Genomic DNA, 100,506 nt, shown 5'->3' with positions numbered 1-100,506 from the left:
ACGAAGCGTAGAGAACTCCGATGATCAATGGACCCGTGCCTGCTTGCTACCTCGGGGTCGTCCGCCCAGACGCCCTACCTATTGCCGGTCGCTCTTAGACGGATCACGGTACCGACGTTGTCCTGAGCAACAGCGGCCCGCATCGCAGGGGATGTCCAGAGCGGGTTCGTGACGTCCATGGCGGTGTGCCTGCCTCCGTACAGGGTTGCCGAGAACCGTAACTGGTCGAAACCTTCTCGGTACAGACAGCGATTGCCAGGCTCTGCAAATTGATTGCCGCCGTCCGCACAACTCCTTCCGAGTGGTCCGGTCGCCCCCTGAGACTCGGAGCAAGAACGCGGCGGCGGTAAACGCCCCGCACCTGGTCACGAAGGGGCTGGAGGTGATGATCATGCAGAAGTGGGTCGTGGGCGGAGCGTGACCTGACCGGTGGCCTGCCTACGCCAAGGGGTTGCTGGCAGGCCACCGCTCTCACCCCATTCAACACTCCGTTCCTGCCGACAGTTGATCTCCGCGCATGCCATCCACGAGCCGAGGTGCCCGATGCTGCCGTTTGAGTCCTTCTCCTATCCGTTCTTCGACCTGAACTTCTCGGCAGACCACGCCGCCGTCGTGTCGGCGTTCCTGTCGACGCCCGACACCGCGACGACGGGGTTGACGGCGCTCTACGTCCACATTCCGTTCTGCGACACCATCTGCTCGTTCTGCCCGTTCGTGAAGTCCGTCGGTACCGCAGAGCGGATTGGCGTCTACCTCGACGCCCTGCACGTTGAGCTGCGCACCGTCGGAGCGATGCGGCGGATCCAGGGCTGGGAACTCGACGCCGTCTACATCGGCGGCGGTACCCCATCGGTGCTGTCGGAGGATCAGATCGGCGCGCTGATCGGCGCGATCCGAAGCAACTTCGCGCTCAAGGTGGACGCGGAGATCTCGTTCGAGTTCGAGGCCAAGAGCATGGACGACTCGAAGTTCGCAACCTTGGCCGGGCTCGGGGTGACCCGCGTCAGTTTCGGGGTGCAGTCATTCGACCCGTCCACCCGCGACATGGTCCGGGTGACCGCGTCCCTGGACCAGGTCCACGCGTCGATCGCCGGGGCGACGAAGCACTTCAAGAACACGAACCTGGACATGATGGTCGGCTTCCCCGGCCAGGACGTCGAAGCGGCTCTGCTCGACGCCAGGCTCGCCGGGACGTCCGGGATCGGCAGCGTCTCGATCTACCCGGTCGACTACGTGATGACCCTGCCCGCGTGGCAGGACCGGATCCGTACCGGTGACCTGCCCCGGCCGGCCGTGCTCGATGAGCGGTCCCGGATGTTCCACAGCGCCCGCCAGGAACTGATGCGGCACATGTCCGAGCAGAACATGTACTGCTTCGGCGCCGCGTCCGCCCCACCGACCAGGTACATGTTCGCCACCCTGTACGGCGGTTACCGCGACGAGTGCGTTGGTGTCGGTGCCGGCGCGTACTCGTTCATCCGGGGGCTGGCCTTCTACAACGAGGCCGACGAGCGGGCCTATGTGGCGCGCGCCGCCACCGGGGTCCAGCCGATCGCACGGTCGTCGCCGGGGCACGCCTACGAGAAGGGCCTGGTGTTCTTCCCGAAGCGGTTGACGTTCGACATGCGCGACTTGGAGGAGCTGTCGCTGGCGGGGGTTTACGCCGACCGTATCGCCAAGGTGGTCGACAACGGTCTCGCGGAGATCACCGGCGAGACGCTGCGCCTGACCGAGCCCGGCAAGCTCGTCTACAGCGAGTTGATGGCCCACTTCTTCTCGGACAGCCAGCGGCGCCTGTATGACCGGATGGTCGCCCGGCTCAGCCAGCAGGTGGGCGTGATCGATGCGCAGGAGTGGGTCGCTGGCGAGGATCGGGTTCGGGGGATGGGAGCGTTCAACGCCCTACCCGGCGCTTCCACCCGTCGGCTGGCTCTCGCGCCGACGTCGAACTGATGGGCGACCCGTTCTTTCGGCGAACGCTGGAGCTGCTGGCCGGCCCTGGCTCGTCGTACGCCCGGTCGGTCGATGCGCCACTGATGCTGGATCTCAGCGTCGGCGAGGTCCGGTACCCACTTCCGGCGGCGATGCGCGCCGAGATCGGCGCGGCCGTCGCGGAGTCTGGGCCGTTCTGGTACGGCGACCCGGCCGGCGAAGAGGTGCTACGGGTCGCGTACCTGCACCACCTCGCCAGGGTCGGCGACGTCGACCGGGCCGTTCTGGATCCCTGGCGGGTGTTGGTGACTGCTGGCGGGAAGGAAGCGGCGTGGCTGGCCGTCCGCTACCTCCTGCACCGCCGACCCGGCGGCGTGCTCGTCCCACAACCGGGGTGGGAGCCGTACCGGCTGTGGGCGACCGCCGCCGGCCACCCGCTGGCCCCGTACAACCCGGCTACCGTTGCGGCGGACCCTGCCCTGCTCCGCCAGATCGTGGCCGAGGCGGCACCCCGGCCCACGGTGCTGATCGTCAACTACCCGCACAACCCGACCGGCGTGGCCGTCGACCAGGCGGTGATGGACCAACTCGTCGCGGTCGCCGCCGCCTGCGACCTGGCGGTCATGTCCGACGAGGTGTATCGGACGTTCGCCCCGGACGCAGTGTCCGCTCTGTTCGCGCCCGCCTTCGACCTGGCCCGGGACATCGTCGTGGACTCATGCTCGAAGTGGCTGTCCGTCGCCGGGCTCCGGGTGGGGTTCCTCGTCGCCGACCCGGCAACCATTCGGGATCTCACCCGGTTCCGGTCCTTGTACGCGTCCTGTACCAGCGTGCTGAGCCAGCGGGTGGCAGCGACGCTGTTAGGTAGTGACGTCGCGGCGCGGTGGCTCAGCAACACCCGCGCGGATATCCACCGGACCAGGGCCGACACGGTCACCGCGCTGGCCGGGCTGGGCGTGCCGGTGATTTCCCACGGCGGGCTCTACGCCTGGTGCCGCGTCCCGGACCGGGAAGGGCTGCCGGACCTGGGCCGTGACGGCGCCGCCCGGATCACCCCAGGCGACGGATTCGGCGCTCCCGGGCACCTGCGGCTCTGCACCGCCAGGGCCGATCTCGATCCGAGCACGGCGGCGGCGGCCGTCGTGACGACGCTGCGAGGTTGCTGATGTTCGATCACTTCAACCCACCACCGGCCACCGACCCCGGCCCGCTGGCAACACTGGTCGACGTCACGCTTCGAGACGGCGGTTTCGAGGTCGACTTCCGGTGGCCGGACACCCAGTTCGCCGACGTGACCGCCGCGCTAGCACCTGTCGGCGTCGAGATCGTCGAACTCGGCTACCTCGGCGGCGTCCCGCTGGAGCACGCCGTGGTGGCACCCGGCATCGGCGCCCACCTCACCCCCGAGCATGTGGCCACCGCCCAGCGCGACGGAGTCCGCCTGGCCGCCATGGTCCACCCAACCGCCCTAGCCAACGAGATCGACCTCACGGCGTACACGGCAGCCGGCTTGCACATGCTCCGCCTGGTATACCACCCCCACTGGCTGGACGACCTCGCTCACCTCGCGCACCGTGCCCGAGACCACGGGCTCCGGGTGAGCGTCAACATCGCCCTGGCCTCGCGCTACGACCCCGACGACCTGCTCGCCCACGCCGCCCGGATCGACAGAGCCACCACCCCGGACGTGCTCTACCTCGCGGACACCTGCGGCGCTCTCCTGCCCGACCAGGTCACCGACCTCATCACCCGGCTACGCGCCACCGTCTCCGCGGACCTCGGCTTCCACGCCCACGACTTCCTCAGCCTGGCCTACGCTAACGCGCTCGCCGCCGCAGCGGCGGGAGCCACCTACCTGGACTGCTCGATCCTCGGACTCGGCCGCAGCGGCGGCAACCTTCAAGCCGAACTGGTCCTGGTCCGCCACCGTCTGCGCGACCGGCCGGCGCCGAGCACCGCGCTCGGAGAGCTGCTGGCCTGCCGCCGCAGCCTGGCCGCCCTCGCACACCGCCCGGTCCCGTCGCTGGTCCCGCTCGTCTGCGGAGCACTCAACCTCACCCCGGTCGAAGAACACGCCCTCGCCGAACTCGCCACCGCGCAGCGCATCAACCCCGACGCAGCGGCACTTTGGCTCGCCAGCGCCACCAGCCGAGTTGCCTCCCTACGGACCGACGACCTAGTCCCGGCATGGCTTACGACGACCGGAAGGGCCTGACCGATGCCGCCCACCAGCCGCCGCGCCGCCACCACCACCGCCCACAGCTACGACGACTTCCCTGTCCAGACCGGCGACCTCGACCTGCGCGGCGACAACTCGCCTCCGCTGTCCGCCGTCGCCCCAGCCCTGCGGCGACTCGCGGTCACCGCCGCCGACATCAGCTCCTACGGAGCCGTCCAAGGCGAGCCCGAGCTGCTTCTCGCGCTCGCGGGTCTGTTCGGGGTGTCACCGGCGAATGTGGTAGTCACGGCGGGCGGTAGCGAGGCCCTGCACCTGGCGCTGACCTGCGTGGCGGATCCCGGCGACAGGATCCTGCTGCCTCGCCCGGCCTTCCCTGGCTTCGACGAACTCGCGCTTCTCGGCGGCCTCCGACTATCGCATTACGCCGTCCCGGGGCCGGTCCCGCCCGCGCGTGGGGCAGTGGCCACGGTCGTCTGCACGCCCCACAACCCGACCGGGGTCCTCGTTCGCCACACCGAAGTCCCGACTGCCGGCAGAGGGTGGCTGATCTGGGATGTCTCCCACACGCCGTTGACCGGCGAAGAGATCACCGACCTACAGGCGTCCCTCGGTGACGCCGATATCGTGGTGTTCAGCCTGTCCAAGCTGCTGCGGCTGCCCGGCGCCCGAGTCGGCTGCCTCGTCGCCCTCAACACGGACCTGATCGCCGCGATCACCCGGGCGAAGACCCACCTGTCGATGTCCGTCAGCCGGCCCAGCCAGCACCTCGCCGTCCAGGTCCTCACCGCAGCCGGCACCACCGCCGAGCTTGCCGACCGGCACCACGTCCTGACAAGCCAGCGGCAACAGCTCCTCGCGGCGGTCGACGCGTCAACCGCCTTCACCGCAGACCCCGCCGCGAGCGGCACCCACCTCCTGGTGCACACCAACGACGGCACCGACGCCTACCAGGCGCTACGCTGCGTCGGCGTGGTCGGCCTGCCCGGCCCGGTGTTCGGGGCACCCGACACAGCCGTGCGACTCTGCGTCGCGCAACCACCCCACGTCATTCAGGACGCGGCCCGCAGGGTAAGTGAGCTGTGACCCGCCGGGAACACCGTCGCCTGATCGTCACGTACACGATCGGCGTCGTCGCGCCGGCCACGGCGGCGGTGCTGCTGCTGCTGCTGCTAGCGAAGACCAGCGGCGCAGACCACGCCGGACCTACCACTATTCCGACGGCACCCCCAGCAGGACCAGCCGCGTTCGACATCGGCCGAGTGCTGCTCACCATCGTGATCATCGTCATCGCCGCGCACACCGGAGGCATGATCGCCACCCGGCTACGGCAGCCACGTGTCGTCGGCCAAGCCACCGTCGGACTGCTCCTCGGACCATCCGTGCTCGGCCACATCGCCCCCGACCTCAGCCGCTGGCTACGGCACGACAACAGCACCCACGCCATCGACCTGCTGGCCCAACTCGGCGTAATCCTCTTCGTGTTCCTCATCGGCCGCGAACTCGCCAGCGCACATCACCGCCGCCAAGGCGCCACCGCGATGGCCGTGGGACAGACAATGATCGCGGTGCCGCTGCTGTGCGGAGTGCTCACCGCAGCCCTGCTGCTGGACGGGTACCGACCCACCCAGGTCGGAGCCGTCCCGTACACGCTGTTCGTCGGGCTCGCGATGAGCGCCACCGCCCTGCCGGTACTGGCCCACATCCTCGCCGAGCGGCACCTGCTGACCAGCAAGGTCGGATCGTTGGGCACCACCGCAGCCGTCATCGGCGACGCCACCATCTGGTGCCTGCTCGCCATCACGATGTGCCTCGTCCAGCGCGGCTCGGTGGCCGCCACGATCGGGCGGCTCGGCGCCGCGCTGCTCTTCGCGGCGATCACGTGGTGGCTGATCCGACCGCTGCTGCACCGCACCCTGACCGCCCGGCACGACAGCGGCTACGCGGTGCCAGCCCTGCTGATCGCCGGCCTGCTCCTCAGCGCGCTCACCACCGAACACCTGGGCCTGCACTCGATCTTCGGCGCGTTCCTGGTCGGGCTCATCGTCCCGCCCACCTCCGTTGTCGTGCAACGCGTCGGGGTGATGGCCGACGGGCTGACCGAGTGGCTTCTCCTACCGCTGTTCTTCGCCGCCGTCGGCGCCCGAACGCAGCTTGACCTCATCACCGATCCGCGCGCCATGGTGCTGTGCCTGACGGTCCTGGTGATCGCCGCCGTGAGCAAGGTGCTGTCCGCAGGCGGCGCGGGCCGGGCGGTCGGGCTGGGCTGGCGCGACAGCGCGGCGCTCGGGGTCATGATGAACTGCCGCGGGTTGACCGAACTGCTGATCCTCAACATCGGCCTCACCGCCGGGATCATCGACGCCCGCGTGTTCGCCCTGTTCGTGGTGATGGCGCTCGTGACGACCGCCGCCACCGGTCCGCTGCTCGACACGCTCGGAATGCGCCGGCCGCCGACCGCTCCAGCAGAACCAGAACGGACGCCGGTCGGGAGAGTGCACCGGACATGAGCATGGCCTACGCGACAGGTACCCGCTCCAGCAGCCGCGTCAACAGTCGCGGCGCGCCCGGCGGCCAGACCGCCAGGAACTGCGGCGCAGCCGACGGACGGACCTTCAGGACCGCACCGAGCAGCCACGCGCTCGCCTTGCGGACCGGCTTTGCGTCGTCCTGCATCACCGACACCAGCAACGGCAATCCGCCCGGGTCCAAGCCGTCACGGACCGGCTTGATCAGCCCCACCACGTACAGTCGGCGCTGCCACGGCGACTCCGACCGAGCCAAAGAACTGAGGTCGACCAGCATCCCCGGGTCATCGGTGATCGCCTCACCGAGACAGCCCCCCAGCTCGTCAACGCTGAGCCAATTGTCCAGCGACGGCGCCCACTGCGCGACAGTCGACGCGGTGATCCGTGTACCGGCCAGCCGCAGCAGCATGCACGCGGCGAGTTCCTCCTCATGGGCCACCCCGTGCCACAGCCGGTCCGCCACCACCCGAACCGTCGCCTCATCACCGGCGGCGCATTTCAATGCCGTACGCACCGCGCCCCGCAACAGGGGGATACGCACCCCGAGGACGGGTTTGCCAGGGCTGCGGGCGGCGACGGTACCCGCCACGTACGTCGGGTCAGCGTGCTGACGCAACCCGGCGCGAACATCGGCGGCGAACCTCTCGGCGGAGTCGGTCACAACCTGCACCGCATCAACCTACAACCAGCAACCGCACTATCCGTGGAGGAGACACCGTGGCCGGCACCGCACTCGACATGACCTCACCCCGCCCAGGAGGTTCAAGCCCGGTCTACGGCGTCTACGGCACGATCGACGGCCGGGCACCGACGCTTGCGGCCCTCCTCAAAGCCGGTGCCGTCCTACGTCAACTCTCGTTCGACGTGCTGGTCGCATTGGAGACCCGCAGTCCGGCGCTACGTCGGGATGCCCTCACGTTGGTCGCCGAGCACGACGGGATGCCCCTGCTCGGCGCGGTCGGCTTCGACGATTGGTGGACCACCGTGCTGGAAGCGCTCAACCCGCAGTTCCCTCTCGCTACCGCCCGACGCCTCGTGATCGACAAGGCGAAGCTCTACGCGGAGCTGCGCAAAGAGGGCGCGACGGTCCCGGAATTCGCCGCCGCAGACCTCTCGCCAACGTTCCTGCGCGAAGCGCTCGACCGCGTCGGACCACGGCCGGTGCTGAAGCCCGCCACCGGCGCCGGATCGCGCGGCGTCTACCGCTACCGAGCCGACCTCTCGATCGACGAAAACTCGACCTCTACCGGCAACTGCTAGCGCTCGGCCACATCGACACCAGCATCCGGATACTGGCCGTGGAGTATCTCGGAGGTACGCAGGCGCTGGAGATCAGCGCCGACGTCATCGTCACCGGGGGCATCGCCGTGCAGTCGGTGGTCCACGAAAAGCGCACCGCCACCGAGGTGCATCCCTTCACTGATCGAGTCATGGTCTCTCCGCCAATCGATCCGCGCATCACCGCGGCCCTACCAGAACTGCCATCGACCATCGACCAGATCATCGCCGTACTCGACCTCCACGACGGCGCGCTGCACATCGAGCTACGGCTACACGACGGCAGATGGGTTGTGCTCGACATCGGCGTACGACCCGGCTCGGGTCTCGTCGCCCACTCCGTGCAAGCCCTCACCGGCACCGACCCACGTCTCGTGCACCTGCGCGCCTGCATCGGGCAGCCGGCTGCCACCGAACACACCCAACCCGCTACGGCTACCCACGCGGCCACCTGCATCGCCTGCTGCTACGTCACGGCAGCCGCGCGGCCGAACGTCTCGCTGACGCGGCAAGGCGACCTTGTCGACGAACTCCGCAACGCGCCTGACGTCATCGGTTGGCACCTCAACGCCGCCCAGGTCGATGATCAAATCTACCGGCCAGACGCCGGGCTATCGGATCGGTGTGGGCGCGGCGAATCCAGAAGCCGCACTCACACGACTACGGTCGATCGTCGGTCCCTACCACTACACCACTGGCTGACCACACATCCGACAGACGGCAGGTTCCCCGAATCTGCCGATCTCGCCATGGGAGAAGGCAAACGATGACCACGAGCCTGCACCACCTCGCCATCACCGCCACCGACCTCGCCAAATCAGCGCAGGGCTACGACGCGATCCTCGGCGTCCTCGGCTACCGCCGCCACATCACCGCAGACACGATCTGCACCTGGAGCGGCCCACAGCCGGAGATCCTGCTCTACCCCGCCGAAGGCGACGACCGCACACCCCACCAACACGGCCGCCCCGGCTGGCAACACGCCGCCTTCTCCGTCGCCGACCGAGACACCGTTCACGCCGCACACCAAGCCGCTGTCGACGGCGGCTGGACCATCGTCCACCCGCCCCAAGAGTACGACTACACGCCCGGCTACTTCGCCACCTTCATTGAGGATCCCGACGGGATCCGGCTCGAGGTAGCTCATATCCCCGACCTACCAGACCACGGTTGAAAGCCAGGCTCGGCGACTCGCACAACCAGGCGTTCAACGAGATCGGCCTCGACGTCGGGACGCGGCGTCGCGGGCGATGAGGTCGGCGGCGGCGTCGGCGCTGCCGCGTTCGAGGTCGAGGATGACGCTGGTGTAGGTGTCGGAGGTGAGGCCGATGGTGGAGTGGCCCAGGGTTTCCTGGACTTCCTTCATGTCGGCGCCGCCGTGGCGTAGGTAGCTGGCGGCGCAGTGGCGGAGGTCGTGGAGGCGTACGGGGGTAGCCCGGACTTGGTGATGAGGTAGTCGAAGCGGTCGCTGATGGTTTGGGGGTGCCATGGTTGGCCGTCGGCCTGGACGACCTCGACGTGTTCTGCGCGGTGCTGGACTGCACCCCGGCGGAGCTGCTGTTGCATGAGCCTTCGCAGGCGAGGGCACGCCGCGACGAGCTCAAACAGGTCGCCAACGCCGACGCCGCGCCGGTGGGCAGCCCGGTCGTCCCGCGGCTGGGACGTAACCGGTCGCTGCCGCCGGCATGACGGCGCCGCCCAGCTTCCACGCCGCGCGCCTGACCCGCTGCACCGTCTGCCGGCAGCAGCCGGTGGCCATGCGCGGAGTGAAATTCTGCTTCACCTGCTGGCCCGGCTGCCCGTCACGCCGCCCCCGTGTGTGCGGTGCGACGCCAAGACGGGCTACTTCACCGCCGGTCTGTGTCGGCGCTGTCACCGCTACGCGCCACCCGACGTCGACGCCTGCCTGGACTGCTACGCGTGGGGTGCCGTACGCAACCAGAGCTGGTTGTGCCTCGGCTGTGCGCAGTGGCGCCGGTCCAGCCCAGGTATCGGTGCCTGCGTCTGCTGCGGCCGGGTAATACATCTCGCGCCTGCGGGCACAGAGGTGTGTCGGCTCTGCTACCGGCAAGCGGTGCTGCACCGCAAGCCCGACGGAGACCTGGACATCGCGGGTGCCAACCAGTACGGACAGCAGTTGTTCCTGGCCGACATGTTTCATCGCAACACGCCCGGCACGCCGAGCGACGCGCCGCAGCACCGGCCCGGGCCGTCCGACGACGGCAGCCGTGTCTGGCCAGATGGCAGCAGCTCATCCTGTTGCCCGCCACGCACAGAACCCTGACGGGCCGAGACCGTGCCGAACTGCGGCGCCGCGCAGACCCGCAGCAGGCTGCCGAACTCGATGAGCACGCCGCAGCGATCGCCGTGCGACTCGGTTGGACGGACCGGCTGCTGCGGGAGGCGTGCATCGGCCTGCGCATCATGATCGGACTGCGGGACCACCGCGACAACCCGGTCCGGGCCAGCGACGTGACACTGCTCAGCGCCATCAAACTCCCCGCCGACGCGGTGATCAGAGTCCTCGCAGACGCCGGCATGCTTGCCGACGACCGCGTGCCCGCCCTCGACGCGTGGGCCACCGAGCAGATCGGCCGTCTCCCGGCTGCGATGGCGGCAGAGCTGACCCTGTGGTTCGAGGTGATGAAGAACGGGAGCTCCACCCCGCCGCGGCGACGACCACGCAGCGAGAACACCATCCAACTGCACCTACGCTGGGCGCTACCCACTGTGCTGCGGTGGGCGGCTACCGGGCATGACACCCTTCGTGAAATCACCCGCGACGACGTCGTCCGCGCTCTGCCGCCAGCGGGAAACCCGCGCTCGCAGATCAGGCAGGGCCTCAAATCGATCTTCCGGCTACTCAAGGCCCAGAAGATGGTGTTCACCGACCCGACCACCCGGATCTCCACCGGCCGGCACGAGACCCGACAGCCGCTCCCGGTCGACCTCACCGTGCTACGGCAGGCACTGGACTCCAGCAACCCCGCGCACGCCGCTATAGCGGCGCTTGTCGCCTTTCACGGGCTGCGCACCGGTCAGGTGCAGATGCTGCGGCTCACCGCCGTGCGCGACCGAGTGCTACACGTCGACGACCGGGTCATACCCCTGGCCGAACCCGTCCACCAAGCGCTCGCCGCCTGGCTCGACTATCGCCGCAGCCGGTGGCCACGAACCAACAACGCCTACCTGTTCGTGACCACCCGGACTGCGAGCAGCGACGCGCCAGCCAGCCGCCGCTGGATCTGGCAGGCCACCGGGCCCCCAGCTGTCCGCCACCAGCATCCGCCAGGACCGCATCGTCGACGAGGCACAAGCCACCAACGGAGACGTCCGACGGTTGGCCGACCTCTTCGGTCTGAGCATTGCTGCCGGCAACCGCTACGCCGCCACCGTTGAACACCCCGACCTCACCTCACTCACCTAACCCGTCCCGGATGGCCGTGCCGTCAGGGCTCCGGTGGCTCCCTATGGGCCACAGCGGCGATGAGCGGGCTCAGCTCCTGGATCAGTTCCTCCATGCTCTGCCCGGTCTGCGCCCGCACCAAAGCCAGCGCCAGCTCAGCCAGCAGGCAGAACCCGCGCGCCTGTGCCGCCGGGTCGCCGATCGCGGCCAGCAGCTCCTCGGCACCGGCGAGGTCACCGCGGTGCTTGGCCGCGATGACCCCGGCCGCCTGCTGCACCGCGACGAACACCGGCCCGGGGCCGGTGCCGGTCACGGGGCGAGCAGGATTGGGTTGCCGGCGGCGCGGGCCGCGTCGAACCGCTTGGTCACGTCGGCCCAGTTAACCAGGTTCCACAGCCGGTCGACGTAGTCCGGCCGAACGTTCTTGTACTGCAGATAGTAGGCGTGCTCCCAGGCGTCGAAGACCAGGATCGGCGTGGAGCCCTGGCCGACGTTGCCGTGGTGGTCGTAGACCTGCTCGACGATGAGCCGCTGCGACAGCGGCTCCCACGCCAGTACACCCCAGCCGGAGCCCTGCACGCCCTTGGTCGCGATGGAGAGCTGGGCGGAGAATGCCTCGAAGGAGCCGAAGTGCTCAGCGATCGCGGCGTCCAGGTCGCCGTCGGGACGGTCGGCGCTGCTGCCCGGGCGAAGGTTATTCCAGAAGATCGAGTGCAGGACGTGCCCGGAGAGGTTGAACGCCAGGGTTTTCTCCAGGCCGACCAGCGTGGAGTAGTCGCCCTTGTCACGGGCCTCGGCGAGCTGGTCGAGGGTGTCGTTGCTGCCCTTGACGTACGCCGCGTGGTGCTTGCTGTGGTGCAGCTCGAGGATCTGGCCGGACATGGCCGGTTCGAGGGCGCCGTAGTCGTAGGGCATGTCGGGCAGCGTGTAAACGGCCATCGGGTGCCTCCCAGTGATCAATCGGTCTGGTCCCGCCAGTATGGCTTATTGCAAAGTATTGGCAACTACGGAACCCTGCGGGGCGCCGTCGATGCGACGGCGTGCGGCGTGCGCGCAGTGCGGGTCCCCGCCGGTCCAGCGGCCGGTGCCGTAGTCCCGCAGGCCCCAGAACGGGGGCGAGGTGACGACGCAGTCGACGGACGCGTCCGGCATGGCGGCTAGGACTCGCCGCGCGTCGCCGAGGTACAGGGTGAGCGGCCCCGTCCGGTGATGCTCGTAGTCGGACAGGCTTCCGGCATCGTGGAGGTTGTCGTCGGTTATGACGGCACCTGCCACCTATGCGGGCACAGCAGTAGCCGCAGCGCGGTGGCCGCCTGCTGCGGGACGACGCCGTTGCCCAAGACCCGCAGCGCGAGGGTGCGTGGCAACCCCAGCGCGGGGTCGGTGACGTGGCCGGCGTTGAGGCCCATAAGCCATTCCACGAACGATGGGGCGAGCACGGGCTTGCCGTGCTGACCGGTCTGGGTCGGCTCCGGTGCGGGTCGGCCGAGCAGCAGCTCCCACCGGGCGACGGCGGCGGCGTATCCGCCCCACCGCTCCTCGTCGAGGTCACCGAGACCGGCAACCGTGGTGCGCAGGTCCGCACCACCGTCGCCGTGGCGGCCGGGTCCGCGTCCGTCGGACGCGCGGGGGGTGGGCAGGACACGGGCGGGTACCTGCACCGCCGCCGACGGGAGAGTGAGGTCGCCGTGGGAGCCGCGCTGGCCGGGGCAGCCTTTCGCCCCGTCGCTGGCCTTCGGGGTGGGCAGCAGCACCTGCGACAGTGGGGGCCGGAACCCGGTCCCCGCTTTGCGTCCGGGGGTGCCGGTGTCGCTGGCCCGCGGGGTGGGCAGCAGCCGGGTGGCGTCGGTCAGCGTCCGGCCATGGTGATCGACCGGGGTGACGCGGGCGGCGGTGACATTGGCCGAGGAACGGCTGTCGGCCACCGTCGGTGTGGGCAGGAACTGCCCGGCGACACCGGCCAGGCTCGGCCGGCGGGCCGCTCCCGCCGACGGGGACTTGTTCGACCCGTACGCCACCGCTGTCGGGGTGGGCAGCAGTCCGTGGGTGGAGCCGGACGGCTCGATCAGGTCGGGCAGTCCATACTGATGGCCGGGGCCCTTGCCGTCACGCGCGCACGGTGTCGGCAACGTCCGCACCCCCTCGGCGAGGTTCTGTGGGTGTGGCCAGCAGGAACAGCCGGTCGCGGCGGTGGGCGGCGCCGATGTCGGATGCGCGTAGGCACGTCCAGCTCGTGTCGTACCCGAGCGTGGCCAGGTCGGCTTCGACGACGTCGAAGCCGCGGCGCAGGAGCGCGGCGACGTTCTCCACGACCACGAGCGGCGGTCGAAGCGCGCGAATGGCGTCGGCGACAGTGCTCCACAGGCTGGAGTGCTTGCCGCTGATCCCGGCGCGTTTGCCGGCGTTGGAGATGTCCTGGCATGGGAATCCTGCGGTGAGGATGTCGACGGGCGCGACCTGGGTCCAGTCGACGGTGCGGATGTCGCCGAGGTTCGGGATGCGGGGCCAGTGGTGGGCGCAGACGGTGGCGGCGTGTCGGTCGGTTTCGGCGTACCAGGCGAGCTGGCCGCCGAGCACCAGCTCGACGGCCATGTCGAGGCCGCCGTAGCCGGTGCACAGCGATCCGATCCGGGGTGGAAGGTGCTGCTCAATGGCGCACCTCCCGTCCCGGCGTCGCCGCCGCGTCGCCGGCCTCACCGGCGGGTGGGTCGGTGTGCGGGCAGGTCCACGGCCCGCAGCCGGGCGCGTCCAATCCCGCCTCGGCTCTCGGGCGGAGCGTGACCTGCTCGAGTGGGACGCGTTGGCGGTGCAGGAAGAACTGACCCCGTAGCTGTTGGCCAGCGGCGTTGGCCCGCGCCGAGCCGTGCCGGATCGCCGCGTCGAACGCGACGGCGTCTTCCCATCCGGCCGGGTCGTCGCGGCGCAGCCGCGACCATTCGGCGTCGGTGCGGTACGGGCATCCGACTCCCCTGTCAAGTTCCAGCGTGTTGTGACGCTGCGCCTGCCCGGCGGAAGATCTGGTGATTGGGCGTGCCGCCTCGACGCGAAGGCCGAGGAACGTCAGCCGTGTATAGGCGTGTGGAGTGCCTGGCGCACCGGTGCTGCGGCACCTGCTTGCGGTCTGAGCGTCGTCACCCGGACTGTTACGGTCCACGTCGTGGAAAGGGCAGACTTCTGGCGCCTCGTCGAAGGTGCTCGCGTTGAGGCGGGTAGCGACACGGAACGCGTCGCGCAAGTGCTCCTTCGTCGCCTGCGAGACCTGAGCCCGGCCGAGATTGAGCAGTTCCAGGAGCTGTGGGAGCAGGCGCAGGACAAGCTCTATTGCTGGCCGATCCATGACGCCGCAACGTTGCTGCTGGGACCGCTGGATGACGACGCCCTGTTCGCGGTGCAGGACTGGATCGTGTCCCACGGGAGGCGCACCATGCAGCGGGTTCAGGAGGATCCCGATAGCCTTGTCGACTTGGTGCGGGATCGACACAATGCTCGCATTGACTGGTTCTGCGGTCTCGCCATGGAGGCGCACATTGCCGCGACGGGGCGACCCTTCGACGTCGATCGGCCTGACGGACCCGACGAACCTGCGGGAACTCCCGTTGAGATGACCGACGAGGCGAGTGTGAGGCAGCAGTTCCCCAGGTTGACCGCCTACCTCGACGACAACCCATGGATTGAACGGCCGTGGGGCCAGGCAGCTGACTGACTCACGCGCCACCCGGCGGCCGAGCGCATCTGACGATCCAGGACAGTTCGAGGCGCGGGCGTCGTCCAGTCTGTCAGCAACTGGTGTCGAGTTGGTGGGCGGAGGGTAGGGCGACCAGGCGGCCGGATCTTCCGGTGCCGGTGCGCAGTTCGTGGTTTTCGAGTTCAAGCACGTTGACGATTCGGGCGAGTACGTCGTTCTCTCCTTGAAGTTTGGTGTTTTCCGTGACGAGTTCCTTGATCCGGTCGAGTGCCTTGGTGAGGTCGTCGCGGAGCTTGCGTTCGTTGTCGGGGACGTGGCCGCGTGCGCGGACGCGGGCGTAGAAGTCGTCCTTGAGGTCGGTGTGACGGTGCGTGAGCAGGTGCCGTTTGACGTTGGCCTCGTCGGCGAGCGCGACGATGGTGAGTGATCCGTTGGAACGAAGCGGTGTCCCGGCGAGGAGCCGGTCGATCGCTGCTCGGATGGCGTCGCGGTCGGCGGTGGCGGATTGAGCGTTCATGAGTCCTCCTGATCGGTGGTGATGCGGGAAGTGCGGTGGTCAGAGGCGAGGTGAGCCAGGTGATCGGCCTTCTGCCGCAGCCGATCGGCGAGCGGCTCGGGTAGCAGTGGTGAACTGGCTTGGGTGCGCAGTTCTGCTGCTGCGTTCTCGATCTGGTTGGCGTGCTCGTCGGTGCGCGCGATGTTGGCGCAGCTGCTGCGGCAGCGGTCGAGGCTTGGTGTGGCTTGGCCGCCGCGGCTGGGATGGCAGAGCGCCTTCGCGCGGTCGTAGTTGCAGAACAGGAACGCTTCGCTGTTGTGGAAGACGTTGAGCGTGGGGTCGGCCAGCAGGCTGCGGGCCTGGCGCGTGGTGGTGACGAGTCCGCCGAACCGGCGGTGCTGCGTGCCGGCGGCGTTGATCAGGCGACGTGCGGCTGGTCCGGAGACGCCGCCGCCGTTGTCGAGGGACTCGTGGACGTCGGTGAGGTCCTGGGCGACCGGTGGGGATCTCGCCGCGGGAGGCGAGCAGCAGAACGGTGGAGCTCTGCACTCCGGCACCGAGGCTCAAGTAGCGGTGGGCGGATGGGTTCACGCGACCACCCCGCCCTCGGGCGGGCTCGGGAACGCCGAACCCAGGTGGTCGCCGAGTCCGACATCACTTGAGTTGGAGCGCGCTGCCCTGAGCCCGCAGGTGGTTGACCTTGTTGATCTCGCGATGTGAGTCAATGGTTGTGCTCTGCGCCACCAACGCCCGGATCCTCCTGCAAGCCCCGCTTGAGGTGCTGTTCTGAGTAGCTCGCCTCTACAGCCGTTGCGACCGACGGCTCAGCTTGGGCTACGGTGCCGCAGTGACACGATTCCGCCGTGCCTACCGGGACGTCGACGGCCAACGAGTCGAAGGCACCTGGCGGCACATCTTTGTCCGCAACGCGGACAACTACTACCTCACCGACCTGGTCATCTACGCCGACGGCGCGATCGACACCGGCACGGGCGGACTCACCGATCTCAACGGGCTGGCGGAACTTGTGCGCTGCGGCCGGGTGGCCACGACCTTGAATGACGGTGCCTGGGCATCGGCCCACCACCTCGCCGGGTGGCGATTCGCCGAGGCCAGCTGTGCGATCGACGCCGACATGCTCCTCGGCGAGGTCGCTGACGAGATCGACCGGCTCAACGACCGGCCTGACTCCACCGATAGCTGCCTGCAGGCCGTGCAGACCTATCTGATCGACGCCACCGAAGAGAACCGCTTGCGCGTACGTCAGCGATATTTGGCCATCCCCGAGCACCTGCGTATCTACGCTCTTGGCGACATGGACAACCGCGATTGGCCGCTGAAAATCCTGGCTACCGCCATCGGCGACACTGTCGAGAGCGACTACGAAGACGAAGTGGCGACCCCGGAACTGCACGCTGAGGCCATCGAGTACTTCCGTTCCCGAGAGCTCCATCGCGCCCGAGCCAGCACGCGGATCCCGGCCGACGGGCCGGAGCAACCCGGTACCGCGACGTTGACCCTCTACCAAGGGCGGCAGGAACATCCAGGCACCGAAGTCCTCCAAAACGGCTACCCGGCGGAACTCACCATCGAGGGCAGGGCCTATCCGACTGTCGCCCACGCCTACTGGGCACTGTCCACCGACGATCCCGGATGGCGTGGTCGCATCGCAGCAGCGCCGCACGTCCACGAAGCCGTCAAACTCGCCGAACAGGCGCCCCGCCGCCCCGGTTGGCCCTCGGCCCGCCTTGCGATCATGACGCAGCTGCTGCGGGCGAAATTCGCTGAGCATCCATCTATGGCACGCACGCTGCTTGCCACTGGCGACGCGCGCATCATCTACACCGCGCTCGACTCCGCCTACTGGACCGCCTCGGGGCAGCAGGGCAGCAACTGGATCGGCCGGCTGCTGGAGGTCATCCGCGCCGAACTCGCCGCCGTCGACGCCGGGATCTCCCTTCCTGTGATTCACGGCGCCGTCCCCTCGGCTTCATCGGAAACCCGAGGACCGACATAGGCTGAGGAGCCTCCACGGCACTCGGAATGCGCCTGAGAACACTTGGGTTCGCGGGAACTCGCGGAGATTGGCGGGCGGCGGAAGATCAGCACGTCCTCGTGCGTGATCAGGTGCAGCGGGGTGCCGCCCGCGCGGGCTTTACGCACAGCCTGGAGCTGGAAGAATGACGGGCGGGCGACGAGCTGCCCGTCACGCACCGCGGCGAGCAGCGCGACGCACCGCTCGGTGGGCGTCAGGCCGGCGCGAACGCCGGCCGCGATGACCGCCGAGGGCAGGTCGACCAACTGCCCGTGCTTGCGCCACGGCCGGGCCGTGACCACGACGACGCCGCCAGGGCGCAGCAGGAGGGCGCAGCCGCGCAGGATCTGCGCGAAGCCGTCGGCGAGGCCGGTCAGATCGCGGTAGGCGAGGTTGCCCTTGTCCTCGCCGTCGTTGTACCGGTCGTCGTACTTGACGACCCCGTCCGCGCCGGGCCGGACCAGGCCGTGCACGGTCGGTCCGTACGGCGGTGAGGTGACCACCAACGCGACCTGCCCGGCAAGGGCGGCGGGTAGGAGCGCGGACAGGCGGGTGGCGTCGCCACGGACCACCGACGCCCGGCCGGCGGCGCCCTGGTGGTGGGCGTGGGTGATGTTGGCGTCGGCGATGTTGGACCAGCGCGGCTCGTACTCCACACCGATCGCGTCGCGTCCGGCGTGAATGGCCTCGACGAGGGTGGTGCCGATTCCGCACATCGCGTCCAGAACGAGATCCCCGGGCCGGGTGTAGGCGTGTACCGCGTGCGCGGCGATCGCCGGGAGCATCCGGGCCGGGTGCTTGACCGACTCCGGCACGTACCGGCCTCGCCGCTGCACCGGACCGGTGCGCTGCGCGGTCGCCCACACCGACAAGCCCTCCGGCGGCGCGGTGTGACGCTGACCGTCGTGCTCCGGTACGGCGTCGTCGTTCGGCTGGTGCGGGTCGCGGGCGATGGGGTACTCAGCCACGGCGCTCACCGCCGTCGCGGCGCCGCTCGCCCTGTGCGGATGAGAACACGAGCAGGTCCGCATGCACCCGCAGGTGCGCCACCCACCGCGGGTGGGTGAGGGTGAGCAGCTCCTCGTCGGTGGCGTAGTAGGCGAACCGGTCCTCGTCGGTGTCGGCGGTGACGGCGACGATGTGCTGCAGGTAGCCCAGCCCGGCCTGCGCGGCAGCGGTGGCGACGGGGCTGAAGTCCTCCGGGCTACCGGCTGCTTTGGGGAGGGTGACGACGAGGACGAGGCAGCCGCCGGGGCGCAGCAGCCGCGCGCAGACGGTCAGCAGCCACGCCAGCCGGATCCGGTTGACGGCGTCGTCGGGATCCAGCGGCCAGCTGGCCACGACCAGACTCGTCGCCTCCCCGAGGGAGGTCCGGCCCGGCTCGGTGGGATCGGCGGGCGGGGCGTCGGTGAGGTCGTCGCCGAACCACGCGCCGATGTCGGGCACCAGGTCGCCGTCCTCGGCGAGGGCGGCGGGGTCGGGGCGCGTGAGCGGGGTGACCGGTCCAACGATCAGGCTGGACGCCTCGGTGGACCAGCCCGGGTGGTGGCGGCGCCCTCCGGCCGCGCAGACGTCGGTGAGAGCGTGGTCGGTGGTGAGGTCGACGACGGCCTCGCCGGGGCGGGTGTAGGCGGCCACGAGCCGGTAGGCCAGGCGGGCGCCGATGCTGCGGCCGGCATCGCGCGGATCGTGGGCGGTGCGCCACACGGTGACCGGCACCGGCGGGTCACCGGCGATCAGGTCGATCAGGGTCGGGTCGGCCACCGGCGGGCCGATCGGGTGGACAGGGACGTTGTGGTGCTGCGGCGTGTGCTCGCTCATTAGGTGTCGGCTCCGCGCCGCGCATGCAGTGCGCTGACACTCTTAAACCCGCGTTTGTGTGCTCTGGCGAACGCCTGCCTAACTCACAGAAACTCACAGCCGCTCACAGCGCCGCCCGGCCGGGCGGCGCTGTCGCCGTTGACCTGCTCTTTTATCCTCACAGGTGATCCGGCTGGCGGGTTTACTCGGCTGCGGCGCTGCGCCGCGTCCGGCGGTGTCTCGCCCCGGGGCGGCGCATCCGCCGCCGAGCGGTCACCGAGCCGTCGGATCGAGGTGCCTCGCGTACCGAGCCGCAGCGACACCAGCGACCCGTTGAGGGCGCACCGCCGCGTGCCAGGACAAGGACTGCAGAACCTCGGCCCGGGACGCCCGACGCGCGGCAATTCAGCGCAGGTACGCCGGGCCCTGCCACCCCTTCTCTAGCAGACTGGTCCGCGCGGCTCCATGACCACCGGCCGCGGCAGCGCGACCGCCATGGACACCGCACGCGGCCACCGGCATGTCATCGTGTCATCCACAGATGTCGATGACATTGGTTGCGTCACCGTTGCCCATGTCGCATACGCGCCGATGTCATGACGCAGTCCGTGGCCATCACCGGCCGGCCGCGGCGCGACGACCGTGGCGGCGTGGCTGCGACGGCGTCGCCGTGACCGCCACCCGCAGCCCGTGACCGCGCTCGACGCTGTCACCGCCGCATGGACGCCAGCGGCACGGCATGGCAGTCGCCGATGTCAAAACGCTGCTCAATGGGCTGCCCGGGCAGAATGTCAACGAGGGCGGTCGATGTCAGGGGTGTCACGGCACGGCTGGTGCCGTGTCATGAGCGGCGCCCCCGCCCGCGTGCTGCGATGACACGGTCATCGTGACCGTCGGGAACGCCGGGACGCCCGGAGTATCGACGTGCGCCGTTGACATGGCGATCGCGACACGGTACCGCCGGCTACGGTGACACACCCCGCCGACGGCACGGCTGTCGTGACCGCCAGCCATGCCACCCTGTCCGCGAGCATCGACGTGAATCGTTGACATGGTCATCGTGTCACCGCGCTGCCGGCCACTGTGAACACACCCCTTCGATGCCGCCTCGATGCCACCTCAGGGTGGCTGCCTGCCGTCACCAGTGTCTCCGTTGCGGGCCGACGAACGATGCTGCTCCGGTCGCCGGGCCGCCGGTCGGGCGCCTGCCGACCCGCCGACGGGGGCTGCGAGTTTCCGTCAGTTGTGGTGAGCGGCGCGACGACGTGCCGGAACAGACCGCCGGGCTGCCGTCCGCAGGCCATCCGCGACGGGTCGATTTTTGGCCGGCTCGCCGCTCACAGCCCTGCTCGGCGGCCCATTCGGCGTCGCCGGCGGACGGTTCGGCACGGCCGGTCGGGCGCGGCGACGCCAGACGCCCTATCAGGGCCGTGGCGGCGGCATTTCCGGCCTGACCTGTGCTGTGAGCGGTTGTGAGCGGGCCGTGGCGTAATCGGTGCCCCGCTGTCGCCAGACGCGACGGCGACTACCGAATCCTGAGGAGTGGCATCATGAACGCGCCCCCCACCCAGTGGCCGGACTCGCCGTTGGACGCCGCGGAGGTGGCCTTCACGGCGCTGACCGGCGACCCCGACCCCCTGTCGATCGACTGCGACGTGCTCGGCCCCGACCTCGACCTTCCGGCGGGTGTGCTGCCGCTGACGGCGGTGCGGGACTGGCTGCTGGAACACCCGCGCGCCTTCGGGGCACGCGACGCGCTGTGGGCGGAGCTGGTCCGCCGGGCCCGCCTGGACGGCCCGCAGTGGGTCATTGCCGCGGTTGGCATGGCCCTGCCGGCTCTGCGCCGCTACACCCGCCAGTTGGACACCGGATACGGCGGTGATCCCGACGACCTCGAGGCGGAGATCCTGATGGGTTTCCTGGTCGCGTTGCGCGACCACGTGGACCTTGCCCGACCCGCCCCGTACGCGGCGTTGTGCCGCGCCGGGTGGCGCGCCGGGTTCAAGCTGCGCCAGCAGGCGTCGGAGTTCACCACGGTCGACGACGTCGAGCACGTCACCGGACCCCGCACCCCGCGGATGCCTTACGGACATCCGGACGTGCTGGTCAACCGCGCCGTGCGGCTCGGGATCCTCGACGCCGAGGACGAACACCCCTTCATCGAGGTGCGGCTCGGCCGCAAATCAATCGAAGGGGTCGCCGCTGACATGGGCATCACGGCCGCCGCGCTGCGGATGCGGCTGGGCCGCATCGACACCCGCATCGCCGAAGCCCTCGCCACCGGTCTGCTCACCGGGGTGGCGTCCCCGCAGGCCGCGCAGGCCCTCGCCGCGCAGGCCGGCCGGCGTGGCAGCCTCCGCGCCGCCAGCCTCCGCCGCACCCAACCGAGCGAGATGCGGGCAGTGGCAGCCGCCTGACAGCACCCGTGGCACCACCTTCGCGGCGCCCGCCCCGGCCCTGCCGGTGCGGGCGCCGCAGCCTGTCGCCCACCCCGCCGACCCCGGCTCGGACCAGGCCAGCCCGAGGCGAAACCTCACCCGCGGCAACACCGCAGGCCGGGCCAGGAGACCGGGAGGGTCGCCGCGTTCTCCGCCCTGGCAGCCGGATCACGTCGATCGAGAAAACACCCGCAGGGATCAGTTAGGGCGAGAAAAGGCAGTTCAGAGGCCAGAAGGCTCGAGCGCTGTCAGTGGCTGTGAGTTTCTGTGAGTCGCTGTGAGTCGGGCAGGCGTTCGCTAGAGCACACAAATGCGGGTTTAAGAGTGCGAGACCTTTACGCCCGCCGCCGGTGGGGGTGAGCGGTTCCGCCCGCCGCCGGAGGGCCGGGCCCTGATCGGGCCGCCTGACGCATCGGACGCGTCTCCGGGTGCCGCGCAGTTTGGTGCGCTGACACCTCATCGAACACACCGCTACCCGACAAGGGAGGACGTGCTCCTCCCGGGGACGGCGGTGCGTCGTGGCGCCGTGCGTGCCCGCCTCTGGCGGCGGTCCACCCATCCGGACCGCCGACAACCGCCCCGCCGCCCGGGGCCGGAGGTGAACGTCTCATGTTCCGTATCCCGGCACGTGCTCGTGCCCTCACCCGCTCTCGGACCATCCGCCGAGTCGGCCGCGTCGCCGTGGTGACCGGCGAGGTGCTGCTGTTCCTGTCCGTGCCCGCCGCCGCGTACGCCGACGCCGGCACACCCGCGCTGGCGGTGAACTCCCTGCCGCTCGTCATCGCCAACCTGCGGCTCTGGCTGATCGGCATCCTCGCCGCGCTCGCCACCCTGTTCCTCGTTCTAGCCGGCGTGTACTGGGCCACCGCCGGCGGCGACCCGGCGCAGGTCGACAGGGCCAAGGGCGCGCTGCGCAACGCGCTGATCGGGTACGGCCTGGCCGTGCTCGCGCCGGTGTTGCTGGAAATCGTCCAGGGCATTGTCGGAGGCTGATCATGAGCTACGTCCTCGGCCAGATCCTCGACTGGCTCACCACCGCGATCCTGGCGACCCTGGACGCGCTGATCGGGGTGATCAGCAGCGCGCTGCTGATCACCCCGAACGTCACCGGCCTGCCGCAGGTGCAGGCCTTGACCGGCCGTTCGGTGTGGGTCGTGGACACCGTGTTCGTCCTGGCGTTCGTCGCCGCCGGCGTGCTCACCATGACCGCCGGCAGCGACGAACGCTCCCGGTACACGATCAAAGACCTGCTCCCACGCCTGATCGTGGCCTTCGTCGCCGCGCACTTCTCCCAACTGTGGTGCGGCATGCTCATCGACCTCGCCAACGCCCTCACCGCAGCGCTCACCACCGGCGCCGGCGACCACGACGGCGCGCTGCGCGCGATCAAGACCCACATCCTCGCAGGGCAGGACAAGACCGCCGCGCTGCTGTTCGTGATCTGCGTGGCGATCATCGCCGTGCTCCTGGCCGGCACGGCGTTCAGCATGATCGTCCGGTTCGCCGTCGTGCTCGTCCTGACCGCCGCCGCGCCCCTGGCGTTGGCCTGTCACGCGCTGCCGCAAACAGACCCGGTCGCGCGCCTGTGGTGGCGCTCCTACGCCGGTGTCCTGGCGGTGCCGGTGGTGCAGGGCTTCACCCTGTATGCCGGGCAGTGGATGCTCACCGACCCGGCGCACCTGCTGCCCGTGCTCGGCCTGCCGGTCGAGCCCGGCGGAGTGCTGAACCTGTTCGTCGTCATGGTCATGCTCTGGACCACCCTGCGGGTGCCGCACCTGATGCACCGCTACGTCAGCGCCGGCAACAGCGGCGGCGGGGCCAGCATGATCGGCGCTGCGGTGCGGGTGATCGTCGTACAGCAGGCCACCCGGGCGGTGCCCGGCCTCGGACGCGGTGTGCGGGCGGTGAGCCGATGACCACCCCGCATCAGAGCGAGTCGGGGCGGGCGCGGATGCCCGCCGACGTCGACGCCCCCGACAAGGTCGCCTACGGGCTGACCTTCCGCCAGCTCGCGATCCTCGCCGCCGCCGCCCTCGGCTTCTACGGCGCCTGGCGAGGCCTGCACACCGTCATGCCGGTGGCGGTACTGATGGGCGCTGCCGTGATCGTCGGCGGCCTTACCTTCGGCGTCGCCGTCGGGCGCCGCGACGGTCTGCCGCTGGACGTGTGGCTGCTCGCTGCCATCCGACACGCACGCGCGCCGAAGGCGTTGTCGACCACCGACACGGCCTCGACGACGCCGGACTGGGTACAGGCGCCGACGACTCGGGTGATGGTGCCGGCACCGCTCAGGCTGCCCGCGGACGCGATCGACGACGGCGGGGAGATCCGCCTGGGCGGCACGCGGGCGGCGATGGTCGCCGCGACCAGCGTCAACCTGGCGCTGCGCACCGCCGACGAGCAGGCAGCCCTGGTCGACACCTTCGGCCGCTGGCTGAACAGCCTGTCCACGCCGACGCAGATCGTCGTGTCGGCGCAGCCGGTCGACCTGCACTCCGCCGCCCGCTCCCTGTCGCATGCCGTGGACAGGATCGCGCACCCGGCTCTCGCTGACGCGGCGGCCGACCACGCCCGGTTCCTCGACGACCTCGCCACCCGCCGGGATCCGCTGCGCCGGCAGGTCCTCATCGTCACCCGCACCAACAACGGTGAGCGTGGGGACCACGCGGCACGGCGCCGCGCCGACGACACCGTGCGGACCCTGTCCGGTCTCGGGGTCACCACCCGCGCCCTGGACGGGGCGGCGGTCACCGCGGCGATCGCCGCCGCCGCCGACCCCTACCGGCCCTCGCGTCCCGGCGGCCTCGCCGCCCCCGACGCCGTCATCACCGGCCCAGACACCCCACCCCGACAGAAGAAGGGACCCCGATGAGAACCCGCACCCGAACCCGCGCCGACAGTGGCGCCCGCCAGCGGTCGTCGCTGGCGGGCGCTGTCGCTCCTGCCTCGGTGGAGGTGACCCCGCGGATGTTGCGCGTCGGCGACGGCTACGCCGCGACCCTCGTGGTCACCGGCTACCCGGCCGAGGTCGGTCACGCCTGGCTGGAGCCCCTGCTGTCCTGGCCGGGCCGCCTCGACCTGGCCCTGCACATCGACCCGCTGCCCGCCCCGGTCGCCGCGTCGCGGCTGCGCAACCAGCGTGCCCGTTTCGAGTCCAGCCGCCGCGCCGACGCGGCAGCCGGCAAGCTCGCCGACCCGTACGTCGAAGCGGCGGCGGAAGACGCCGCCGACCTCGCCCAGCGCCTCGCCCGTGGGCAGGCCAAACTGTTCCGCGTCGGCCTGTACCTGACCGTGCACGCCCGAACCGAGGACGAACTGCTGCAGGCGTGCGCGCAGGTGAAGGCCGCCGCCGCGTCCACCCTGATCGAGGTGCAACCCGCCACCTGGCGCCATCTCGCCGGCTGGACCACCACCCTGCCCTTGTGCGCCGACAGCCTGCAGATGCGCCGCACCATGGACACCCAGGCTCTCGCCGCCGCGTTTCCCCTCGCCTCGGCCGACCTGCCCGCCCCGCTGCCCGGCGACCCGCCCGCCGAAGGCGGCGTGCTCTACGGCGTCAACCCGGACTCCCAGGGCATCGTGTGGTGGGACCGCTGGGCGCAGGAGAACCACAACAGCGTGGTGCTGGCCCGCTCCGGCGCCGGCAAGTCCTACTTCGTCAAGCTGGAGATCCTGCGCAACCTCTACCAGCAGGTGCAGATCGCCGTCATCGACCCCGAAGACGAATACCTGCGCCTCGCCGACGCCGTCGGCGGCACCGTCGTGCGCCTCGGCGCCCCCGGCGTGAAGATCAACCCCCTGGACCTGCCCGCCGGAGACCGCCGTCCCGATGTGCTGACCCGCCGGGGGCTGTTCCTGCACACCCTCATCGCCGTGCTCCTCGGCCAGCAGCCCCCACCGGCCGAACGCGCCGCCCTGGACCGGGCGATCCTGACCGTCTATCGCCAGGCCGGAATCACCGCCGACCCGGCCACCCACCACCGGCCCGCGCCGCTGCTACGCGACCTCGCCGCCTGCCTGGACAACGACAGCGACCCCGCAGCGGGGCAACTCGCCGCCCGCCTCGCCCCGTGGGTGCACGGCTCGTTCTCCCAGCTGTTCGACGGCCCGTCCACCACCCGCCTCGACGGGCACCTGGTCGTATGGTCGCTGCGGCAGCTACCCGACGAGCTACGCACCGTCGGCACCCTCCTGGCCCTCGACGCGATCTGGCGCCACGTCGACGCCCCCGGCGCGACGGCGACCCGGCGGCTGGTCGTGGTCGACGAGGCATGGCTGCTCATGCGCGACGGCGAAGGCGCCCGATTCCTGTTCCGCATGTCCAAGGCCGCCCGCAAACGCCACGCCGGCCTGGCCGTGATCACCCAGGACGTCGCCGACGTCCTCGGCACCGACCTCGGGCAGGCCGTGGTCGCCAACGCCGCCACCCAGGTGCTGCTCAAACAGGCACCCCAGGCCATCGACGCCGTCGGCGACGCGTTCGGCCTCACCGCCGGCGAACGGCGTCTCCTGCTCGCCGCCCGCGTCGGCACCGGCCTGCTCATCGCCGGTGCGAACCGGACGAGCTTCGAGGCGATCGCCTCCGACGCGGAACACCAGCTCGCGACAACCCGCCCGCAGGACCTGGCCGCACCCGACGACGAGGAGGACCTGTGAACCCGTCCACCATCAACCTGCCCACCACGGTCACGCACACCGGCGCTCCGACACCGGCGCCGAGCGTCCCCGGCATACCGCCGCCCGGCGGCGTGACACGGTGGGTACTCGACGCCGCCGGATGGGCGGCGGCGCGGCCATGGCTGCTCGCCGTCGCCGCGACCGCGCTGATCACCTACGTCGCCGGCCGTAACCTCCTCGCCGGATGGCGGCACCGCCGCCACGCCGACGGCGCCCGCCTGATCACCGTCGCACCGCCCCCGGAGGTCGACGCGCGCAGCAGCGCCGCGCTGTGGGCCAACCTCGCCGGCACGCTCACCCCCTCCCGGCGCCGTCGGCTGCTCTACGGCAGCCCCCACGTCGCCTGGCAGTACACCTGGAGCGGGCGGCGACTGCTCATCAGCGTGTGGGTGCCCGGCACCGTCCCACCCGGCGCAGTCGAAGCCGCCGTGCAGGCCGCGTGGCCCGGCGCCGCCTGCACCACCGACGACAACCCCGACCCGCCCGTCCCCGCCGACACGACCGCGGTGGGAGGCCACCTGCTGCCGGTGGCCGCCGAGTGGCTGCCGCTGCGCACCGACCACGACACCGACCCGCTGCGCGCCCTCATGTCCGCCGGGTCGGGCCTGCGCGCCGACGAGCACGCCTGCGTGCAGATCCTCGCCCGCCCCGCCAGCCCTCATCGCGCCCACCGCGCCCGCCGCGCCGCCCGCCGACTCCGCGACGGCAAGACCGCCCTGCCGGTCATCAACCCGGCCGCGCCGCTGCTGTGGCTCGTCGAGGCGTTCCTCCCCGGCCGCACCACCAGCGCCGCGCCGACAAGCCGGCGAGACCCCGGCGTCGAGCGGGACGTGCGGGCCATCCTCGACAAGACCTCCCACCCGCTGTGGGAGACCGCCGTGCGCTACGCCGTGGCCAAGGACACCCGCCGCGCCGGCACGGACCAGCGTCCCCGGCTACGCGGCGTCGCCGACACCATCGCCTCGACGTTCGCCGTCTACTCCGCCCGCAACCGGCTCACCCACCGCATCCGCATGCCCCACCCGGTCGCGGTGCTGGCGCAGCGGCGCCTCGGCGCCGGGTTCCTCACCGCCATCCCCGAACTGGCCGCGCTCGCCGCGCTGCCCCAGGACCTGGCGGTGCCCGGCCTGGACCGCGCCCGCGCCAAGTCCATGCCCGCTCCCGTGGCCGTCACCGGCGGCGGACGCGGCGAGAAGGTCCTCGGCGACGCGCAGCTCGGCGGGCATCGGGTCGCCCTGTCCGTGCCCGACGCTCGCTATCACATGCATGTGATCGGATCCACCGGCTCCGGAAAGACGACCATGCTGGTCAACATGGCCGTCGACGACATCGTCGCCGGCCGGGGCACCGTCGTTATCGACCCGCACGGCGACCTGGTCCTGGACATCCTCGACCGGCTCCCCGCCGATGCCGCCGACCGGGTAGTGCTGTTCGACCCCGACCAGCCCAACCCACCCACGATCAATCCCCTCGAGGGCGACGACCACGACCTCGTCGTCGACAACCTCGTGTCGATCTTCGGCAACATCTTCGCCAAGGCGTGGGGGCCGCGCATGGACGACGTCATGCGCGTGGCCTGCCTGACCCTGCTCCGGCACGCCAACGTCACCCTGCAACACATCCCACCGCTGCTCAACTCCGCCCAGTTCCGCTCAGCGATGACCGTCGGCCTCGACGACCCGGCCGGACTACACGGCTTCTGGCAGTGGTACGACGAACTCAACCCCGCGCTGCGCTCCCAGGTCATCGGACCGGTCCTGGCGCGCCTGCGCTCATTCCTGCTCCGCGACTTCGTCAAACGCACCATGCAATACCCGCGCTCGAGCTTCGACATGGGCAAGGTCCTCGACGGCGGGGCGCTGCTCGTCCGCATCCCGAAGGGGCAACTCGGGGAGGACACCAGCAAACTACTCGGGTCGCTGATCCTGGCGCAGGTGTGGCAGGCAGCCACCGCCCGCGCCCGCCTCGCCCCCGACCAGCGCCGCGACGCCACCCTCATCATCGACGAGGCGCAGAACTTCCTCACCCTCGCCAACAGCCTCGACACGATGCTGGCCGAAGCCCGCAAATACCGGCTGTCCCTCGTCCTGTCCCATCAGGACCTCGCCCAGTTCCCCAAGGACCTCCTCGCCGCGGCGTCGGCGAACGCCCGCAACAAGGTGTACTTCTCCTGCGCCCCCGAAGACGCCCGCGTGCTGGCCCGCCACACCCTGCCCGAACTCGACGAACACGACCTCACCCACCTCGACGCCTACACCACCGCGACCCGCCTGGTCGCCGAGGGACGACAGACCCCCGCGTTCACCATGCGCACCCGTCCCCCCAAACCCGTCGTCGGGGAAGCCACCGCCATCCGCGAGACCGCCAAGGACAAGATCAAGCCGCAGAACAAGAGCGCCATCGACGCCCTCGTCGAGAAGTTCTCCCAACCACCGGCCAGCGAGAGCACAGCCAGCGCCGAGGCGGGCGACGACAGCACCGGCCGCCGCGCGCAGCGCCCCCGCCGCTCCCGCACCTGACGCGTCACCGTCTCGACGCACGGCACGGTTTACGGGCCTGCCTCCGTCCCTGTTCTCTCACCCAGCGGTCCTCGGGCACTCCGTCCGGCGCCGCTCGGCGGTGGCCGGGGGGAAGGGCTTCGTTAGCCCCTTCGCCCAGGTCTTCGCCGCGCCTTCACCACCCCATCGCGTCGTCTGCGGCCACCACGCCGCTTCGACGGGCCGTTCCCGCAGCACACCGCCGGTGACCGACTCCGGCCATCGGCGGTGACAGTTCCAGACTCCCTCCCCTCGGGGAGGGAGTCCTCCCTTCTACTCCCCTGAGGAGATTCTCGTGTCCAGCGACTCCCACCCTGCCGAATCTCGTCCCTCCGACCCCCGACCCCGCCGACTCACCAAGGAGGAGCGCCTGGCCCGCGTTCGGCTGCTGACCCTGCGCGACCACGAGCTGCTCACCTGGCTCGCCGAGCACTACCTGCTCTCCGCCGACCAGGTAGCCGCCGCGCTGTTCCCCTCCAAGCGCTCCGCGCTGCTGCGCCTGGCGACACTGCACCGCTACGAGGCAGTGCACCGCTTCGGCGACACGCGAACCGGCACCGACCAGTACCTCTACACCCTCGGCCCCCTCGGCCTCGACCTGCACCCCCGCGCCTACAGCGACCCCCTACGCCCCGACGCCCCCACACCGCGCAGCAGCGTCGAACGCGCCCAACGCATCATCGGAAGCAGACGCCTGAACCACCTGCTCGGCACCAACCAGCTCTTCATCGACCTGCACGCCTACACCCACGCCGACCCCAGCGCCCAGCTCGTGCGGTGGTGGTCCGAGCAACACGCCACCGCCGCCTACGCCCTCGCCGGGATCCGACCCGACGGGCACGGCATCTGGCGCGCCGCAGGCCGCGCCACCGGCTTCTTCCTCGAACACGACAACGGCACCGAAGCCCTGCGCGTCGTGCTCGGCAAGCTGCGCGCCTACGAACGCCTCACCGAGTTCGGGCCCCGCTACCCCGTCCTCATCCGCGTACCCAACCGCCGCCGCGAGAACAACATCCTCGACGCCCTCACCGGCGTGCCCACCGCCATGCCCGTGGCCACCGGCCTACACCACGAGCACCCCGCCGGCCCCGCCTGGACCCTCACCTCCGACCCCGACTCCCGCCGCTGGCTGCACGAGCTGCCCAGCGACCACGGTCCCGACACCGCCACCAACCCGAACTACTACCGCGACCCCGACGACGACTGACAGCCCCGCCGGCTCGCTCACAGACGCTCACACCGCAGGTCAACCGCCATCCCGCAGCCGCCCACCGGCCGGGAGTAGCCCGGCCGTCGACAGAGCGGCTGTGGGCGGGCCCGCCACTCACAGCAACTCACAGCCGCTCACAGCGGAACCGCCCGCAGCGGCCGATGATCTCTCACACCGCAGGTCAACCCGCCTGCACTGCGGCTGCGGCGGCCCGCTGGCGCTGTGAGTGCCCAGGGCTACCGTTTCGGCACTACCACAACCCACATATCGCTCCACCCCGGTTCGGTCCCACCTCAGGGATCCCCGCCGCACCAACTCCGTGCGCCCCGCCCACCCGCTCACGCCGGTCGGCAGCACACCGCGCGGCGACCCCTGTCAGGTCGCACCAACCACCCCGTGACACGGCGCGCGCCACGCGCCCGGCATCACCGACCTGCCCCACGTACCCGGTGGTCACGGTCAACCCCGCGCCCTACCCCCAGCCCACCCGGTGCCGGTCAGCGGCGCGGCCGTACCTGCCCCTGTCGATCACCCGACCCACGCACCCGGTGGGCCGGGCCGCCGTCCTGCCCGCGCAGACGGCCACACCCCTCCAGGAGGATCCATGTCCACCAACAACGGCACCCCGCTGACCCGTCACGGCAGCCGCGTGCGCCACCGCACTGCCCAGACCCCGCCACCGAAGGCCGACCCGCGTCCCGTGGTCGTACCACAGGCGGTCATCCGCCAAATGATCGTCTGCGTCTCCGACGAACTGGCCGCAGTCCTTCACCACACCCGCAGCCTGGACCGCCACCTCGGCGTCTCCGGCACCGGCTGCCGCCGGATCTGGGTCTCCCCGACCCTGCGGCCGTGGCAGCGCCGCCAGCTCATCGACTGGCAGAGGGCCAAGACCGGCCCGCAGTGCTGCGCCGGCGGACCCGTCCGCCTGCTCGACCTCACCGGCATGGGACAAGCCGCCCACATCGGTGCCGTCCTGCGCCACCAACAGTGGTCCCACGTCGTCGCCGGCACCCAGCCGGCCACCCCATGGGCGCTGTTTCTGCAGCGGCACCTCACCGACCCCTCGGACTACCCGATAGACACCGCGACCGCCGCGTTCCATCGGCAGCCGCGCGTGCAGGCCATGCGCATGCACAACGCCGCCGCGCACGGCTCGGGCCACCTCGACCCGACGGACCTGGAGATCTTCCAGGCCGGCGCCAGCGCCTACGCCAACTACCACGCCCTGTGGGCGTCATGCACCGACGCCCTGCTCACCGAGGGCGGCCACCGACTGCACCCGGCCAGCGCGTTCTTCGCCGACCGGATCACCTACCTGCAGCAGGCGCACCACCACCTGCAGTCCCTCGACCGGCACCAGCTGGTGTTCGCCATCGACCTGCAAACGCCGTAACCGCGCTCGACGCAGCGGCCACAAGCCTCCGCGACCAAGGGGCCAGTCGGCCACCTGCCCGACCGCACGCATGACGCACGACAGGACCGGACGGAGCAGCACACCCCTGCCTCGCAACCCGAGGAACGTGTGCTGCCCGTCCGGGACCACCCACGCCCTCACCAGGCTCACCGGAAGGAGCATCATGTCCCGCTTCCTGTACTTCGACCTCGGTGCCGTCGCCGCCCACGCGCGACACGCCGTCCTCGCCGACCGGAACCTGCCCACCCTGCAGGGTGCCAGCGGTCGCCGGTCTGACGAACCGGCGCTGCAGCTTTTCCGCCATGGCGGATTCGTCTGGCTGGCCGGCAACGGAACCGACCGCTCGCACAACCCGGCACCCGCGCTGGTGCGAGCGCAACACAACCTGACCTTCCCCGCCGTTCGACTGCCCTGTCTGAGGGACCCGCAGGGTCTGCCGCTGCTCGACAGTGCGGGACCCCAGCTGATGGACCTCATCACGCAAGGACTCCTCGGCGGCGCGCACCTGGTCATGGTCGACCCGAACACGCTCACCGTCGGCGTCGGCCGCCTGCGCCAGCGCCGCGTCTGCCGCTAGACCACACCGACCGGACGACGCGCCTGATCCCTGACACCGAAGGACACCAGGCGCGCCGCCCGGCGATACCCCCGCGCCCTCGAAGCGCGTGCCCCACTCATCCCCTACCTGACCTGCTCTGGAGGACGCCCATGAAGCCCGAACGTCGCGCCACCCTTGTCAGTGCCGCGCTGAACGCCGTCGAAGCCGCCGCCGAAGCGCGAGGATGGGATGCCTATCCCGCCCTGCTCGGCCTGTTCGACAGCACCACCAACACCGAGGTGGGCAGCATCGACGTCGAGGAACTGCCCATCGACAGGGATGTGTGGCGGCTACACACGATCCCCGGCATCCGTGTGACGCTGCCGTACCACATCGGCCTGCGGGCCATCACCCACACCCTGACCACCGTCAAGGCCCCGCAACTGCGGACCTGGATCCGCGCCCAAATCGGCCCTTTGGTCGCCGTGGCGTTCCTCGGTGAGGGACTCGACACCAGCGACGCCGGCCGCCACGCCGCAGCCCACGGCCTGCCCGCCGACCCCGACGGTGTTCCGGTCCGCGCACTGACCGCCTACGACATCGACGGCCGCTTCTACCAGATGCTGCGCGTGCGCGGCGCGGACACCACCACGACCACCATCCAGGACGACCCGAGCGCCCAGATGCAGGCCACTGCCATCGCGGCGAGCCTGCGACGCCTCCTCGCCGCAGCCCGCACCTGACGGCAGCCCAACCAGGCGCCACCGCGTGCGCGCGGACCGGCCAGCCGCCAGAGCGATCTTCCCGAGCCCGAACGGGCCTCGATCCGGCCCGAATCAGCCCTGCCCGCCGGCAGGACCAGGCAGCCAACCACACACCGGCCGCGACGACCTGCTGGTCTGCCACTCCACCGTCCGCGACCTGGACGGATCGATCATCGGCGTCCGAAAGCTCGTACGTCCACACCGCCTCTGAGCAGCGACCGCACCACCTGGACCGGTCGGGCCAGCTACGCCCCCCTGAGACCCCCCAAGGGACCCGTGCTGCTGCCGACCGGCCCCATCCCGCCAACCCACGACAGCCGGGAGATGCGCGTCGCCGCCCTTGCGGTTCTGCCACGCGTGCTTCTCGACATCAGGCCCGGATATCGGGCTCACCGCCATCGCGTCGACGCGGGACGCACACCGCCTCCCGCCCGACCGCACCACGCCTGGCGGCTCGCGTGAACTGCCTGACGCGAGATCTCGCCACGGCTGGGCGCCCCGGGCTTGGGGCGCCCGCCGCTACCTGGCCTGAGACAGGCCGCCCTGTTCCTCTTCCACCCCATCCCCTTCACCCGAGGAGGTTCCCTCACAATGTCCAGCCGCTTGTGGTTCCGCGTCGAGGACGTCCTGCCCCTGGCCGAACACGCCCTCGCCTGTCCCACCCACCGCCTCACCCGCGCGCAACTCATGGCCGGTGAGCACAACACCCCCGCCCTGACCCTGCGTCACCTCGGGGCGGACGGTCATCTGCGGTCCAACGGCCTGCCGATCTGGTGCAGCCGCGACGGCGACGAACATGTCGCCCACGGCCGGTCGTGGCGATGCGTCGACGCGACCGCCGCGCCGGAGATGGACCTGTACCTGCCGCTGCGGCACGCTGGCCCGGACGGGCGGCGGCTCATCGACGTCCTCCGCGCCGCCCGGACCGTGGATCGCCACTGGTTGGCGATCACCACTGACATCTGGCCCGGCTGCACGATCGACACCAGCCACATCGAGGTGTCCGACCACCGCGCGGAGATCGCCCCGCCCGACACGCGCTGGCGCCCGGGCATGGTCACCGCCCCGCGCCTCGGCGGCCGGTACTACCCCGCGCTGGTCGCCGACGGCCACGCCATCGGTGAGGACGGCCAGCTGATCTGCCGGCTGCACCCGCGCACGATGCGACAACTGGCCGCAGACCTCGGCGGGCCCTGGCGGGCGGGAACCCTGCCGGGTGAGCACCCGTTGGTGCGCTTCGACGGCGTCACCGCGGTGCTGCTCGAGGAAACCGACACCGGCGACGCAGTCCGCCTCGACGTCGACGACCGCTGCTACCCCGACCGCGACGGCTACTACAGCATCGGCGCTGACCGGTGGCTCTGGCACACCTCAACCACCGTCGCCGTGCCCCTACCTGACCGGCTCCGGCTACACCTGGCCGCCCTACCCAGCCGTCTACGCGCTCACCGCCGTCAATCGCGCTCCTCACCACCCGGCCCCCGGTGATCCCCATCCCACCAGCCAAGGCATCCGGCGACGCACACCAGTCGGAGTCCCGCGACGGGCCGCGCCACCGCCGAGCAGTGCCTTGATCCCACATTCCAGCGATCGCACTTGATCGACGCCGCGATCGAAGCGTGGATCAGTGCTGACCTCACACCACGGAAGGGAAACCGCCCATGACCGACGCTCCGGAGCCCATAGCGGCTCACGCGATGTTCAAGGTCCTCGCCGCGCTCGCGGAACTCGGTGAGGACACCGCCGCCGCCGTGGCGGACAAGGCCGGGCTCGGCTACTCCACGGCCACCGCGAAGCTGCGCGCCTGGGAGAAGACCGGGCAGGCCGAACGCGTCCACACCGACAGCAAACGCGCCGTCTGGCGGCTGACCGACGCCGGCCGCGCCACCGTCGGCACCACCCGCGAGCCCACGCCCGCCGGCGTTCCCGGCACGCCGCCGTTGCAGCCAGCAGGGGCCGCCGATCATGACGGCGACCTCACCGAGGTTGCCGACACCATCTGCGTAGCGGAGGTGGAGCCCGCACCTCAAAGTGACACGCCCGTGGACAACGGTGCCCGTGCCGACGTCGCCGCCACCCTGCCCGCACCGCAGGCGCAGGCGGCACCGCAGGCCGACACGTCCGACGCCGACGTACCCGCGTCCCCGGTCGTTGAGGCGACGGCCGTACCTGAATCACCCGCGTCCACCGGCGGCCCCACGCCGGACACCGGCAACCAGACGCCTCCGGTCCACTACAAGGACAGCCAGCCAGGCGCGGCCACGCCGAGCACCGACGCCGGCCCGCCCGCCGCGCGTCCTCGACGGGCGAAGGGGTCCCTGCGCGGGGCGCTGCTCGACGTCCTCGAAGCCCATCCCGACCATGCCTTCAAAACCAGTGAGCTGTGCAAGCTCGTCGACGCGGCGAACGCCGGCACCGACGCGAGGAAGGCCAGCGCCGGCGCGGTCGCCAACGCCGCCGACAAGCTCGTCATCGCCGGCAAGGCCATCCGGACCGACGACAAGTACGCCACCTTCCAACTCGCCTCCGCCACCCCGCAACCACGCAACAGCCCGAGGTAGCCCGAGGGCGGGCGTGAAAGTTGACCGCTGACCGCCCGCCCCCGGTGCTCCTTCCTACGAAAGGAGCGTCTTCCATGATGCAACACCTCGCCACCGCCCTCGGTGGTGTGCTCGCCGGTCTCGCCCTCGCCGTCCCCCTGCTGTGGCAACGGCAGCGAGCCCTCACGAAGGCCCTCTGGGCGGCGACCCACGACGACATCACCGGCCTGCCCAACCGGCGGCTGTTCCTCACCCACCTGCGCGCCGCGCTCGCCGACAACACTCCGGCCGGGGTCGTGCTGCTGGACCTCAACAACTTCAAGACCGTGAACGACACCCTCGGCCACGAGGCCGGTAACGATCTGCTGGATCAGGTCGGCCGCCGCCTGGCCAGCCTGCCCGGCCCGGTACTCGCGGCCCGACTCTCCGGTGACGAGTTCGCACTGCTCGTCACTGATGATCGCGAGGCCACCGCCGTCGCGGCCAACGCCGCGTGGCAGGTGATCGCCGCCCACTCGATCCGCGTCGTCAACGCTGACCTGCACGTGACGGCCTCGGTCGGCTACACCCACACCCACACCCATCAACCCAACATCGGCACCCGCCAGATGCTCAGCCAGGCCGACAGCGCCATGTACGAGGCCAAGGTCACCACCGGTCGCGTACGCGAGTACCTGCCCCACCGCACCGCGACCGTGCGCAGCCGCGACCGCCAGCGCCACTGACCGCCTCCCGTCCCGAGCCCCAATCCACGAAGGGACCCCGCCGCCACGGCCGTGGGGTCCCTTCGCGTGTCCACCCCCAGATGGGAGACCGCCGTGTTGTCCTTCAAAGCTGTCCACACCCTCACCGCCTGCCTCGTCGACGCCGACGCCGACGCCGAGCACCTCGGCTGGGGCCAACCCCCGACCATGCTGCTCGTCCACGACTGGCCCCTCAACCCAGCGATCCCACGGCGGCGCAAGATGCGCAGCCTGGAATTCCCCCTGCACCCCGAGGACCTACTCCGCGACCCCGCCGGCCTGCCCGCGCTGCTGCACCGCCTCGCCGACAGCCTGCGCCACCCGGCCACACCCACGCCCTACCAGAAGATCCTCCAGACGATGCTCGCCCGGGCGCACGCCACGGCCCCGGACGTACGGCTGCTGGCCTGGGCCGTCTGCTACCACGACATCCACGTCCGCGACGGTCAACCCCAACGAGTTCGCCGGGTCGACGCCGTCGACATCGACGCACGCGTCTACCAGCTCACCCACGCACTCGGCGAGGACCACCCCCTCGCCGTCATCGACGAAACCCCCGATCCGGCTGACACCCCCGCCACACATTCCGGGCTGGTGGCGCTGCTGACCGCCACCGTCGGCCCCGCCTGGACCGGCGCGGGCGGCGCGTCGTGACCCGCGCCGACCCGCGCAAGCCGTGGTTCAGCAGATGCGGCCCATACGGCGCGTCCATCCGCTGTCTCATCCGCGGCGCGGTCGGCGAGGTCACCCTCTCCGAGTTGCCCCCCGTGGCCGGCAACGACGTTTACGCCTCCGCCCGCTGCGACCGCTACGGATCCGCCGAACCACCGACCAGGTCTTCGGCTGGCACGCCGGGCCAGCCGCCTGGCCGCGTCCGGTCGAGCGCCACCAGCCCTGACAGTGGCCCGCAGCCGCACCGCCGCGCCGTCTCATCGTTGAAGGAGTCCTGTCTCGTGAGCACCCACTGCTACCTCGGCGCCATCACCCCCGAGAACCCGCAACGCGTTCAAGCCCGGGTTGTGCTCAACGACGGCCACCCGGAGGTCGTCCTGCCGGCCCTCGCCGCGATCTGGGCCGGGCACGCCCACCGCGACACCCGAGCGCTGATCACCGCCATCCTCGCCCACGACTGGGAACACCTCGACCCTGACGTCACCACCGCCACCGTCTCCCCGCTGGCCGGGCAGCAGCCGGTGCCGGGCGTGGGCATCACCCTGAACAGCCCCACCGAGGCGAGCGTCGACCCGCCGGAGCCGGTGACCGTGTTCCCGCTGTGTCACGCCCGGCACCTCGACGCCCCGTGGATCTACCTCCTGCACCCCGACGTCGACACCGTCACCGTGCACACCACCGACGGCACCCGCGTCGCCACCTACCCCCTGCGCTGGTGTCTGCCCGCCACCGGCACGGCAGACAACCAGTCGCGCCGGCCCGCGGCCTCGCGGAGAACCCGATGAGCGCCCGGGCGCTCGGCGGCGTCGCCGCCGCCGTGACCGCACTGCTGGTGCTATGCGCCGGCGGCCTCGGCGCGCTGCTCACCGCAGGCGGCGGCGCATCGGCCGCCGGCTGCTACACCGCGCTCGGCCCCGACGGGCAGCCGCTGCTGCCCATCCCCACCATCTCCCCACCCGCAGCCGACGGTGCCAGTGGCTGGACCCGCGAGCAGACCGCGAACGCCGCCGTGATCGTCGCCGTCGGCGCCGACCGCAATGCGCCGCCCCGCGGGTGGGTCATCGCCCTGGCCACCGCCATGCAGGAATCCACCCTGCGCAACCTGCCCGGCGGCGACCGCGACTCCGTCGGCCTGTTCCAACAGCGCCCCTCCCAAGGCTGGGGCACACCCGCCCAACTGCAGGACCCCCGTTACGCGGCCGGGAGGTTCTACACCGCGCTGCTGGCCGTGGACGGGTGGCAGGCGATGGCGCTGACCAATGCCGCGCAGGCGGTGCAACGCTCCGCCTTCCCCGGCGCCTACGCCAAGTGGGAAGACGACGCTATCGCCCTAGTCCGCGTCCTGACCGGCGGCACCCCCACCGGTCCCGTCGCCGCCGACCTGGAACAGGCCATGAGCAACCCGCTGTGCCTGTTCGACGGCGGCGACGGCCGACCCGGCGCCGACCAGGTGCCCCTTCCCGCCGGATACACCCTGCCCCCGGGCACCCCACCGCAGGTCGCTACCGCCATTGGGTGGGCCCTGCAGCAACTCGGCACCCCCTACACCTTCGGCGGGGACTGCACCGCACCCCACTCCGGCATCCCTGGGCGCCAATGCGACTGCTCATCGTTGATGCAACAGGCCTACCGGGCCGCCGGCATCAGCATCCCCCGCACCACCAGCGACCAGGTTCACGCCGGCACCGCAGTCACCAACCCGCAGGATTTGCGCCCCGGGGACCTGCTGTTCATCCCGGGCAGCCGCGGCAGTGCAAGCCGTCCCGGCCACGTCGGCATGTACCTCGGCCAAGGACTACTCGTCCAAGCCCCGCACACCGGCGACGTCGTCAAGATCAGCCGACTTGCCGCGTGGCTACGCGATCTCGCCGCCGTCCGCCGCATCATTCCCACCCCGATCTGACAGGACGCGGCCTCGTGGCCGCGCCGAGGGCGGCCTGACCTGAACACCCATCGATGCTCTCCACACCGCGATCAGCAGAAAGGGAAACTCGTGATCACACGGACGCAGGAGGAGATCCTGCATCGTATCGACCAGTACGCCGGCGCCGACGAGGACCTGTTCGGCTTCCGCCGCGACCTGCTCACCGCAGCCCTCGACGTCGACCACGCCCGCCCGTTCCTCCAGCCTGACATCACTAGGGAGCAGTGGAACCGCCACCGGTGGGACGGGCACGCCGGCCCCGAAGCGTACGGCCGCCAGTACCTGCTGCTCGCCGTGAACAGGGTCCTCCACCATCGCAGCGGATCCGCAGGACGCGCGGTCGACAAGCTCGCCGAACTGGCCTGGTTGCTCGGCCGTGACGAGGTGGTGACCGCCATGAACAGCGCCTCCTACCCGATGTACGGGGCGCCGAAGATCGCCGTCTTCGCCGAAGGGCTCGGCTGGCCTCTGCACAGCCGCGCTGAGGACCCGGACTGGCGCGACGCCTTCACCCGCATGGCCGCAGGCCAACCCTGCAGCGCCGACGGCTGCGGGTGGGGATGCGAGGACTAACCCCGGCACGACCACCCACGACCTGGCTCACCACCGGCCGCGACCCCGATCCCGGGTCGCGGCCGGCTCACGTTCCTCTCTATCGCGGAAGGACCACCTCGCATGACGTGTCAGCCCCCGTTGAATGAGCCCGAGCCCGCCGGCTACATCCTGCGGCTGCCGCCGCGCCCGCCGGCTCCGCCCGTAAACCTGGACGCCTACGTCCACAACTCGGGCGGCCCGGTCCTCGACCGGACTGCGGCCCGCACTTTCCTGGCCGGTCAGGGTTCTCTCGGCAGCGCCATCGCCGTCGGCGACCTCGTCCAACCAGCCGGCGGCACGACCCGACAGCGGGTCACCGCCGTCGACCACCACACCGGCCAGATCACCATCACCGGCGACGGCGACGCGTCCCGCACGCTGGCCGGGGTCGACGTCGAGGTCATCGACCGTGCCGAGCATCCGCCGGTGCCCGACGACCTCCTCGAAGGCATCACCCTAGAGCAGGCGCGGGCGCGCATCACCGAGATCGCCTCCGACTACGGCAGGTATCCCCAGTACACAAAGTCCTACTTCGCCGAGTGGGTGTTCGGCCGCGTTGTGGCCGACATCCACTGGCGCGACGACCCCGCGGCGCCGGTGGACTTCCCCGCCGGGCAGCGGGTGCTCGTGCGCCCCGACAACCGTCCCGTCTACGGCGCGCTCTCCCCGCACACCCTGACCGCCTACTGCACCCGCGGCTCCCGACCCGGCATTCCCACCGCGGTCCTGCCGCACCAGATCCGCCTCGAAGGCTGACCGGCGGCACGACGCCGACCGCCCGCCGCAACGACGTCTCAGGCGGGCAGGCGAGGACGTCCACACCGCTGACGACGCCGTCTGTCGCACCCCGACGGCACCAAAGTCATCGACACCCGCCTCTACATCATCGGCGGAACACCGCGAAGGAGAATCACGATGACGAACTTCACCAGCAACAACCAACCCGCGGATAAGCCCGCGGCAGATGACTACCGGCGCGGGGACCGGGTCGTGCTGGAGCACAGCAGTGACCCGTACACCCGACTCCGCCCCGGCGACGAGGGCACAGTACGCCGCTACGACCCCGACCAGCGGGTCCTCGACGTCGACTGGGACGGCGGCTCCCGACTGTCGATGGTCCTCGACGCCGGCGACCGCGTCCGCCGGATCCCGGACCCCGCCTGGCAGCGGGTCCTGACCGCCCTGCACGACGCGGGCGGCGCGGCCGGCCGCGCCGCCGCCCAGTGGTGGGCGCAGAACACCATCGGCGGCCGGGCCTGCGGCGACGTTTCGCAGACCGCCCGCGCTGTCCTGGCGGCCATCGAGGCCGCCGACGGGCGGGACATCGACGGGCTGCCGTTCGCCGACCGCGACGACGCCGCCGGTCGAGCCCGCTACGCCGAACATGCCCCACCCGACGCGCCCGCCTACACCGACCTGACCGGCCGACAAGCCGACCAGGCGCGGCGGGCGTGGTGCGACGGCTTCGACCAGGCCGTCGAGGTCGAGGCCGCCCGGCAGTGCCGGATGGTTCTGCACCCCGACGGCGACAACCGCGACCTGAGCCACGTCTACCCGGACGCGGTGCGCCTGGGCGGCCCGGGTGTCTTCGCCGGGGACTGGGCGTACACGCCCAACGCCGCCGGACAGATGCGGATCCCGGTCGGCTTCGTCGGCACCCTGATCGACCAGTGGAACGGGTGGGCGGTGTTCCGCTGCACCCGGCAGGTCGCCGAGGCGATCGTCGCCGACCAGCAGACTCACCGCGACCAGCTCCGCCAGCGCCTTCTCAACGACGGCGCCTTCGCCACCGCCGTGGACCGGCAGGTCGACGAGTCCCTGGGCCGGATGTGCTTCGACGGCGACGTCATCGTCGCCGACGACAGCCGCGTCCAAGACGACCCCGACGCGATCGACCGCATCAGCCCCGACGCCGACGGCCAGTACGTGGTGATGGGCTGGAACTGGACCTGGCTGTCCGTGCACCCCTACGACTGCGACCGCATCGCCGGCACCATCCCCGACCCGCCTCCGACCACCGGCTCCACCGCCACCCCGCAGGAAGGCTCCCCCGATGCCTGACGGCCACGACGAGCGAGGGCTGGAGCCGGGAGAGATCGTCACCGTCGCGCCCGCGCTCGCCGACGAGATGGGCGAGCACCTGTACGTCGTCATCGACGGCTTCAACGACCCCCGCTACACCCTCGCCCTCCTCGGCGGCGACGGATACCAATGGCCCAACGTCGCCCGCGAGCACATCATCCCGATCACGCCGGAGCGCATCGTTCGCGTGCCCACCTCCGACAGCGCATCGGCCTACACACCCGCCTAAGCTGCCACACGGCGAAATCAACCGCCCGGCCCCTGTGGGCAAGACGACCTTGCGCCCGCGGCTGGGCGAACCCGTGCTCCGCGCGCCGCCAGCTCACCGTCGTTCAGGTGGTCGCCGCTTCGCTGCCTCCGCCATCCCGCGCGGCATCAGCGTGGTCGCGTACACGCACCGGTGGCGGAATGACACCCGGGCCGGTGCCCATGACGGGTGCTCGGCCCTTCTTCACACCCTTGCCCAATGTCACCCCCGTCGTGCTCGTCGCGGCGGGGGTGACACCGCACTGCCCTACAGAAGGAATCCGCTCTATGGCAACCAGACCGGTCGTCGTGCTCACCGACGACATCGACCACAGCAGCGACAACGTCACGACCCACCATCTCGCCCTCGACGGGGTGACCTACGAGATCGACCTGGGCCCGGACAACCTGCGGCGCCTGCAGGAGGCTCTCGCCCCGTATGTCACCGCCGGCCGCCAAACCGCGAAGCGGACCTTGGGGCGTGTGGGGGCGCCCCGCACGCGCCGCGCCGCCACCCCGACTCCTGGGCAGGGGACGCGCTGATGGCGCATCAGCTGATCGCGGTCCTGGTCCGCGCCACCGCCACCGTGCACACCATCGACGTGCACCTGACCCGGCCGATGCGGCTGCTGGCCCGCCAGCACCACATCGACGGCTACCGGCTCGGCGGACAGGTCACCGGCGCGTGGGACCCCACGTACCAACCGGAAGCCGACCCGGACAACTGGCGTGCCTGCGGCACGTGCGGCGGCACCACCCACGTCGGCGACGCCACGTGCCCCGACTGCGCCGACGCTCCCGAAGCCGGCCGGCGGCCCGGCACCGTGGTGCCCTTCTACACCGACTGGGCGCCGTACCCGGGGGACATCGTGGCGCTGCCGCGGCTGCTGCACCCCGGCTGGCGGTTCCCACCAGGCCGCACCCCGATCGCCTGGGTGGATTTGGCCGGTGTGGTCTGGCTCGACACCGCGCAAGCCGTCCTTACCAGCGCCGACACCGGCGCTGTGCCGCCGCGGCTGCTGCAGGTCTTCCGGGACCTGCTGCACGAGCGCCGCGACCCGGACCCCACCACCACGCCGACCCGACGCGCACCGAGCCCGGTCGACTGGGCGGCTCACCGGCGGCGCCATCCGGGGCGAGCGCGGAACCGGTTCAACCCGAACGACTGGACGGTGGCGGTGGTCGATGCCCACTCCTGAGTACCGGCCACCACGGGGTAGCACGGCCGTGTTCTCCGGACCGTGGCTGCGCTACCAGCCCGCCGCAGGCGTTGACCGTTACCTCGGGGGCTACGTCGGGGTTGTGCTGGGCTGGTGGAACGGCGCCGTCGAATTCAGCGTCGACACCGAGGCCCTGCGCGCCCTCACCGCCTCGTTCGACGGGATGGCCGAGTACGTGGGCGGGGACTGGCGCAGCGTCGACTTCGAGCATGGCGTGCTGACCGTCGCCCGTCCGCTGTCCCTTGGCGGCGGCGTCCACCGGGCCGAGGCCGTCGACGGCCGCTACCGGATCGGATGGGGCCTGCCCTGGCTGGCCGTCGACTCGCGCCGCTGCGACAGCGTCGCCGGCGGCACGTGAACCCGACCTCCGAGCCGCGCGGGGCTCACATCGCCCGCGCCTAGCCCGTCATCACCGGATTCGCCGGGCCTTGCTCGAGCGGCGACCGGCTCAGCGAGGTAAGCCGCCAGCACCCGCAGCGTGACCTCGTCGCGTTCCTGTACGCACCTGGAAGGAGAAGCATGCTCAACCCCCATACCCGAGGCGCGCTAATCCACGCGCTCGTGGACGTCGAGGCGCGGCACGAGCGTCACGGGTGGGACCTCCCGCCGACGCTGATCGGCGTGTTCGACCGGCCGCTGTCATCCCAGCCGCATGACGTCCACGTCGACGCCGGTCTGTTCGATCCGGACGTCTGGTATGCCCCGGCCCTCGCCCGTGGTGACCAGAGCCTGCCCCCGGGCGTGATCCTGCACAGCCTGGCCGATCTCGCCGGCACTGCGCCCGGGCGGAAGACGCTGCGCTCGTGGCTGCACCACGACGGTCGACGCTGTATCGGCTTTGCCCTGGTCTTCGAAGCGTGGGCTGCTCCGATCCGGCCGGGATACCGCCACGGCGACCTCGCGAAGGCGCCGTCCTCGGCGCGGATCGAGACGCGCGTGGTCGCCGCCGTCGACCTCGACGGTCAGCTCCATCAGATCAAACGGATCCGCGGCGCGCGGCATGCCGCCGTCGACCAGCCGTCCCAGCCACCACCGCGCAGGGCCCGCAGCCACATCGCGGCCGGCCTCGATCGGCTGATGGATCTCGCCCGCACCCTCTAACCCCACCACCTGCTGACCCCGCACGGGGGAGCAAGGCGGCCAACTTTCCCACCGGATCGGCGCGGCTCACGGCCGGCCGGCCCCACGTTGCACCTGAATCCCGTCTCCGCAGCGCGCGGACAGTCATCGCCCGCGCACCCGGCAGACGGGTGCGCGGGCTCCACCCCTCTTCGAACGGAGGAACCCGCATGGATCCCACTACCGGAGCTGCCACTTCGGCCTCGACGGCCGGTAACCGGCGGCCGGGCTACCTGTACCACAAGGTCGCCGCGCATCTGGCCGCTCACCCCGACCAGGTCTTCGGCGTCGGCGAGCTCACCAAAGCCCTGGATGCTCCGTCAACCGGGGCGGTGTTCGAGGCGCTGAAAAAGATGGCCGTCGCCGGGTACGCCACCCACCTGACCGGACCGCACCGCTTCCAGATCACCCAGGCCGGTACCGACGCCGCCGGGACGATGCCGCCGCCCGCCCCGCGCACACCCCGCCAAGGATCGCGTGGGACGGGTCGACGGCAGCCAATCAGCCGACCCAACGGCGAGTTGTACTTCCCGCGCAAGCTGGCGGGAGCCAGCGACGTGGACGTGCTGCAACGGCTGCGGAACAAGCGGATCCCTGTGCTGCTCTACGGCCCGCCCGGAACCGGAAAGACGGCCCTGATCGAGGCTGCCTACCCCGATCTGCTCACCGTCGCGGGCACCGGCGACACCGTGGTGGAGGACTTCCTCGGCAACTTCATTCCGCTGCCCGACGGCGGGTTCGAGTTCGTCTACGGCCCCCTCGTCGTCGCGATGCGGCAGGGACGGGCGCTGCTGGTCGACGACGCCACCCTGATCCCGCCGAAGGTCCTCGCCGTGCTCTACCCGGCCATGGACGGCCGGCGCGTGATTACCATCCCCGGCTACCGCAACGAACGCGTCGAAGCCGCCGACGGGTTCTACGTCATCGCCGGACACAACCCCGGCGTGCACGGCGCGATCCTCACCGAAGCCCTCGCCTCCCGCTTCGACGTGCACATCGAGGTCACAACCGACTGGGACCTCGCCCGCCACCTCGGCGTGCCCCCACCCGCCGTCGAAACCGCCATCGCCCTTAACAGTGATCTCGCCGCCGGTCGGATCAGCTGGGCGCCGCAGCTACGCGAACTGCTCGGCTTCACCCGCGTCAGTAAGACCCTCGGGCGTGCCGCCGCGGTGGCGAACCTCGCCGGCCGCGCTCCCGCTGAGGACCGCGAGCACGTCCTCGCCGCCCTGCGGCAGCGGTTCGGCGCGGACATCACCCCGCTGACCCTCGGCAAGCAGCGCTGACCCATCACTCTGCAGAAAGGCCTACCCTCATGCCCCATCCCTCAACCCACCGCGGCACCGCGGCGGGCACCGCACCGATCAGCAACCCGGACTGGTTGACGTGGAGCGACGCCTGGACCCGGCATCTGCCCATCCTGACCGGCCGCCACGATTTGACCGTTCACGTCGCCCCCGGCGCGGGCGGTGGAGCCCCGGCATGCTTCCTCCCGATGGCCCGCCGGGTCGAGGTCGACGCCACCCACATCGGCGCGCCCGACATCGCCGACCCGTACAAGGCCGGCCACAAGAAACTCGTGCCCACCGCCTACGGGCTGCTCGTCCACGAAGCCGCCCACGCCACCCACAGCCTGTGGGACACCCCGCCGGGCACCCCGCCGGTCGTCGCCGACGTCGCCGCCGTGCTCGAGGAGTCCCGCGCCGAGAACCGTCAACGCGGCAGACGCCGCGGTGACCGCCGGTGGCTGCGCAACACCGTCACCACTCTGATCCACCCCGGCGACGCCCCCGTCGACGACGCCTGGCACGCCGCCTACCTCGCCGGCCTCCTGCTGGCCCGGGTCGACGCCCGCATCATCACTGCCAAGGACATCAAAGGCGTCCGCGCCGCCATCACCGCCGTCCTCGGCCGCACAACGCTGCGCCAGCTCCGCGACATCTGGCGGCAAGCGCACACCGTCGACGACACCAACGCCGCCGCGATGATCGACCTCGCGTGGCAGTGGTGCCGCATCCTCGGAATCGACCCCCACCGCCAGCCGCAACCCCCGCAGCCCGACCCCGGCCAGTTCGCCGGCCTGCTCGCCCAGGCCCTCGCCGACTATCTTGCCCACGACCTCGGACTCACCCCCTCCCAGTACGCGGACCAGCAGATCCAGTCCCAACACGGCGCGCCGCCGTCCTGGACCCGCCGCGACCCCACCCACGCCGAGCGCGCCGCCGCTCACCTTCTCGCCGCCCGCCTGCGGCGGGCCCGCACCCACGTACCCGAACCCGACACCCGCCCCAGCCCTACGCCACCCGGACGGCTTCGCACCCGCCACGCCATCACCGCCAAGGCGCAGATCGCCGCCGGCAGCCTGCCCACCGCCACTCCCTGGCAGCGCCGCACCCAGACCCCGCCGCCGAAGCCCACCCTGCACCTGGGCGTGCTCGTCGACACCTCCGGCTCCATGCGCTCCTACGCGGCTCCGATGTCCTCCGCCGGGTGGATCCTCGCCCACGCCGCCCGCACCAACCAGGCCACCACTACCATGATCGGTTTCGGTGCGCGCGTCACCGTGCTCGTGCCTCCCCGTCACCAGCCGACCCAGGTCCTGGAAATGTCCGCGCTCGGTGGCACCACCGCGTTCATCGACGCGGTGAAGGTCGCCGATCACCTGCTGCACCTGCGTCAACCCGGCAGGGTGCGGATGCTCGCTGTGGTCTCCGACGGCGCCCTGCCCGACGTCGAGCCGGCGCAGCGGCTGATCACCACCCTGCACCGGTCCGGTTGCGCGGTGCTGTGGCTGCGTCCCGCCAGCCTGGCCGGACAGACCTTCACCCACACCACCACTCTGCTGGTCGATGACCCGATCCAGGCGGTCGACGCCATCGCCGACGCCGCCGTCACCGCACTCGAACAGGCGTAACCCACGCACCTCACGCCTGCGGCGGCCACCAAGGAAATCCACACCGCGTTGCCCGACCTGACGTGCGGCTCCACCCGCTGCCACCGCATCACGCGTCTCGGTCGCAGCCTGTGCACCTCGACAGCACCGCAGGCCGCGCCCGAAGACCTTTCTGCTACGGACGCTGCCGATGACAACGCCACCAGACGGTACTGCGGTACTGCGCGGGCCTCGACAGGCCGCCCGGTGTCGCGGACCGCCCCGGGGCCGCGCTCACCCTCAGAGCCTGGGGAATTCCAGGCTCCACATCTACGTGACCATGATCGGAGAAACATGCTCACCCCCATGCAACAAGCCGTCGTGCATTGCCTGCGCGGCATGGACCAGCACGCCCACCGCGCCTACCCGTGGCCCGGCCCGGCGCTGCTGGCTGTGCTGCGGGAGGCCCCTGTCCCGGGGCACCCCGACCCGAGCGCCCGCTACGTCAGCGTGGTCCCCGCGCCCACGCCGGCGCCGGACGGAGCGCACCCCGACGACGCTGTCGCGGTGCTGCGCCACGCCAGCACCGGCCTGCACGACCCAGTCGTGCAGGCCAACCTCGTTACGGCCACCGGCCCAGTCCGCATCCTGGCCTGGGTGTTCATGCACGCCGCCGTCACCGACGCCGTGGGCCCGCCCCAAATGGTCCGCTACATCGACGCCGTGGACGCCGACGGCACCACCTACGTCCTGACCCGATTCCACGACCAGCCCGAAGGCGTCGTCGCCGTCGACCCGGCGCCGGAGCCCGGCACGAGCGACGTGCTCGATCTACTGCGGTCACTGGCGCGGATGCTGCGTCCAGGCACCTGACCTGCCTGGCAGCCGCCACGCCAGCCGCGAACCGCGCAGGCGTCCTCACCACCCTCGGTGAGCCTGTCCTCCACATCTGTCCCCGTCACGCCTGCCACCTCACGCGCTGACCAGCGCCTACCGCAGGCGTGACCTGATCTCAAACGCACCACCACGGCCGATGCCCGGCCACACGCGCAACTCAGCGCACCCGCCCGGGCACGGCCGTACGGCCGTGCCCGGGCTTCCGTCGATCGGAAGGAAACCCTGATGACACAGCCGCACCACCCCCCGGCCAGCACGCTGCTGCGAGCCGTTCCCGCCTCCTCTGCCGGGACGCTGCCACGACCACGCATCGCGGTGGTCGGCGGCTCCCTCACCGGCGCCGTCACCGCGCTGCTCCTGCTACGCGCCGGCTTCGACCAAGTCACCGTCTACGAAGCCGCACCCGCCGCCGCGCCGCGCGGCGGTGGCTTGATCGGCCTAGAACACCCCGCCCTCGACATCCTCGACCGCCTCGACATCGGCCAGGACGAGTTCGTGGCGTACCCCTCCGAGACCGTCCTGGAGGTCACCGTCCGCGACCGCCAGCCCATCCACACCGCCCGGCGGCGGTATCCGGGCCGCAACACCACCTGGTCCCTGCTGCACCACACTCTCACCCGCCGACTGCCCGACGGCGTCCTGCAGGCCGGGCGGCGCGTCACCGGCCTCGGCGAGCGCGGCGGGCGCCCACAGCTGGTATTCGCCGACGACTCCCGCACGCCAGCGGACCTGGTGGTGTTCGCCGACGGCCGGGCCTCCACCGGCCGCCGCCTGCTCGACCCCGGACGGCGGCTGCGCTACGCCGGCTACGTCGCCCACCGCGGACACACCCCCACCAGCCACAACCCGCTGCGGGACTTCCTGCGCCTGGAACCCGGCCCCGGATGCCAGTACAACGCCGCGCCGGTCCCCGACGGGCTGGACTGGACCCTGTACCTCACCTGCAGCCCCACCGACTACACCCACCGCTTCGGCGCCCCACCGCAGCGACGCACGTTCGCCCTGCCACACCACGTCAGCCCGGCCGCACGCGCGCACGTCGACACCCAGGCCGCCCTTCTCCTACCAGCCCCGCACGCCGCGACCGTGCACGCCACCACCACACGGATGGCGGCACCGGTGATGGACATCGACCCACCCACACGCATGGCCTGGCCCGTCGGCGCCGGCTGGGCGGTGCTGCTCGGCGACGCCCTGGCCCCCGTCCGGCCCCACACCGCCAGAGGCGCCAACAACGGCATCGAACAGGCCGCCGCCCTCACCACCACCCTCACCCAACACCACCGGTGGGGCGCCGACCTCCCCACCGCCCTGCACGGCTGGCAACGCCGCCAGCTACCCGACGCCGTCGCCGCCGTACGGCAAGGACCGCGCCTCGGCGCCCACCTCGGCAATTCCCGGCCCTGACCACCCGAACCGACATCGACAGGAGCCCTCCGATGCGCCTGCACTTCGACCTCGCCAAGACGCTGCGGCTGGCCGAACACGCCGTCGCCGCCGACGAACACGTCGCGAGCTTCACCGAACACGAGAACCACACCCGCTGCCCGGGAGCGCTCACCGACGTCCACGGCTCACCGATCAGCTTCTCCGCTCACGACTTCCGAAGGGTCTTCGCCACGGAGACCGTCAACAGTGGCCTACCCATCCACATCGCCGCCAAGCTACTCGGACACCTCGACCTAAATACCACGCAAGGATATGTGGCCGTCTATCCCGAGGAGGTCATCCGCCACTACCGCACGTTCATCGACCAAGGACGCGCCCGCCGTCCCCGCGACGAGTACCGCGAACCCTCCGATGCCGAGTGGGCCGAATTCCGCGACCACTTCCAACTCCGTAAGGTTGCCCTTGGCACCTGCGAGCGACCCTATGGAACGCCTTGCCAGCATGAACACGCCTGCATACGGTGCCCGGTCCTTCGATTGGATCTTGCGCAAGTGCCGCGCCTGCTGCAAATCGAAACCAACACCCGCGAACGACTCGACGAAGCCCACCGGATGCAGTGGCTCGGCGAAGTCGCCGCGTTGGAGGAGAGCCTGCGGCACATCGCGAACAAGAAGCAGCAAGCCGAGCGGCTGCGCCGCTCGGCCGACCGGGCAGAGACCGGCCCCACCGCCCTTACCTGACTCCGTCGGCCGGCGGCGGGCAGGCATGCGCCACCCCGGGACCGCGGGTATGGCCCGACGGTCACATCTGTGTCAGCTTCCGTGCGTGTCAGCTAAGCGAGCGCCTCAATCAGGTCGAGCGCCTGCGCAGGTTCCGGGAGGGCGTTGATCTCATCCTGGATCCGCTGTGCGGCGAGCCGGTACGAGTTCTCGCGCAGCATCGTGGCGGCGGCGCGGGCAGCGTCCTCGGGCGTAAACATCACCGGATCAAGCTCCAGCGCCGTGCCGAGTTCGACGCACCGCCGCGTGTTGTGGGGCTGGTCGGCACCCATCGGGAGCAGCACGGAGGGGATACCGTGGGCGAGCGAACCGATCAGCGTGCCGGAGCCGCCGTGTGCGATCACGAGGTCTGCTTCGGCCAGGATCTCCTCTTGCGGGACGAACTGCTCAATGCGCACGTGATCCGGCTGCGCTCCGAACAAGGCGGGATCGAGCCGCCGCCCCACTGTCGTCACCACGCGGACAGATAGGTCGCGAAGCCCAGCGAGCACGCGTTCGAAGACTCCCAGGTGGGTGTCGAGCGTCCCGAGCGTGAAGTAGATCAAAGGCTTACGCGCTGCGCGCGTGCGCCGCGGGACGTGGTCACCCGCAGCGCACCAGAAGGTGTTCTCCGGCAGCGGGTGGTGCGGATCGCGCAAGCTCGGCGGCGCGGGCATGATGACCAGCTGACCGTTGAGACGGGTCAACTCGGGATCGGGTACGAGTCCATATTCCCTGCGCAACGCAGTAATCGGGTCGAGGATGACCTCCTTGCGGGCGAGGCCACCGGCCAGCAGCACGATGACGTTCACACACGGGATCCCGAGTGTCTCCGCGGCGATCGCAGAGCCGAAGTCGATCTCGTCGCGCACGATGACCTCCGGCTTCCACTCAAGCGCGATCTCCCGGATCGCCTTGGCATGGCGGCGCGCACCCCGGCCGGCAAACGCGTCGCGAAGGACCTGCTCCTCGCGAGCCAGGTCGACCGGCTCCAAACGTTGTTCCGGCTCGCCGGCGAGCTGCGGCTTCGGCTCGCTAGTACGGAAGGCCGTGAACCCCGCCGCCGCGATTTCCTCGTACCGGCCCCCAGAGCCCGCCACGGCCACGGTATGGCCGGCGGCCTGAGCCGCACGGGCGAAGGGGATAAGGGGCCGAAAATGACCGCTGCCACCAATGAAAGTGAAAAGAACCCGCACTCTGGCGAACCCTACCCGCCCGCCCGCTGTCCCCGGAAACCGGCAAGCCCCTGCACCAGACTCAGCACGGGGCTCGCGACCATCACCAACCCGGAAGTGTCATGACTGCATCCTCTCAGCTGCCCAGGTCGCTTCTGACGAATCTGAAAAGTCAGCCACCGCACCGAATCCTCCGTCATCGCGAGCGGTACGGCTGGACCGCGACGAAGCAACGGGTGTGCCGCAAGCCACCCGGCCAGAGTCGCGCGACCCTACTAAATAGATGATCTTCGTGGTGCGGAGAAAAGGCCCTGACGGAGCACCGATGCTCCTCGGCGAAACCGTTTCCGTCCTTGCCCGATAAGGAGGTGCCATGGCCCTTCACCACGAGCCAACCCTCACCGGCTCCGCCCACGAAGCCGGTGCGGTGCGCGTCCCCCATGACCGTGTCGCACGATCCAGGCACCGCTGACCCCACCGACTGGCGCAGACCGCCCCTCACGCGAGCCGCTGCCGGGCTGCCCGACCCAGCGGGGTGGCAACGCGCGGCGATTTCCTCCGCCGTCGCCGCCCTGCACGCCGGTGGCCGCGGTCAGATCCACGCCGCCTGCGGCACCGGCAAGACCATCGCCGCCGCGCACGTCGCCACCACGCTGTGTCCGCCCGGCGGTCTCGTGGTCGTGGCGTGCCCATCGGTCACCCTGGTCAGTCAAACCCTGGCCGTGCTCGCACCGGTGGCCTCGACCGTCCTGACGGTCTGCAGCGACGACAGTGTCGCCGACGCCGCCGTGCACACCGCAGACCTGCCAGCCACAGTCACCACCGAACCCAGCGCGATCGCCGGCTGGCTACGAAGCGGCGGCAACCGGGGCATGCGGCTGGTGGTCACGACGCACCGCTCCGCCAGCCTGCTCGGCGACGTCCTCACCACCGCCGGGGTCCCCGCCGAGGTGCTGGTCGGCCGACAACCTCCGGGCCCTCGACGCCATCACCACCACCTGGCGCTGACGGCACACCGCACCCGACACCGCCAGCAGCACACCAGAAGCACCACCACCCTGGACGGGGCCGCTGGCCGATCACCGGCTCAACCTCAACGCGGCCGAACCGAGACCGCCACCCAGCACGGCCCTGCGCCGCCGCGCTCGTCACGCACATACAGACCACGCAGCCTCCTCAAGACTCGCGCGGCGCCCGGCGTAGGCACACCCAGAATCGGGGAGAACCAGTGCACGACAAGGGATACCCCTTCGACATCAGCAACCGCGCCTACCAGCGTTTCCTCACCCTCACCAGCGACCACTTCGAGACATCAACTTGGCACAACGCCGATACCGGACGACCCACCATGATCACCTTGGTCGACATCGGCAGCCGCGACGCGTTCAGCCTCGCGCTGCTCGACACCGCCGAAGACCATAAGCCCCACGCCCTGCTCGCCGTCACCACCACCGACGCCCTGGCCCTGCACGGGCCGATCCCCGGCCGGGCCGCCGCCGCCGACTACGCGCCCCACCTGGCCATGCATGACGCCGACATCGTCGCAACCACACCGGTCTTTCTCCACAACCCCGACGACCCACACATCGGCGACGACGAGTGGACCTCCGTACCACCGGGCATCGCCCACGCCGCCCGCACCACCATGCTCGACGGCGGCAGCGTTGCGCTGGCTCTGCTGGACCGTGACCACGCCACAATCGCCGTCGTCGGGCCTTTTCCCACCATCGACGCCGCCGACGCCTGGCGTCCTGCCGCCGACGGGTGGCCGTGCGCCGACCGGCTCCTGCTCGCTGTCCACGCGCCGGTCATGAGGCATTGAACGCGCCTCAACCACCGGCGACGACACAGCTGACCCGATCCGCCACGCCACCGCCGGCGGCCGACGCTGGCGTGGCGGGCCGACCACAGCACCACCCGACACCAGGGCCGTCGCCGTCAGGCGGCGGCCCTGCTTCTTGAGAAGGGCAAACGTCATGGAACACCTGTCCCGCCCTGGCCATGATCCCGCTGAGCCCAGCCCCGATGAGTCCCTCAGCGTCGGCGATCCGGTCCTAAGAAAGTCGCGGCTTCTGTCGCGACCGTGCGACACCTGCATCTTCAACCCCGGCAACAAGATGCACCTGGCGGTCGGAAGGCTGCGCCATCTCGTCACGGAGACCTGCCGACAAGAGTCGTACATCGTCTGTCACAGCACACTTCCGCACTATCTGTATCCCGACGCCAAACCAGCGATTTGCCGAGGCTTCGCCGACCGCTACCGCACGCAGGCTCTCCAGCTCATGGAGCGGCTCTTCGGCTTCGTCGAGGTCGATCCACCACAACCGCCCCACCCCGGCACCACGTCGGAAGGGGAAGCCCTCCAATGACGGGAATCCGAGACTTCATGCGCCGCCAGAGCCTAATCATCGACCAGGTCGGCTGGGCGGTGACACTCGTGCCACCCGACCCCGACGACAGCACGGCCGCGTTCGCCTACACCGTGGGCCTCACCGCCCACGACCATCCCGAACTACTGATCGCCGGACTCGACCCCGCCATCGCGCAGCAACTACTCAACGACCTCGCCGCCCGGGTCTACGACCGCGCCGAGCGATTCACCCACGGGCAACGCATCAGCGACCTCATCGCCGGCTACGACGCGACCATCGTCGCCGGCCCAGCCACCGAACAACTGCGCCCGGGCGCCGCGCTCGCCCGATACGGCCTGAGGCAGGTCCGCCTACAACAGATCGTCTGGCCCGACCAGGCGGGCCGCTTACCCTGGGACGACGGCTACGCCTACCCGAAGGCAACGCAACCGGTCATCGCGCACCCGTAGCCGCTGCCGGCTGCGGGAATAACTGCCACTGGTGGTGGGTAGGAACAGGCTGTCCCGTCCTGCCCACCACTGTGCTCAGGTCGGCTCCTCCTGCCTACGGTTGCGACCGAACGATGGCCGCCACGGCTTGCTCAGGTGCTGTGGGCGGGGACGTTGGTGCTACCGCCCCGGATCTCGTACGTCCCGTCACCCAGGTCCCACGAGTCCAGCAGAGCCTGAGCCCGCCACTCGTCTGATGGCCACCTCGTGGCCATCGACCAGCGGATGCCAGTGAGCGAAACCCTGCTCAGATCCACATCGCTGAGATCGGCCTCCGTAAAGTTATGCCGGGCGCGGTTGAGGTCGCGGGCGAGGTCACGGACGAGGGCATGGTCGCGGACGAGGGCATGGTCGCCGGCGAGATCGCGGGCACGGGCACGGATGAAGGTTAGGCCGAGGGTGCGGATGTGGGTGAGGTCGCGGTCGAGGTCGCTGGCGAGAGCGAGGTCGCGGATGTGGCCGCGACTGCGGAGAGCGAGGGCGCGGTCGAGGGCGCGGTCGACGCCGATGGCGAGGGCACGGGCATGGGCACGGGCACGGCCGAGGTCGAGGTCGGGGTCGGGGTCGGGGTCGAGCGCACGGGTGAGGTCGAGGTCGCGGGTGAGGTCGAGGCCGAGGGCGCGGGCGACCTCGAGGTCGCGGGTGAGGTGGATGGCGCGGTCGACGTCGATGGCGCGGCCGACGTTGATGTCGAGGGCACGGGTGAGGGCGCGGACACGGTCGCGGGCGAGAGCGAGGGCTCGGTCGAGGGCACGGGAGACGTCGAGAGCGAGGTCGCGAGCGCGAGCGAGGTCGCGTGCGCGGTCGATGGCGATGGCGATGGCGCGGGTTGTTGCCGCCGCGCTAGTGATCTCCAGAGTGAGTGCGAAGGCGGCGATGGCTGGGTGGTTGCGGAGAGTTAGCCGGCTGGAACTGTCCAACGACATCAGCCGAGCGGCAACCGCACCTTGCAAATCTGACCGATCGGGTGTCGCGCTGGGCTGCTCGGAATGCGGGGCCGGAGATGGTGTGGCTGCCTCCGGGGGAGAGGCGATGGCGCGGAGTCCTGCCTCGATGTCAAGGTCCAGGTCGTGGCGGGTGTGGGTGTGTTGTGCGGAGACGAGGGCCTCGCGCAGGCCCGCTTCGATATCGAGTAGACCGCCGAGGTCCCCTGCGATGGTGCCGTGCAGGCTGATGAGCAGCTTGTCCTGGTTCATTGGGTTTCCCCCGCCCTGCGGCTGGACTCTTCGGCGAGCGCACGGCGGGCGAGCTTCAGGCTGGCTCGTACCGCCTCCGGTGAGATGTCTAGTTCGTCAGCGATCTCCTGCGGCCGGTAGCCGTCGAACGTCCAAGCCATGACCTGCCGTTGCCCGCCAGGGAAGCGTGGTCAGCAGCCGCAACACGTCATGCCGTTGCTCCCATGCGCAGATGTCTGCGGATGTGGATAGCAGTGGATTGAGTGTCTCCGGCTCCGTGGTTACCTCTTGGCCGAAGTGTCGTCGGCCGTATTGGCGGGAAGCGACGCGCCGGGTCCACGCTCGGGGATGCTGGATCGACGGCCAGCTTCGATATGCCTCGATCATCGTCTCCTGGGCGATGTCGGCGGCGTCGGCGACACCGGCACCCATCCAGATCAGGAAGTTAACCAGGGCTTTGACCTCGGCGCGGTAGAAGGCGCTGAAGGCCGCGACATCCACCAGTGGCGTGTCGGGGCGGTAATGGTCCGGCACATCGGCTGCGGTCGTGGGCATGGAGCGTGCCGGTTCGTCGGGAGGTTCCAGGACATGATTCATGCGCACTCGTCTCGGTTTGCGTTCCCGACGTTGAGGATGAGCCGGGTTCCGTCATCACGCTGCTCCTGTACTCGGCTCCCGGCTGGCAAAGCGGTAGCCGTGTGCAGGTAGTGGCGCCGTTCCCGCTCCTGGTGCAGTCGAAAGCGGAGCCGAAGCCAGAGTGTCAAGAGGGAAACAACTGGGCCAAGAACTACCAATCCGATTCCTATCACCTCGTGAGTTGCCATCTCTGTCTCCCGTTCCACCTGTCTGTTGTGCTCACCGTTCAGTGGTGGGATGACAGCCGTTGCGTGAAGCGCGACAGCCAAGATCTTCTGTTGCGCACTGAACTGGCAGGTGGGGAGCTTGGAGTTCCTGGTGCTGCTCCTTGGAACTTCGGGCAGCGTGGTGCCAGCCGAAGGGGGCGCAGGGGCGTTGACCGCTGGCCCCCGCAGACCAGCCGGATGACGTTCCCTTGCTGGGGACATGCCCCTTGCTTCTCGGTGTCGTGGTACGTCAGGGACGTTCCCCAGACACCGCCAGCTCGGCCGACCGCCGTCGACGAGCCGGTGGCCACCACCGCGCCGGACGCCACCACGGCACGGATGCCGGCGGCGTCGGGGGGTGCAGCCGCGTACGCGCGGCCAGGGTCAACGCGCCAAGGGCTTCCTGTAGGACAGCCTCCGCGGCTGCCCGTTCGGTGGTCGCTGCCTTGCGCCGGTACAGGTTGTCCGCCCCATACGCGGTTACCACACCGAACGCGGCCTCGACGAGCTTGGCTACAGCGTCGACCACGTCCTTGTCGGGTAGCAGGACGGCCCGGCTGCACGCGGCGGTGAACTGCCGGAAGACGGTGTCGGTGAACAGCTCGGTCGACGCCAGCATCTGCTCGTGCCAGTCGAAGGCGAGCCGGCCGGCGTGCGCGACCCCGTGGGCGTAGCCCTTGGTGTGGCGCCCCGACTGGAACTCCAACAGCGACCGGCCGAGCAGCATCAACCGTGGCTGCCATGAGTTCCACCGCGGCTGGCGCGCGGCCAGCCCGGTCAACAGAACGAACGTCGCGTCGATCAGCTCGGTCGTCACTGTTTCGATCTGCTGCTGCGCCTGCGCCTGCTCGACCTGCAACTGCCGGCGGCGGTTGGAACGCTCAGCTACCCGCACACCGGCCAACGTGAACGCACCAGTCACCACAGGCCCGGTGAGCAGACCGAGCACGGTCAACAACGGGGGGATGGATTCCACGGTGTTCACCTTCCCTCCACCGCGCAACGCCTGAAGCTCGCACCAGCGCTGCGGGCACACCCGCAGCGAGCCTGGCGGGCCCGCGTGCTCACCCAGCGCGAGTTACCGACCCACTCACGGTATAGCTGCCACGTCCGTGCACGCTCGGCGCTCATCGGGCAGAGAACGGGGTCTTTTTGTCGTTGGTGAGCGGCTGCGCTTGAACGGTGATTGCGGTGATCGCCAGGCCAAGGGCGGCGGCCGGGTGTCAGTGTCGGCGCTGGCGGGCGGGGCGGCCGTTGAAGCGTGCGGTGCGGGTTGGTGATCCTGGCTGCCAGTGGCGGCGTACGGTGCGTTCTGACTTGCCGATTCGCGCGGCGATCTCGGCTGGCTGCAGTTGGGGATCGTGGCGTTGCCAGTAGGCCACTGCGGCGGCGGTGTCGGTGGCGGCGGTGGGTGCTTCGTGGTCCGCTTCGGTGTACGGGTGCCGGTGGCTCTCTGTTTCCGTGGCGGGTCGTGTGGTTTCGTTCATCACACCCGTCGAGTGGGCGGCGGCAGAGCCGCTTGGCTTCTGCTCGTGCGCCACCGGCGGCGGCGGAATTCCGTCCTCGTCCGTGGCCTGGTCGACGCTCGAGGACCAGGGCGAGCCGGTGGCGTGCGGCACCGCAACGGTGCCATTGCTGGCTGACGATGGCGCGGTCCTGAGCCCGGCGGTGATCCGGAGTGGGTGTGAGGATGCCTCGCTCACCGGTTCGTCCTCGATTGCAGGCGGCACGGCGGCTTGGGCGGCTGTTGCTGGTGTCTGTCGCGGTGTGACGCTGCCCGGCAGGGTTGTGGCGCGGATGCGGGCGCTGATCTCGACGAGGCTGACGCTGGCGACGATGACGAGACCGTCGACGGAGATGGGTAGGAGGTAGGCGGCGCCGTAGCCGTTTTCGCCGTAGCGGGCGGCGACGCCGGCGAGGTGCCAGTAGGACACCCAGGCGGCGATGCCGGCGATGAGGGTGGCGGCGGTGACGCGGATGGCGCCGAGGTGCCAGCGGTAGTGGGGGACGCGGGAGATCAGCTCGACGGTGAGGAGCAGCGCCAGGGGTGGCCAGGCGGCGATGATCTGGCTGATCGGGTTCGGCCGGGCGTGGAGGATGTTCGCGGCGACCGAGGCGGCGACGCCGAGGGTGAGGGTGGCGCGTACCGCCCATCGCAGTGTGCGTAGCCGCCTGTCCTCGCGGGCGGCGTCGGGTGCTGCGGTGGGGTCGCTGGTTGGTGGGGCGGTGTGGTTCATGCCGGTCGGCCGTCGGAGGGGCGACGGCGATGCCCGGGTTGGATGCCGTCGATGAGGTGGTGGACGAGGTCGAGGGTGTCGTCGGTCGGTCCTGCGTCGATTTCGCTGAGGCGGTGGGTGAGGGTGCTGCGCAGCGCGCGAATGGCGTCGGGGTCCCAGAGCGCGGCGTGGGCGCGCATGGCCTGCTGATACAGCTGCTCGTTGTAGGGGTGGTGGGGCAGGGCCGTGGCGCAGATGGTGGCCTGTTCTGCGGGGTTTCCTTCGTGTGCCTCCATGAGCGCGGTGACGGCGTCGAGGGCTTCGCGTTGCGCGGCATGCCGGTAGGCGTCGAGCCATTCGTAGTCGCACCCCTCGGCCAGGGGCCGGTAGTTGTCCACGGCGTGGCGTAGAGCCTGGACGCGGTCGGGGTGGGTGCCGCCGGTGTTGCGCAGGGCGGCGCGTAGCCGCCACAGGTCGATGTCGAACCGGTCGGGGTTGAGGCGGTAGCGGCGATGCGGGTTGGTGAGGTAGCTGCCGGGCCCGGCGTGGTGGCGCAGCACGGCGCGTAGGTCGGAGACGTAGGTGTGCAGGCGGTGCAGGGCCTTGCTGCTGGGTGCTTCGGGCAGCAGGTCCTCGAGGATCGCCTCGATCGAGGCATCGCCGTCGTTGGCGGCGAGGTAGACGAGCAGCTCCAGCGACTTGGCGCGCAGCGTGCGGGGGTGGCTGGCGTTGACGATGGCCGGCGGGCCGAGCACGGTCACCTCGACCCGGTCAAGTCGTGGCCCTGCGGCTTTGCTGCCATCAGCGGCCGTACCCTCGGTCGTCTGACGGGGCGACCGAGGCGGGCTGTCGGAGACGGCCGCTGGGCTGCTGCATGCCGAGCCAGCGATGCTGAGCGACGTGTCGTCGGTCTCGGGTGGGGGCGGCGGGATGCGCGTGGAGGATGCAGGTTGCATCTGCGATTCGTGACCATCGTCGGCTGATCCCGGCCCGGATCCGCTGATCTCGCCTTCATCGATACGTTCGGGTTCGGGGAACGACGGTGGGTCGCTGGACGATTCGGGTCGGGGTGGTGGTGCTGGTTCTACCGGTGCGGGTGCTGGGAGTTGGCCGGTGTGGGACTCGGCGAGGGTGGCGAGCAGGTCGACGGTTTCGGTGGGGTCGAGGACGGCGAGGCGACCGATGTCGGCGGGGTGGGGTCCGTGGCGGGCGTCGCTGGCGGCGCGGGTGACGGTGCCGTCGGCGGCGACGGCGGCGGTGTCGCCGTCGGGCCAGACGCCGAGGAGCACGCCGTGGATGTCCAGGCGTTGCCCTTGGGTGAGGATCGCGGCGACGCGGGCGCGTTCGTGGCGGCCGGTGGCGTCGGCGAGCAGCATGATCGGTGCGAGGGGTTGTTCGTGGGGGTCGGCGGTGCGGAGGGCGGCGACGGTGTCGACCTCGTGCTCGTAGACCAGTCGGCTGCGGTGCAGGGTTTGTTGTTCGAGGGCTGCCAGGGCGTCGTCGAGGTCGGCGGTGACGGTCAGGCGCGGGGTGCGGGGCAGGTTGACGGCGGCGGCGCCGAGCAGGGTCGCGGCGGTGCTGGCCGGGATGACCACGTGGGGGCGGGCGTCGGGGTGTTCCTCGCCGCTGGTGGCGAGGGCGGCGGTGAGGAAGCCGCGGGCGGCGGCGTCCGCGCCGGGCCCGGTCAGGCCCAGACCCGCGGGCGGCCATACCGCCGACAGTGGGTGGGCCAGAGTTGGCGCCACCGGCGCGGCATCGTGCGCGGCGGGGTCACCGGGTGCGGCTGTCTCGACGGCGCTGCTTGCCGGTGCGGTGTGGGGCAGGGCGGGAACGTCGTGCTCACGGCGCGGCAGAGGCTCGTTGCCGCCGCCTTGGCCCTCACGGGTATCGGGTGTGTCGGGGTGGAGGGTGTGAATCGAGGTGGTGTCGGGACGCAGGCCGCGTCGGATCCGCCGCACCACGGCGGGCATCGGCGCTGCGGCCGGGTCGTTGGCGGAGTGAGGGTGCAGGGGTGTGCGGGGGCGGTAGCGGCGTTGCCGGTGCGCCCAGATCATGGCGACCGCGGCGATGATCGCTGCGGCCAGTCCGGCGTCGACCCAGCTGCCGGTCGGTAGCGACACTCCGTGGCCCGTTCGAGGTGGGCGGCTGCTGTCATCGCTGGCGGCAGGGTTGGCCGCCGCGTTCTGGCTGGAATTTGGCGAACTGGTGGCAGGAGCGGGGACGGTGGTCGTCTTCGGGGCGGGAGACGGCAGGTCGGCGGGTGTAGGTGCTGGTGCGGGCGGGTGCGTCGGTGGCGTTGGCGCCGTTCGGTGGGGATGCTGGCCGGCGGGTGGGGCGGCGTCGGCGGGCAGGTCGAGCGTCCAGCCGGGGTGGATGATGTTCGGGTTGCGCAGGGTGCCGCCGACCCGCGGGAAGTAGGTGCCCCGGTTGAGGGCGAAGATCTCGGGCCAGCGGTCGGCGTCGCCGAGCCACTGCTCGGCGATCTTCGACAGGGTGTCGCCGCGTGCGACGGTGTGCGTGTACTGGCGGCCGTCGGCGACCAGCGTCACCGTGGTGTTTGCGAGTGGATGCGCCGCAGCGGCGGCCACTTGCGCCGCTGTCGCCTTGTCGGCCGCTGTGTCAGCCGCCTGCTGGCGGGCGACGACGGAGGGCACGGCGACGGCTGCGGCAGTCGGGTGCGCCTGAGCGGCGGGAGTTGCGGTGGCGGCTTGCGCGGCGGTCGCCAGCACACCGCCGGTGATCATGGTGACGAGAAGGGTGGCCAGACCGCGGGCAGGGGTCAGCGCGCGGGGTTGGGGCAGGCGTCGACCGGTGAGGACGGTGGCGAGTTCGGCGAGCAGCGACCAGACGAACGAGGCCCACGCAGCCCAGAGCAGAGCGGTGAGGACCGTGATGATCATGTCGTCGGACAAGGGGCTGGTCAGCGTGGTGACCACGGTGTCCCAGGTGGGCGGCCGGTCGGGCAGCGGCGATTCGGTGACGCGCAGCAGCGCGTAGGGCGGGCCGGCGAGCAACACCGCTGAGGTGATCGCGGCGGCGGCGCGGCGGGCGGCGGTGGTCAGCGTCACGATCACGATGACACCTCCTGCATTCGGTGGAAAGGGGGGCGCGCTTACTCGGGGGTGGTGACGCCGGTTTCGGGTGTGGCCGTCGCGGTGGCGGTCACGGGAATGGCGGTGACGCCGATCAGGTGCAGCAGTTGCGTTCGGTGCGTGGTGGTGACCGTGACGGTGACCCGGTCGGTGGTGGCGGACACCGTGCCGAGCTGACCGGCGTGGGCGAGGAAGGCCCGGGCGGCGGCGCTGGCGGCGGTCGGGTCGAGTCGCACCGCGCCGGTCGCGCGGTGCGCGGCCAGGTCGATCTGTCCGGCTCCGGCGCGGGCGGCGGCCTGCGCGGTGTCGTAGGCGGATACCTTGGCGGCCATGGTGGTGCCCAGGTCGAAGACGAGACCGGCGAGGATGAGCACGATCAGCGTTCCGACCACGGTCCACGGGGTGATCTGCCCCCGGTCGTCTCCTCTCGCGCTCCCCCGTGCCCAGGCGGCGCGGCGGGCTATCACCGCCGTGTCGGAAGTGTCATGAGTTTCTTCCTGGCCGGGTTGCCTTGAGCTGCCGAAAACCCTGGTCATCGGGGCCTCCCGGGCGTCGGTGAGAGTTTCGACGAAACGTCAGGATTCCTGACTCGTTGTCGTTTATAGGGATGTTGGCGAGTGATTCCTGAAGTGGGGCGACCATGGCGTTGGCGGTGGTGCGGTCCATCGACTCCCCGCGTCGGCTGCGCACGGCAGCCGAGTTGGAGGACTTCGAGCAGGAGTTGGTCGATCAGTACGCCTTGGCGTCGGCTGGTTCGGGGATCACCGACCGGCAGATCGTGAAGGAGCGGTACGTACTGTTCGAGTTCATCCGATTCCTCGGCGAGCCGGTGTGGACCTGTCAGCCCGGTGACGCGGACCGCTATCTGGTGCACTTGCGCAGGGATCGCACGGTGGAACCTGCGGATGAAGGCGGCCGAGCGGGGAATCTGGAAGTCCACCGAGCTGCGTCGCCGGCTGGCCGAGGCCGGGCTGGAGATGAGCGCCGGGAAGATGTCGGCGTTGTGGACCGGCACGCCGACCACGATCCGGCTCGACGACCTGGAACTGATTTGCGCGGTGCTGGAGTGCGAGCCCAGCGATCTGCTCATCTGCGAGGCGGACAAGCTGGCCACACGACGGCGTCCCGCCGAGACAGCCGCCGCAGCAGGTGGCGGGGCCACTCCGATCACGCCACGGCTGGGCCGGACCCGATCGGCGCCACCGGTATGAGCAGCCCCCGTATCCGGCGATGCGCCACCTGCCGCACCACTCCAGTGGCCATGCCAAAAGTCGACTTCTGCTTCACCTGCTGGCCAGGCGGCCCGGCCATCCCGCCACCATGCCTGCGCTGCGGCTCCCGCCGTGGCTACTTCGCAGCCGGGCTGTGCACCCGTTGCCATCCCTACGCCACCCCGCCGGTCGAGTCCTGCCGGGACTGCTACGCGTGGGGCGTGAGCCGGCTGCACAACTGGCTCTGCCACGGCTGCAACACCTGGCGCGCCAAGCACCCCGTGGTGGGCGACTGCCCCACCTGTGACCGCCCGGTCGCCCTCGGCGCCGAGGGCGTCTGCCGGCTCTGCCGCAAGCAGGCCACCCTGGTCCGCACCGGCCGGAACAAGCTCGACGTCATCGCTGCCAACCGCCACGGGCAGCAACTGTTCCTGGCCAACATGTTCTCCGATGGCAGCCGCTTCCGGCCCAAGCCGCCAACGGTCGAGTCCGGCCAACCGCTGCGGCCCCCAGTCCAGCACCAACAACTGCTGCTGTTTCCCATGCAGCGTGACCTGAGCGCGTACGGCCGCGCCGCGATGCCGGCTCCGCCCGACCCGGACCTGGCGGACGAACTTGACCGGCGCACCCGCACCTACGCGGCCACCCGCCGGTGGAGCAAGAAACACACCGACGAGGCCCGCTGGGGCGTCCGCATCCTGCTCGGCCTGCAAGACACCCCCGGCGCGCCCATCAAGGCCACCGAGGTTCTCCAACTGCGCGCCGCCGGTCTGCGTACCTGGACGGTCCTGGAAGTTCTCGCCGCCGCCGGCCTGCTCATCGACAACCGGCCACCAGCGATCGACACCTGGTTCCACACCCAGATCGATGGCCTGCCCCAACCGATGACCACCGAATTGCTGACCTGGTACGACGTCATGCGGCACGGCCGCCCCACCAGCCCGCGCCGGCGGCCACGCTCCTAGACCACCATCCGCCTGCACACCCGATGGGCGCTCCCTGCCCTGCACACCTGGGCCGCTACCGGACGCACGACCCTGCGGGAAGTCACCAAAGACGACGTCCTCGACGCCCTGCCCGCCGCCGGGAATCCGCGATCCACCACTGGGCAAGGACTCAAGTCGATATTCCGAGTGCTCAAGGAGCACAAGATCCTGTTCACCGACCCGACCCGCCGGGTCAAGACCGGCGAACACGAACCCCGCCAACCCATCCCGGCCGACCTCGACGCCATCCGGCAGGCACTCAACTCCCGCGACGTCGCCCAAGCCGCCGTCGTCGCCCTGATCGCCTTCCACGGACTGCGTCCCGGACACATCCGCCGACTGAAGATCACCGACCTGCGCGACGGACGCCTGCACGTTGATGGCCGCGTCATCGTCCTCGCCGAGCCCGTACTGACCCGCCTCCACCGCTGGCTCAACTACCGCGACATGCGCTGGCCCAACACCCTCAACAACCACTTCTTCCTGCACTACCGCACCGCGTGCCGCCCCAACACGACCGTCGGTCCCCGCTGGATACGACTCACCATCGGCGAAGGCCTGACCGGGAGCACGATCCGCGAAGACCGCATCCTCAATGAGGCCCACGCCACTGACGGCGACGTACGCCGCCTCGTTGACCTCTTCGGGCTCAGCGTCCAGGCCAGCACCCGCTACACCGCCACCGTCGACCACACCGCCCTGACCAGACTCGATATCGTTGAGCCAGAGAGCACCCCGCGCTCGTGAACCTGCGGCGGCCATCACGACGCACCCCGCCCTGTCTCGTCAGAGCACGAAGCTTTCGAGACCCCCTGACACGCGGTCACGTCGGCACCTCCCGTGGCGCCACTCGGGCGAAGCTCGCCCCGAAACCTTGGTAGAGTCCCGCGATGCATTTGCCGTTCTCGCTGCAAGGCATGTCCGGGAGAATCGACGTCAACATCAGCACGACCCGACATCCCGAAGAACTCGGCGCGGGGCCAGGCGCAGCCGGGCTCGCCAACTGTGAAGCCACCGTCAGCTATCCAGGCAAGGGCTACACCGGCCTCCTCGGCTGGATTCAACTCGTCCGCTCCACCGACAACAGCAGCGGTGGCCAACAGTTCGAGATGGATCCCCTGGAGATCCTCGGAGACCTCCCACACCCGTTCTGCTTCTTCGGTATCAAGCCAACCCTGTTTGACGCCCCGTCCCGCAACAGTCGAGCCGACCTCGACTGGCTCGCCCACAGTTTTCTCTGCCACATTGCCGACGAAGACCTCCCGGGAGTCCACGCGCTCGCCGGGTTCACCTGGGGCTTCACAATCGCAGCAGGCGTAAGCACACCGACACCACCACGCCGCCTCGAACCCGCCGAGTGGAACCAACACCTCGATCTGCTCCATGCAGAGCACCCGGCTTGGCGCTTTGCCGACGGCTACAAAGACACGTAACCCCCGCCGCGCGTCATCGACGCGTCGACATACAGCCTGCGACAACCCAATCCGAGTTCTCGAACCCGGGGCGGCCACTACGCTCATCACAGCCCACCACCACTCGGGTTCACCGCGGAACGTGCTTCAGTAATCCCGAACCCGAGAGCTCTTGTCCCGTACAGGTCGAGGGGCTGGTGGGAGGTCGCGGAGATGGTCACCGCGCCGGGCAGTCCCAGCCCGGAGAGGTCTTCCAGCCGGATGCCGCAGGTCACGGTGGCGCTGACCTGGCCACCGGGGGTGAACGCGCCGGGATCGATGGTGACGGTGGAGGGCTGGCAGGTGATCCCACGGCCGGTGAGCGCGGCCGAGGCCGCTTCGGCGCCGGCGTGCCGGGCTTCGGTGGACGTGTCGGCCAGGGACGCTTGTCGGGCTGCCGCGGCGGAGGCGGAGTGGACGTCGATCGCGGCCGAGGCCAGGCGCAGACAGGCCACGATGGCGAGCACGGCCAGCACCATCAGCGGGATGTAGCCGAGGGTCATCTCCACGCTTACCGAGCCACGGCCGGCGGTCCGGCCGACACTGCGCCGCGCTCTCGCGCGGGCTCTGCTGCTGGAAGGTGGTTGACGCATGGCCGGGCAGCTCCTTGTCGGGCGCGAAGGATGTGGGCTAGTCGGTGTCGGGTCGGAATCGCTCGACGGGGGCGTTGACCTGGGTGCTGACCGGTAGGCGCAGCCACGGCAGCACGGCGGTGGCGCGGCCGGACACGGCGACGGTGGCGGTGTCGGTCGTGCGGTCGACCGACACCCGCGCGTCGGTGACGACGCGGTCGGCGACCTGGTCGAGCACGGCCGTGGCATCGTCGTGTCCGGCGGCGGCGGTGCCACCATCGACGCGGGTGGTCTGCAGGGCATGGTTGGCGGCGTGTTGCACGCCAAGCTGCGCGAGGGCCCACAGCGCCAGTTGCACGCCCAGCAGAACGAGCAGGAACAGCAGCGGCGCGTACAGCACCACCTCGGTGGTTACCGACCCGCGGTCCGTGCTCTGCCGACGTCGCCTACCGCTGCGCCTTCCGAGGTGAAGGTTCATAGGCTGATGCCGTCGATCTTGGAGAGGATCTTGGAGCGGAAGATGCCGTAGACGGCCAGGACGAGGGTGACCAGCAGGGCGATCCACATGACTTTCTCGGTGGTCTCGCTGCCACGGTCACCGGAGTCGCGCAGCCGGCGGATCCGGTCGGTCACGGTCAGGTGTAACAGGGCCAGCAGGGCGAGCAGTCGGCTCAGCCACATGGCCGCCTCCTTAGAACGTGTCGACGGTGCTGACGGCGGGATAGAGCAGGAACAGCAGGTAAGCGGCGGCGAGCAGCATGACCGGCATGGACATGCGTTCAGTGGCGGCGTGCGCGCGGGCTTCCAGGGCGGCGGCCTGGTGGGCGCGCAGGGTGGCGGCGCGGATGGTCAGGGAGTCACGGATACGGGCCCCCTCGGTGCCGGCGAGGCTCATCGTCGCGGCCAACTCCTGCAGCTCGACCACGCCGGTGTCCTCGCCGAACTGGTCGAGGGCCTGCCAGGGCGGCATCCGCAGCAGCCGGGCGGTGTCCACCGCGCGGCGCAGCCGCTGGGCTGCCCAGCCGTGGCTGTCGGTGCAGGCGTCGTCGAGGGCTTGTTCGAGACCGGCGCCGCCGGCGAGGGAGATCACGACGAGGTCGAGGACGGCGGACAGGGTGTAGCGCAGCTCGTCGCGGCGCCGCCCGGCCTCGGCGCGCACGGTGGACTCGGCCAACCACCACCCGCTGGCGGCGCCGGCTACGGACGTCCAGACGGGCATGCCAGTGGCGAAGGCAACCCCGCCGGCGGCGAGGGCTGTCATCGCGGCCGGCGGCAGGATCAGCCCCGCGAGCACGGCGAGCATCTGGTCGGCCAGGTGCAGCGCGACCGGCCGCTCGAGCACGGCCAGGTCAGCGAGCATCCGTCGTCGGGGCAAGCCCAGCGCGCGCATCGGCGCGGCCATCAGCCGGACCCGCGTCGCCGTCGGCTGCTCGGGCACTGCGGGCGCACGGCGCAGCGCGTCGAGGGCCTGGCCGAGACCAGGCCGCGCCGGAACGAGACCGGAGAGGGCCAGGAGCAGGCCAAGCCCGGCGAGGAGTCCGCACGCGAGCACGATCATGACGCCCGCCCTTCACCTATTGCGAGCCCGCCCTGGTTGGCGAGGACTCGGGGTGGTTCGGGCAGGCGAGAGGCGCGGACCAGCCACCAGAATCCCGCGGCGAACACCGCGCCCACGACGAGGAGCACCATCTGCCCGGTGAGACTTTGGTAGGGGGCGAGGAACCCGCGATTGAGCAGGATCAGCCCAGCGACCATCGCCACGGCGGTGCCGGTGATCACTCGAGCGGCGGTGCGCGTCGCGGCCCGCTTCGTCGCCACCCGCATCCTGATCGCGGCCAACTCCCGCGCGGTGACGGCGAGGCTGGTCAGGCACTGCGACAGCTGCCCGCCGTGATAGCCGGCGGCCTGTGTTAACGCCCGCACCACTAGGTCGACGGTCGGATCGGCAAGGTCGACGGCGAACACCCGCAGCGCGTCCGGCAGGCGGGCGCCGCCGCGCACCGCAGTGGCCAAGGCCTGCACTTGGGCGCGGAGCGGGTGCGGGGTGACCGGGGCGGTGGCGGTGATCGCCTGCTCCAGCCCGGCGGCCGATGACAGGGTGTCACGCAGCAGCTCGGCCCAGGTGGCGATCGCCTCGATACGGGCCACGGCCCGGGTGTGCTCGCGGTCAGGGCCGAGGATGCGGGGCAGCGCCCATACAGCGGCGGCGGCCAGCAGGACTGCCACGGGCCAGCGGGTCACCGCCCCGGCGGCGACGCCCGCCGCGACGGCGGCCAGCATCCGGTTGCGGTCGACGCTCGTCCGCCGCCTTGTCCGTCGGCGGCCAAGGCTGTCGGGTGGGCGTCGGCGTAGCCCGTCGGCGATCAGGGTGAGGCCGGCTGCGCAGGCCAGGCCGAGCAGGATCGGCAGCAGATTCACGTCACCACCGGTCCCGGTCGAGGAGGTCAGGTTGGAGGCCGGCGGCGATGAGGTCGTCGAGGGTGTCGGCGCGCAGCGGCGCAGCCGGCACCGCGCGGCGGTCGGGGCCGGGGCGGTATATCTCGTTGGAGGGCACCTGCGTGCCGTCGGTTTCCAGGACCTGCCGGACCGAGGACAGGACGCGGGTGCCGTCGGTGGCGACGTCGAGGTGCAGCACGAAGTCGACGGCCTGACCGATGAGCACGTTCGCCGCGTCGAACGTCAACTTCTCGGGGGCTTGCATCACGTACATCGCCAACCGGGTCAGGGCCTGTTTGCTGGAGGAGGCGTGCACGGTGCACATGGAACCGTCGTTGCCCTGCGACATCGCCAGGAGCATCGGCACGGCTTCGGCGCCGCGGGATTCCCCGACGATTACCCGGTCCGGGCGCATCCGCAGCCCCCACGTGACCATCGTGGCCATGTCGATGCCGCCGACGCCCTCAAGGTTAGGCTCGCGCTGTTGCAGCGCCGTGGTGTTCGGATGCGCGTCGACGTTCTCGTCCAGGCCGAGTTCGAAGGCGTCCTCGACCGTGACGATCCGCTCGGACGGGCTGATCGCGGCGGCGGCGGCGCGGAGCAGGGTGGTCTTCCCGGCCCCGGTTCCGCCGCAGATCACCATGTTCTTGCGGGCCCGCACCATCGCCGCGGTCAGCTCCCGCAACCCGGGCGTCAGCTCACCACGGTTGACGAGATCATCGAGGGTGACGTGGTGCAGTACGTTACGGCGGATCGACACACTGGGCCGCTTGGACACGGCCATCACCGCGAACAGTCGCTGCCCATCCGGCAGGCGCAGCGACAGGCCCGGAGACCCGCGGTCGAAGCGCCGTTCCTCTTGGCCGCTGCGCGCCGCAGCCGTGCGCACCAGGTCAACCAGTTCCTCGTCGGTGGTCGCGACCGGCGGGACCCGCCGGCTGCGCCCGTCGGTGGTGCGGACCCACACGTTGTCGCAGCCGTTGACGAAGACGTCCTCCACCTGCGGGTCGTCGAGCAGCGGCTGCAGTGCGCCCAGGCCGAGGAAGCTGTCGCGCAACGCCCGCGCCAGCGCCGCCTCGGTCTGCGGCGACAACGGGATGCGACCTGCGGTGATGATCTCCCCGGCGTAGGTGAGCAACTCCTCGGCGATGTACTCGGCGATGACCGGACGCCGTTGCGTGTCGGGAAGCTGCGCGCCGTGCGCGGCGAGGCGATCACTGACACGGGCACGCAGCAGCGCCACCAGTTCCGGCGCCACCACGGCCACAGGCGCGCTCACCGGACGACCCCCAACGCAGCGCGGGACGTGGTCGGCGGCGGAGAAAGCGGCGCGAGAACGGCGGCGAGGCCGCGCAGCGCCCGCGCCAGACGGGTGCGTGTCCACGCCGGTCCGGCCAGCCGGCCGGTCAACACGGCCGCACCCCACCGGTCCACGGGTAGGTGCGCCCACACCGGCACGCCGAGCCGACCACTGACCTCCCGCGACTCGTAGTCGCACCGCCCCGACACCACCACCCCGAGGTACGGGGTGCTGATGGCCGCGCGCAGGGCCGCCAGCCGAGTGTCGACGTGGTCGAGGTGCTCGGTGTCCCCGGCTGTCACGACCACCAGCGCGTCCACCCGGCGTGCCAAGCCATGAGCGGGGCTACCGGGGTAGAGGCGACCGGCGTCGAGGATCACCACCGGCGCCAGCCCGGGCACCACCTCCGGTCGTGCGGCCAGCACGGACACCGCCTGCGCGCAGGTCTCGGCCGCGCCGGGCCCCACGACCGCGTGCACGCCCAGCGGCAACGGCTGCACGAACCGTGCCGGCCCACCCGACGGCAGGCCGTGGCGCGCCGCCGCCGCAAACGTCGCCAGGCCAGGCTCCTGCGGCACTCCGAAGCGTGCCCCTAACACCCCGCCGCATGGGTCGGCTTCCACCACCAGGCCCGGCCTGCGCGGCCAGAGCGCGGCCACGCCCAGCGCAGCGGTCGATACGCCTGGAGCGCCGGACACCGACGTGAGCATCACCAACATGTCGTGAACCCCCTTCTACTGGCGTGGCCCGACCTGCACCAGCGCCACGTCTCCCGGCGTTGAGGCGACCGCCTGCGCCTGCAGCTCGGTCAGCAGCAACGTCACGACCTGCCCGCCCTGCTCCGCATCGCTCGTCGCGACCACGCTGGCCTCCGCCCGGCGTGTGTCCGCCGTCTGGTCCGCGGGTGGGCTTGCGGCGGCCTGGCTGTTGTCAGAGGTCGGCGCGACGAGAACCACCACCCGCGCGCCGGCGGAGAGCCCAGCGGGGGCACGGCCGGCTTTGACCGCAACCGCGATCACCGCCTGCCCCGCCGGAGGCCACGCCGGCGGTCCCACCTGCGCCGACACCAGCAAGCCCCCGGCAGTCAAGGGCACCGCCGCCGCGCGCCCCACGACCTCGTCGCGTCGATCCGCGGCGAGCAGGTCCAGGCCCGACGGGTTCGCCACCCGCACCACCCGCACATCCGTGTCGGCAATGACCACGCCGGCGGGCACCGGCCGCGCCACAGCCAGGAACTGCTCCCCGGCGTGCCGGCGAAGATCAACCTGCCAGAACGTCAGCGCCGTCGCGACAACCAGGAGCAGCCCGGCGGCCACCCGCCGCCCGCTGCGCCGCCCCGCCCGCGACGGTGCCACCGCCGCTGGCGCGGTGGTCGCCGGCTGCGGGCGGGCGGCCGTGACGCTCATCTGGCACCCCGACAATCGCCTGTGACTGCGCGACCCGAACCGCCGTGGTCGCCGTCGTCGTCAACGGCGCCAACGTGCCCCCACCACCCGGCCCCGACCAGGCCACCGACCACGTCACGGTCGCCCGCAACGCGAACACCGCGCCGGGCGCGGCAACAGACGACCGGGTATAGGTGTGCCCACACTTCGATACCGCCTGCGGATCGGTGCCGGGCGTCCACGGCCTGCCGGGGCCCGCGCACGTCACATCCGAGGTGCCATCGGAGAACGACCACCGCGCACTGACCGGCGTCGCCGTGGCGGTGACCACCACACCCGGCACCGACGCCGACGCCGACCGGGCGCCCCACGTCACCGGATCCACCCACAACCACACCGGCACCCGCACCAACACAAACGGTGTCCCCGCAGGGTTCGTGCGGATCCCCGGCGCAGGCAGCCGCAACCGCGACCGCGCGGTCAGCGCCAACGCGCCCACGTCCACCCCAGGCGGCTGATCCAGCCACTGCGGCGTGCCCTGCGAGCCGATACCGTCGCTGGTACAGGTCCGCGCGTACCAGCCACCCTGCGGACCTTTACCCGCAGGCGGCGGCCGGTCGCCCTCCACAGGAGCCCAGTAACAACTGTTGTCGCCGTCCGCGCCACCCGAACTGACCTCGCCGGACCCACCAGACGCGCCTCCCACATTGCCCGGAACCGCAACGGTGAGGTCACAGCTCGGCGTCGACGGCTTCTGGGAGCAGTCGACGTGGCCGATCCCATCATCGGCTCGGGCGACGCTCGCCGTCGCCGCGGCGGCGGTGACGATGAGCAGCACCAAGAGACCGCGCAGCGTGTGCCTCAGCATGTGCCCACCGCCTGAGCGGCGAAGGTGGAGACCTTCCAGACGTCGCCGACGCGGATGACCGTCGCCCGCACGGCGCGGTTGCCTCCGGGGGTGTCGTCGGCCAGTGCCCCGGACGACGCCTTGTACGTGAGGAAGTCGGTGGTGTTCAGGCAGTCCAGCACGGAGATCGCCTCTGGGGCCGGCGAGGGCTTGGGGGCGACGACCCGCGGCGACGACCGGGGCTGGCCCTTGATGACCTCGCCGTCCTCACGCAGCTTCGCAAGGCCCGTCGTCAACAGCGACAATGCCGCGCCGGTGGCAAAGCGTGCCAAATCGGGCTCCTGCGGATTCGCGGTGAGTCCGGCCTTCGCATACGCCTGCCACATTCCCCGGTATGCGGTCACCGCCGCTTCCTCGCGGCCAGCGGTCGAGGTCTCGTCCGATTGCGTCGGCATCGCGGGCGTTGCCGGCGACGACTTCTCGTCGGCCCCGCTGCCGCCGCAGGCGCCGATCAGCATCGTGAGGCATAGGCCGAGAGGGATCGTGGTGAGGCGCAGCCGGTGGGTAGGTCGGCCGACGCGGCGGTGCTTACCGATGGTGCGTGTCGTCATGCGTGATCCTGTCTCCCTCGTGACGGCGAGACGGAGGTCCCGCCGTGGTCAATGTCGCGTCACCGGCGAACGGCTCACCTCGGGCTAGCTGACCCGATCCCGCGCGGCCCGCCCATCGTCGAGCGAGGCGGCGTGCCGATCCGCCTCAGGATCGGCGGCAACCCACGAACTTCCCGCTACCGAACTGTGGATGACAGATCATCAACCACAGTTGAAAGGCGTCACGGCGAGCTAAGCACAAAGTCTCAGCAACCGTCAACCCTGGTTTGGCAAAAGCAAACTAGGGTTGACGTCATGGTGGGATCGAACCGAGCCGCGATGTCACACCCGACGCCGCTGCGCAACGCCTCCGACGGCCGCTGCTTTGCTACTGCGCGACGACGGCCAGGGCAGGCCGAACGAATCTCGCCGTCGCGAGCGTTCGCCGTGGCAGGCAACCTCGCGCGACGGCCCGGCCCGCAGGTCCGGCGATGACCTCGCTGATGTGGTGCAGTGCGCTGTGTGGAGCGCTGGCCGGAGTGGCAATGCCATACGCCAGCGCCCGGACCGTGTCCACGCTGCGCCCTCAGCCCCGTTCCGGCCGAACGCCTGCCCTCGCCGGCGGGATGTGCGGGCGTCGGTGGTGGCAGTGGTCGCCGCTGGCCTGCGGCGGGGGCGCCGTCGTGTCGGTCGGTGTCGCGCGTCTGGTGGGTGACCGGCCCGGTGGGTCGCTGTTAGTCGCCGGGTGGCTCGTGGTGCTGTACGCGGGCATGCTGCTGTCCATGGTCGACGTCAGGACGCGCAGGCTGCCAACACCTGTTATCGGCGTGGCCGCACTCGGGCTTGGAATGACCCTCGTCGGGCACGCGTTCGCCACCGATCAGGGACAGACGTTGATCAGGGCGGGGCTGGCAGCCGGCGCGCTGGGAGGCTTCTACCTGCTCATCGCTGTACTGGGCGGCAGTGCGGTTGGTCTCGGTGATGTCCGGCTGACGACATTGCTCGGCGGAGCGCTGGGCGCTCTCGATTGGCCGGCGGTGCTCTACGGGTGCCTGCTGCCCTATCTGCTGGCCGCACCCGAAGCTGTCATTCGGCTCGCGCTGCGGCGGCAGCCCGACCTCGCCTTCGGGCCTTATCTCCTGGCCGGAGCCTTCCTGTCGGTAGCCCTCATCAACCACTGACGTGAAGCCGGGGCCCGGGAGGCACTACGGCACCCGTCGCAGCACCCGCAATATCTGCGGCGCTGCTTGCCGTGCAGTGCGGGTGGCCGGTTGAAGGCCCACGGCATCGTTCTGGCCGAGACTCGATGACGGTATCGACTGGAACGCCCAGGTCGACGCCAGCATCGTGCGTGCCCACCAGCACGCCGCGTCATGAACGACGACTGGCCCGACGAGTGGATCTTCGATGACCCACGGTTCGGCCTGGCCGACCGTGACGACAGACTGCTGCGGTTCCTCGCGGATTTGCTGTACCCCGCCGTGCGCACCGACCCGGCCGAGGTGGAGCGGCTGATCGGATTCCTCAACGGCGTGCTCGTGCACGACGGCTACGAACTGGTCCAGGTCGACGACAACGAGCCGGCGTGCAGCCGACTGCGGACGACTACTCCCCGTGGTAGCCGCCGGCGGGATCATCCTCGCCACCCTGACCGTCGGCGCACCTGGCGGAGCCGTCGCATCGCTTGCCTTCTTTGCTGCGGCCGTGCGGCGGCGGGCCCCGCGCGCTCTGCGACTGGCACTCCTCGCGAGCTGTGTCGTATTGGCAGCCGCCACCCTGCTGGTGGCTTGCGGAGACGTGGTTCGGCTGCGGACGATGCCCGGACGACGCGCTCAGGCCGCAAGTCGTTCGGCGTGGACCCGGGGGATCTCCGTCGTGGAGTGGTGTCCGCCGTGTAGGACGGGATGCATCAAGCAGTCGCCGGGAACAGCACATCTGGAAGTGCGCAAGTGCTGAGGGGTGTTACCGGGTCTGATCGCGGCGGTGTCGACCGTGGTTGCCGCGTATCCGATTCTGGGCAGGCGTGCTCCGGCCGGGGTGCGGGTTGCCCCATTGCCTGGGAGTCGACCACGAGCGGGGGACGTTGCGAGACTCGTCGTTGTCGGCTTGGCCGCCGTGGCCCTGGTCCGCGCTCACCGCACCTCACCCCCTGATCGAATCCAGGTATTTCCCGTCCAACGAATGCGGCGGGTACGGGTAACGACATGACGGCGTCCCGCGCCGAAGGGCTCAGGCGCTCGTCAGACTAGCGACGCCGGGTCGTCTCCCACAGCGCAGCCCCCGGTGACGGCGTGGCGACCTTCCGGCGGCGTGGGTGGGAGCCGTAGCGGTGGTCGCGGCAGACTTGGGCGCGTAATGGTCGACTCCCGGGCGGGCACGGTCGATGTCGACGCCGGCTGGTGGGGGTGGCTCCCGGTTCACCGGGCCGTGCAACGCCGCATCGGCTTCGTCGAGCCGCTCATCGACATTCATCGCGTAGGCGTATCCGGGCCCGGACGCGCGTGAACCTTACCGGCAAGGGGTAAGGACACCTTGCTTCCTGCCGGCATTGCAGAATGCGCCGGTATGGTGACGAATGTGGATGAGCCGCGGTATGGGTACGGCAAGGCGGGACGGCCGTTGTGGTCGCCACGAGATCGGGACGCCGAAGCGATCCGTCAGGTGCTGCGCCGTGGCGGGTTCCGCGACTTCGGCGAGCGCCACCTCCACGGGTTAGCTGTGGAAGGGGCCAACGCCAGCCAGGACAGCGTGGAGCCGTTCACCGTGGCGTACTGCGGCACGACCGTTCCCGACACCCTCCAGCGCTACGCCCGGCTGCTAGAACAGGCCGGATACCAGGTCAGCGAAGACTCGTATGACACGCAGGTTCTGCTGGTTCAGCGCCGGCCGCCGTGGCCGTCGCCGCCACCTTGGGATCGGGCACTGAGGACCGCGATCGTGTGCGCTGTGCTGGCCATGCTCGCGTTGGTCGCATCCTGGGCCGGTGGCCGGGCATGTCCGGCTGGCCAGCGGGATCGGCTCAGCGGTGCTCGGCGCGCTGGCGGCCTACCTCGCCGCGTCGTGGTACCGGCGCCGCCTTGACGCGCAAGCCATGTGACAGCCCCGAGGTGCCATACCTCCGGGATCGCACGTGCGAACCACAAGACGCACGCGCGGCCACCGCGATGAGCAACGACCAGAGATTTCCCCGCACCCGCAGGCGAAGACGATCGAGCCATCGCCGATGATGATTGCGCGCCACGATATTCACGAGCCTGCTTAATCTCGCGCGGTGCTCGCAGCAGCTTTACGGCATCCCACTTCCACGGCGTGCAGCGCGCGGGATACTGTGCAGTCGACAAGCGGAGTTTGATTGAAGGGGACAATCGCGTGGCCAAGCAGATCATCCAGAAGCTGATCGACGACCTGGACGGTGGAGACGCTGACGAGACTGTCAGGTTCGGCCTCGACGGCGTGCAGTACGAGATTGACCTGTCAGCCGCCAACGCGGTGAAATTGCGGGATACATACGCGTCGTATACCGTCCGCGGCACCAAGGTCGGACGTGATGGTGTGGTGGACGTCGGGCGGGCTGTCCGTGGCGTGGGAGGCGTTGGCGGCGGACGAGGCCACGTTGCGGCCGGCGCCGCCGTGGACCGGGAGCAGAACAAGGCGATTCGGGCCTGGGCGAAGAAGGCCGGCAAGGGAATCTCCGACCGGGGCCGGATTCCTGTGGACATCGTCGAGCAGTACCACGCAACGGCCGGCCGCTAATCCCACCGGCAAGACACTATGGCCGGTGACGATGCGTGGGCGGGGACATTCATCAGGCCCTGCCGCCGCAGTGTCAGGATTCGTGAGCGTGGCAGCCTATCCCGTCATCGATTGACGTCGCACTCTCGGGTCCGGCCCGACCAGAGGGCTGGCTGTCTCGTCGGCGGACTGGGGTGGTGCTCCGGCTTTGTGTTCACGCCACCGCCCGGCAGTGTGGGCATGTAGGAGGCGGCCGACCATGTCGATTGCTTCCTGCTCCGTGTCGAATTCCCACCGCAGGACGTTCCCCGTTTCGGTGTCCCCGACGCTGGTGATCCCATCCAGCGGGTCGGTCGGACCAGCCACACATCGCGGCGGTCGAGGCGGCCCCAGATGCCGTTCCAGAGCCTCCGGGCCACCTCCTCCACACGCGGATCGCACACACGTTCGCTTGATGGGCGCAGTGGTGGCCAGGTATGCGGCGGTGCCGACGCCTTCGGTGCCGCCATTGTGGGAGGGGTGGGTCAGGGCGGCGTTGACGGCGTCGAGGCAGCCGCAGGTGGCGTATAGGTAGGGCAGATCTGTGGTCTTGACCTCGGCGATCCATGTGGTGAGTTGGTCGCTGTTGCCGCCTGCGGGGGTGAGTAGCGCGGCGAACGCGCTGATGAGGCCGGCCAGTGCGGTCATCTGTGGGCAGGCATTGGTGAGAGTATCGATGAGTGTCCGCTGATGGTCTTTGAGTTGGTCGGGGGCGTCAACTCACGAGACGCACCCGGCGACGCTGGACTTGCTGTCGTCGGCCGGTCACGATGGGATGATGGGTGAGGTACGTCCTCGGTGGGCCAAGCTCCCACCGGCAGTGCGCGATCGCCGAATCGCACAAAGCACCGCGGACCGTGCGAGGGACCGCGACCCGGTCACACCGCCACCGCCGCTGGAGGCCGAGCGACCCCGCAGGCAGTCCCAGAGCGACACCGACCGCTCTCGAACGGAGCGGCGGGCGGACCTTCCGGAGCAGGAGCGGCGCCGGCGGCAGTCGCAAAGTGACCGGGACCGGGCAACAGCCGCCCGTGACGTCGCAGACCCGGCGACCGACGAGACCCTCCGGGCGATGTGGAACACGGTCGAGCACGGCGGTTACGACTTCATGGCCAAGGAGGACTGGTGATCGACGGGCACCCCTGCGTCGGATGACCAAGTTCCAGGAAGCGGTCGAGCGACTGCGCGAGGAAGGCCGCCGTCGCGGCCTGGACATCCCGACGGTCACCGCGCAGGACATCTTCGCCGACCTTCTCACCAGCACCGCCGCCACTCTCGGCATCCGCGAAGAGACCTACGTACGGTCCCACCTTCCGAACGTCGACCTCGCCGACCTCGTGAACCACCTCAAGCAGGCGGACGACGCACAGAAACGCGAAGTAGCCGACGCTTCCCCCGCGGTGGTCAGCATGGAGGACACCGGCCGGCTCATCGCGTCACTCGCTTAAGCGGTGCGATGCGTCAGCCTCAACCACGACCGGCTAACCACAGGGCGCCGCGACAAGTGGGAGGCCGTCGGCGTCCTCGACGGTGGCTGGACCTTCGCCCACGGCCCGCAACTCGACGCCGACGTCGCCACCCGCATGAACGCCGACCTGAAGATCCTGCCCCCGGAGTGACCGCACCAGACGCCACACCACCCGCCGGCTTCAGGCGATGCGGCGACCGACACCGCTCCCGACGCATTCCGCGATACCGGACTGGCTTCTTGCTTGGACCTCGGTCGCCGCACCCAAACCATCCGGTCCACCAGGCGCTCGCCTGCACGACGAGCGCCGACAGGCCGTTTACGTGGTGACGGCGCTGGACGGCCACCTCGGGGGAACCCGATGGGGTTGATCCGAATCGCACAGGTGCCGGCGTCGGGGCTACCCAGGGGGTTGTCCTGCAATGATGACCAGCCCTACCGTGACAGCATCGTTGGGCAGGGCGGCTCCCCCCGTGGCCGCCCTGCCCAACGTAAACAAGCCGAGATGCGCCAGACGCCGGCCACGTCTCGAAGACCCACGCAGACCGGCACCCGTGGTCGCCGGGCCCAGCTGGACGCGGCGGCCAGGACGATGCGAAACCTCCGGTCTCGGTGGCTTGATCAGAAGCTTGCCCGACCCGTGGTCGCGGGTCGTGGCCCATCACAGTCCTGCCGCGAGAGCACATCCCGGTGAGCCGTTCGCGATCCCAGCGACCTACACGGTCCCTGTCTTCGCAGTCAGAGTTCGCAGGCTCCCGGTATGCGAGGTGTTCGCCGTGCGGGCGGGCTGCAACCACGATCAACATCTTGCCCAAGGTCGCGAGGCGGTCCGGCACCACCAAGATCTGCCGTGCAGGCAAGCCGTAGCACTGCGAGCCCGACCCCATGCGCCGGACCGTGATCGTCTATGTCTGCGCTGGCACCGGGTATGGCCAAGGTCGGTCGGCGGCTGAATCCAGCCGGGGTGTGGGTGGCCCGCTCTGGGGCTGTTTCGGGTCATGTCGCTGGTTGATCTTTTGACTATTCGTGAAATCGAAGAATTCACGCAAAGAATCCGAGTGAATGCAATGCGTAGCGGCGCTGCTGGTTGACTGGCCCTGGTCTAGCTGGTGGGGTGGGTCGTCAGGGGGACGGGGCGCTCCCTGAACGGTTGCCGTGCGGTACCCAGCGTGACATCGCTGGGCGCATTCCATTGTGTTTGTGTGAGTCGCGTGTTGGAGTCTCAGGGAGGGGTGATGGGGTGACGGCAGCGAAAGCGGGTTCCCTGAGCGGGCTGGTCCGGCGCGGCCTTGCGGCGATGCGTGTTGGTGCCGTCGCCAGCGATGCCGGCTCACCGAACGTGCATCAGTCGGTCGTGTCTAGGTCCGCTTCTGCGGGGCACCGGTGGCGGACGCTCATTGCCGCCATCGTGGTGGGGTTCGTCTCCGCTCTGGTCTCGGCGATTGTCATGATGGCGGCGGTATGGCTGTTGCTGGACGGCCGGACCGCTTCCACGAAGGGGATCGTCGTCTTCGTGGGGACGGCGGTTGGAGCCGCTGCCGGAGGCTGGTGGAGCCAGCCGCTGGTGGCTCGCTCACTCGCGGCCCTGAGCGGCAGTCGCGGCGACGACGCGTGAGGTGAACCGGTCAACGGCGGCGAGGCCGACGAAAGCGGTGCACCTACCGCCTTGACCTCCGGCCCGCAATCCAGGCCCTTAGCAAGTACGCGGTCGTGCCGATGACCGAGGTTGCAGCAAGCGCGACCAGGGGACGCGCGAAGGTCGCTTCAAGGCCGGACGCTTTGAAGGCGAAGACGAAGACGAAGGCGAGGGCCAGGATTAGCAACGGTGAGACAAGCGCCAGCAAGGCCCACACGTGGGCCCGGAGCAGTCGGATTTCCTCGTCGACGCTGCCGGTCGTATTCGCTCGCCGTTCGTGGAAGTCGAGAAGGGTCGCCAGCAACGCCGGGCGCTGCGCGGGAAGGCTGGGTCCGGCCAACGGCGGGTTACCGTCCGGCCGCCGGCGGCCCTGTTCCGAGTGGCCCGTGTGGTTAGCGACCGCCTGCTGTTCGACAGGAGCGATGTAGGCGATGGGCACCGACGCCTGCCGCCGGTCGTTGAAAGACCGTCCAGGCTGGGGCGAGGGAGTGTTGGACTGTTTCGACTTGCGCGCTTGAACTCGGCTGTCCGCCGATAGCCCGTCGTGCCTGGGGCCGGGTTCACGGTCGCGCGGGGTGCCCTGCTTCTGAGGTGGCACGCGCGGTCGATCGGGCGACGGGTTGCCACCCGCCTGGGGGGTATTGGGCACCGCTTGAACTCCGGTTCAGGAAAGTCGACGGGACGTCGCACGGGGGCGTCTTTGCCTCTTGTGGGCCATGGCGGCGGCGGCCTTCTCCCAGGTCAATCGAGTTTGATGGATATTACGGCTGGCGGCCTGTGCGGCGCTTCAACTAGCCCGTGTTTCGTAAGGGCCTGCTGGGTGGTGAGGAGATCCGGGTGTGGCGGTGATCGATAAGAGAGGAGGTCTCCGGTAGATCGGTTAGCGACCAAGCAAACCGAAGACCGACCGGAGACCTCGTGCCCAGGGTAGCGGCAGCGAGGCGGCACGATCTCACCGATGCTCAGTGGGCGGGGCTGCGGCCTGTTCTGCCTGTGGAGCCGGGTCGGGGGCGTCCGCCGCGTTGGACGAAACGGCAGATCATCGACGGGATCCGGTGGCGGGTCCGGACCGGGACGCCGTGGCGGGATGTGCCCGAGGTGTATGGGCCTTGGCAGACCTTGTACCGCTGGTTCCGGCGCTGGCAGCGTGACGGCACGTGGGCGAAGGTCCTGGCAGGGCTGCAGGCCGGGGCGGACGCCGCCGGGAAGATCGACTGGACGGTGAGTGTCGACTCCACGATCAGCCGCGCCCACCAGCACGCTGCGGGCGCCCGCCGGGACGGCCACCTGCAGAAGGAACCGCCGGGCGGCGTCGCCACCGAGCCTGCCGATCATGGGCTGGGTCGCTCCCGGGGCGGATTCACCACCAAGACGCACCTGGCCTGCGAGCAGGGCCGCAAGACCCTCGCCGTGGTGATCACCGGCGGGCAGCGCGGAGACAGTCCGCAGTTCATCACCGTGCTGGAGCGGATCAGGGTGTACCGGGTCGGCGGAGGCCGGCCGCGTACTCGTCCCGACCTGGTGCTGGCCGACAAGGCGTACACCAGCCGCGGCAACCGCGGGTATGCCCGCCGCCGAAAGATCCGGGTCTGCATCCCGAGCAAGGCCGACCAGGACGCCCACCGTAAGGCCAAGGGATCCAAAGGCGGACGGCCGCCCGCCTTCGACCCCGCCCTCTACCGGTTACGGCATGCCGTGGAGTGCGGCATCAGCCAGCTCAAGCAGCACCGTGCCATGGCCACCCGCTACGACAAGCTCGCCGTCCGCTTCGAAGCCACCGTCACCATCGCCATCATCAACCAGTGGCTCCGAGCCTTATGAAACACGGGCTAGCGTGAGATCGTACACGGAATCAGGTACTACCAAATTAGCGACACCCAATGGTGACTACCCGACAGTCGAGTGGTCACTTTCGGTAGTCGTCTAGTCTCGCCGTGACACTGGTTCCTGAGTTACTGTAGGAGGAAAGCGGTCATATGGTGCATGACGTCGATCCGACCGTCCAGCGTCGACGATTGCGGGTGGAGCTCAGACGGGCACGGGACGTAAGGAAGCTGACCCAGAAGGGGGCCGCCGGGGAACTTGGGTGGGCGCCCTCGAAGATCCTCCGGATCGAGACCGGGCAGGTGGGCATCTCGGGCACCGACCTGAGGGCGCTGCTGGAGTTGTACGGGGTGACCGATCCCGAGCGCGTGGCAACCTTCACCGAGATGGCCAAGCAGAGCAGGAAGCAACACTGGAGCACCTACCGGGACGTGCTGAACCAGGACTTCCTCATCTACCTGGGATTCGAGGGATCGGCGTCCACCCTCCGGCAATCCGAATCACTCATCCTGCCGGGGCTACTGCAGACCGAGGAGTACGCGCGGGCCGTCATCCATGCCTTCAGCACGCCCAACACCTCCACCCAACTCACCGAACGTCAGGTTGAGGTGCGGATGAAGCGACAGGAGATCCTCGACCGCGCCGACCCGCCCGACCTGTTCTTCATCCTCGACGAGGCGGTGATCCGACGCGCGGTAGGAACCAGCGCCACCGACTCGAAGGTCATGCGCCGCCAGCTGAAACACCTCAACGACATCGGAGCCAGGGAGAACGTCCACCTGCGGGTGATGCGGTTCGGGCACGGCGTCCACATGGGACTCAAAGGGCCGTTCGTCATCCTGGAGTTCCCTGAGCCGGGCGATGACGACCTGCTCTTCCTAGAGAACGGCCCCCACAGCCTCGCGACGCGCGACGACGTGGACGAGGTCTCTCTTTACAAGAACCAATTCTTGGAACTGGAGGACTTCGCGTTGAGCGAGACCGAGACCGCGCAACTCATCGAAAGGGTGTGCGCCGAGATGTAGGTACGACCGGCCCACATCTCTTGCCACTCTTTGCATTTCGACGCGTGCCCGCCCGTGGACTAACGCCCTTCACCGAAGCGCGCATACCCCTCTACGCCGCGGCGGGCGGGCTCGCACGACACACCTCCATCTCAGCTACATCATGCGGCCGATTCCACCGCTCTTCAATCCACACACCAGTGACTCCCACGATTCTCGCCCGACGGCAAGAACCGGACCGGACCGATCCTTTGAATCCCGCACAAGAATTCCGTCGTCGCCGCACGCCACCTCGACGCAGTTGTTGTCGCCCGCCCCACTTCTCGTGCTCTTTCGCCAATCAGAAGTCGCCACGTTCAAGCCTCCAAAACGGTCATGTTCCATGACTTCCGGGTGAAACTCTTGTGGACCTATCAGGTGAATCGCGCGTTAGATGCGCTACGCGCGGAATGTGATCAGGCGTGGCATTTCTACCAGGCGTCATCGCACACTCCGACAGCACACACCTACAACCAGTCACACTCCTCTCTATAGTGGTATCTCGATGCCCCACTTGCAAGACATGCCCGCTCAGTCCTGTTAAGTGCGGGTTCGACGCCGACTAAACCAAGGATCCCGGGTGACGCGAAGTGGCCCCGACCAGCCAGGTGAAAGACTGTCGTCTTCTACGATTCATCCTGCAGCCCCCGAATCTCGCCCGCTGCCCGACAGCGCAACCCACGACATGAAAGTTCCATTTGCAAGTTGCGAACCGAAATCTCGAATAACCGCCTCCACTGCCGTGATCCACACGGCGCGGAAGGTGAAGGCACCGCCCCAGGAGCGACCGACGCATGACAAAGAACCCACCGCGCACAACACCACAATGCCGCCTGCCAACCGCAGGCCGACCACTGTCTCGAATCAAGCCAACTCGGGCGTCGTGATCGCCCCGGCCTCGCAAGCCCCCGACCCGGGCAAGGGTGAAACTGCCCATAGGATGAAACGGGGCCACAGGCAACGCAACGACACCCGAACAGCGAGCGAGGCATCCGCCCCACCCTTCAAGAAGAGCTTCCTGGCCCACTTCACGAGCAAGGGGCGCGTCTGGGGCAAGCTCGCCCGGATCAGCGAAAGCGCCGGCCGCTGCGCTGTCTCGGCCGATGATCAGAGCATGTAGGCGAAGACCGACATGCCGTGCGCCAGAGGACCGGTGCACGGGCGCTCCCTCCTAGGGTCGATCGACGAGGACGGCGCGCCCCCGAAACAATCGATCAGGCCTGGTCGTGGGTCGAGTGCGGCGGCGAACTGCTCAACGCGGACATCAACGGCGTGTACGAGTTGGAGTCGAATAGCCGGCGCCGGCCCGCCGTGGTGTACCTCTTGATCAGCGTTCCGCCGGGGTCCGCCGCCAGCCGGTCGAGGATGACAGCAGCGCCTTCGGCGCACCGCTACCCGGGAACGACCTCGTGGCGGTATGCCCACACCCGCGTGCCGTCACTCAGAACCACCTCGACCTGGCCGCCCTCGTCAACGGCCGTGCCGACGAAACGCACCTGCTTGCCGACGTGTCCCTCGACCTTGTCAGCACGTTCCGGACGGAGTACCCACCCCAAGTTCACGGGCTCAGTGAAACGCACAGCACCCTCCCGAATAGAACAAACGTACGATCGCCGAGTCTAGCCAGCAGATACCTGCCACACCGCCGCGACACGTCGGTGCACCAGCAAGCGATGACCAGGCCAGGCCCTCGGAGACCGTCGCGCAGTTGGCCTTGGTCGCAAAGCAAGCGCCGGGACCGGCAATGGGCAGGTCGCGCCCGACGGCGGGAGAGGTGCTGGCAGCACACCCGACGACGCCCAACTCCGTGAGGGTGTAGGCGAGTCAGTCCGGCTTCGCCGCCGGTCGGGCGTCCACCAGACCACCAACGCCATCACCGACCTACGCGCGTCCACCAAGCCCACCATGAAGTGGCTGACCCGCAGGTGTCCCTGGCCCTGGAAGGCGGCAACGCTCCGGTCGTGGCAGAACGTGCCGCCCGGGTGCACCGAAGCGGATTCCCAGGCGCGCGACTTGGGGGCCGGCCTGCCCAACGTCCGGCGCCGGTACCACACGTCACTGAACCCAGGGGTGGCAGCACCGTTCGAGTCGGGCCAGGCTCCGGGGCCCGCTCATGATAAGCGGGCTCCCGAACCAGCCCAGCTCCACCGCTCAACTGCAACCGAGCGGCTCGCGGCAGATGAGGACGGTCATCGGCTCGAATGGGCTGTGAAGTCTCCTGCGTACTCATCCGATTCGACGCTTGCGCCCATCCGTGCGAGCAGTTGGATCTGCTCACAGCTCAGCCACCAGCCCATCGCGTTGTAGCCGCCGTCTGGGTCGTCGAACCAGCGAACCATCATCAGACCTGCGTCGACGTCGCCGCCGTCGACGAGGGCTCGCACCCGATCAGCGGCCGGCGCGATACGTGCAAGCACGGAGGACGCCTGTTCGTCGATTCGTCCGTGCGTCTCACAGCGGATCTCCCACCGATGAGCTGCCGGGACCAGCCTCGGCGACGTGCGACGGCTTCCCATGGCGGCGGTTCGATCCGGTTCAAGCCCGAGACATTCCGTGATTTGTTCGGCTGTCACCGCCTCGCTGTCGAGCCAGAAGTAGCAGTACTGCTGAACCTTCCACGGCGCGTCCACCATGTGCGCCAACCTATGCGTTCGGACCCATAGGCGTGCACTCAATTCGGCACGTCCGGACGTCGGAGACCGGCGCCGACGTCACCTTCGGTGACGAGCGCTTCGGCATGGTCGGACATGCGATGGCGGCTGGAAACGTGGTTGCTGCTCCATGACCACGTAAATAGGTTCGTCGTTCATGGATCCGGTGCAACACCACGAAACCACAACCCAGCGTGTGCTCGAGGACGACCGCATCGGCCTGCGCCCTCTGGCCGTTAGCGACGCTGACGCGCACCTGGCAGGCTGCGACGAGGCCATCATCAAGCGGCTCGGCGGCGGCGAACCATCATCACGAAGCCAGATTGAGGCGTGGCTCGAGACGAACGCGCGCGCGTGGGCATCCGGCGGTGATGTCGTCGATCTGGGAATCGAAGATCTCGACACCGGCCTCCTCTGCGGATGTGTTGGCGTCCAGCGCGGCCTGGACTACCTCAGCACAGGGCAGATCAACCTGACCTACGCGCTGTACCCGCAGTGGAGAGGGCATGGCTACGCGACCCGTGCAGTTCGGCTCGCCATGCAGGCCGCCCAGGCGCGACGACCCGTTGTAGAGTTCGTCATTCGAGCCGCCCCGGACAACCTGGAGTCGATCGCTGTGGCTGAACGAGCCGGCTTCGAGCGATCTGGCCAGACCGACGACGCCGACGGCGAGCTCATCTGGCTGACTCACCAGGCATAGCCCCCTGGTCATGGAAAGCAGCCTGGCGGCCTCGAGGCCAACCTCGGCGACCGGTGATGTCCGCAACCCGGTATGGTCCGCACCGAGGCTGACCGACGCAGCGTGACCGGTGCCGAGGCGCCAGCGCGCACCACCGGCGGCAGATCCGCGCAGCTGATCAACCGGTCGCTTCACGCTTTTCGAGCCACCTACGCACCGCGGCAAGGTCGGCGTCAGCCAGTCCGAGGAACGGATCGACGCGGTGCAGCAGCGCCGGCTGCGAGTGGTGCGCGGCAACCCAACGCCGATCGGCGTCCGTGATCTCATCATCGAGCCAAACGAACGCACGTCCGGCCGCCCACCGCGCCAGGTGCACAGTCTTCCAATGCACACCGCGCCCCGGCTCCTCGTCGTCAGGCCAGTCCACGACCGCAAGCACCGGAAGGCCGAGCCGCGGCGCGACGACCTCGTTCGCCTCCGCCATCCACGTGCTCGCCCAGACCAACTCGCCCGGCAGAGCGAGCAGACGTACGCCGTCAACTGGATCAAGCCGATCCAGCAGCGGATTGCCAAAGCCGTCAGCCGCGTCGCCTACCCCGCTGCCGAAACGGCGTGCGCCCGTCGACCGGGCCCGGAGCGGAATGAGCACACCGTCTACATCAACAAATATCAACGGTCGCGTAGCGCCGACAAGCACCCTGAAACCGTACCCCTAGGCCATCGGCGAGCCCGGACGGCATCCGACCCCATCGACGGATACGTCCACAGCGCACGAGGTGCGGCAGAAGCGTGCACCCAGGGGCAGCGCTGGCACTGCGAGACTTCCTGTCATGATGCCGTTGAGGGTCACGTACGACGAGGTCGCCAACGTGGCCTATATCTACCTTCAGCCTCCAGGCACTCGGGTGGCTAAGATGTACCCGTGCGACCCCGTTGATGTAGGCGGTATGATTAATCTCGATTTCGATGCGACTGGCCACCTTGTCGGTGTTGAGGTGCTGGATGCCCGCGCGAAACTCGCGCCGGTGCTTCTGGCGGCTGCTGAGGACGTCAGACGGCGGGCGCCGGATGTTAGATAGTCGTATCGCGCGCTTGGGTCTGCTGCACGTCGCCCAGGCTGACGCCGGCGTCGAGCATGGTGGTCACGAACGTGTGGCTTCTATCCGCACTGATCGTGTGCGGACGCCGTCGTGTGGTGATTCTGCTGCGGCAACTCCGGGCAGTCAGAACAGCATTCAGATGCCCGTTCGTGTCGCGATTCGGGGTCGCTGCGGTGATCGAGGTCGCGGTTCGATTCAGGAGCTGACAGGGTTGCCGTGGAGGTTGCCGTCGCCGCAAGGCCAGGGGCCATTGTCCAGCGGCGCAAGGCCGGTGCTGTCGAAGAGAAGCAGTTCGTTGTGCAGGCTGAAGGCGACGCGGCCGCGTTCGAGTAGCAGGATCCTGCTCATCACAGCTCGGTCGTCGTCCTGGGTGAACAGCGTCCGGGCTTGGAGATCGGGGTTGATAGCCAGTAGCTTCCCATCGCGCCAGAGCACGGCGGTGCCTTCGGCGTCCAGCGCGGGATAGGTGGTGTAGTAGCCGCTCAGCAGCGGGCCGTCGCTTACGGAACTGTCGGGGTTGAGGACACGGAACCGGGATCGCGATGGAGTGACGTTTTCGGATTCGGCGCTGCTGATGGTGCCGTGGTGGTCGATGAGCATCATGCCGTGGCTGGGCCAGGTCTGTTGTGCGTGCCCGTCTGGGTCGTAATGCGTTGTCGTGAACGCGCCATAGCCTTGCTGCCCGATGAGGAAAGACCCGGGTCCGGTGATGGCCTTGTGCATGTAAGGACCGGGCGGGGTGGTGGTGATGATCGAGCCGGTGGCGGTGTCGAGGATGGTGCAGACGCCGATGCCGCCGCGGCCATCGGTGATCTCGGCGAGTACTCGGTTGGCGGATACCAGCAGCGGTTCCCGGTAGCCGACCGAGATGGTTCGTGGTCGCCACGGCTTCTTCGGACGGAGTTCCCAGCCGGTGTCCACGCCCGCTTCGACGACGCCGGAAAAGGACAGCTCAGCGGCCGGCAAGTGTGTGGACCAGGTGGTGGCGCCGGTCTGGGTGTGGCGGGCGACGCGGGGTGCCTGACCGGCTCGAACTTGGCGGTAAGGGCTGGCTGGTAGCCAGATAGTGCAGAAGCCGTCGGGAAGCAGGACGAAGGTGCCGAGGTGTTCGTGGGCTTGATGCTCAGGGACGACCGAGCAGAGAACTTGGCCGTCGGGGCCCACTTCGGTAAAGGTGTGACCGGCGGCGCCGTGAAGCGCCAGCCAGACCGTGCCGGACGCTGTGACTCGCGGCGGCCGGGGACGCCCTTCGAAGGTGCGTTGCCAGATGACCCGGCCTGCGGGGTCGACGGCGGTGAGCACCGTGGCGTCGAGATTGCGTCCGGCGAAGCTGGTCACGAAGATCGGGCCGGCCGGGTCGTGGGTGGCCAAGCCCCAGACCTGCCCAGGCATGACCGTTCGGTCTGGGCTCATTCGCAGTTGATCCTCTCGATGCGTTGCCGTCAGCACGATAGTGCTCGGGGTCGGGCTCAGCACGGGCCGATCTGGGTGCTGCGTGTCGGTAGGCCCTCACGTTGGCGGGCACCGGGCCAGCAGTTGGGAGGCGGTTGATCTCGTCGTGCTGGGCGGCGAGTCGGGACGGCGCCTCGGTTTTGAATGCGGCGCGTTCGGCGATCGTTTCGTCGCGTTCGGCCAGCCGTTGACGCAGGGCGGTGTTCTCGGCTTTCAGCCGGTGATCTGTGTTGCTCCGGTTCGCTGCGCAGTTCCCGCCCTCGCGGGCCAAGAGACTGCTCGACAGGGCACATCCGGCACCGCTGGCACCCGAGGACGACGCTGAGGCAGGACAACCCGCCCTCGTCTACAGGTCATGGGCCCAGTATCTCGCCCACACGACTGTGGAAGAACGCCAGCGATGGTGCCGGGCAAAGGCGCGTACCGCGAATCGGGCGAGGCTCATGTCCGGGCCAGCGGACTGCAAGATCGTCGCCGCTGAATTCTGGGCAGTTCTCGAAGCCGCCGAAGGACGCTGCGAGCACTGTGGCTCCCTCGCCCTCGAACACCGGCCGACTGGCCACGACGCCCGACCGACACCGTGGGCACCCGTCGGCAGACGTATCGGCTCCCTCGGCCACCGCCTCACCCGCTTCAACAGCGGCTCCAACAACATTGCGAACCTGTGCTGGTCATGCCTGCGGTGCAACACCTGGCTGGCCGAACGGCGTCCGGAGCAACAGACCACGGTGGTCACCAACCCGCCAACGTGAGCGCCCGCTCCCCGGCCGCTCGGTCAGCGGCGTGAGCGTAAGGTCTGGCAGCCTGCACAGAACGTTCAGCCGCGGCCGACGCGGCTCCGTCCAGCGAGGGGCCGCCGTGTCCAGCGAAACAACTCGTTCGCCGCTCGTACTGGCGATCTCATGGGGCCACATGGACGTCGAGGACCTTGGAGTTGGCAAGGACTTCAAGCTCTACCCCAGCGGTGGCCGCCCGTGGGACTGGTCCGAAACCGGTACCCGCCACAGCCCCGGTGTTCAGCCCGATGATGTCCTAGAGCTTCTGGCCCACGGCGCCACGACCGTCGTACTGTCGCGTGGCATGCAACTGCAGCTGCAGGTCGACCCGCGCACCCTCAGACTGTTTGAGGAGCGCGGGCTGACCGTCCACGTGGCCGAGACCACCGAGGCAGTCCAGATCTACAACGACCTCGCCACCAGTGGCACCGCAGTCGCAGGGCTGTTCCACTCGACCTGCTGAACGCAACAATAGAGACACGCTTGCAGCGGCAGATCAGTACGCCGGCCGAGCCCCGGAGACGCACGACGAAGGATGTCCTACCTGCGTTATATCGTGCCAGCATGGCGAAAGTAGGCGATTGGGTGGGGGACCTCGGCCACCTCATGCTCGCGGATACGGCGTTGAGCGAGTTGCTGATCGACATGCTTCGAATGCTCGATTACGGTCACCTATCGTCGATGCCGAAGCCACCAGACTCTGGGCTCACCACTAAGCAAGCGGCCAAGCAGGTGCTCAAGTTTCAGGAGAAGTACCCGCACCTGTTGCCCGACCGCGCCAGCGAATGGTTGCTCGAAGTGCTCACGGCAGCCGACGAGCGCAATGAGCTGACGCATGCAGTCGCGTTGAACCGCTGCAACAGGTGCGGAACGGCCACTCTCTTCCAGCATCCGCGGACCGGAAAGTACATTGATCGGAGCGACGAGGCAGTGCAGGCGCTCACAGGGAGGCTGCTGGACCTGCGCGAGGCCGGCGACGAGATCGCGGTGCAGATCGCCAAGCTTGTAAACAAACACATCATCCTTGGGGCGATGCTGCTGGCGGACGACACCGGCGAAACGATAGTGCCCGAAACAGTCCACCCGCACATCGTCAACCATACCTGTGGCGACTGTACCGGAGACGGCCGCGCCACGGCGTCGGTCGTTCTTCAAGTGGGTGGCGTCGAGGTTAAGCCGACGGGGTTGACCAAGACACTCCTTGAGAATCGCGGAACAGGCGAAGGGGAAAGCGCGTGAGTACCGCAGCGCTTCGGCGGGATTCCGCACATAGCGCGGCAGTTGAGTGCAGTAGGACACCGGCTATGGCCGCTTTCCTAATTTTCTCGTGCGCTGAATCAGCTGTCAGCTGACTTAATAGCTCGATCCTTCGGGAGGCGCCAGCCTGCGGGAACGTCATCGTCACCGATACGCGGATTTGGGGACGGCAGTTGCCGTTCCTCGATTCGCACCACGTAGCGGCGCCACCCCAACCCTGTTTGAAACCTCGCCAACCAAAGTTCCGTCGAGCCCAGTGGTTGGCCAAGATCTCGCCGTGCCCGACCTCGAAACCAGACGTCCGAGATGCCGCGAGGGAGTACAAGGTCATCGACGTGCTCACTTGATCCGTCTGCATAAGAATCCGACAGCCGATAGAAGTAGTGGCCACCTCCCGAGTGGCCCCGCGAAAAAAGGAAGAGATGCCGTTCATCTGCCGGATGGGCCAGGAGCTTATCGAGGTTCTCACGGGCCCAGTCTTCCGCAAGCATCTCGGCACACACCTGAGCGAGTTCGTTCCAGCGCAAGGCGATCGATCCGCTCTCGATCTGGGGACGCCCTGCCTTCTTCGCTCGTGCCCACTCGCGCATTAGGCTCGTGGCCGGCGGTGAAGTGACCTCGACGATGCCCCGGCGCCTCGGCTCATCGGGGTATACCCAAGAACCGTCCGGCTTCTTGTTACCGGCGCCAGCATCCGCGAGTTTGATGTCGACGCCGAGCACCTGCTCTAGCGCCAGAAAGGCGATCTCTTCTTCACGGCTTGTCCTCGCTCCGGCCACGTTGCTCATGGGGTTGGAGAGTAGCCGGGTTCGGGCGGAGCGGGCACGCTCGAGACGGTCCGCGTGGATTGCGTCAGGGATGAATCGCAGAGAACACATGGACCCTGCGATGCACCTCGTTGGCTAGCTTGTCGGGCCTGCCGTGACCGGCTTGCGTGTTGGTCGGTGTCCGACTTTGCGATGAGCGGATGTCTGGTCTTGACGGCGACCAGCCTGGTTGACTCGGGTGGGCTGCGGTCCCTGCTGCGGCACTACGAATCGCACGCGTGGCGGTTTCGAGTTTGGTGTTGCGCACGGACGGCGGCGCTTCCGTGCGTTCCAGCGACGCGATTCAGGCAGTCGGAGGTGGCCGCAGCAGTCCGGCGAAGCCGACACCTCCGTCCGGAGGTGTCAACAACCACTCAGTCAGCTGATCGTTAATAAAAGCCAGAGCTCGGTTGACGAGGGCGTCGACGTCTGCGTATCCCTGCCCAGACGCGTAGTGCATGATAACGCCCTCAACGGGATCATCCGCCGTGAAAACTCCTGAAGGAACATCAGAAAGTCCCAAGTGGACAAGCCCGTTTCGAAGGGATCGCAAGCGGAGTACCTCAGCCAGCCCGGGATCATCGAGCAGAGACTCCAATCGCGCGAGGGTCGCTTTGTTTAGAGATGGGGTATTGTTGAGCTTCGCGAGTGATCGCACGGCATGATGTGCGACGACGAGCCGGTGTTTGAACGCCGCAAACCCGCAATCGCTGCAGCAGTTGGAAGTGGCGACGCTCGCGGCCGTGGCGACAGCGTTCTGAAGCAGGAGTAGGAGTGGGACGTATCGTTCGGGTACGTCTCCTGAGAACGCTTGTAAATAGCATTCTTGTGAGTCACCGTCACCCCAGACCCAGGCCGAATCCAGTTCGCCTGCCGGCGAACTGTGCTTGGCCTCGGCGAGGCCGAGCGCCTCGACCATTTGGCCGACACCCACGGCGAGGTCGTGAACGACTCGTCCCGCCGCTTGAATATTGTTGGGTCCAGGGACCTGGTTCCCGGAATGGAAAGCGAGGCTGATGCTGGTCGCCACCGGAATCTGACGCACGCTCAGCACAGCAAGATCGGGATTATGAATGCCAAGGAGTCGAGCCAAGCGTCGTCGCCTGCCCTCTCGGAAGGAAGCCCGTGTTGCATCTGCGAGCAAGCGGATGTCCCCCGCCAACTTCTCAATGTCGCGACGGTTGTCGTCGAAGAACTTACCACGTGTGCGCGATGCAGCCGCTAGCGCCGGATCCCATAGGAGGTCCGGCATGGCAATTCCAAGCTGCCGCGTGCAAAAGGCATGTGCCTCGAATGCAACCAAAACAGCATGCTGAAGGAAGACAAGTCCTCGTTCGACGACGTCTCCTCCGATGGCCGCGCACACGTACCCGAGGTCAGCTCGTGCGACCAGCAGGCCAAGCTGTGCGGACGCTTCGACCTCAGCCCTTGCTCCATCCCCGGCACTACTCATGCGCCTCATCCTGCCACCACGCGACATCCATGGCCATGACGCGTTTTCGTTGCTGGGGCCGCGCCATCGACCGGCACGGATAAAGTAGTGATGCCTCGCCGGGTACCCCAAGGATCGGTCAGTGGCAGGAAAGTGCGATTGCCACTCCTGAGTAGCCGCCAGGGCGGACGATCTCGGAGATCCTACCGACCCGGGCTCCTTCAGATGAGGCAGAATTTGCTGCGCGCTCTCATCGGCATGAGCGTGCGCCGATGCCGCTCCTGAGCGCGTCTTGCACGCACCGCATGTGAAACGGTTCGTGGGCCACAGCCGCTCGACCGACACCCCGCTGACTCACAGCCACCCGCGCTGGGGACTGCCCCGGGTTTGGTTGACTCGCGGGGTTGAGTGGTTCAGGCTGCGTGTGCGGGCCTGTTGATTGTCTCAAACTCGATCGGGGTGAGCCGTCCGAGGCGTCGTTGCCGCCGGCGGCGGTGGTAGGTGCGTTCGATCCAGGTCACGATGGCCATGCGTAGCTCGTGGCGGGTGTGCCAGCGCTGCCGGTCCAGGACGTTGCGTTGCAGCAGGGCGAAGAACGATTCCATCGCGGCGTTGTCGCCGCAGGCGCCGACCCGGCCCATCGAGCCGATCAATCCGTTGCGGTGCAACGCCTTGACGTATTTCCGGGACCGAAACTGACTGCCCCTGTCCGAGTGCACCACGGTGCCGGCCGGGCTGCGCAGCCGGGCCGCGTTGGACAGCGCCGTTACGGCCAGAGACGCTTTCATCCGGGAGTCGATCGAGTAACCGACGATCCGACCGGAGTACACGTCCTTGACCGCGCACAGGTACAGCTTGCCCTCGGCGGTGGGGTGTTCGGTGATGTCGGTCAGCCACAGCCGGTTGGGAATGTCGGCGGTAAACCGGCGTTGCACCAGGTCGTCGTGCACCGGCGGCCCGGCCCGCCTGGTCAGGCCCTTGCGCTTGGCGAACACCGACCAGATCCGCTGTTGTGAGCAGAGTCGGGCGACCCGGTTGGCGCTCGCGGTGATCCCGCGAGCGGGGAGTTCGTCGGCGATGAACCGGTAGCCGAACGCCGGATCATCGGCGTGGACGTCCAGGGCGGCGTTGATCAGGTAAGCGTCGGCCAGGTCACGCTGGGTGACCGGGCTCTTCTTCCACGCGTAGTAGGCCTGCTCGCTGAAGCCCAGCACCCGGCAGGTCACCGCGACGGGGATCCCGTCCGCGGCCAGGTCAGCGACCAGCGGGTATGTCATTTTGGGGAGATCTCTTTAGCGAAGTAGGCCGCGGCCCGACGCAGGATCTCGTTCTCCTGCTCAAGGACCTTGTTGCGCCTGCGCAGCTCCCGCAGCTCGGCGGACTCGCTGCTGGTGGCGCCCGGCCGGACGCCGTCCTCGACGTCGGCGAGCTTGAGCCAGCGGTGCAGGCACGCCTCGGAAATCCCGAAGTCCTTCGCGATCTGCCTCAACGGCGCCTCACCCTTACGAGCGACGGCGACAACGTCACGGCGGAACTCCAGCGGGAACGCTTTCGGCATGACAGACATCCTTCCAGCGAGGAACGCATCCTCACAGGTCAGGAGTCAACCGAACCGGGGGCAGTCCCCTGCCACACCGGCCGCCGCAGTTTCATCGCGTAGCCGGCGCCGACCCGGTCCGGACCCGCTGGGCACCCCGCTGACGAGCCGGGCGCCCGGCTCGTGCCGGCCCAAACCCCGCCCGTCGCGGTCTCCATCCGCCCCATGGTCAAAGTCCTCTCCACAGGCGGGTCAAGGACCCCTCTGCGCGGTACCAGGGGCAAGACAGCCGGGCGGAACTCAGATACGCCGACCCCGCCACCGTCACCGTCAGCCACCACCCCCAACCCACCGCACCGCCCCGACCCCGCCGGGATCCCAACCCAGGTCAACGCCCACGAACACACCCTCAGCGACCCCCACCACGACGACCACACCAGCGGACACAGTGAACAAACACCAACTGCCGGCCGACGCGCACCTCCACCATGATCCAGACCAGGCGACACACAAACGCACTGGTCAGCACGCACCGGCACGAACCCCACCCACACGGCACGCAAACTTTGGAGCACCAACGGAGCACCGATCTCCCGCATGATGGAAGATCACGGCACATAATGGGAAAGAATCAAGGCCGCAACCGACGTTTCCGCTAGTCACGGCCTTGATCCTGAGGTGCGCCCGAAGGGACTCGAACCCCTAACCTTCTGATCCGTAGTCGGCTACAGATCTTGAATGGTCAGGTTCGTCCGATGTGGTCTGTGTGACGGCGTGGGGTTGGGGTAGTTCGGTGGGATGAGGTATCCCGATGGAGGTGGGTTGTCCGCGCGGGGGCGGGCGAAGCGTGAGGCGGTGCGGCGGCAGGCGGCCGGGTGGTTCGCCGAGGGTGTGTCGGTGCCGGAGGTCGCGCGCAGGTTGCGGGTGTCGCAGACCGCGGTGTACGGATGGCGCAGGCGGTGGCAGTCCGGTGGTGAGCAGGCTCTGGCGTCGAAGGGGCCGGGCGGGTCTCGGTGCCGGCTGGATGAAGGCCGGCTGCGGCGGCTGGCCGACGCCTTGGAGCAGGGGCCGGCGGCGCACGGCTTCGGCGCTGATCAGCGGTGGACCCTGGCGCGGGTGTCGGACCTGATCGCGCGGATGTTCCGCACCCGCTACACCCTGCGCGGCACCGCGAACATCATGTACCGGCTCGGCTGGTCGGTGCAGGTGCCCAAACACCGTGCAGTCGAGCGGGACGAGGCGGCGATCACCACCTGGCGGCGGGAGGCGTGGCCAGCGGGAAAACGGTAGCGGCGCAACGTCAGGCGTGGCTGGTCTTCGAAGACGAGGCCGGCCAGACGCTGCGCCCACCGAAGGCGCGGACCTGGGGACGACGCGGCATCACCCCGGTCGTCCCGGTCACCGGCAAAGGATCCGGGCGCGTCTCGATCGCCGGGCTGACCTGTTACCGGCCCGGACGGCGGTCGCGGTTCATCTACCGCACGATCGTGCACCGCGGCCGTAAGAACGAGCGCCGCAGCTTCAGCGAGCGCGACTACATCGCCCTGCTGGATGCCGCCCACCAGCAGCTCGACGGACCGATCGTGTGCGTCTGGGACAACCTGAACACCCACGTCTCCGCCGCCATGCGGCAGATGATCGACGCCCGGGACTGGCTGACCGTAATCCGACTACCGGCCTACGCCCCGGACCTGAACCCCACCGAGGCCGTCTGGTCCCACCTCAAACGCAGCATCGGCAACCTCGCCGTCACCAGCGTCGACCACCTCCAGGCGATCATCCGCAACCGACTCAAGAGCATCCAGTACCGCACCGACCTACTCGACGGCTTCCTCGCTCACACCGGACTGACACTCGAACCCGACACAACCTGACCATTCAAGATCTGTAGTGACCTCTGCCGAAGGCATCTGCCCCGTGACCGGTTCCCCGGTCAACGGTCCCAGAGGTCCCGGGCAGCCGCAGACTCACCGCCAGGCCCAGGCCGGAGCAGACGAAGAATGCCGCCATCCAGCTGTTGTCCGATGCGGGGATGGCGAGCAGTGCGGGCAAGACGGCGACCGGCAACCGCACGAGGATCTGATTACGGATGCCGGTCGAGCAGACCGCCGCGATCAGGCCGGAACCGGCCAACCACGCCATGAAGCCGTAGCACGGCACGCTTAGGATGTAGCCGTTGACCAGCCGGGCAACATCCACCCCGTCGCCCGACGAGACCTGGTCGGCCAGAGTGACCGCCACGTAGACCAGCGAGATCACCGCCAGCGTGATCGGCAGGTTCCAAAGGAACCAGGCGACGCCCCAGCCGGACCGGCCGGCATCGCGACGCGTCCCACTCTCCATATGCATAACCTCCAACCCGTGCTGCGGGGACGGGCCTCCCGGCCCGCCCCCGCAACGGCGTCACGAACAGAACCACGGAGCAAACAGAATCTGGCATCCCTTCTTGGTCAACCGGAGGTCCGAACCGGGACTGCTGGTACCGGCGTCACCGTCGACCCAGACCTCGTGCCGGTCGGGGGCCAGCGGGTTGAGATTCCATATCGCGCCCCCCGGATAGCGATGCGTCGACTTCGCCAAGAAGCGGGGGTCCTCACCACGGCGGTACTGTACGACCTCCACATCGGGGAAGGCGTCTCCGTCGATCTGCACCTTGGCGACCGTGCCCAGGTTGCCGGCCGAGGCGAAGCCGTGCGGGGCGCTGGGGGTCAACGTGATGTTCATGGAAATCGCCGGCAGGATCTTGGCAGCCGCGTTCTGCGCGTCCACCTCGAGCGAGGCGCCACCATCCGGAGCTTGGCTCACCGCATAGTTGTTGCCCTTATCGAACTCCAGAGGGTCGGAGTCATGCAGCGGCCTCGGCTCGGATCTGCCGACGTCGGCACGTCGCGCGGGACAGACCTCGGCAATTCAGAGTGCTTCGCGCGCATCGAGGTCGATGAGGGAAGGTGCAGCCGATGGAGTCCCTGGCGATGCTGCTGCGGCCGGGCAACGCCGGCTCGAACACGGTCGCCGACCATATCCGGGTGTTGGGTGAGGCCCTCGCGCAGGTCCCGCTGCACTACCGCCACAAGATCCTCATCCGGGTCGACGGGGCCGGGGCCACCCACGAACTGCTGGAACACCTGCAACAGATGAACACTGCCTGGCGCACGGTGCGGTTCACCGTCGGGTGGACGATCACCGACACTGACGAGGCCGCGATCGCCGACCTGCCCGCCGCCGCCTGGAGCGACTCGCTCGACCAGGACGGCGCCGCCACCGCCACCGCCCAGGTGGCCGAACTGACCGGCCTGAACACCCGAGCCGAGCGTTGGATCGACGGACTGCGGCTGCTGGTGCGGCGGACCAAACCGTCACGGCGGCACCGCAACCGGCTGACCGCCTTCGAGCGGCGTACCGGCTGGCGGTACGCCAGGGGCCGTCGGCGACTTGCCGTGGGACACGGAACTGGGCCGATGGGCCTCCGCCGCCTACGTGCAGTACCAACAGCTGACCGACGGCCAGTACTCGGTGCTACGGCTGCTGCCGAAGTCCGCAGAGTCGGCGAGGTTGCGTCCCATCACCATCTCGGGTCGGCTGGAGGTCACCTCGGGGTCGCCCGAGCATCAGGCGGTCGAGAACTTCGTGCAGTTCGGTACCCCGTTCGTGGACGTGCCGGGAACCGTCACCGAGGTCAGCGGGCCACCCGGCGTCGCCAGGTCCACGCCCGGTAAAGGGCGTTTCCGGTTCATGGTCGCTCCCGAATCCGCCGCTGATCTACCGGACCTGGAGATCCGCCTGCTCGACACGACCGGCACCGCGCGTCACACCCTGGACCTTGTCGACGTGGAGGTGTCCAACGGGTTGGAGGGCACCGGATTCTGGCTGTCCGGATACGACCGGGGAGGCGCTGTGCAGTTCCAGTTCTTCCTCAACGGCAGGGACGGCGACGCCGTGCAACTGAACGCCCGTTCGCTTATGGGAAAAGCGCCAGCCGACGTGCTCCCGGCCGTGCGCTTGACCGCTGACCTCGGCTCCGGCATGGGAATCATGGCGGCCGTGCGAGGTGGTGGCCCGGCCGTCACCCCCATCTGGGAGATGAGCGACGAGCCAGTGACGCCCGTGGCCCGCTGGCATGTGCGTCTGCTCGAAGCGCTGATCGCGATCCAACGCCACACCTACCAACGCATCACCGTGCCGGACGTCGACGCCACATCGACGGCTGACCTGAACGCGATGCTGCGGGTCGGTCGGCTCCTCCGCGGCGAACATGTCGAGGGGACCTGGTCCGAGATTCCCCCCACGGTCACGTCCCCCGAGAACCTGCCGGTCGGCGCCGACGAGTTCACCTTCGCAGGAGTCTTCCCGATGACCGTGCGGATCAACGGCAGCGACATCCGAGAAGGAATCAGCTACCCGTACCTGGAAGAAGACGTTCGGCTTCCACCCGCTGCTGTGTTTCCTGGACAACACCGGCGAGGCCCTCGCCGGTGTGCTGCGCGAAGGGCGGGCCGGGTCCAACACCACCGCCGACCACATCACCGTGCTCGACCAGGCCCTCGCCCAGATCCCCGACGCGCTCCGGCACGGCACCGCGATCCTGCTGCGCTCGGACTCGGCCGGCTCCAGCCATGGGTTCCTCGCTCACATCCGAGCCTTGCGCGAGCAGCATCTCGACATCCGATTCAGTGTCGGCGCCGCGATCACCGAACCTGTGCGGGCGGCGATCCGCGCCGCGACCGGCTGGATCCCCGCCGTTGACACCGGCGGCGACCTGCGGGAACATGCGCAGGTCTGCGAGATCACCGGCCTGGTCGATGTCACCGGGTGGCCGGAGGGCACTCGGTTCCTGGTTCGCCGGGAACGCCCGCATCCGGGTGCCCAGCTGTCGCTGTTCGACACCGTCGAAGGCTGGCGGCATCAGGTCGTGGCCACCGACACCCCGCCAGGCAGCGACAGCATCCAGTTCCTGGAGGCCCGGCACCGCGCCCACGCCCGAGTCGAGGACCGTATCCGCTGCGGCAAGAACACCAGCTTCGGCCGGTTCCCGTCCCGCGTGTTCGCGATCAATCAGGCCTGGCTCCAGCTGGCGTTGACCGGCATCGACCTGCTCGCCTGGACCCAACACCTGCTCCTGGACGGCGACCTGGCCACCGCCGAACCGAAGAAGCTGCGTTACCGACTGCTGCCCGTTACCGGCCGGATCACCCGCACCGCCCGCCGGACCCGTCTGGCCATCGCCGCTGGCTAGCCCTGGACCGACGCGTTGACCAAAGCATTCAGCAACCTTGCCGCACTACCCCGGCCCGCTGGCTGACCCCGCGACTCACGCACCGACCAGCAACACGGAGGAACCCGACCGAGCGCCGGGCCACCGGCATGCCAACAGCACAACAGGAGAACCACGAATCGCATTCATCGAGCCGAAGCTATAGATCGACGCCCAAGTGAAAGACCGAGGTTAGTAGACTTCATGATCGGTTTAACTCACATGCCGCGATCCGGGCGCGTTCGGCACCCGAACATCGAGCCGACGTGTGATGCCCCGGCCGCTCGGCCGGGGCATCCTTGATCGTCTACGCGAACACGAAACTAGCTTCCACGATCAGTGATCGACCGGTCGCGTTGTGCGTTTGCAGTTCTGTGAGGTGCCCCTGGCAGGATTCGAACCTGCGACATACGGTTCGGGACACCGCACCAGTTAGTCGGTTCGGTGACAATACCGTTGCTCCAGCGGGGCAGCGGGCCACTATGCAGCGGACGGGATGGTCGTCCCGGCGACATCGAGGCAGAGGGGCATCCCGATGGCCACCGGCATCATCGTCCTCATCGTGGTGGGTGTCGTGCTGGTGGCGTTGGTGGGGTGGGCTGTCTCCGCCTACAACCGGCTGGTGCGGCTGCGTACCCAGGTGAAGGCGTCGTGGGCGCAGGTCGACGTGCAGCTCAAGCGCCGTCACTCGCTGATTCCGAACCTGGTGGAGACGGTGCGGGGCTATGCCTCCCACGAGCGGGCGACCCTGCAGGCGGTGGTCGCGGCCCGGTCCTCGGCCGTCGGTGCGCAGGGGCCGCTGGCGCAGGCAGGCGCGGAGGGCGCGCTGACCCAGGCGTTGGGCAGGTTGTTCGTGCTGGCGGAGGCATACCCGGAGCTGAAGGCCAACTCGAACTTCCTGGCGTTGCAGACCGAACTGGCCGGCACCGAGGACAAGGTGGCGTACGCCAGGCAGTTCTACAACAGTGCGGTCCAGTCGCTCAACGCGGCCGTCCAGTCGGTACCGACGAACATCATCGCGGGCATGGGTGGGTTCACTGCCGAGACGTACTTCGAAGCGGGCGGTGACGAGCGTGGTGAGGTGGCCGTGCGGTTCTGACCCGGCGGGAACGGATCGAGGGTCGCGGTGAGGCCCGTCGATGCGCTGCTGGAGGTGGGCCTGCCCGCGCTCTGCGTGGCCGGGTGGTTCGCCGCATACGCCACGCTGCGCCTGCTGACCAGGCCGCCGGCCGTGGCCTCCGGGCAGGCGGCCATGGACTTCCCGGGCAACGAGCCGCCCGCCGTGGTGAGCCTGTTGGCCAACCGGTGGACCGTCACCGTCGATGCGGCCGAGGCCACCCTGCTCGACCTCGCCGCGCGCGGGCACCTGGAACTGCGGCAGGCTGGTGACGATCCCCGGCACACCACCGTGCACCTCACCGCCGTCGGTCCCGCCGGGTTGAACGGTTACGAGCACCAGGTGTACCAGCGGGTCGCCGATCGTGCCGTCGGTGGCGTCGTCCCGCTGACCGCACTCGGCTTCGACAGCGACGCAGGCGCCGCCGCCTGGGCCCGCAGGTTCCGGATCGCGGTCGTCGCCGACGCCCGCAGGTTGGGCCTGTCCCGCCGGCGCTTCTCTGCCGTCATGGTCACCGCGCTGTGCGTCCTCGGCGGCATCGTCTCGTTGGGCGTCGCCGCCGGTGCCGCGCACTACCTGGGGCGCGACGACGGGG

General features: G+C 69.5%; 108 protein-coding genes and 1 pseudogene (1 of these 109 cut by a window edge). 69 read left to right on the top strand and 40 right to left on the bottom strand.

The window, feature by feature from the left end; all coding sequences use genetic code 11:
- Positions 1 to 429 precede the first annotated feature (429 nt).
- Genes ACIQG9_RS24270 through ACIQG9_RS24250 form a run of 5 tightly spaced genes read left to right on the top strand, consistent with a single transcriptional unit; the run spans position 430 to position 6,618 of the window.
- Complete coding sequence (locus ACIQG9_RS24270; protein WP_400406454.1) at positions 430 to 1,953, top strand: coproporphyrinogen-III oxidase family protein; 1,524 nt, start codon at positions 430 to 432, stop codon at positions 1,951 to 1,953.
- Positions 1,953 to 3,098 (top strand): pyridoxal phosphate-dependent aminotransferase, encoded by a 1,146-nt coding sequence (locus ACIQG9_RS24265; RefSeq protein ID WP_400406451.1) that lies wholly within the window; start codon positions 1,953 to 1,955, stop codon positions 3,096 to 3,098. Before ACIQG9_RS24270 ends, ACIQG9_RS24265 begins: the two co-directional genes overlap by 1 nt.
- Positions 3,098 to 4,147 carry a hypothetical protein gene (locus ACIQG9_RS24260; RefSeq protein WP_400406449.1) on the top strand — a complete coding sequence of 350 codons (1,050 nt, stop codon included), beginning with the start codon at positions 3,098 to 3,100 and terminating at the stop codon, positions 4,145 to 4,147. Before ACIQG9_RS24265 ends, ACIQG9_RS24260 begins: the two co-directional genes overlap by 1 nt.
- A 3-nt stretch (positions 4,148 to 4,150) precedes the next feature.
- Positions 4,151 to 5,194: a pyridoxal phosphate-dependent aminotransferase gene (locus tag ACIQG9_RS24255; RefSeq protein WP_400406446.1), complete on the top strand. Its 1,044-nt coding sequence runs from the start codon at positions 4,151 to 4,153 to the stop codon at positions 5,192 to 5,194.
- Positions 5,191 to 6,618, top strand: coding sequence for a cation:proton antiporter (locus tag ACIQG9_RS24250; protein WP_400406443.1), 1,428 nt, complete (start codon positions 5,191 to 5,193; stop codon positions 6,616 to 6,618). The genes ACIQG9_RS24255 and ACIQG9_RS24250 overlap by 4 nt, the downstream gene beginning before the upstream one ends.
- 7 nt (positions 6,619 to 6,625) lie before the next feature.
- Here ACIQG9_RS24250 and ACIQG9_RS24245 read toward each other — a convergent pair whose 3' ends face one another.
- Positions 6,626 to 7,306: a DNA alkylation repair protein gene (locus ACIQG9_RS24245; RefSeq protein WP_400406440.1), complete on the bottom strand. Its 681-nt coding sequence runs from the start codon at positions 7,304 to 7,306 to the stop codon at positions 6,626 to 6,628.
- 47 nt (positions 7,307 to 7,353) lie between these two features.
- On the opposite strand from ACIQG9_RS24245, the gene ACIQG9_RS24240 reads away from it, so the two are divergent.
- The 3 genes from ACIQG9_RS24240 to ACIQG9_RS24230 are packed head-to-tail and all read left to right on the top strand — an operon-like array spanning position 7,354 to position 9,088.
- Positions 7,354 to 7,896: a hypothetical protein gene (locus ACIQG9_RS24240; protein WP_400406437.1), complete on the top strand. Its 543-nt coding sequence runs from the start codon at positions 7,354 to 7,356 to the stop codon at positions 7,894 to 7,896.
- 38 nt (positions 7,897 to 7,934) lie between these two features.
- The gene (locus tag ACIQG9_RS24235) at positions 7,935 to 8,684 is read left to right on the top strand and encodes a hypothetical protein (RefSeq protein ID WP_400406435.1); all 750 of its coding nucleotides are present in this window, start codon (positions 7,935 to 7,937) and stop codon (positions 8,682 to 8,684) included.
- Complete coding sequence (locus tag ACIQG9_RS24230) at positions 8,681 to 9,088, top strand: VOC family protein (protein WP_400406432.1); 408 nt, start codon at positions 8,681 to 8,683, stop codon at positions 9,086 to 9,088. The genes ACIQG9_RS24235 and ACIQG9_RS24230 overlap by 4 nt, the downstream gene beginning before the upstream one ends.
- 33 nt (positions 9,089 to 9,121) lie before the next feature.
- Here ACIQG9_RS24230 and ACIQG9_RS24225 read toward each other — a convergent pair whose 3' ends face one another.
- Entirely contained in the window at positions 9,122 to 9,403 is a 282-nt protein-coding gene (locus tag ACIQG9_RS24225) for a tyrosine-type recombinase/integrase (protein WP_400406429.1), read from the bottom strand.
- Between ACIQG9_RS24225 and ACIQG9_RS24220 the strand changes: the two genes are divergently transcribed.
- From ACIQG9_RS24220 to ACIQG9_RS24210, 3 genes are all read left to right on the top strand, one after another.
- Positions 9,397 to 9,603, top strand: a complete 207-nt coding sequence (locus tag ACIQG9_RS24220; protein WP_400406426.1) for a helix-turn-helix domain-containing protein — start codon at positions 9,397 to 9,399, stop codon at positions 9,601 to 9,603. The two genes, ACIQG9_RS24225 and ACIQG9_RS24220, sit on opposite strands and share 7 nt — an antisense overlap.
- A gap of 385 nt (positions 9,604 to 9,988) precedes the next feature.
- On the top strand, positions 9,989 to 10,198 hold the full coding sequence (locus ACIQG9_RS24215; protein WP_400406423.1) for a hypothetical protein: 210 nt from the start codon (positions 9,989 to 9,991) through the stop codon (positions 10,196 to 10,198).
- On the top strand, positions 10,174 to 11,313 hold the full coding sequence (locus ACIQG9_RS24210; RefSeq protein WP_400406420.1) for a hypothetical protein: 1,140 nt from the start codon (positions 10,174 to 10,176) through the stop codon (positions 11,311 to 11,313). Before ACIQG9_RS24215 ends, ACIQG9_RS24210 begins: the two co-directional genes overlap by 25 nt.
- A 50-nt stretch (positions 11,314 to 11,363) precedes the next feature.
- Here the strand turns inward: ACIQG9_RS24210 and ACIQG9_RS24205 are convergent, their stop codons facing one another.
- From ACIQG9_RS24205 to ACIQG9_RS24185, 5 genes are all read right to left on the bottom strand, one after another.
- Positions 11,364 to 11,633: a superoxide dismutase gene (locus ACIQG9_RS24205; RefSeq protein WP_400406418.1), complete on the bottom strand. Its 270-nt coding sequence runs from the start codon at positions 11,631 to 11,633 to the stop codon at positions 11,364 to 11,366.
- The gene (locus ACIQG9_RS24200) at positions 11,630 to 12,259 is read right to left on the bottom strand and encodes a superoxide dismutase (RefSeq protein ID WP_400406416.1); all 630 of its coding nucleotides are present in this window, start codon (positions 12,257 to 12,259) and stop codon (positions 11,630 to 11,632) included. The genes ACIQG9_RS24205 and ACIQG9_RS24200 overlap by 4 nt, the downstream gene beginning before the upstream one ends.
- 317 nt (positions 12,260 to 12,576) lie before the next feature.
- A complete protein-coding gene (locus ACIQG9_RS24195; RefSeq protein ID WP_400406414.1) occupies positions 12,577 to 13,458 on the bottom strand; it encodes a hypothetical protein in 882 nt (293 codons plus the stop codon).
- Complete coding sequence (locus tag ACIQG9_RS24190; RefSeq protein ID WP_400406412.1) at positions 13,427 to 14,017, bottom strand: DNA cytosine methyltransferase; 591 nt, start codon at positions 14,015 to 14,017, stop codon at positions 13,427 to 13,429. Before ACIQG9_RS24190 ends, ACIQG9_RS24195 begins: the two co-directional genes overlap by 32 nt.
- Complete coding sequence (locus tag ACIQG9_RS24185) at positions 13,968 to 14,474, bottom strand: hypothetical protein (RefSeq protein WP_400406474.1); 507 nt, start codon at positions 14,472 to 14,474, stop codon at positions 13,968 to 13,970. Before ACIQG9_RS24185 ends, ACIQG9_RS24190 begins: the two co-directional genes overlap by 50 nt.
- A gap of 3 nt (positions 14,475 to 14,477) precedes the next feature.
- On the opposite strand from ACIQG9_RS24185, the gene ACIQG9_RS24180 reads away from it, so the two are divergent.
- Positions 14,478 to 15,023 carry a DUF4240 domain-containing protein gene (locus ACIQG9_RS24180; protein WP_400406411.1) on the top strand — a complete coding sequence of 182 codons (546 nt, stop codon included), beginning with the start codon at positions 14,478 to 14,480 and terminating at the stop codon, positions 15,021 to 15,023.
- A 73-nt stretch (positions 15,024 to 15,096) separates the two neighbouring features.
- On the opposite strand, the gene ACIQG9_RS24175 is transcribed toward ACIQG9_RS24180, so the two are convergent.
- Together ACIQG9_RS24175 and ACIQG9_RS24170 are read right to left on the bottom strand one after the other, a co-directional pair.
- Positions 15,097 to 15,522: a hypothetical protein gene (locus ACIQG9_RS24175; RefSeq protein WP_400406408.1), complete on the bottom strand. Its 426-nt coding sequence runs from the start codon at positions 15,520 to 15,522 to the stop codon at positions 15,097 to 15,099.
- Positions 15,519 to 16,058, bottom strand: a complete 540-nt coding sequence (locus ACIQG9_RS24170) for a hypothetical protein (RefSeq protein WP_400406406.1) — start codon at positions 16,056 to 16,058, stop codon at positions 15,519 to 15,521. The genes ACIQG9_RS24175 and ACIQG9_RS24170 overlap by 4 nt, the downstream gene beginning before the upstream one ends.
- A 290-nt stretch (positions 16,059 to 16,348) precedes the next feature.
- Here ACIQG9_RS24170 and ACIQG9_RS24165 point away from each other — a divergent pair, with 290 nt between their 5' ends.
- Positions 16,349 to 17,518 (top strand): NADAR family protein, encoded by a 1,170-nt coding sequence (locus ACIQG9_RS24165; RefSeq protein ID WP_400406403.1) that lies wholly within the window; start codon positions 16,349 to 16,351, stop codon positions 17,516 to 17,518.
- Here the strand turns inward: ACIQG9_RS24165 and ACIQG9_RS24160 are convergent.
- Both ACIQG9_RS24160 and ACIQG9_RS24155 read right to left on the bottom strand, forming a co-directional pair.
- Positions 17,470 to 18,513 carry a TRM11 family SAM-dependent methyltransferase gene (locus tag ACIQG9_RS24160; RefSeq protein WP_400406401.1) on the bottom strand — a complete coding sequence of 348 codons (1,044 nt, stop codon included), beginning with the start codon at positions 18,511 to 18,513 and terminating at the stop codon, positions 17,470 to 17,472. The two genes, ACIQG9_RS24165 and ACIQG9_RS24160, sit on opposite strands and share 49 nt — an antisense overlap.
- On the bottom strand, positions 18,497 to 19,357 hold the full coding sequence (locus tag ACIQG9_RS24155) for a hypothetical protein (RefSeq protein WP_400406399.1): 861 nt from the start codon (positions 19,355 to 19,357) through the stop codon (positions 18,497 to 18,499). The genes ACIQG9_RS24160 and ACIQG9_RS24155 overlap by 17 nt, the downstream gene beginning before the upstream one ends.
- Before the next feature lie 1,529 nt (positions 19,358 to 20,886).
- On the opposite strand from ACIQG9_RS24155, the gene ACIQG9_RS24150 reads away from it, so the two are divergent.
- The 29 genes from ACIQG9_RS24150 (at position 20,887) to ACIQG9_RS24010 (ending at position 49,955) form a co-directional block, all read left to right on the top strand.
- A complete protein-coding gene (locus ACIQG9_RS24150; RefSeq protein ID WP_400406397.1) occupies positions 20,887 to 21,753 on the top strand; it encodes a hypothetical protein in 867 nt (288 codons plus the stop codon).
- Between the two features lie 630 nt (positions 21,754 to 22,383).
- A complete protein-coding gene (locus ACIQG9_RS24145) occupies positions 22,384 to 22,767 on the top strand; it encodes a pilin (RefSeq protein WP_400406395.1) in 384 nt (127 codons plus the stop codon).
- Between the two features lie 2 nt (positions 22,768 to 22,769).
- Positions 22,770 to 23,690: a hypothetical protein gene (locus tag ACIQG9_RS24140; protein ID WP_400406393.1), complete on the top strand. Its 921-nt coding sequence runs from the start codon at positions 22,770 to 22,772 to the stop codon at positions 23,688 to 23,690.
- A complete protein-coding gene (locus ACIQG9_RS24135) occupies positions 23,687 to 24,646 on the top strand; it encodes a PrgI family protein (RefSeq protein ID WP_400406391.1) in 960 nt (319 codons plus the stop codon). The genes ACIQG9_RS24140 and ACIQG9_RS24135 overlap by 4 nt, the downstream gene beginning before the upstream one ends.
- Entirely contained in the window at positions 24,643 to 26,430 is a 1,788-nt protein-coding gene (locus ACIQG9_RS24130) for a VirB4 family type IV secretion system protein (protein ID WP_400406388.1), read from the top strand. Before ACIQG9_RS24135 ends, ACIQG9_RS24130 begins: the two co-directional genes overlap by 4 nt.
- Positions 26,427 to 28,970, top strand: a complete 2,544-nt coding sequence (locus tag ACIQG9_RS24125) for a type IV secretory system conjugative DNA transfer family protein (RefSeq protein WP_400406385.1) — start codon at positions 26,427 to 26,429, stop codon at positions 28,968 to 28,970. The genes ACIQG9_RS24130 and ACIQG9_RS24125 overlap by 4 nt, the downstream gene beginning before the upstream one ends.
- Before the next feature lie 313 nt (positions 28,971 to 29,283).
- Positions 29,284 to 30,195, top strand: a complete 912-nt coding sequence (locus tag ACIQG9_RS24120) for a replication-relaxation family protein (RefSeq protein WP_400406382.1) — start codon at positions 29,284 to 29,286, stop codon at positions 30,193 to 30,195.
- A 607-nt stretch (positions 30,196 to 30,802) separates the two neighbouring features.
- Positions 30,803 to 31,594 (top strand): hypothetical protein, encoded by a 792-nt coding sequence (locus ACIQG9_RS24115; protein WP_400406379.1) that lies wholly within the window; start codon positions 30,803 to 30,805, stop codon positions 31,592 to 31,594.
- Positions 31,595 to 31,778: 184 nt separating this feature from the next.
- Complete coding sequence (locus ACIQG9_RS24110) at positions 31,779 to 32,192, top strand: hypothetical protein (protein ID WP_400406376.1); 414 nt, start codon at positions 31,779 to 31,781, stop codon at positions 32,190 to 32,192.
- Between the two features lie 131 nt (positions 32,193 to 32,323).
- On the top strand, positions 32,324 to 32,896 hold the full coding sequence (locus ACIQG9_RS24105) for a hypothetical protein (RefSeq protein WP_400406374.1): 573 nt from the start codon (positions 32,324 to 32,326) through the stop codon (positions 32,894 to 32,896).
- A 612-nt stretch (positions 32,897 to 33,508) separates the two neighbouring features.
- The gene (locus ACIQG9_RS24100; RefSeq protein ID WP_400406371.1) at positions 33,509 to 34,405 is read left to right on the top strand and encodes a hypothetical protein; all 897 of its coding nucleotides are present in this window, start codon (positions 33,509 to 33,511) and stop codon (positions 34,403 to 34,405) included.
- Between the two features lie 173 nt (positions 34,406 to 34,578).
- On the top strand, positions 34,579 to 35,478 hold the full coding sequence (locus tag ACIQG9_RS24095; RefSeq protein ID WP_400406368.1) for a MarR family transcriptional regulator: 900 nt from the start codon (positions 34,579 to 34,581) through the stop codon (positions 35,476 to 35,478).
- 74 nt (positions 35,479 to 35,552) lie between these two features.
- Positions 35,553 to 36,182 carry a GGDEF domain-containing protein gene (locus ACIQG9_RS24090; protein ID WP_400406365.1) on the top strand — a complete coding sequence of 210 codons (630 nt, stop codon included), beginning with the start codon at positions 35,553 to 35,555 and terminating at the stop codon, positions 36,180 to 36,182.
- A 66-nt stretch (positions 36,183 to 36,248) separates the two neighbouring features.
- Positions 36,249 to 36,854, top strand: a complete 606-nt coding sequence (locus tag ACIQG9_RS24085) for a hypothetical protein (RefSeq protein ID WP_400406362.1) — start codon at positions 36,249 to 36,251, stop codon at positions 36,852 to 36,854.
- 299 nt (positions 36,855 to 37,153) lie between these two features.
- Entirely contained in the window at positions 37,154 to 37,657 is a 504-nt protein-coding gene (locus ACIQG9_RS24080) for a hypothetical protein (RefSeq protein ID WP_400406360.1), read from the top strand.
- Positions 37,654 to 38,775 (top strand): C40 family peptidase, encoded by a 1,122-nt coding sequence (locus ACIQG9_RS24075; protein WP_400406357.1) that lies wholly within the window; start codon positions 37,654 to 37,656, stop codon positions 38,773 to 38,775. Before ACIQG9_RS24080 ends, ACIQG9_RS24075 begins: the two co-directional genes overlap by 4 nt.
- Before the next feature lie 90 nt (positions 38,776 to 38,865).
- Positions 38,866 to 39,369: a hypothetical protein gene (locus tag ACIQG9_RS24070; protein WP_400406354.1), complete on the top strand. Its 504-nt coding sequence runs from the start codon at positions 38,866 to 38,868 to the stop codon at positions 39,367 to 39,369.
- A 102-nt stretch (positions 39,370 to 39,471) separates the two neighbouring features.
- Positions 39,472 to 40,146 (top strand): hypothetical protein, encoded by a 675-nt coding sequence (locus tag ACIQG9_RS24065; protein WP_400406351.1) that lies wholly within the window; start codon positions 39,472 to 39,474, stop codon positions 40,144 to 40,146.
- Between the two features lie 159 nt (positions 40,147 to 40,305).
- Complete coding sequence (locus tag ACIQG9_RS24060; protein WP_400406348.1) at positions 40,306 to 41,451, top strand: DUF4314 domain-containing protein; 1,146 nt, start codon at positions 40,306 to 40,308, stop codon at positions 41,449 to 41,451.
- On the top strand, positions 41,444 to 41,701 hold the full coding sequence (locus ACIQG9_RS24055) for a hypothetical protein (protein ID WP_400406346.1): 258 nt from the start codon (positions 41,444 to 41,446) through the stop codon (positions 41,699 to 41,701). The genes ACIQG9_RS24060 and ACIQG9_RS24055 overlap by 8 nt, the downstream gene beginning before the upstream one ends.
- Positions 41,702 to 42,006: 305 nt before the next feature.
- A complete protein-coding gene (locus ACIQG9_RS24050; RefSeq protein ID WP_400406344.1) occupies positions 42,007 to 42,261 on the top strand; it encodes a histone-like nucleoid-structuring protein Lsr2 in 255 nt (84 codons plus the stop codon).
- Positions 42,261 to 42,917, top strand: a complete 657-nt coding sequence (locus tag ACIQG9_RS24045) for a hypothetical protein (protein WP_400406341.1) — start codon at positions 42,261 to 42,263, stop codon at positions 42,915 to 42,917. The genes ACIQG9_RS24050 and ACIQG9_RS24045 overlap by 1 nt, the downstream gene beginning before the upstream one ends.
- Positions 42,918 to 42,945: 28 nt before the next feature.
- Complete coding sequence (locus tag ACIQG9_RS24040; protein WP_400406338.1) at positions 42,946 to 43,296, top strand: hypothetical protein; 351 nt, start codon at positions 42,946 to 42,948, stop codon at positions 43,294 to 43,296.
- A gap of 161 nt (positions 43,297 to 43,457) precedes the next feature.
- Complete coding sequence (locus ACIQG9_RS24035; protein ID WP_400406335.1) at positions 43,458 to 44,039, top strand: hypothetical protein; 582 nt, start codon at positions 43,458 to 43,460, stop codon at positions 44,037 to 44,039.
- 188 nt (positions 44,040 to 44,227) lie between these two features.
- On the top strand, positions 44,228 to 45,343 hold the full coding sequence (locus ACIQG9_RS24030; protein WP_400406333.1) for an AAA family ATPase: 1,116 nt from the start codon (positions 44,228 to 44,230) through the stop codon (positions 45,341 to 45,343).
- A gap of 209 nt (positions 45,344 to 45,552) precedes the next feature.
- Entirely contained in the window at positions 45,553 to 46,971 is a 1,419-nt protein-coding gene (locus ACIQG9_RS24025; RefSeq protein WP_400406330.1) for a VWA domain-containing protein, read from the top strand.
- A gap of 324 nt (positions 46,972 to 47,295) precedes the next feature.
- Entirely contained in the window at positions 47,296 to 47,802 is a 507-nt protein-coding gene (locus ACIQG9_RS24020; protein WP_400406327.1) for a hypothetical protein, read from the top strand.
- A gap of 249 nt (positions 47,803 to 48,051) precedes the next feature.
- Complete coding sequence (locus ACIQG9_RS24015) at positions 48,052 to 49,233, top strand: monooxygenase (protein WP_400406324.1); 1,182 nt, start codon at positions 48,052 to 48,054, stop codon at positions 49,231 to 49,233.
- 32 nt (positions 49,234 to 49,265) lie between these two features.
- The gene (locus ACIQG9_RS24010) at positions 49,266 to 49,955 is read left to right on the top strand and encodes a tyrosine-type recombinase/integrase (RefSeq protein WP_400406321.1); all 690 of its coding nucleotides are present in this window, start codon (positions 49,266 to 49,268) and stop codon (positions 49,953 to 49,955) included.
- A 92-nt stretch (positions 49,956 to 50,047) separates the two neighbouring features.
- Here ACIQG9_RS24010 and ACIQG9_RS24005 read toward each other — a convergent pair whose 3' ends face one another.
- Positions 50,048 to 51,169 carry a glycosyltransferase gene (locus ACIQG9_RS24005; protein WP_400406319.1) on the bottom strand — a complete coding sequence of 374 codons (1,122 nt, stop codon included), beginning with the start codon at positions 51,167 to 51,169 and terminating at the stop codon, positions 50,048 to 50,050.
- Positions 51,170 to 51,588: 419 nt separating this feature from the next.
- Between ACIQG9_RS24005 and ACIQG9_RS24000 the strand changes: the two genes are divergently transcribed.
- The 4 genes from ACIQG9_RS24000 (at position 51,589) to ACIQG9_RS23985 (ending at position 53,969) form a co-directional block, all read left to right on the top strand.
- Positions 51,589 to 52,500: a DEAD/DEAH box helicase family protein gene (locus tag ACIQG9_RS24000; protein ID WP_400406316.1), complete on the top strand. Its 912-nt coding sequence runs from the start codon at positions 51,589 to 51,591 to the stop codon at positions 52,498 to 52,500.
- Positions 52,404 to 52,970: a hypothetical protein gene (locus ACIQG9_RS23995; protein ID WP_400406471.1), complete on the top strand. Its 567-nt coding sequence runs from the start codon at positions 52,404 to 52,406 to the stop codon at positions 52,968 to 52,970. Before ACIQG9_RS24000 ends, ACIQG9_RS23995 begins: the two co-directional genes overlap by 97 nt.
- 154 nt (positions 52,971 to 53,124) lie before the next feature.
- Positions 53,125 to 53,517, top strand: a complete 393-nt coding sequence (locus tag ACIQG9_RS23990; RefSeq protein ID WP_400406313.1) for a hypothetical protein — start codon at positions 53,125 to 53,127, stop codon at positions 53,515 to 53,517.
- Entirely contained in the window at positions 53,514 to 53,969 is a 456-nt protein-coding gene (locus ACIQG9_RS23985; RefSeq protein WP_400406311.1) for a DUF4262 domain-containing protein, read from the top strand. The genes ACIQG9_RS23990 and ACIQG9_RS23985 overlap by 4 nt, the downstream gene beginning before the upstream one ends.
- Before the next feature lie 131 nt (positions 53,970 to 54,100).
- Here the strand turns inward: ACIQG9_RS23985 and ACIQG9_RS23980 are convergent, their stop codons facing one another.
- The 7 genes from ACIQG9_RS23980 to ACIQG9_RS23950 all read right to left on the bottom strand — a co-directional run bounded on the left by ACIQG9_RS23980 (position 54,101) and on the right by ACIQG9_RS23950 (position 61,800).
- A complete protein-coding gene (locus ACIQG9_RS23980) occupies positions 54,101 to 55,204 on the bottom strand; it encodes a hypothetical protein (protein WP_400406309.1) in 1,104 nt (367 codons plus the stop codon).
- The gene (locus tag ACIQG9_RS23975; protein WP_400406307.1) at positions 55,201 to 55,344 is read right to left on the bottom strand and encodes a sigma factor-like helix-turn-helix DNA-binding protein; all 144 of its coding nucleotides are present in this window, start codon (positions 55,342 to 55,344) and stop codon (positions 55,201 to 55,203) included. The genes ACIQG9_RS23980 and ACIQG9_RS23975 overlap by 4 nt, the downstream gene beginning before the upstream one ends.
- Positions 55,301 to 55,780: an RNA polymerase sigma factor gene (locus ACIQG9_RS23970; protein ID WP_400406305.1), complete on the bottom strand. Its 480-nt coding sequence runs from the start codon at positions 55,778 to 55,780 to the stop codon at positions 55,301 to 55,303. Before ACIQG9_RS23970 ends, ACIQG9_RS23975 begins: the two co-directional genes overlap by 44 nt.
- A gap of 495 nt (positions 55,781 to 56,275) precedes the next feature.
- Positions 56,276 to 57,010 carry a hypothetical protein gene (locus ACIQG9_RS23965; RefSeq protein ID WP_400406302.1) on the bottom strand — a complete coding sequence of 245 codons (735 nt, stop codon included), beginning with the start codon at positions 57,008 to 57,010 and terminating at the stop codon, positions 56,276 to 56,278.
- 238 nt (positions 57,011 to 57,248) lie between these two features.
- Positions 57,249 to 58,262, bottom strand: coding sequence for a DUF2637 domain-containing protein (locus ACIQG9_RS23960; protein WP_400406300.1), 1,014 nt, complete (start codon positions 58,260 to 58,262; stop codon positions 57,249 to 57,251).
- The gene (locus ACIQG9_RS23955) at positions 58,259 to 61,315 is read right to left on the bottom strand and encodes a BTAD domain-containing putative transcriptional regulator (protein ID WP_400406298.1); all 3,057 of its coding nucleotides are present in this window, start codon (positions 61,313 to 61,315) and stop codon (positions 58,259 to 58,261) included. The genes ACIQG9_RS23960 and ACIQG9_RS23955 overlap by 4 nt, the downstream gene beginning before the upstream one ends.
- Before the next feature lie 38 nt (positions 61,316 to 61,353).
- Entirely contained in the window at positions 61,354 to 61,800 is a 447-nt protein-coding gene (locus ACIQG9_RS23950) for a pilus assembly protein TadG-related protein (RefSeq protein WP_400406295.1), read from the bottom strand.
- A gap of 438 nt (positions 61,801 to 62,238) precedes the next feature.
- Between ACIQG9_RS23950 and ACIQG9_RS23945 the strand changes: the two genes are divergently transcribed.
- The 4 genes from ACIQG9_RS23945 (at position 62,239) to ACIQG9_RS23930 (ending at position 64,963) form a co-directional block, all read left to right on the top strand.
- Positions 62,239 to 62,544 (top strand): helix-turn-helix domain-containing protein, encoded by a 306-nt coding sequence (locus ACIQG9_RS23945; protein WP_400406293.1) that lies wholly within the window; start codon positions 62,239 to 62,241, stop codon positions 62,542 to 62,544.
- A 50-nt stretch (positions 62,545 to 62,594) separates the two neighbouring features.
- The gene (locus ACIQG9_RS23940; protein WP_400406290.1) at positions 62,595 to 63,509 is read left to right on the top strand and encodes a hypothetical protein; all 915 of its coding nucleotides are present in this window, start codon (positions 62,595 to 62,597) and stop codon (positions 63,507 to 63,509) included.
- Positions 63,510 to 63,677: 168 nt separating this feature from the next.
- Complete coding sequence (locus tag ACIQG9_RS23935; RefSeq protein ID WP_400406287.1) at positions 63,678 to 64,277, top strand: hypothetical protein; 600 nt, start codon at positions 63,678 to 63,680, stop codon at positions 64,275 to 64,277.
- Between the two features lie 143 nt (positions 64,278 to 64,420).
- Positions 64,421 to 64,963: a hypothetical protein gene (locus tag ACIQG9_RS23930; RefSeq protein WP_400406284.1), complete on the top strand. Its 543-nt coding sequence runs from the start codon at positions 64,421 to 64,423 to the stop codon at positions 64,961 to 64,963.
- 86 nt (positions 64,964 to 65,049) lie between these two features.
- On the opposite strand, the gene ACIQG9_RS23925 is transcribed toward ACIQG9_RS23930, so the two are convergent.
- From ACIQG9_RS23925 to ACIQG9_RS23880, 10 genes are all read right to left on the bottom strand, one after another.
- Positions 65,050 to 65,484, bottom strand: coding sequence for a TadE family protein (locus ACIQG9_RS23925; RefSeq protein ID WP_400406469.1), 435 nt, complete (start codon positions 65,482 to 65,484; stop codon positions 65,050 to 65,052).
- Between the two features lie 127 nt (positions 65,485 to 65,611).
- Positions 65,612 to 66,031: a TadE/TadG family type IV pilus assembly protein gene (locus ACIQG9_RS23920; protein WP_400406281.1), complete on the bottom strand. Its 420-nt coding sequence runs from the start codon at positions 66,029 to 66,031 to the stop codon at positions 65,612 to 65,614.
- Positions 66,028 to 66,234, bottom strand: a complete 207-nt coding sequence (locus ACIQG9_RS23915) for a hypothetical protein (RefSeq protein ID WP_400406279.1) — start codon at positions 66,232 to 66,234, stop codon at positions 66,028 to 66,030. The genes ACIQG9_RS23920 and ACIQG9_RS23915 overlap by 4 nt, the downstream gene beginning before the upstream one ends.
- A gap of 10 nt (positions 66,235 to 66,244) precedes the next feature.
- The gene (locus ACIQG9_RS23910) at positions 66,245 to 67,111 is read right to left on the bottom strand and encodes a type II secretion system F family protein (protein WP_400406276.1); all 867 of its coding nucleotides are present in this window, start codon (positions 67,109 to 67,111) and stop codon (positions 66,245 to 66,247) included.
- Positions 67,108 to 67,965, bottom strand: coding sequence for a type II secretion system F family protein (locus ACIQG9_RS23905; protein ID WP_400406466.1), 858 nt, complete (start codon positions 67,963 to 67,965; stop codon positions 67,108 to 67,110). The genes ACIQG9_RS23910 and ACIQG9_RS23905 overlap by 4 nt, the downstream gene beginning before the upstream one ends.
- Before the next feature lie 7 nt (positions 67,966 to 67,972).
- Positions 67,973 to 69,268 carry a CpaF family protein gene (locus ACIQG9_RS23900; RefSeq protein WP_400406463.1) on the bottom strand — a complete coding sequence of 432 codons (1,296 nt, stop codon included), beginning with the start codon at positions 69,266 to 69,268 and terminating at the stop codon, positions 67,973 to 67,975.
- Entirely contained in the window at positions 69,265 to 70,008 is a 744-nt protein-coding gene (locus ACIQG9_RS23895) for a hypothetical protein (RefSeq protein WP_400406273.1), read from the bottom strand. Before ACIQG9_RS23895 ends, ACIQG9_RS23900 begins: the two co-directional genes overlap by 4 nt.
- Before the next feature lie 15 nt (positions 70,009 to 70,023).
- Entirely contained in the window at positions 70,024 to 70,605 is a 582-nt protein-coding gene (locus tag ACIQG9_RS23890; protein ID WP_400406272.1) for a hypothetical protein, read from the bottom strand.
- Positions 70,550 to 71,542: a hypothetical protein gene (locus ACIQG9_RS23885; protein ID WP_400406270.1), complete on the bottom strand. Its 993-nt coding sequence runs from the start codon at positions 71,540 to 71,542 to the stop codon at positions 70,550 to 70,552. Before ACIQG9_RS23885 ends, ACIQG9_RS23890 begins: the two co-directional genes overlap by 56 nt.
- A complete protein-coding gene (locus ACIQG9_RS23880; RefSeq protein WP_400406267.1) occupies positions 71,536 to 72,132 on the bottom strand; it encodes a hypothetical protein in 597 nt (198 codons plus the stop codon). Before ACIQG9_RS23880 ends, ACIQG9_RS23885 begins: the two co-directional genes overlap by 7 nt.
- 470 nt (positions 72,133 to 72,602) lie before the next feature.
- Here ACIQG9_RS23880 and ACIQG9_RS23875 point away from each other — a divergent pair, with 470 nt between their 5' ends.
- The 6 genes from ACIQG9_RS23875 (at position 72,603) to ACIQG9_RS23850 (ending at position 78,965) form a co-directional block, all read left to right on the top strand.
- On the top strand, positions 72,603 to 73,292 hold the full coding sequence (locus ACIQG9_RS23875; protein WP_400406264.1) for a peptidase A24: 690 nt from the start codon (positions 72,603 to 72,605) through the stop codon (positions 73,290 to 73,292).
- A gap of 192 nt (positions 73,293 to 73,484) precedes the next feature.
- Positions 73,485 to 74,009: a hypothetical protein gene (locus ACIQG9_RS23870; RefSeq protein WP_400406262.1), complete on the top strand. Its 525-nt coding sequence runs from the start codon at positions 73,485 to 73,487 to the stop codon at positions 74,007 to 74,009.
- A gap of 1,471 nt (positions 74,010 to 75,480) precedes the next feature.
- Entirely contained in the window at positions 75,481 to 75,864 is a 384-nt protein-coding gene (locus ACIQG9_RS23865; RefSeq protein WP_400406259.1) for an Lsr2 family protein, read from the top strand.
- A 1,169-nt stretch (positions 75,865 to 77,033) separates the two neighbouring features.
- Positions 77,034 to 77,330 carry a hypothetical protein gene (locus ACIQG9_RS23860; protein ID WP_400406256.1) on the top strand — a complete coding sequence of 99 codons (297 nt, stop codon included), beginning with the start codon at positions 77,034 to 77,036 and terminating at the stop codon, positions 77,328 to 77,330.
- Between the two features lie 3 nt (positions 77,331 to 77,333).
- Entirely contained in the window at positions 77,334 to 77,501 is a 168-nt protein-coding gene (locus ACIQG9_RS23855) for a hypothetical protein (RefSeq protein WP_400406255.1), read from the top strand.
- 1,089 nt (positions 77,502 to 78,590) lie between these two features.
- On the top strand, positions 78,591 to 78,965 hold the full coding sequence (locus ACIQG9_RS23850; RefSeq protein ID WP_400406252.1) for a hypothetical protein: 375 nt from the start codon (positions 78,591 to 78,593) through the stop codon (positions 78,963 to 78,965).
- Positions 78,966 to 79,008: 43 nt separating this feature from the next.
- Here the strand turns inward: ACIQG9_RS23850 and ACIQG9_RS23845 are convergent, their stop codons facing one another.
- Complete coding sequence (locus ACIQG9_RS23845) at positions 79,009 to 79,425, bottom strand: hypothetical protein (RefSeq protein WP_400406249.1); 417 nt, start codon at positions 79,423 to 79,425, stop codon at positions 79,009 to 79,011.
- Positions 79,426 to 79,904: 479 nt separating this feature from the next.
- Between ACIQG9_RS23845 and ACIQG9_RS23840 the strand changes: the two genes are divergently transcribed.
- Both ACIQG9_RS23840 and ACIQG9_RS23835 read left to right on the top strand, forming a co-directional pair.
- Positions 79,905 to 80,807: an IS5 family transposase gene (locus tag ACIQG9_RS23840; protein WP_400406246.1), complete on the top strand. Its 903-nt coding sequence runs from the start codon at positions 79,905 to 79,907 to the stop codon at positions 80,805 to 80,807.
- A gap of 200 nt (positions 80,808 to 81,007) precedes the next feature.
- The gene (locus ACIQG9_RS23835; RefSeq protein ID WP_400406243.1) at positions 81,008 to 81,835 is read left to right on the top strand and encodes a helix-turn-helix domain-containing protein; all 828 of its coding nucleotides are present in this window, start codon (positions 81,008 to 81,010) and stop codon (positions 81,833 to 81,835) included.
- A 135-nt stretch (positions 81,836 to 81,970) separates the two neighbouring features.
- On the opposite strand, the gene ACIQG9_RS23830 is transcribed toward ACIQG9_RS23835, so the two are convergent.
- Positions 81,971 to 82,198, bottom strand: coding sequence for a DUF397 domain-containing protein (locus ACIQG9_RS23830; RefSeq protein ID WP_400406240.1), 228 nt, complete (start codon positions 82,196 to 82,198; stop codon positions 81,971 to 81,973).
- Positions 82,199 to 82,433: 235 nt separating this feature from the next.
- Here ACIQG9_RS23830 and ACIQG9_RS23825 point away from each other — a divergent pair, with 235 nt between their 5' ends.
- Positions 82,434 to 82,973, top strand: a complete 540-nt coding sequence (locus ACIQG9_RS23825; RefSeq protein WP_400406237.1) for a hypothetical protein — start codon at positions 82,434 to 82,436, stop codon at positions 82,971 to 82,973.
- Positions 82,974 to 84,042: 1,069 nt separating this feature from the next.
- Here ACIQG9_RS23825 and ACIQG9_RS23820 read toward each other — a convergent pair.
- The gene (locus ACIQG9_RS23820; protein ID WP_400406234.1) at positions 84,043 to 84,486 is read right to left on the bottom strand and encodes a DUF4279 domain-containing protein; all 444 of its coding nucleotides are present in this window, start codon (positions 84,484 to 84,486) and stop codon (positions 84,043 to 84,045) included.
- Between the two features lie 175 nt (positions 84,487 to 84,661).
- On the opposite strand from ACIQG9_RS23820, the gene ACIQG9_RS23815 reads away from it, so the two are divergent.
- Positions 84,662 to 85,204, top strand: a complete 543-nt coding sequence (locus ACIQG9_RS23815; RefSeq protein WP_400406231.1) for a GNAT family N-acetyltransferase — start codon at positions 84,662 to 84,664, stop codon at positions 85,202 to 85,204.
- A 157-nt stretch (positions 85,205 to 85,361) separates the two neighbouring features.
- On the opposite strand, the gene ACIQG9_RS23810 is transcribed toward ACIQG9_RS23815, so the two are convergent.
- Positions 85,362 to 85,856, bottom strand: coding sequence for an HAD domain-containing protein (locus ACIQG9_RS23810; RefSeq protein WP_400406460.1), 495 nt, complete (start codon positions 85,854 to 85,856; stop codon positions 85,362 to 85,364).
- A gap of 157 nt (positions 85,857 to 86,013) precedes the next feature.
- Here ACIQG9_RS23810 and ACIQG9_RS23805 point away from each other — a divergent pair, with 157 nt between their 5' ends.
- The gene (locus ACIQG9_RS23805) at positions 86,014 to 86,262 is read left to right on the top strand and encodes a DUF2283 domain-containing protein (protein ID WP_400406228.1); all 249 of its coding nucleotides are present in this window, start codon (positions 86,014 to 86,016) and stop codon (positions 86,260 to 86,262) included.
- Between the two features lie 216 nt (positions 86,263 to 86,478).
- Here the strand turns inward: ACIQG9_RS23805 and ACIQG9_RS23800 are convergent, their stop codons facing one another.
- On the bottom strand, positions 86,479 to 87,654 hold the full coding sequence (locus ACIQG9_RS23800; RefSeq protein ID WP_400406225.1) for a hypothetical protein: 1,176 nt from the start codon (positions 87,652 to 87,654) through the stop codon (positions 86,479 to 86,481).
- Between the two features lie 939 nt (positions 87,655 to 88,593).
- Here ACIQG9_RS23800 and ACIQG9_RS23795 point away from each other — a divergent pair.
- A complete protein-coding gene (locus ACIQG9_RS23795; protein ID WP_400406223.1) occupies positions 88,594 to 88,974 on the top strand; it encodes an Mth938-like domain-containing protein in 381 nt (126 codons plus the stop codon).
- Between the two features lie 101 nt (positions 88,975 to 89,075).
- Positions 89,076 to 89,750, top strand: coding sequence for a hypothetical protein (locus ACIQG9_RS23790; RefSeq protein ID WP_400406220.1), 675 nt, complete (start codon positions 89,076 to 89,078; stop codon positions 89,748 to 89,750).
- Between the two features lie 98 nt (positions 89,751 to 89,848).
- On the opposite strand, the gene ACIQG9_RS23785 is transcribed toward ACIQG9_RS23790, so the two are convergent.
- From ACIQG9_RS23785 to ACIQG9_RS23775, 3 genes are all read right to left on the bottom strand, one after another.
- Positions 89,849 to 90,556 (bottom strand): hypothetical protein, encoded by a 708-nt coding sequence (locus ACIQG9_RS23785; protein WP_400406217.1) that lies wholly within the window; start codon positions 90,554 to 90,556, stop codon positions 89,849 to 89,851.
- Between the two features lie 322 nt (positions 90,557 to 90,878).
- Complete coding sequence (locus ACIQG9_RS23780; protein WP_400406214.1) at positions 90,879 to 92,027, bottom strand: hypothetical protein; 1,149 nt, start codon at positions 92,025 to 92,027, stop codon at positions 90,879 to 90,881.
- Positions 92,028 to 92,419: 392 nt separating this feature from the next.
- Positions 92,420 to 93,564, bottom strand: a protein-coding gene (locus ACIQG9_RS23775) for an IS3 family transposase (protein WP_400406211.1) whose coding sequence is annotated in 2 segments (ribosomal slippage) — positions 92,420 to 93,291 and positions 93,291 to 93,564 — 1,146 coding nt in all. Because the reading frame shifts where the segments join, the coding sequence is not laid out codon by codon here.
- An 801-nt stretch (positions 93,565 to 94,365) separates the two neighbouring features.
- Here ACIQG9_RS23775 and ACIQG9_RS23770 point away from each other — a divergent pair.
- Both ACIQG9_RS23770 and ACIQG9_RS23765 read left to right on the top strand, forming a co-directional pair.
- Complete coding sequence (locus ACIQG9_RS23770; protein ID WP_400406208.1) at positions 94,366 to 94,833, top strand: winged helix-turn-helix domain-containing protein; 468 nt, start codon at positions 94,366 to 94,368, stop codon at positions 94,831 to 94,833.
- Entirely contained in the window at positions 94,812 to 95,417 is a 606-nt protein-coding gene (locus ACIQG9_RS23765) for a transposase (protein WP_400406205.1), read from the top strand. Before ACIQG9_RS23770 ends, ACIQG9_RS23765 begins: the two co-directional genes overlap by 22 nt.
- A 4-nt stretch (positions 95,418 to 95,421) precedes the next feature.
- Here the strand turns inward: ACIQG9_RS23765 and ACIQG9_RS23760 are convergent, their stop codons facing one another.
- Positions 95,422 to 95,886, bottom strand: coding sequence for a hypothetical protein (locus ACIQG9_RS23760; RefSeq protein WP_400406202.1), 465 nt, complete (start codon positions 95,884 to 95,886; stop codon positions 95,422 to 95,424).
- A 60-nt stretch (positions 95,887 to 95,946) separates the two neighbouring features.
- Positions 95,947 to 96,348 (bottom strand): hypothetical protein, encoded by a 402-nt coding sequence (locus ACIQG9_RS23755; RefSeq protein ID WP_400406199.1) that lies wholly within the window; start codon positions 96,346 to 96,348, stop codon positions 95,947 to 95,949.
- A gap of 152 nt (positions 96,349 to 96,500) precedes the next feature.
- Between ACIQG9_RS23755 and ACIQG9_RS23750 the strand changes: the two genes are divergently transcribed.
- Positions 96,501 to 97,259: a hypothetical protein gene (locus ACIQG9_RS23750; protein ID WP_400406196.1), complete on the top strand. Its 759-nt coding sequence runs from the start codon at positions 96,501 to 96,503 to the stop codon at positions 97,257 to 97,259.
- 43 nt (positions 97,260 to 97,302) lie between these two features.
- On the opposite strand, the gene ACIQG9_RS23745 is transcribed toward ACIQG9_RS23750, so the two are convergent.
- Entirely contained in the window at positions 97,303 to 97,797 is a 495-nt protein-coding gene (locus ACIQG9_RS23745; RefSeq protein WP_400406193.1) for a hypothetical protein, read from the bottom strand.
- 124 nt (positions 97,798 to 97,921) lie between these two features.
- Between ACIQG9_RS23745 and ACIQG9_RS23740 the strand changes: the two are divergent.
- From ACIQG9_RS23740 to ACIQG9_RS23730, 3 genes and pseudogenes are all read left to right on the top strand, one after another.
- Positions 97,922 to 98,842: pseudogene (locus tag ACIQG9_RS23740) on the top strand (IS1380 family transposase); the annotation flags it as partial.
- Between the two features lie 487 nt (positions 98,843 to 99,329).
- The gene (locus ACIQG9_RS23735; protein WP_400406190.1) at positions 99,330 to 99,893 is read left to right on the top strand and encodes a LemA family protein; all 564 of its coding nucleotides are present in this window, start codon (positions 99,330 to 99,332) and stop codon (positions 99,891 to 99,893) included.
- A 27-nt stretch (positions 99,894 to 99,920) separates the two neighbouring features.
- Positions 99,921 to 100,506: the beginning of a DUF2207 family protein gene (locus ACIQG9_RS23730; RefSeq protein WP_400406187.1), read on the top strand. Its footprint extends 1,298 nt past the window's final position; the window shows 586 of its 1,884 coding nt (coding positions 1–586); its start codon is at positions 99,921 to 99,923; its stop codon lies beyond the right edge, outside the window.

Origin of the sequence: Micromonospora sp. NPDC092111 (genome assembly GCF_044755745.1) — a bacterium.
GTDB lineage: Bacteria > Actinomycetota > Actinomycetes > Mycobacteriales > Micromonosporaceae > Micromonospora.
This window is presented reverse-complemented; position numbering and strand designations above follow the sequence as displayed.

Bases quoted from the DNA above. Each gene is read 5' to 3' on its own strand.
- ACIQG9_RS24265 (WP_400406451.1), top strand. From the start codon at position 1,953: ATGGGCGACCCGTTCTTTCGGCGAACGCTGGAGCTGCTGGCCGGCCCT.
- ACIQG9_RS24260 (WP_400406449.1), top strand. From the start codon at position 3,098: ATGTTCGATCACTTCAACCCACCACCGGCCACCGACCCCGGCCCGCTG.
- ACIQG9_RS24255 (WP_400406446.1), top strand. From the start codon at position 4,151: ATGCCGCCCACCAGCCGCCGCGCCGCCACCACCACCGCCCACAGCTAC.
- ACIQG9_RS24230 (WP_400406432.1), top strand. From the start codon at position 8,681: ATGACCACGAGCCTGCACCACCTCGCCATCACCGCCACCGACCTCGCC.
- ACIQG9_RS24225 (WP_400406429.1), bottom strand. From the start codon at position 9,403: ATGGCACCCCCAAACCATCAGCGACCGCTTCGACTACCTCATCACCAA.
- ACIQG9_RS24200 (WP_400406416.1), bottom strand. From the start codon at position 12,259: ATGGCCGTTTACACGCTGCCCGACATGCCCTACGACTACGGCGCCCTC.
- ACIQG9_RS24175 (WP_400406408.1), bottom strand. From the start codon at position 15,522: ATGAACGCTCAATCCGCCACCGCCGACCGCGACGCCATCCGAGCAGCG.
- ACIQG9_RS24155 (WP_400406399.1), bottom strand. From the start codon at position 19,357: ATGAGCGAGCACACGCCGCAGCACCACAACGTCCCTGTCCACCCGATC.
- ACIQG9_RS24150 (WP_400406397.1), top strand. From the start codon at position 20,887: ATGAACGCGCCCCCCACCCAGTGGCCGGACTCGCCGTTGGACGCCGCG.
- ACIQG9_RS24145 (WP_400406395.1), top strand. From the start codon at position 22,384: ATGTTCCGTATCCCGGCACGTGCTCGTGCCCTCACCCGCTCTCGGACC.
- ACIQG9_RS24140 (WP_400406393.1), top strand. From the start codon at position 22,770: ATGAGCTACGTCCTCGGCCAGATCCTCGACTGGCTCACCACCGCGATC.
- ACIQG9_RS24135 (WP_400406391.1), top strand. From the start codon at position 23,687: ATGACCACCCCGCATCAGAGCGAGTCGGGGCGGGCGCGGATGCCCGCC.
- ACIQG9_RS24130 (WP_400406388.1), top strand. From the start codon at position 24,643: ATGAGAACCCGCACCCGAACCCGCGCCGACAGTGGCGCCCGCCAGCGG.
- ACIQG9_RS24115 (WP_400406379.1), top strand. From the start codon at position 30,803: ATGTCCACCAACAACGGCACCCCGCTGACCCGTCACGGCAGCCGCGTG.
- ACIQG9_RS24110 (WP_400406376.1), top strand. From the start codon at position 31,779: ATGTCCCGCTTCCTGTACTTCGACCTCGGTGCCGTCGCCGCCCACGCG.
- ACIQG9_RS24105 (WP_400406374.1), top strand. From the start codon at position 32,324: ATGAAGCCCGAACGTCGCGCCACCCTTGTCAGTGCCGCGCTGAACGCC.
- ACIQG9_RS24100 (WP_400406371.1), top strand. From the start codon at position 33,509: ATGTCCAGCCGCTTGTGGTTCCGCGTCGAGGACGTCCTGCCCCTGGCC.
- ACIQG9_RS24095 (WP_400406368.1), top strand. From the start codon at position 34,579: ATGACCGACGCTCCGGAGCCCATAGCGGCTCACGCGATGTTCAAGGTC.
- ACIQG9_RS24090 (WP_400406365.1), top strand. From the start codon at position 35,553: ATGATGCAACACCTCGCCACCGCCCTCGGTGGTGTGCTCGCCGGTCTC.
- ACIQG9_RS24075 (WP_400406357.1), top strand. From the start codon at position 37,654: ATGAGCGCCCGGGCGCTCGGCGGCGTCGCCGCCGCCGTGACCGCACTG.
- ACIQG9_RS24065 (WP_400406351.1), top strand. From the start codon at position 39,472: ATGACGTGTCAGCCCCCGTTGAATGAGCCCGAGCCCGCCGGCTACATC.
- ACIQG9_RS24060 (WP_400406348.1), top strand. From the start codon at position 40,306: ATGACGAACTTCACCAGCAACAACCAACCCGCGGATAAGCCCGCGGCA.
- ACIQG9_RS24055 (WP_400406346.1), top strand. From the start codon at position 41,444: ATGCCTGACGGCCACGACGAGCGAGGGCTGGAGCCGGGAGAGATCGTC.
- ACIQG9_RS24050 (WP_400406344.1), top strand. From the start codon at position 42,007: ATGGCAACCAGACCGGTCGTCGTGCTCACCGACGACATCGACCACAGC.
- ACIQG9_RS24045 (WP_400406341.1), top strand. From the start codon at position 42,261: ATGGCGCATCAGCTGATCGCGGTCCTGGTCCGCGCCACCGCCACCGTG.
- ACIQG9_RS24035 (WP_400406335.1), top strand. From the start codon at position 43,458: ATGCTCAACCCCCATACCCGAGGCGCGCTAATCCACGCGCTCGTGGAC.
- ACIQG9_RS24030 (WP_400406333.1), top strand. From the start codon at position 44,228: ATGGATCCCACTACCGGAGCTGCCACTTCGGCCTCGACGGCCGGTAAC.
- ACIQG9_RS24025 (WP_400406330.1), top strand. From the start codon at position 45,553: ATGGCCCGCCGGGTCGAGGTCGACGCCACCCACATCGGCGCGCCCGAC.
- ACIQG9_RS24020 (WP_400406327.1), top strand. From the start codon at position 47,296: ATGCAACAAGCCGTCGTGCATTGCCTGCGCGGCATGGACCAGCACGCC.
- ACIQG9_RS24015 (WP_400406324.1), top strand. From the start codon at position 48,052: ATGACACAGCCGCACCACCCCCCGGCCAGCACGCTGCTGCGAGCCGTT.
- ACIQG9_RS24010 (WP_400406321.1), top strand. From the start codon at position 49,266: ATGCGCCTGCACTTCGACCTCGCCAAGACGCTGCGGCTGGCCGAACAC.
- ACIQG9_RS24000 (WP_400406316.1), top strand. From the start codon at position 51,589: ATGACCGTGTCGCACGATCCAGGCACCGCTGACCCCACCGACTGGCGC.
- ACIQG9_RS23990 (WP_400406313.1), top strand. From the start codon at position 53,125: ATGGAACACCTGTCCCGCCCTGGCCATGATCCCGCTGAGCCCAGCCCC.
- ACIQG9_RS23985 (WP_400406311.1), top strand. From the start codon at position 53,514: ATGACGGGAATCCGAGACTTCATGCGCCGCCAGAGCCTAATCATCGAC.
- ACIQG9_RS23980 (WP_400406309.1), bottom strand. From the start codon at position 55,204: ATGAACCAGGACAAGCTGCTCATCAGCCTGCACGGCACCATCGCAGGG.
- ACIQG9_RS23975 (WP_400406307.1), bottom strand. From the start codon at position 55,344: ATGGCTTGGACGTTCGACGGCTACCGGCCGCAGGAGATCGCTGACGAA.
- ACIQG9_RS23970 (WP_400406305.1), bottom strand. From the start codon at position 55,780: ATGAATCATGTCCTGGAACCTCCCGACGAACCGGCACGCTCCATGCCC.
- ACIQG9_RS23960 (WP_400406300.1), bottom strand. From the start codon at position 58,262: ATGAACCACACCGCCCCACCAACCAGCGACCCCACCGCAGCACCCGAC.
- ACIQG9_RS23945 (WP_400406293.1), top strand. From the start codon at position 62,239: ATGAAGGCGGCCGAGCGGGGAATCTGGAAGTCCACCGAGCTGCGTCGC.
- ACIQG9_RS23940 (WP_400406290.1), top strand. From the start codon at position 62,595: ATGCCAAAAGTCGACTTCTGCTTCACCTGCTGGCCAGGCGGCCCGGCC.
- ACIQG9_RS23930 (WP_400406284.1), top strand. From the start codon at position 64,421: ATGCATTTGCCGTTCTCGCTGCAAGGCATGTCCGGGAGAATCGACGTC.
- ACIQG9_RS23925 (WP_400406469.1), bottom strand. From the start codon at position 65,484: ATGACCCTCGGCTACATCCCGCTGATGGTGCTGGCCGTGCTCGCCATC.
- ACIQG9_RS23920 (WP_400406281.1), bottom strand. From the start codon at position 66,031: ATGAACCTTCACCTCGGAAGGCGCAGCGGTAGGCGACGTCGGCAGAGC.
- ACIQG9_RS23915 (WP_400406279.1), bottom strand. From the start codon at position 66,234: ATGTGGCTGAGCCGACTGCTCGCCCTGCTGGCCCTGTTACACCTGACC.
- ACIQG9_RS23910 (WP_400406276.1), bottom strand. From the start codon at position 67,111: ATGATCGTGCTCGCGTGCGGACTCCTCGCCGGGCTTGGCCTGCTCCTG.
- ACIQG9_RS23895 (WP_400406273.1), bottom strand. From the start codon at position 70,008: ATGTTGGTGATGCTCACGTCGGTGTCCGGCGCTCCAGGCGTATCGACC.
- ACIQG9_RS23885 (WP_400406270.1), bottom strand. From the start codon at position 71,542: ATGCTGAGGCACACGCTGCGCGGTCTCTTGGTGCTGCTCATCGTCACC.
- ACIQG9_RS23880 (WP_400406267.1), bottom strand. From the start codon at position 72,132: ATGACGACACGCACCATCGGTAAGCACCGCCGCGTCGGCCGACCTACC.
- ACIQG9_RS23875 (WP_400406264.1), top strand. From the start codon at position 72,603: ATGACCTCGCTGATGTGGTGCAGTGCGCTGTGTGGAGCGCTGGCCGGA.
- ACIQG9_RS23870 (WP_400406262.1), top strand. From the start codon at position 73,485: ATGAACGACGACTGGCCCGACGAGTGGATCTTCGATGACCCACGGTTC.
- ACIQG9_RS23860 (WP_400406256.1), top strand. From the start codon at position 77,034: ATGACCAAGTTCCAGGAAGCGGTCGAGCGACTGCGCGAGGAAGGCCGC.
- ACIQG9_RS23830 (WP_400406240.1), bottom strand. From the start codon at position 82,198: ATGGAACATGACCGTTTTGGAGGCTTGAACGTGGCGACTTCTGATTGG.
- ACIQG9_RS23820 (WP_400406234.1), bottom strand. From the start codon at position 84,486: ATGGTGGACGCGCCGTGGAAGGTTCAGCAGTACTGCTACTTCTGGCTC.
- ACIQG9_RS23815 (WP_400406231.1), top strand. From the start codon at position 84,662: ATGGATCCGGTGCAACACCACGAAACCACAACCCAGCGTGTGCTCGAG.
- ACIQG9_RS23805 (WP_400406228.1), top strand. From the start codon at position 86,014: ATGATGCCGTTGAGGGTCACGTACGACGAGGTCGCCAACGTGGCCTAT.
- ACIQG9_RS23790 (WP_400406220.1), top strand. From the start codon at position 89,076: ATGGCGAAAGTAGGCGATTGGGTGGGGGACCTCGGCCACCTCATGCTC.
- ACIQG9_RS23785 (WP_400406217.1), bottom strand. From the start codon at position 90,556: ATGAGCAACGTGGCCGGAGCGAGGACAAGCCGTGAAGAAGAGATCGCC.
- ACIQG9_RS23780 (WP_400406214.1), bottom strand. From the start codon at position 92,027: ATGAGTAGTGCCGGGGATGGAGCAAGGGCTGAGGTCGAAGCGTCCGCA.
- ACIQG9_RS23760 (WP_400406202.1), bottom strand. From the start codon at position 95,886: ATGGAGAGTGGGACGCGTCGCGATGCCGGCCGGTCCGGCTGGGGCGTC.
- ACIQG9_RS23750 (WP_400406196.1), top strand. From the start codon at position 96,501: ATGGAGTCCCTGGCGATGCTGCTGCGGCCGGGCAACGCCGGCTCGAAC.
- ACIQG9_RS23745 (WP_400406193.1), bottom strand. From the start codon at position 97,797: ATGTTCGCCGCGGAGGAGCCGACCGACCCGCAGCATCGCGTTCAGGTC.
- ACIQG9_RS23735 (WP_400406190.1), top strand. From the start codon at position 99,330: ATGGCCACCGGCATCATCGTCCTCATCGTGGTGGGTGTCGTGCTGGTG.